The sequence below is a fragment of the Campylobacter sp. W0066.2 genome (genome assembly GCF_024723515.1).
Taxonomy (GTDB): domain Bacteria; phylum Campylobacterota; class Campylobacteria; order Campylobacterales; family Campylobacteraceae; genus Campylobacter_D.
This window is the reverse complement of sequence record NZ_JANQCV010000006.1, coordinates 1-115343: the sequence shown is the minus strand read 5'-3', so window position 1 is coordinate 115343 and position 115343 is coordinate 1. Positions and strand designations below refer to the sequence as shown.

The following is a 115343-nucleotide window of genomic DNA, read 5'->3' as shown; positions in this document are numbered from 1 at the left end:
TATAGGTGAAAATATTCTCTAAGCTCTTTATAATCGCTAAAATGCTCTTTTAGCGGCTCTAGATATTTAGGTAATTTTTGTGGTATTAAGGTATTTTGGATATTTGTTATGGAGCCTTTTCTAATTCTATATATCATTAAGGTTGTATTGATATAAAAAACTTTTTTAGCCAAGCAAAACAATATAGTTCCAAAATCATGATCTTCATGATAAATTCCATGAGTGAAACGAAGATTATATTGATTTAAAATTTTAGCTTTAAAAGTTCCTTGCCAAGCAAAATAAAACTGAAAAAAGTTATTTTCTTGCAATAGTTCTATACCGGTATTAAAAAATATTTTTTTACTTTTTTGCATTAGATCTGTTGATGGCTTTTTTAAAAAACAAGAATTTTCTTCATGATATTCTTCAAACCCATGCGCACAAATATCCAAATCCTTTTCAATCATTTCTTTCACGCAAAGCTCTATGCAGTCATTTAAAAAATAATCATCTGAATCTAAAAAGTGAATTATAGAATTTGGTAGCTCTTGCACTAATAAATCATTTATATTTTCTATATTTGTTTTTATGTATCTTTTTTGAATAGGTATAAAATTTGATTTTATAGTTTCTTTGTTAATTGTTTTTGTATTTTTGTCAAAGGTATGAGTTGAGGTAAAAGAGATTATATCTTGTTCTTTCTCATCTTCAAAAAAGCTTCTAAGTTTAGTTCCTTTTATAAATTCTAATCCCATATTTCTTGCCGAACTTAATCCTCCATTTTCCTTAGAGATTAAAAATATTCTTTCATCTTTATTGAGATATTCTAAAGCTATATCTAAGCTTCCATCATCACTTCCATCATCTACTAAAACAATATCTAAATATTTATAGCTTTGATTGATAACGCTATCTAAACATTCTCTTAAATAAGGTACCACATTGTACATCGGTATAATAATGGAAATTAAAGGATTATTCATTGTGTAACCTTAAGGTTAAAAAAATAATAATTTTATAGTATTTTTGTAAAATTCTGTCAATAATTTTTTTATATTTATATATAATATAGCAATACTTTAATCTATTATATTTTATATCTCTGTTTAAATTATTTATTTTTAGTTGCATAATTATGGTTTTTAAAAATATAAATATATTTTTATTTATATTTTTATTGGATTTTAAAAATGATGATAAAATTTTAATAACTTTATTTTCATCATTTAGGTTTTTTTGAATTTCTACCACATTATTTGTATTAACAGAGCTTTCATGATTTTGAAAATAATAATATATATGTAATGAACTAGTGGCTATTTTTTTGCAATGTAAAATTATAAAAAAATACACCAAAGCATCTTCTGCCATAGTTAGTTTTATATTATTTTCTATATAAGTAAAAGCTTTTTTATATGTATTTATTTTGATGATTTTTGAGCAAAGATTCCAATGGCAAATATTTTTTTGATTTAAAATATATTGACAATAATCAATTGTTGTAAAAAAATGATCTCTTAAAAATGTATCTTTTTTGATACCATCTTGTGTGTGATATATAAAGTTAAACCATATAAAATCTAAATCATTATTTTTTAATATTTTACTACTTTCTTCACAAGCATCAAGTCCTAAATAATCATCAGGATCTAAAAACATTACATAAGAAGAATTAGCTACTTTTACTCCCTCGTATCTAGCTTTTAATAGTCCTAAATTCTCTTCATTATGTATGATTTTTATCCTATCATCTTTACTAGCATATTCTTTAGCTATATCTATACTTTTATCATTACCACAGTCATCTACTACAATGATTTCTATATCTTTAAAAGTTTGGTTTATACAACTTTCTAATGCTCTAGCTATATATTTTTCTACATTATAAGTTGGTAGTATGATGGAAATTTGCGACATAATAAACCTTAATTTATTTTAAATATTATAATTATATAATAATTTACAAAATTATGGAGATAGAATTGAAAATCTTAATTATAGATATAGATATAACTCTAAGAGGTGGTGTAGCTAGAGTTGTAAGCAATTTAGCAAATTCTTTGTCAGAATCTCATCAAGTTGATATACTCAGTATATATAAAAAAAATGAATTATTTTTTATGATTAATAAAAAGATTAATGTTTATTTTTTTAATGATAAAAAATATGAATATATAGGTAAAGATATATATAGGAAATATAAGAATAGTATTTTAATGTATTTATTATTTAAGTTAAAATTTAAATATAAATATTTTTGTGAAATAATAAAAATATATATTCAAAATAAAAAAATAAAACAGATTGTTTCAAAATATGATGTAATAATCAACAACAATTATTTTTTATTCAATAAATCAATTATTAAAAATTCCAAATCTATTCAAATTATGCATGGTAATTTTGTATATTATTCAAATGACTTATTGCAAAAATTAAAATATTTTGATACTTTGGTTGTTTTATCTGGTAAGCAAATAAATGATTGGAAAAAATATCACAAAAATTTACAAGTTATACCAAATTTTATACCCTTTGTATCAGAAAAAGTTAGCAATTATATGCAAAAGAATATTTTAAGTATAGGAAGATTTGAAAATAATGATGAAAAAGGTTTTTTAAGATTAATTGATATTTGGGAGATAATTCAAAAAAATGAAAAGTATAATGACTGGACTTTAACTATAGTTGGAGAAGGTAAAAATAAAATAAATATAGAACAAAAAATAAATAATAAAAAGTTAAAAAATATAATATTAAAACCTTTTACAAAAGAAATAGAAAAAGAATATTTAAACGCTAGTATTTATGTAATGTGTAGTCATTATGAAGGATTTGGAATGGTATTGATAGAAAGTGCTAATTATGAATTACCAAGTATAGCTTTTGACATAGATACTGGACCTAGCAATATAATAGAAAATGAAAAAAGTGGTTTTTTAATAGAAGATAATAACTTAAATGAATTTGCAAATAAACTTTGTATTTTAATGAATGATGAAAATTTAAGAAGAACCATGGGCTTAAATGCCAAAAAAATAGTAAAAAATAAATTTAGCAAAGAAATTATAATGAAAAAATGGGAAGAATTGCTTAAAAATATATGATTAAATTCGTTTATTTTTTATCAACATTCTTCTAGGATGTTTTATATAATATTTTGTGTAAAAAAGTATTGAAAATAATGGATAATGCTTATCTTTAAAAGAAAATTCAAAATTAAGTTTTTTTGTTAAATCCATAATTTTATGTTTTTTTAATAAATCTGCATAAATTCCTTTTTTATAAAAATGATTTTTATTTACATGATAGGTATTCCATATTTCTGAAAATAAATGCAAAAATGGTTGTGTTGTATCTATATTTTTATTAGAATCTATAAAATTTTTAGCTTTCAAATATGAAATTTGGCAAGTCATTTTATAATCCCATGCAAAACTTTCTAAACCCATTTTTTTACCTGATTTGCTAAAAACCAAGGCCCTATAACACCCCATTCTATAATTTTTTGATTATTTATAATTTTATTGGCTTCTTGTATGAGATTTTTTCCGAAATCTGAGTATTGAGGAAATTTTAAAAAAGAAGTTGTTATCCTTGGTTTTGTTTCATCTTCGTCAATTTCTTGAGAAAATATATAATCTTGATTTAAATCTATATAATTTAAGCAAATCATATCAAGATCTACTCATATCCCCACCCCGTATATAACATATTAAATCTAAAATAATCACTAAAAGCTGCTACGCCTGCTCCTCTATCATCACCAAAATAGTTTTCAAAAGGAACTATCTCATTTGCATCTTTTAATTGAAAATCATCAAAAATTTCATTTAATTTGTTAAAAATTTTATCATCTAAATTATAAGTATAAAGTATAAATTTATAGCCATTATCTATAAAAGATTTTATAGATAAAAGCTCCATTAAGCCTACACCTTTATATCCTTTTGGCGTATACCAAAAATTACTAATTTCTTGTTTTATTAATTCTTCTTTTTAAATTTAATTCTTCTTTCTTTAAAATCTCAAACAACTTCTTATAAAAATCATTATTTTTAAAGTTTAAACAAAACTTTTTTATAAGTTCATTGTTTTTCTTTTTATCTTGATAATTCTGCCATAAAATTTCTTTATTTTTGTTTTCATATCTACCATTTTCATTAAATTTATAGTGATATATACATTCTTGCGATACAAAAAAACTCTCACTTAGCATAAAATTTATATAGTTAAAAAGCACATCTTCTCCATAACAAAGTTTTTCTTTAAAATCAACATGCTCAAAACTTTTTAAAATCAAATTTTTCCTATATACTTTTGCCCAAACACTCCAGCAAAAATGTTTCTGTTTAAGTAAAAATTCCAAAAATTCATCTTTGTTAAAAAGCCCATCTTGTTTAAATCTATAAAATTTCTTAAATTTCACTCTATGTACATATGCATCAAACACTACCATATCTACATTTTTGATTTTTTCAAGCCCAACTTCGCAAGCATTAAGCTCCAAATAATCATCAGGATCTAAAAACATTATAAAATCTGATTTTGCATTTAATACACCTATATTTCTACTAGTAAAAGTTCCTAAATTCTCTTCATTATGTATGATTTTTATCCTATCATCTTTACTAGCATATTCTTTAGCTATATCTATACTTTTATCACTTCCACAATCATTTACCACAATGATTTCTATATCTTTAAAGCTTTGGTTAATACAACTTTCTAATGCTCTAGCTATATATTTTTCCACATTATAAGTTGGCAGTATGATGGAAATTTGATTCATGTTAACTCTTTATTTTTTGATATAATTATAGCTTTTATTTTAAGGAAAATCATGAATATTTTTATCAACCTTCCTACTTGGCTTGGTGATGCAGTGATGGCTAGTGCGGCTATTTATGCTATAAAAGAAAAATACCCTCAAGCTAAATTTACTTTTTATGGTTCTTTTGTAAGTACAGAGCTTTTTAAACGCTTTGAAAATGCTCAAATTTTAGTAGAAAATAAAAAGCAAAGATATAAGCAAATTTTACAAGCTAGAAAAAACATTGGTAATTTTGATCTAGCTTTTTCGTTTCGCTCGGCATTTTCAAGCAAGATTATTTTAAATCTAATCAAAGCAAAGAAAAGATTTTATTTTGATAAAAATATTCTAAAAGAAGAACATCAAGTCTTAAAATACTTAAATTTCATAGAAAAAGCCTTAAATTTTAAAGCAACTTCAAATGTTTTAAAACTCCCTATAAAAGCAAAATCAACTCAAAAAATTTTAGGTATAAACCCAGGTGCGCATTTTGGAAGTGCGAAAAGATGGGAAGCGAGCTATTTTGCAAAGGTAGCAAAAGAATTTAGCTCCACCCATCAAATTTTAATCTTTGGAGTGGAAAGTGAGAGAGAAATTTGTAATGAAATTGAACATTTTCTTTTAAAAGAAGATATAAGGGCAAAAAATCTTTGTGGTAAAACTAGTATTTATACTTTATGTAAAAATATTTCTATGCTTGATTTGCTCATCACAAACGATAGTGGTCCTATGCATATAGGTGCAGCTTATGGGGTAAAAACAGTGGCTGTTTTTGGCTCGACTAAATTTAGTCAAACCTCGCCTTGGCAAGAAAATGCTAAAATAGCACATTTAAATTTAGCTTGTATGCCTTGTATGCAAAAGGTCTGCCCTTTAAAACATCATAAATGTATGAAAGATTTACAACCTAATATAGTTATAAATTTAGCGAAAACATTTTTTTAAACATTTTTCTTTGTGATTTTGATTTAAACCTCTTGCAAAAGCTTAATAAATTTGTTAAACTTAAGAATAATTTTTAGATTAAGGAGCTTTTTATGACTAAAGTAGATTTTATTTCTCAAGTTGCTCAAACTGCTGGGCTAACTAAAAAAGACGCAAGTGCGGCTACTGATGCAGTAATTGCTACTATTACTGATGTGCTAGCTAAAGGCGATAGCATTAGCTTTATTGGTTTTGGCACATTTTCTGTAGTTGAAAGAGCTGCTAGAGAAGCTAGAGTGCCAAGTACTGGTGCTACTATTAAAGTACCTGCCACTAAAGTTGCTAAATTTAAAGTAGGTAAAAATCTTAAAGATGCAGTTGCTGCTGCAAAAACTACTAAAAAAGCTAAGAAATAAATTTTTTACGCAAAAGTTTTACTTTTGCGTTTTTCTTCATACATTTAGTATTATTTTTTTTCAATATTATTTTTATAAAGATAAAGGAAAAAAATGTTAATTTATAATAGCATTTTAGACTGTATAGGCAATACACCTATAATTTCTTTGCAAGAATTTGCACCAAATCTTTATGCAAAGTGTGAATATTTTAATCCAAGTCATTCTATAAAAGATAGAGCAGCTATGGAGATGATTAAGCAGGCATTGGATGAGGGTAAGATTGATCAGGAAACAACTATTATAGAAGCTACCAGCGGAAATACTGGTATAGCTTTAGCGATGATTTGTGCGAGTTTAAAATTAAAACTTATTGTTACCATGCCTGAGTCTATGAGTATTGAGCGTAAAAAAATGATGAATTTTTTTGGAGCAAAAGTAGAGCTTACTCAAGCAAATAAAGGAATGCAAGGAGCTTTTGATAGAGCTAATGAACTTTTTAGTGAAATTCCAAATTCATTTATGATAAGTCAATTTGAAAACATTAACAATAAAAACGCACATAAAAAAAACACTGCTTTAGAAATTTTAAGAGTTTTACCTGATCTTGACATTTTCATAGCAGGTTTTGGTACGGGTGGAACTATTAGTGGAGTAGGAGAAGTTTTAAAAGAGCACAATCCTAATATCAAAATTATTGCTATGGAACCAGCTGTTTCTCCGCTTTTGAGTCAAAATATTGTTGCAAGCCATAAAATTCAAGGTATAGGTGCAAATTTTATCCCTGAAATTTTAAATCAAAAAATTATAGATGAAATAGTTTGTATAAGTAATGAAGATGCTATCAATACAACTTTAGAGCTTGGTAAAAATGGTATAATGGCAGGAATTTCAAGTGGAGCAAATGTATATATGGCCAGAAAAATTGCCTTAGAAAATCCAGATAAAAAAGTCTTAACTATGTTAAATGATACAGCTGAGAGATATTTATCTACTGATTTATTTATGGATTTGTAATGCATCTAAATCAAAATAATGAGCATTTTGATTTAGATCTTGAAAGAGCAATTTTAAGTTCTTGTATCTATAGTGAGGATTCTTTTTTTAATATCTGTTCTGATATTGAAGTTAATGATTTTTCTCTTAAAGCTCATCAAGATATTTATAAAGCAATTTTAGCTTGTATCAATGCAGGTGAGCCTATAAGTGCAAGTTTTATAAGAAAGCATAAAAAAGTAGATGAGCAAATTTTAGCTGAAGTTTTAGCCACTACTTCTATAGCAGATGTGAGTAAATACGCATATGAGCTAAGGGAAAAATCTATTAGACGCCAACTTTTAAATTTTGCTTATACTATACCTATAAGGGTTAATGAAGATAAAAGTATTTCTCAAATTTCAGATGAAATAGGCAAAGAAATTTTTAATCTTACCAACCGTGTAAATAGTAATAGTATTAAAGATATGACTATGGTTATGTCTGATCTTATGGATGAGTTTAAAAAGCAAAAAGAAGCAGAAAACAAAGATATTTTAGGTCTTGATACGGGTTTTAGCGAACTTAATAAAATGACAAAAGGTTTTAAATCCGGTGATCTTATAATTATTGCAGCGCGTCCGGGTATGGGTAAAACAACTATTTGTTTAAATTTTATAGAGAAGACATTAAAGCAGAATAAAGGTGTTGTGATGTTTTCACTAGAAATGCCTGCTACTCAAATCATGCAAAGATTAATCAGTGCAAAAACCTCCATTCCTTTGCAAAAAATTCTTATTGCTGATTTGAATGATGATGAGTGGAGTAGAGTAGGTGATGCTTGTAATGAATATGCACAAAAAAATCTTTATATTTATGATAGCGGTTATGCTAGCATAGCTGATATTCGTTCAATTTTACGCAAAATTAAGGCTCAAGATGAAAGTATTGAGCTTTGCGTGGTAGATTATATCGGTCTTATGATGAGTAACTCAGCTTTTAATGATAGGCATTTGCAAGTGAGTGAAATTTCAAGAGGTTTGAAGCTTTTAGCAAGAGAATTAAATATGCCAGTAGTGGCACTTTCGCAATTAAATCGTTCATTAGAAAGTAGAGCAAATAAACGTCCTATGCTTAGTGATTTAAGAGAGAGTGGTGCTATAGAACAAGATGCAGATACGATTTTATTTGTATATAGAGATGAAGTTTATAGAGAGCAAGAAGAAAAAGAAAGAGAAAATAAAGCCAAAAACGAAGGCAAGACTTATGAGAGAAAATTTATGCCAAATCCTGTGCAAGAAAAGGCTGAACTTATTATAGGTAAAAATAGAAATGGTCCTGTGGGGCATATAAATTTGCTTTTCTTGAAAGAAAAATCATGTTTTATTGAAGCTCCAAAAGAAGATTTTATAGTTACAAACTTTGAAGGTTAATTTAAAATAATTATAATTTTTTATATAAAAAAGTTCTAAAACTTAAAGTTATTTTATTTTTATTATATAAAGTGTCTATTTAAAAACCTTTTTATTGATTTTTATAGTATATTTCATTATATAAGCTTATAAATATCAAGAATTTAGATTTTTAGATGAGCGTATTTTTTGGGTTATTTTGAAATTTTATAGTCAATTTTTAATTTATTCTTGTAATGGTTTTATTGTAATGTCCAATTAATCTTTATAATAAAATCATTTTTGCTAAAAGTAAAAAACTAAAAAATCCCAAACCATCGGTAATTGCAGTAATCACTACACTCGATCCTACTGCAGGATCGATTTTAAATTTTTTCAAAGTTAAAGGTACAAAAGAACCTACAAAACCGGCTAAGGCTAGATTAATTAGCATTGATAAGGCTATAACAAGTCCCAAAAGAGCTGTTTTAAACCATATGAAAGCTATAATGCTCATAATACTAGCAAATATAAATCCATTGAGTAAAGAAATTCCACTCTCTCTTAATATAACTTTTTTAGCATCTTTAAATTCTACTTCATTGAGTGAGAGCTTTCTAACTGTTACTGCTAAAGCTTGTGAGCCTGTATTACCTCCCATGGAAGCTACGATAGGCATAAGTACTGCTAGGGCTACAAGTTGTTCTATTTCACCTGAAAAAAGACTGATGATATTAGCTGAGATTAATGAAGTGGTAAGATTAATCATAAGCCAAAAAGCTCTAGCTTTAGCCGCTTTAAAAGCACTTTCTTCCTCAACATCTGCATCGACCCCGGCTAAGTTATAAATTTGTTCTGTTGCGTTTTCTTGGATTAAATCATGGATATCATCATAGGTAATTCTACCTAAAAGCACTCCATCATCATTTACAACTGCTAAAACACTCAAATCATAATCTTCTACTATATCAATAGCCTTTTGTATATCCTCATGATCTTTTATGCTATAGCTTTTATATCTTTCATTATTGTTTTTAATAATATCTGCAAAACTTAGTTTAAAATCCCAAAGCAAAAGATCACTTAAGTTGATAGCATTGCAAAGTTTTCCTTGATTATTTATAATATAAACTTGAAAAATTTGATCCACTTGTCCTGAGTGTTTTAAAATTCTATATCTTTTAATAGCCTTTTCTATACTTTCATTAATAGAGGCTGTGAAAATCTCTGTTTGCATATAAGCACCAGCAGTATTTTCATCATAATTTTTAAGGCGTAAAATTTCTTCTTTATCTTCGGAACTTAAGCGGTTTAAAATAGCTAAAGTTTTTTGTGGATTTAGCTCTTCAAAACGCTTAATTAAATCTGTTGCATCATCACTTTCAAGCTCTTCTACCGCTTTTGCAATCTTTATAATACTTAAGTGTTCTAAAATATCTTCTAAGATATGTTCAGGTGTTATAGTAGCTACATTTGCTAGTGTGTAAGTATCAAAAGATTTAAGAGTTTGTAAATAAAGCTCTTCATTGTATCTTTTGATAGTCTTTAGGGCTTCATTGGTTTCATAGGTGCTTTGATCTTTGGAAATATTTTTTAAAAGTTCTTGTGCTTCTAAAAAATCATTCATCATCTCAAAGCTCCATAGAATTTTCTATATTTTGTTCTTTTGGTGGATTTTTATAGTTTTCATCAATGCTTTGCAAGCGATTTTCATACTCTTTTACCATTTTTAAAAATTCTTCTTTGTTTTTACCGCTTAGGCTTGATTTTGGAATTTTCACTATGGTTTCAGGGTTAATTGCTTTGTTGTTTACATAAAGTCCAAAATGCAAATGCGGTCCAGTACTCATACCAGTAGAGCCTACATAAGCAATCACTTGGCCTTGTTTGACTTTTTGACCGCGTTTGATTTTTGCAAAACGGCTAAGATGAGCATATAAAGTCATATAACCTGATACATGCTTTACTTGTACAACCTTGCCATAACCACCTTTTGTTCCAACAAAGCTAATCATCCCATCTCCTGCACTTTTAACCGGAGTACCTGTTGGAGCAGCATAGTCAATACCTAAATGCGCTCTATAGCGTTTTAAGATAGGATGATATCTTGCTCTAGTAAAGCGATCTGAAATTCTTGTGTATTTAACAGGTTTAGTTAAAAAGAAATTTTCAAGCTCTTTTCCTTGAGCATTATAATAAGAATCTTTATATAAAAATACAGAATATTCTTTGCCTCTAATGTTGGCTAAAGCTGCTTGGATATTAATATCGCCAAAAAGTCTTCCTAATCTTCTTTTTTGCTCATAAATTAATACTACACTATCGCCTTTTCTGACATTTTTAAAATTAACACTATTTTTAAAAGCTCTTACCATGGCTCTTGCTAAGGTTACACTACCACTTTCATCATAGACATCTTGATAAGCTGAGTTGTTAATAGCTACGCGAATAGTTCTTTTTTCTTTAGTGTAAGAAATAGGGGTAAAACTTAATACGAATTTGTTTTCATTATTTTTGTAAATATGAATTTGTAAATCATCACTGATTGGGATTAAAACTTGCTCAAGCTCGCCTTGCTCATCTTTTAGCATTTGGTATTTAATGCCACTTGCAATTTCTGCACTTAGTTCTTTATCTTCAGTATCAAGATTATAATATAAATTAAGTGGTATAGAATGATCTTGTAAAAAATCAAGTAAAGTTTTGCCATTTTCCCAAGAAAGTTCTTCAACACTCGAAATAGCAAAAAGTTTTATGGATATAAGTAAAGATATGAAAATTTTTTTCATGATAATCTAAAGCCTTCTAAAATTTAAACATAAATTTGTATTTTACTTAATTTTTCTTACAATTTTGTAAGGAAAAAACAATATAATTTATTTTTACACTTTTTAAGGAGTATAAATTGTCAAGAATTATCTTAGTGCTTTGCTGTTTTTTAGCATTTTTACAAGCTAAAAATTTTGATTTAATACAAACAAAACTTGAAAAAGTAGATGATATTTATGGTTATATAAAAGATGATCCTAGAATTTTATTGCACTCAAGTGGTATAGTTGTACATGAAATTGATACACAAAAATCTATCATTGCAAGAGCTAGTGTGATAGGGCGTGAAAATGGCTTGGTTAAATTACAATTTAAAGTTTTTGATATGCTAGCTCAAGATGCTATGCCTTTACCAAATGTATTGCCACAAGTAGGCGATAAAATAGTTTTAAATTATTTATATGATAGAGCTTTGATTATAGCTCCTGATAAAAGTGTGTATGATTTTATAGCTCAAAAATTAAATGGAATTTATTTTTTACACCCTGATTTATTTGGTGCGCATATGATACAAGAATACCGCCAAACTCCAAGAAGATCAGATTTTAGATCTTTTTGTTCAAAAAATGCTGTTGGGCTTTTAGTGGTAGCTTTAGAAAATAAAGCTGAGATAGTTGATTGTCAAGACTTTGGTAAGATTGAAGAATTTAACATACCTCAAGCTCAAAGTTTGCAAATTCCATTTTATTCAAGAATTACAGGTTATAAAAGCGATATTTTTAGCTTAAATGATGAGGCTATTGGAAATTATTATGTATATTATGAAAAATTAATTAGCTTAACTAGAGAAAAATAATGCAAGAAATCCATCAAAAATTTTTTCAAGATCTTTTAGGGGTTGAAAATGCGCATTTTGATCCTATCCACAAAAGAGCGTATAGTTATGATGCTACCAAAAAGCATTATTTACCTGATGGAGTGCTTTTTCCAAGAGATGAAAATGATATTAGTCAAATTTTAAAATATTGCAATGAAAAGAAGATCATAGTCATTCCTAGGGGCTCAGGTAGTGGATTTACCGGTGGAAGCTTAGCTATTAATGGTGGAGTGGTGTTAAGCTTTGAAAAGCATATGAATAAAATTTTAGAAATCGATCTTGAAAATTTAGTTGCAGTAGTGCAGCCTGGTGTGATAAATATGGCTTTGCAAGAAAAAGTAAAAGAATATGGTTTATTTTATCCACCTGATCCTGCTAGTATGGAGTATTCTTCTTTAGGGGGGAATGTAAGCGAAAATGCAGGGGGTATGAGGGCTGCTAAGTATGGTATAACTAAAGATTATGTAATGGCTTTAAGAGCTGTTTTACCTAATGGAGAAATCATTAGAGCAGGCAAAAAAACTATAAAAGATGTAGCGGGTTATAATCTAGCTGGAATTTTAATAGCAAGTGAGGGATCTTTGGCTGTGCTTAGCGAGATTACTTTAAAACTTGTAGCTTTGCCAAAGTTTAAAAAGACAGCTATGGGGATTTTTAACAGTATTGATGAAGCGATGAATGCAGTTTATAAAACTTTAGCCAAAGGTGTAACCCCTGTATCTATGGAATTTTTAGATCAACTAAGCATACAAGCATTAGAGCAAAAATTTCAAAAAGGCTTGCCTATGGATGCGGGTGCGATTTTAATCGCTGATGTAGATGGTAATGTAGAAGAGGCTTTGGAAGCAGATTTAAAAATCTTGCAAGAGAGTTTTTACGAATCTGGTGTAAGAGAGTTTAAAATAGCAAAAGATGAGCAAGAAGCAGCTGATATTTGGTTTGCTAGAAGAAATTGTTCTCAAAGCATAGCAATGTATGGAAATTTAAAACTTAATGAAGATATTACAGTGCCACGTTCAAAACTACCTGAGCTTTTAAAAGGCATAGCTGAAATTTCTAAAAAATATGGTTTTAAAATCCCTTGTTTTGGTCATACTGGTGATGGGAATGTACATACTAATGTAATGGTAAGTGATAAAAACAATCCTGAATTGGTTAAAAAAGGTTATGAAGCTGTGGAAGAGGTGTTTAAGCTTACAGTCTCTTTAGGTGGGACTTTAAGTGGAGAGCATGGCATAGGCATTTCAAAAGCTCCTTTTATGAAACTTGCTTTTAGTGAAGCTGAAATGGACTTAATGAGAAATATCAAAAAGGCATTTGATCCAAATAATATACTCAATCCTTTCAAAATGGGACTTTGATGAATTTTAAAAATTTATTTAAAATTCTTTTAGCTTTAAGAGATAAAGAAATTTTAAATTATGCTGCGGCTTTGAGCTTTTATACTATCTTATCTTTAATACCACTTTTGTTTTTGTGTTTTTGGGTTTTTACCCAAATTCCAAGTTTTGAAATGTATCAAGAAAGAATTAAAAATTTAATTTTTACTTTTTTAATCCCAACTCAACAAGAATTAATCATACAATACATCAATACATTTTTAAAAAACAGTGTAAATTTAGGACTTATAGGGCTTTTAGCTATGGCTTTGACTTCTTTGGCTTTTTTTTCAGGTTATGATTATGTGATTAATAAGCTTTTAGAAGAAGATTCTAAAAGTCTTTGGCATAGTATAAGTTCTTATTGGACTTTAGCAACTTTAACTCCACTTGGGCTTGGGGTGAGTTTTTATATTTCAGGTTTTGTACAAAAAACCTTAGATGATTTTAATATTGCTTTAAATTTTTTTGAGATTTTACCTTATGTGATTATATGGGCATTGTTTTTTGTATCTTATTCAAGTTCAGTAAGCAAAAAAGGCGATTTAAAAACTTTACTTATTAGTTCTTTTGGTGCTTCTGTGATTTGGTATATTTCTAAGATGATTTTTGTATATTATGCTGTATATAATAAAACTTATTTAAATGTATATGGTTCTTTTTCTGTAATATTATTTTTCTTTTTGTGGATTTATATTTCTTGGATTATTTATCTTTTAGGATTAAAGGCTTATTTGCTTTTAAATCAAGAAAATAAAGGGAATAAGCCCAAGAGAAATTATAAGAAGAGCTAAGTATTTATTAAATATAGAGACTAAAGATAAAATTAAATAAATACAATAAAACATAAAAGGTATTGATAGATTAATCGCATGCATTTTAAACTCAAAAAAATGCATTAAATATAAATCTAATAAATTTCCATAAGAAAAAATATGTAAGATTAAAACCAAAGGATAAAACACCACAAAGGCTAAACTTAAAGGTATGGCTAAAAATTGCTGAAAGCTAAGTAGAGGAAAAAAGTATAAGACAGGGATAATCATTGCTAAAAAGGTCCAAATATTTAGCAAAAAAAACATGGGTAAAATTTGAAAATTGATCTTTAAAATAATGAAGATATAAATAAATATAAAAAACTCCTAAAATAGAAAATAAAAACCCAACGCTAAAAAGAAGTTTTGGAAAAATACTAATGCAAAAGACTATACTTAAAAATAAAAATTTAAAACTGAGTATTTTAATATTTTTACTAAATAAATAAAAAGCAAAAAAGCTCATTAACAAAGCTCTTGTATAAGAAGGGCTAAAATCTATTAAAAACATATAAAAAATTAAAAGTAAGAAAGCAAAAATGTTAATATCAAGTTTTAAACTTCTATAAGGAAAATATCGTTTGTGAAAAAAGGCATACAAAGGAGCAAAAATCAAAAAGCAAAAGCTAAATAACAAGCCCAAATGATATCCACTAATAGCAATTAAATGTGCAATATTGTAAAAATTCACATCATTTCTAAGCTCGCTTGATACATTTTTGGCAAAAAATAAAGCCCCATAAAATTCTTTGATTTTTTCATTATGATGCTGATTTAAAAAATACCTTATTAGGATATTTTCTTTTTGTGTTTTAGTTTTGTTAAAATCATAACTTGGTGCATAAAAACTTTTACTAAGATAATCTTTAAAGTTAATATTTTTAGTGATAATTCTAAGATTTATCACATCATTTTTACTTAAATTTAGATCTTTAAAGCTAGTAGTATAAAAAATAAAATCAGAATTTTTGAGTTTTAAAACTTGATATTTTTTTTACCTTTTTTATTAGTTTTTTCATAAGAAGATAAAACGATGTTATCTTTAAGTAATAAATGCTTAGTAAGCTTAAAATTTTGATATTTTTTATACTCATAGATGAGATTTAAACTAAAAATTGCTAAAAAGCATAATAATAAAATAAAAAATTCTCTATAAGTTTCTTTTATAGAGAATTTTAAACTCATTTTTTCTTAGAAAAGCGTGATAAATATAACCATATAATAAAAATTAAAGTGATTATAAAAGCAGGGGCTATGTAAGGATAGTTGGTAAATACTTCAAAAGCTTCTTTTAGGGTATTTCCAAAAATAAAACCAGCATAACCTAAAACAACAGCCCAAATCAAACTAGCTAAGGTATTGATGATAAAAAATCTTACAAAGCTAAATTTGCAAAGACCTGCTGCTATAGGAATGATAGTTTTTACTCCATAGATAAATTTTTGCACCACTAAAAGTAAATCGCCATATTTTTTGATTTTCATCATAGCAAGAGCAATTTTTCTTCTATGATTTTTAAAATAAGGCATTATGTCTTTTTTATAGTATTTTCCCAAGATAAATAATAAAGTTGAGCCTATGGTATTAGCCAAAAAGGCTAAAAATATACACAAATGCAAATCAAGTTTGGTAGAACTTGCACAAAGTACTCCTGCAGCAAGTATAGCAACCATACCTCCGCCAAAGGAATAAAAAAATAAAATCAAATAGCCATAAGTGCTTAGATTATCTATCATTTCTTGCATGAAAAACCTTATCTTGCAAAATCAATAGCTCTAAGCTCTCTGATGACATTGACTTTTATTTCACCAGGGTATTGAACTTTTTCTTGAATTTCTTCAGCTATTTCTTTAGCTAAAAGCACAGATTCATCATCATTGACTAATTTTGCATTAACAATAACTCTAATCTCCCTACCAGCATTAATAGCATAAGCTTTTTTAACCCCTTCTTTACTTTTTGCTATATCTTCAAGTTCGCTAACTCGTTTCAAGAAGGCCTCAAGTACCTCACGCCTTGCACCAGGACGCGCAGCGCTTAGTGTATCTGCTGTACAAACAGCAGCTGATTCTATACTTGTAGCCTCTTCATGTCCATGGTGAGCATAAATTGCATTAATCACAACAGGATGCTCTTTATATCTTTTACAAAGCTCAGCTCCTAAATCCACATGAGAACCTTCAAATTCATGCGTTAAAGCCTTGCCTATATCGTGTAAAATCCCAGCTCTTCTTGCTAGTTTTTCATCTCCGCCACACTCAGCTGCTATGATTCCAGCTAAATGTGCCACTTCTAAAGAATGCGCTAGGGCATTTTGGCCATAACTTGCTCTATATCTTAATTTTCCTATTAATTTAACAATTTCAGGATGCATATTATTAAGTCCCAAATCCATTACTATAGTTTGACCTTCTTCTAAGATATTATCTTCAAATTCTTTGCAAACTTTTTCATGAATTTCTTCTATTTTTGCAGGTTGAATTCTGCCGTCTTCAACTAAAAGTTCAATCACCTTTGTAGCAATGGCACGTCTATATAGATTAAAACAACTTACTATAATCGCTCCAGGCGTATCATCGATGATAATATCAACACCCAAAACCATTTCTAAGGTTTTAACATTTCTTCCTTCTTTACCTATAATACGACCTTTTAGCTCATCATTTTTGATATTTACTACATTGATTAATCTTTCAGCAGCAAATTCCCCTGCAAATCTTGAAGTAGCTTGCGCTAAGATAAAGTTAGCCTTTCTTTTAGCTTCATTTCTAGCTTCTTCTTCGTATTTTCTAACAATATGAGCAATTTCAGCTCTTGAGTTTTCTTCTACTTTTTGTAAAACTATATTTTTTGCTTCTTCTTGTGTAAGACCGGCTGAATATTCAAGTATTTTTAATACCTCACTAAGTTTTGCTTCATAGTTTTGTTTTAAATTTTCATTTTCCCCATGCAAAGCTTTTATAGCTTGTTGCTCTTTTACTAACTTGTTTTTGTTTTCCTCATGAAGTTTTTCTTGATAATGAAGGTTTTGTTCTTTTTTATTAAGCTCTTCTAGCTTAATAGAATGTTCTTTTTGAAGTTTTTGAATTTTTTCATCAAATTTTTTCTTTGCTGCAAATTCAGCTTCAGCAACTGAATTTTTAGCATCTTTAAGCGTTAGTTCAGCTTCGTACTCAATGGCTTTTGCTTTTGCTTTTGCTTGCTCTAAAAAGATATTGAAATTTGCATCATTAATCTTTTTGGCGACTATATACCCAATCCCTCCGCCTATAAAAACGGCTATTAATGCGACTAATATTTCTATCATTGTTTTTAACTTTCCTAAAATATTTTTTATAAGGGTTTATATAAAAATTTCCTTTTATATCATGATCTTGGCTAAAAAATTGATCAGATTTTGCATCAATCATTTGTGTAAAAACAACCAAAGGTTTTTTATAAGAAATGCTTTCAAAGAACCTATCGTAAAAACCTTGACCATGACCGATTCTTCCTAATTTTGCATCTACGCCTATTACAGGGATAATCGCAACATCAATGTGAGTTTGCAAAAAAGAATCTTTTGGCTCATACACCCCAAAGCTCTTTTTTTCAAGAGCTAATCTTAATTTTACTACCTTTAAACTTTTATCTTGCATAAATGGGACGAAAATTTGATATTTTTTTGTTAGAAAATGTCTGAATTTATAAAGATTAATTTCATATTTTAAAGGGATATATATAAGGATATTTCTACAATTTTTGTATAAATTTAGAATTTTCTTTATTTCTTGAAAAACCAAAAAATCCCTTTTGTATTGATACTTTAATTTTAAATGCATTTTGGATTTTTGTTTTATTCTAAAATTGTTTTTTGTCAAGGCTTTCCTTAAAGTTTTTAACTTTTTATGTTATACTTTTAAGCTTAAAAAATCATAAGGATAAGACTTGAAATTTAAATTTTTTTTAGCAATTTTTGCCATGATTTTTTTTACTTCATGTTCGAGTGATAAAGAAAATACTAGCGCTGAAAATGCAGACAATGCGAGTTTGACTCAAAGTGAAAATATTGATTTTACTTTAAAATTTTTAGATGGTAGAAAAATGTATGTGAAATATCATGAGCAAGCATTTAATTTTGATGATACAGCTAAAGCTAAATTGTTTGTTTTTTTTACAAGTTGGTGTACACCTTGTAAGGCTCAAATTCCACATTTAAATAATCTAAATAATAAATATCAAGAAAAATTTGAAGTAATAGCGCTTTTTTTGGAAGAAAATAAAGAGCAAGAAATATTAACTTTTATAGAAAATGAAAAAATGAAATTTCCAGCGATTATAGGGGAGAATAATTTTGTTTTTTCTAAAGTTTTAAATGTCAGTTCTATACCAACAATGGTGTTGTTTAATGCAAAAGGCGAAAAGATTAAAGAGTATTTAGGGATAATCCCTGAAGAAATGTTAGATATAGATATACAAAAAGCGATAATGTAATGTTTGGATTTTTAAAAAATGGTTTGAAAAAAACCTTAGAAAGTATTCATTTAGTTAAAGCTTCAAATAAAATCATTACTAAAGATTTACTTGAAGAAATGCTTTTAGAAGCTGATGTGGCATATGAGATAGTTGAAGAAATTATTTATTATCTTCCTCCAAATGATGAGGTTAAAAAGGCCGATTTAGAGCGTGTTATGGGGACTTATTTTATTTATGATAGACCAGAACTTGCTAATGTCAAGCCTTTTGTGGATTTGATTTTAGGTGTAAATGGGGTAGGTAAGACTACAAGCATTGCTAAAATGGCGCATTTACATAAAGAAAATGGCGAAAAAGTTATACTTGGAGCTTGTGATACTTTTAGGGCAGGAGCTATAGAGCAGTTAAAATTATGGGCGCAAAAATTAGATATAGATATCATAGCTACTTCACAAGGACATGATCCTTCAGCAGTCGCTTATGATGCTATTTCTAAAGCTTTGGCAAAAAATTATGATAGGGTTATTTTAGATACAGCAGGACGCTTGCAAAATCAAAAAAATCTTGCTAATGAGCTTGAAAAAATTGTTCGCATAAGTGATAAAGCTATGCAGGGAGCTCCTCATAGAAAAATCCTTGTGCTTGATGGTACTCAAGGTGTGGCAGGAATTTTGCAAGCAAAAGCTTTTAATGATTTAGTAAAACTTGATGGAGTGATTATTACAAAACTTGATGGAACTGCTAAAGGTGGAGCTTTGTTTAGTATAGCAAGAGAACTTGAGCTTCCTATTTTATATATAGGAGTAGGAGAGCAACTAGGACAAATTCATGAGTTTAATCCTAATGAATATGTTAAAACTTTAGTTGAAGAGATTTTTGCGTAATTTATGGCTAAAAAACACATTTTATTTGAATGTCAAGCTTGTGGAAATCAACAAAGTAAATGGCTAGGCAAATGTCCTGAATGTGGTTCTTGGGATAGTTTTGTTGAGCTAAAGCAAGAACAAATTAAGGTTTTAAAAGAGTTAAATTCACTCTCAAACACCCCAAGTTCTGCAGTATGTATAAATGATGTTATAGCAGAAAATTTCACACGCATTAGCACTGATGATAATGAGCTTGATTTAGTTTTAGGTGGCGGGCTCGTTGTGGGTTCTTTAGTGTTAATTGGGGGTTCACCTGGGGTTGGAAAATCCACACTTTTATTAAAAATTGCTTCGAATTTGGCTAAAAGTGGTAAAAAAGTGCTTTATGTAAGTGGTGAGGAGAGTAAATCTCAAATCAAACTGCGTGCAGATCGTTTGAATGCAAATTGTGAAAATTTATTTTTACTTACTGAACTTTGCTTGGAAGATATTTTAAGCGAACTTTCTAAAAAAGATTATGAAATTTTAATTATTGATTCTATTCAAACTTTATATTCTAATAAAATTACTTCAGCAGCAGGTAGTATCACTCAAGTTAGAGAAATTACTTTTGAGTTGATGCGCTATTCTAAAGCCAATAATATTAGCACTTTTATTATAGGACATATCACTAAAGATGGGGCTATAGCTGGACCTAGAATTTTAGAGCATATGGTAGATGTAGTGCTTTATTTTGAAGGCGATGCCAATAAAGAAATAAGAATTTTAAGAGGCTTTAAAAATCGTTTTGGAAATATTTCCGAAGTTGGTATTTTTGAAATGACTTCCAAGGGCTTGATTAGCGCTAAAGATATAGCTAATAGATTTTTTACGCGTGGTAAGGCAGTAAGTGGTAGTGCTTTAAGCGTGGTAATGGAAGGAAGCAGAGCTTTAGTGCTAGAAATTCAAGCCTTAGTTTGTGAGAGTGCTTATCCAAAGCGTAGTGCAACAGGCTATGAAAAAAATCGTTTAGATATGCTCATAGCTTTACTAGAGAGAAAGCTTGAAATTCCCTTGGGGCATTATGATGTTTTTATTAATGTAAGTGGCGGGGTAAAAATCAGTGAAACTGCGGCAGATTTAGCAGTCGTTGCGGCGATTATTTCAAGTTTTAAAAACCGCCCTTTAAGCAAGGATAGTGTTTTTATAGGTGAGCTTAGTTTAAATGGTGAGATTAAAGAAGTATTTTCACTTGATGTGCGTTTAAAAGAGGCTAAAATGCAAAAATTTAAATGTGCTATAATACCAACAAGATCTATTGATGAAATAGATTTAAAATGTTATATTGTAAAAGAATTAGGAGAGATGTTAAAATGGATGTGAAATTTGATGTAGTTATTATAGGTTCAGGTCTTGGAGGCTTAAGTGCGGGTGCTTTTTTAGCTAGAAATGGTAAAAAAGTTTTAGTTTTAGAACAGCATTCTTTAATTGGTGGTTGCGCTACTTGTTTTAAAAGAAAAGGTGCTTTGATTGATGCGGGGCTTCATGAGATGGACCTAGGTGAAGCAAAGACTGATATGAAGCATTTAGTTTTTGATAAGCTTGGCATAAAGAATAAAATTGAAATTTTACCTTTACCAAGTGCATGGAGTATTAAAAGCAAAAACTATAATCTAACTTTACCTCATGGTATAGAAAAAGTAAAAGAAGTTTTGAAAAAAGAATTTCCACAAGAAAGTAAAGGTATAGATAAATATTTTAAAGCTATAAAAATGCAAGCTTATGCTATTCGAAGATTTCCTTGGGATTTAAAATTAAGCGAGTTATTGTTGTTTCCTTTTGATACTGCTTGGATATTTATTAAAAATAGATTGTTTAATAAAAAAGTTTATGATGTTTTAAATGCTTATATTAAAAATGATAAGCTAAAAAAGATTTTAAATGCAAATATGAGTTATTATCATCATGATAGTAAAGAATTTATTTTTTCTTATCATGCTATGGCACAAAAACATTATTACGATGGCGGAGTATACATTAAAGGTGGCTCGCAAGCTTTAAGTGATGCTTTGGCTGAGGTTATCAAAGAAAATCAAGGACAGGTTTTAGCTAAGGCTGAAGTTGTTAAAATACTCACAAAAGATCAAAAAGCTTATGGAGTAGAATATACTCATAAAAATGAAACTCACACGGTTTATGCGCAAAAAATTATTGCTAATTGTGATCCTTTAATCGTATATAAAGACTTGCTTAAAGATTTAAATTTAACCCAAGAAATCAAAGCAATAGAATCTAAAAAGCGTGCTTGTTCTTTGGTAAGTGCTTATTTTATTTATGATAAAGATATTTCTAAAATTTATGAAAATATGGATTATTGTAATTTTATATTTGAAGATGATTTTTTAAATAGTTCATATGAAAATACTAATATTTTAAAACTAGATATCAAAAAAAGACCTATAGCTTTTGTGAATTATTCTAAGGTTGATAGCGGCTTAGCTAGTGATAAATACATAGGTGTTGTAGCTTTTAGTTCAAATTATAGTGAATGGGATTTAAATAAGCAAGATTATAAAGCTAAAAAAGAAGAGGTGTTAAAAGCTATAGTGCAAAGACTAGATGAGATTTTTCCGAATTTAAGTTCACACTTAATCCATCAAGAATTAGCCACTCCAAAAACTATACAAAGATACACTAAAGCTTATGAGGGTGCAATTTATGGATTTTCTCAAGATCAAGAAGGAGCTAAATATAGATTACATTATAAAAGTAAAAGTGTAGAAAATTTGTATTTTGCCAATGCTTTTATATTTCCTGGCGGTGGTTTTACAGGTGCGATTTTGGGTGGATATTTTTGCGCAAATAAAATGAATTTTCATTAAAATATAAGCAATTTTTTTTTATAATATTAGCTTTGAAATATTTATTCTGCTAAGGATTTTTAATGAAAGATTTATTTTTGTTTAGTTCTTTTATAGATTCTAGTCACACTTTTGCATACTTTTTTCACTTAGGTATAGTAGTTGTGATTTCTTTGATTTTAGCAAAACTTGCTACAAGATCTATGCAAATTGTCCCAAGAGGTAGTCAGAATTTAGCTGAAGCTTATATGGAAGGCATTTTAAGTATGGGTAGGGATACTATGGGTAGTGATGAAGCTGCTAGAAAATACTTGCCTTTAGTTGCAACTATAGGTTTTATGGTATTTTTTAGCAATATTATAGGAATTATCCCTGGTTTTGAAGCTCCAAGTGCTAGTTTAAATTTTAGTGCTTCTTTGGCTATTATAGTATTTGTATATTATCATTTTGAAGGCATTAGAACTCAAGGATTTTTTAAGTATTTTGCACATTTCATGGGACCTGTGAAAATTCTAGCACCTTTAATGTTTCCTATAGAAGTGGTTTCTCATTTTTCAAGAGTTATTTCTTTATCTTTCCGTTTATTTGGTAATATCAAGGGAGATGATTTATTCTTAGCAGTCATTTTAGCTCTTGTGCCTTGGGTTGCGCCACTACCTGCTTATATGCTTTTAACTTTTATGGCATTTTTACAATCTTTTATTTTTATGATTTTAACTTATGTTTATTTAGCAGGTGCAACTGTAGTTGATGAACATCATTAATTTTTAAAAAGCAAAAAATTATTTTTTGCTTTTTTCTTTTTTAATATACTTCTTTTATTCTTTTTTAAACTCTTTTTGAAATAAAAAACGCTAGAATAAACAAAAAATTCTAAGGAAAATTTTAATGTTTGAAGTTGTTATAGGACTTGAAGTTCATGCGCAATTAAATACAAAAACAAAAATCTTTTGCTCATGTGTGACTTCTTTTGGAGAAAAATCAAATACTAATGTATGCCCAACATGTTTAGCCTTACCAGGTGCTTTACCTGTATTGAATCAAGAAGCGGTAAAAAAAGCCATAGCATTTGGAAAAGCTGTTAATGCAACTATAAATAAAAAAAGTATTTTTAATAGAAAAAATTATTTTTATCCTGATTTGCCCAAAGCTTATCAAATTTCGCAATTTGATATTCCTATAGTAGAAAATGGCGAGTTGTTTATCAATGCAAATGGAGAAAATAAACGCATAGGTATCACCAGAGCTCATTTAGAAGAAGATGCAGGAAAAAATATACACGAGAGTAATTTTTCAAAAGTAGATTTAAATAGAGCAGGCATGCCTTTGCTTGAAATTGTTAGTGAACCTGAACTTAGAAGCTCTGATGAGGCAGTTGCTTATTTGAAAAAGTTACATTCTATTATAAGATTTTTAGATATTTCAGATGCAAATATGCAAGAAGGTAGTTTTAGATGTGATGCTAATGTTAGTATTCGTCCTAAAGGTGATGATAATCTTTATACTAGAGTGGAGATTAAAAACTTAAATTCATTCCGTTTTATCCAAAAGGCGATTGAGTATGAAGTAAAACGTCAAAGTGAAGCTTGGGAAGATGGAAAATACGACCAAGAAGTTGTGCAAGAAACAAGATTATTTGATACGGTTAATTTAGTTACTAGAAGTATGAGAGGCAAGGAAGATTCTGCTGAATATAGATATTTCCCTGATCCTGATCTTTTACCTGTAATTTTAGGTGATGAAATGCTAAGTCAAGATATACCTGAACTTCCTGATGAGAAAAAAGCTAGATTTGTTAGTGAATTAGGTATTAAAGAAAGTGATAGTGAAGTGATTGTTTCTTCATTAGAGCTTTGTAGATATTTTGAGTATCTAATTAATCAAAAATTAAACCCAAAACTTTGTGTTACTTGGCTTACGACTGAGTTAATGGGACTTTTAAAAGGTGAATTGACCATAGAAAACTCACCTATAAAACAAGAAAAATTAGCTATTTTAATCAAGCGCATAGAAGAAGGTGTTATTAGTGCTAAAGCAGGTAAGGATATTTTAGCTTATGTGTTTGAAAATACAGAAGTTGAAATTGATGATGCTATTGAAAAACTTGGTTTAAAACAAGTAAGCGATGATGGTGCTATTGAAAAGATTATTGATGAAATTTTAGCAAACAATAAAGATAAAGTAGCTGAATATAAAAGTGGCAAAGATAAACTTTTTGGTTTCTTTGTTGGTCAAGCAATGAAAGCGGGTAAAGGTGCATTTAATCCTGCTAAAGTGAATGAAATTTTAAAAGTAAAACTTGGTTAAATATGAAAATAGCAGTTGTTGGTGCAGGAAAATGGGGAAGTGCTTTATATGATGCATTGAGTGTTAAAAATGAATGCGTGATAACTTCTTTTCACGAAAAAAATCTTTCTTATTTTGTTGGCACCAAAGAAGCTTTAGAATATGAATATTTAGTTTTTGCTTTATATACTCAAGGAATATATGAGTGGCTTGTAAATAATTTTAAAGATTTAAATCAAAAAATTCTTGTAGCTTCTAAGGGTATTGATTGTAAAAGTTTAAAATTTATGGATGAGGTTTTTAGCGAGTTTATAAGTAGTGATAGACTTTGTTTTTTAAGTGGTCCTTCTTTTGCAAGTGAGGTGCTAGAAAAAAAACCTTGTGCTTTGGTTGTTAGTGGTAAAAATCAAGATCTTTGTAATCAATTTGCAAGTTTTTTTCCAAATTATATTAAAACTTATACAAGTTCTGATGTTAAAGGTGTTGAGATTTGTGGTGCATATAAGAATGTTTTAGCAATTGCAAGCGGGGTTTGTGATGGCTTAAATTTAGGTAATAATGCAAGAGCTTCTTTGGTTTCAAGAGGCTTAGTAGAAATGCACCGTTTTGGGCAATTTTTTAACGCCAAAGAAGAAACTTTTTTAGGACTTAGTGGGGCTGGAGATTTATTTTTAACAGCTTCAAGCAATCTATCAAGAAATTATAGAGTAGGTTTAAGTTTGTCTAGTGGTAAAAATATAAAAGATATTTTAATGGAACTTGGCGAGGTAGCCGAAGGAGTGCAAACTGCTTATGCTATACATTCTTTATCAAAACAATTTCAAATTTATACCCCGATTGTTAACGAAGTAGTCTTAATGTTAGAGGGTAAGAATGCTTGGGAATCTTTGAAAGATTTGATGTCATCAAAGGAGGAAATATCATGATTATCAAAAATGCAAAAATTTATGGTGAGCAAAAGTTTGATCTTAAAATAGAAGATGGAAAAATCACTCAAATTGCTAATGATTTAAATGATGATGAGCATATTGTTGATATAGAAGGTAAGACTTTACTTCCTTCGTTTATTGATTTAAATGTTAGTTTGCTTGATAATGAATTTAGTATAGATAAATTATATGATCTTGAAAAAGCATGCTTAAAAGGTGGGGTAGGGACTATTGTTTTAAAAGATAGTTTAGAAGCTAACACTCAAGGCTATGTGCTTTATTTTGATAAATTAAAATCTTTAGATATTAATGTTTTACCTACTATTAATGTATTAGATAAAACAGAAAAATTAAAAAATATTGCTACCTTAATTGATATGGGCGCAAAAGGCTTAGAGCTTTCAAGTACTTTGGGTGCAAATTATTTAAGACAATGTATGCAATATGCTAATATGAAATCAACTCCGGTGTTTTTAAAGTGTTTTGATGAGAGTTTTGATGATCATGGAGTGATGAACGATGGACAAATAAGTTTTGAATTAGGACTTATAGGAATTAGTAATATAGCTGAAACTAGTGAAGTGGCAAAAATGAAAGAACTAGTGAAATTTTATAAAAACAAAGCTTGTTTTAGCTCTTTAGCAATTGCAAGATCATTTGAATTATTGCATGATCAATATAGTGAAATTTCAATCCATCATTTAATCAAAGATGAAAGTGCATGTGAAAATTTCAACACTCAAGCAAAAATCTTACCTCCATTAAGAGCAAAAGATGAATTAATAAGCCTTAAAAAATTACTTCAAAATAAAAAAATTACTTTCTTAAGCTCTTTGCATACTCCTAGCACTAAAAAAGATTTAGCTTTTGATGAAGCAGATTTTGGAGTTAATGTTATAGCTATGTATATGAGTTTATGTTTTACATATTTAGTAAAAGAAGGTATCTTAACTTGGAAAGAATTATGTGATTTTACAAGTTATAATCAAGCGCAATTTTTAGGATTAAACAAAGGTAAAATAGAAATTGGCTTTGATGCTGATTTAGTTGTATTTGATGAAAAACTTTCTTTTAATGGAGAAGGTTTATATGTAAATGATATCTTGCAAGGTAAGGTAGAGAAAAGCTTTATAGCAGGAAAAGTTTTTAGCATCTAAGCTAAAAACTTTTATTTATTTTGCATAGCTTGTGCTACTTGAGCTGAGCTATTTCTAATTTTTTCCATACACTCTCTAGCCTCTTTAGCTAAGTCCACACTTTGATTTACGCCACTTAAACCATCTTTAATACTTTGTACTACTTCAGCTGTTACATTTCTAATAGAATTAATGGTAGTGGTAATTTCATTTACTGAATGTCCAGTTCTTTCAGCTAGATTTCTAACTTCATCAGCAACTACAGCAAAGCCTCTACCATGCTCACCTGCACGCGCTGCTTCAATAGCTGCATTTAGTGCTAAAAGATTAGTTTGATCAGCTATATCGCTAATAGTTTGAATAATATTTTTGATTTCTTCTGATTGCTCATTTAATGATGAAACCAAATTACTACTATTATTCATCATATCAGCAATGCCTTGAATATTTTGAACCGTATTTTCTATGACGCTATCACCTTCTTGAGTGAGATTATCATTTTGCTCAGCTAATTCACTGATAAGTTTTAATTTTTCCTCATCTCTTACAACTTGCTCAGTAATATCTGTTGCAAATTTAATAACTTTGTAAATTTCTCCATCATCATTTTTGATAGGATTATAACTTGCTTCTAGGTGGATAAGTTTATTATTTTTACCAAAGCGTATGAATTTTCCTGATTGGAATTTACCACTTCTTAATTCTTCCCAAAAAATTGTATATTCTTTTGAGTTTCTAAACTTTTCTTCGCAAAACATACTATGGTGCTTTCCTTTGATTTCACTTAATGAATAACCCATAGTTTGAGTGAAGTTTTCATTAGCATTTAAAATCTCTCCATAAGGATTAAATTCAATAATAGCCATAGAACGATTAGCTGCATCTATGGTATTTTTTAAATCAAGCATTTCATAGTGTCTTTGAGTAATGTCATTGGCGAATTTAATAACCTTATATACTTTGTTATTTTGATCTAAAATAGGAAGATAATTAGCTTCAAGATAAATGTCTTTTCCACCTTTTGCGATGCGTCTAAAAAGACCATTTCTTGATTTACCACCTTTTAAATCTCTCCAAAAATCAACATAGCGTTGAGATTTTACTACTTCAGGCAAGCAAAACATACTATGGTGTTTTCCTTTAATTTCATCTAGAGAGTAATTCATAGTTTTTAGAAAATTTTCATTAGCGCTAATGATGGTTCCATCTGTTTGAAATTCTATCATCGCCATAGTTTTACTTATAGCATTAAGTATATCTTGAAAAGCTTGATTGGATTGTTCTAATTGAATAATTTGCTCATTGATTTTTTTCTTATTGACAAACATGAATTTCCTTTATAAAAATAGCTTAAAATTATAAAGTGTTTTTTGAAATAAATAATTTGTTTGTGTTAGTTTTTTGTTAAATTAGAAAATTTTTCTTGCAAAGAAGTTCTGATTGAATCATTAATCTCATCACTATTCTTTAAGTATTGTTCATTAAGCTTTTCAAGCTCTTTTAAAAAGTCAAAAAGAGTTTCTTCCCATAAAGCACTATTTTTTTTACTTAAATTCATGGTTTGAATATGATTAAGCTTTCTGCTCATATCGCTTAAATTTTCTAAAAATTCATCTTTATGATTTTCATTTTGAAGTGTAAAAGTATTTTGTAAAAGATTATTTTTGATATTTCTTATTTCTTCATTGATTAGATCACAAAATTCGGGATAGATATCATTTTTTATAGGCTCAAGTAAAGCTTGTTCGTCTAATTTTAAAGTATATTTTTTAATAGCAAAGAAAAGAATTAAAAAAGCTATTGCGCTAATTAAGAGATAGAAAGCCATTTTTTAAATTTCCTTAAAATGGTGCGGTTAGCGAGATTTGAACTCGCACACGCTGAGCGTACCACCCCCTCAAGATGGCGTGTCTACCAGTTCCACCATAACCGCATAAAGCCCTAAATAGGGCTTAAAAATTAAGCTGCTACTAATGCTTGGAATGGATTAGCATAAAGAGCGATAAGAGCAATAACAAGTGCATAAATAACTTGAGCTTCAATCATCGCCAAAGCAATAAACATAGTAGTCATTAATTTACCACCAAGACCAGGGTTTCTAGCAGTACCTGCTATAGTTGCTGCTGCAGTATTACCCATACCAATAGCACCACCTAAGGCTGCAACACCAAGTCCTAAACCTGCTGCTAAGATAGAAAAAGAAGCTAGCCATTGATTCATAGAACCTTCAGCTGCAAATGCAAAACCGCTTAAAGCTAGCATTAAAAATACGATTTTTTTCATAGTTTTTCCTTATAAAAATTTAAATCCTTTCGGCTTGCGTATCCCTACTCGTAATTTATAGAAGCGAAATTATATATCAATATAGCTTTAAAATTATTGAAATTTAAATTAATATATCTATATTTAAAACAAATTAAAGTTTTTTTTAGCTACATTAAAAGTTTTTTATAGTTTTATAATTTTAAGGTTATTTTTATGAATGAAAAATTTTCTAAAATAGGTTTTGTATTAGCAGTAGCAGGCTCAGCCGTTGGGCTTGGAAATGCTTGGAAATTTCCAACTTTAGTAGGGCAAAATGGAGGATCAGCCTTTGTGCTTTTGTATCTCCTTTTGACTTTGGGAGTAGGTTTTGTGATATTTTTAGCCGAACTTAGCATAGGAAAACTTAGTGAAAAAGACCCTGTAAATGCTTATTATACTTTAGCACCAAAACACAAAAGAGCTTGGTCTATAGTCGGTTTTTCTTTAATAGGTGCTATTTTGATTGTTTCTTTTTATAGTGTGATTATAGGATGGATTGTTAAATATGCTTATTTTGGATTTTTTCCTTTACCAAAAAGCATAGAAGAGAGTGGTGCTATTTTTGGAAATTTACTTTCTAATGATGTTTTATCTCAATTTATATGTTTTACTTTTGTATTTATAGTTATTTTTTATGTAGTATCAAAAGGTGTTAAAAGTGGTATAGAAAAACTCAATGTTTGGATGATGCCAAGCTTATTTATACTGCTTATTTTAATGCTTGGGTATTCTTTTAGTATGGATGGTTTTTCTAAAGCGAGTGAGTTTTTGTTTTCTCCGGACTTTTCCAAGCTTAGTGTGGGCGCATTTTTGAGTGCTTTAGGGCTTGCTTGTTTTTCTTTATCTATTGGAGTGGGCTCGATTATAACTTATTCTGCAAGTTTGCCTGATAAAACAAATTTTATTACAAGTACTATTAATATTATTATTATTAATATTATTATTGGTATTATGATGGGGCTTATTGTATTTACTTTTATATTTGAATTTAACGGAGATCCAGCTCAGCAAGGTCCAGGTTTGATTTTTGTATCTTTAATGAGTTTGTTTTCAAATATTGATCCAATCGGTTTTTTACCTTTAGGAAATATTTTAGCTGTGGCTTTTTTTATTGCATTGTTTTTTGCAGGGATTACTTCAGCAGTTTCCATGATAGAGCCTTTAACTTTTTATTTAATCAATTCTTATAATTTTACAAGAAAAAAAGCTTTGATTTTTATAGCTTTCATTGTATATTTTTTGGGAAGTTTGTGTATTTTATCAGGAATTGAGTGGAGTAAAGATTCTTTAGAATTTTTTGGAAAAAGTTTTTTTGATATATTAGATTTTATTGCTTCAAATTTAATGATGCCTTTAGGTGGATTATTTGGGGCAATCTTTGTAGGTTTTGTGCTTAAAAAAGAAGTTTTACAAACTTTATTTTATCCCTATATGAGGGGTAAATATTTTGAGTGTTGGTATTTTTTTGTAAGATATATCTCGCCTTTAGCGGTGATTTTAATCATGGTAAAACAATTATTTTTTTAAGGTTAAAAGATGAATGAAAAATTTTCTAAAATAGGTTTTGTATTAGCAGTAGCAGGTTCAGCTGTTGGACTTGGAAATGCTTGGAAGTTTCCAACTTTGGTGGGTAACAATGGCGGATCAGCTTTTGTAGTGGTGTATTTACTTTTAACCTTAGGTGTGGCTTTTGTGATATTTTTAGCCGAACTTAGCATAGGAAAACTTAGCGAAAAAGACCCTGTAAATGCTTATCATACTTTAGCACCAAAGAACAAAAAAGCTTGGTCATTTGCGGGATTTTTTATGCTTGGTGCTATTATTTTAGTATCTTTTTATAGTGTTGTTATAGGCTGGATAGCAAAATATGCTTATTTTGGGTTTTTTGAATTGCCTAAAGATACAAATGAAGCAGGCGCTATTTTTGGAAATTTACTTTCTAATGATGTTTTATCTCAATTTATATGTTTTACTTTTGTATTTATAGTTATTTTTTATGTAGTATCAAAAGGTGTTAAAAGTGGTATAGAAAAACTCAATGTTTGGATGATGCCAAGCTTATTTATATTGCTTATTTTAATGCTTGGGTATTCTTTTAGTATGGATGGTTTTTCTAAAGCGAGTGAGTTTTTATTCGTGCCTGATTTTTCAAAATTAAGTGTTAATTCTATATTAGATGCACTAGGGCTTGCATTTTTTAGTATGTCTTTGGGCGTATGTGTGATTTTAACTTATGCAGCAAGTTTGCCCGATAAAACAAATTTTATAAGCAGTGCTTTAAATATTATTATTATTAATACTATTATTGGTTTAATGATGGGGCTTATTGTATTTACTTTTATATTTGAATTTGGAGCTGATCCTACTCAACAAGGACCAGGACTTATATTTATATCATTAACAACACTTTTTGCAAAGTTAGGATTTTTGGGAAATATTTTAGCCATAGCCTTTTTTATAGCTTTATTTTTTGCAGGAATTACTTCAGCTATTTCCATGATAGAACCTTTTACCTTTTATCTTATAAATCGTTATCAAATTTCAAGAAAAAAAGCTTTGATTTTTGTAGGTGTGATTGTTTATTTTATTGGAAGTTTATCTATACTTTCTTTTTATCATGTAAGTGCGCCAAGTTTAAATTTCTTTGGAAAAAGTTTTTTTGATATTTTAGACTTTTTCATACAAAATTTATTAATGCCAATTTCTGCTTTAATTACAGCATTTTTTGTGGGTTTTGTGCTTAAAAAAGAAGCTTTACAAATTTTATTTCAACCATTTATGCGCGGGATATATTTTGAGATTTGGTATATCTTTTTAAGATATATTTCTCCATTAGCAGTGATTTTAATCATGGCTAGACAGCTTTTTTTCTAAGGTATTAAAATGAATGATAAATTTTCTAAAATAGGTTTTGTATTAGCCGTTGCAGGCGGGGCTATAGGGCTTGGAAATGCTTGGAAGTTTCCAACCTTAGTAGGCCAAAATGGTGGTTTTGCCTTCGTGCTTTTGTATTTGCTTTTGACTATTAGTATAGGATTTTGTGTATTTTTGGCTGAAATTGCTATGGGAAGATTAAGTCAAAGTGATCCTGTTAATGCTTATAAAAGCTTGGCAACTAAATATGCTCAAAAATGGAAATTTGCGGGATTTTTTATGCTCGGTGGAATTTTTGTATTATCTTTTTATCTTGTTATTATGGGTTGGGTTTTAAAATACATGATAACTTCGATTTATTATTTGCCTAGCAATACCCAAGAAGCAGGAACTTTATTTGGAAATTTAATACAAAATAGTATTTTAGAAAGTAGTTTGTATTTTTTAATTGCTTTTTTTCTTACCTTGTTTGTTGTCTCAAGAGGTGTTAAAAGTGGTATAGAAAAACTCAATGTTTGGATTATGCCAAGTTTGTTTATTATGCTTGTTTTAATGCTAGTGTATTGTTTTTTTCAAGATGGTTTTAAAGAAGCTTTTGCTTATTTGTTTTATCCTGATTTTACTAAACTTAATCTAAACTCGGTTTTAACAGCCTTGGGCCTTGCTTTTTTTACTTTATGTTTGGGCATAGGTTGTATTACTACTTATGCAGCTTCATTAAAAGATGATACAAATTTAATTACAAGTTCAATTGTAATTGTACTTTTAAATATCAGCATAGGTTTAATGATGGGGCTTATTGTATTTACTTTTATATTTAAATTTAATGCCAATCCCGCAGAAGGTGCTGGACTTGTATTTATATCTTTAACAACTTTGTTTTCTAATTTAAACACTATTTTTGGGCATTTTTTAGCCTTTTATTTTTTCTTGGCTTTATTTTTTGCAGGAATTACTTCAGCAGTTTCTATGATAGAACCTTTTACTTTTTATCTTGTGAATGAATATAAAATTTCAAGAAAAAAAGCTTTGGTTTTTATAGGTTTTGTGGTTTTTCTTTTAGGGATGAGTTGTATTTTATCTTTTAGTGCTAGTTATGGAGCTAGCTTTAGCTTTTTTGGTTTAAGTTTTTTTGATATTTTGGATAAATTAACTTCTAATTTTATGCTCCCACTTGGAGCTATTGCAAGTGCTATTTTTGTGGGATTTTTTGTAGATAAAATGAAAATCTATAATTTATTTTCTAAATTCATGAGTAAAGCTGTTTTTGAAGTATGGTATTTTTTACTTAGATTTGTTGCGCCTGTTGCGATTATTATCATTATGTTAAATCAAATTTTATAAATTTATTTTTTAAGAAAGTAGAGTTATAATTGCAAAGATGTAAAAATAAGGAAAAATTATGGCTAAAAAGTTAATTGATGTAATGGATACCACATTTAGAGATGGTTTTCAATCTGTTTATGGTGCTAGAGTTTTAATGAATGACTTTTTTCCTGCCCTAGAAGCAGCTAAAGAAGCAGACATTAAACATTTTGAATTTGGCGGTGGAGCTAGGTTTCAAAGCCTATTTTTTTATTTAAATGAAAATGCCTTTGAAATGATGGATAAATTTAGAGCCATCGTTGGAAAAGAAGCAAATTTACAAACTCTTGCAAGAGGGGTTAATACTGTAGCACTTGATACAGGTAGTAAAGAAATTATTGACTTGCATGCAAAAATGTTTGCAAAACATGGCACAACCACCATAAGAAATTTTGATGCATTAAATGATGTAAATAATTTAAAATTTAGTGGAGAATGTATAGTTAAACATGGCTTAAAACATGAAATTGCTATTACTTTAATGGATTTACCTCCAAAATGTAAAGGCGCGCATGATGTGCCTTTTTATGAAAGAATTTTAAAAGAAATCCTACAAGCACAAATTCCTTTTGATAGTATTTGTTTTAAAGATGCAAGTGGAACTTCAAATCCAAATAAAATTTATGAAGTTATTAAAATGGCTAGAAAAAACTTGCCTGAAAATATGCATATAAGATTACATACGCATGAAACTGCAGGGGTGAGTATAACATGCTATTTAGCAGCTTTAGAGGCAGGTGTTGATGGTATAGATTTAGCTGCTGCACCTGTTAGTGGTGGTACTTCTCAGCCTGATATTTTAACCATGCTTCATGCTTTAAAAGGAAGTAATTTTGATCTTGGTTTGGATGAAGAAAAAATTTTAAAATATGAAGAAGTGCTAAAAGATTGTTTAAAAGATTATTTTCTACCACCTGAAGCAACAGCGGTAAACCCTTTAATACCTTTTTCGCCTATGCCAGGTGGAGCATTAACCGCTAATACACAAATGATGAGAGATAATAATATTTTAGATAAATTTCCTCAAGTTATAAAAGCTATGCAAGAAGTGGTAGAAAAAGGTGGCTATGGTACTTCGGTTACTCCTGTATCGCAATTTTATTTTCAACAAGCTTTTAATAATGTAATGTTTGGTCCTTGGAAAAAAATCGCAGATGGATATGGCAAGATGGTTTTAGGATATTTTGGAAAAACTCCTGTTGCTCCAGATTCTGAAGTAATTAAGCTTGCAAGTAAGCAATTAAAATTAGAACCAACTATAAAATTAGCCACAGATATTGCCGATGCAGATGAGAGTAAAAGTATAGCTTATATTAAAAACTTATTGGAAAAAGAAAATTTAGAAACAAGTGAAGAAAATATTTTTATCGTTGCAGCTTGTAAAGAAAAAGGTATAGCTTTCTTAAAAGGTGAAGCTAAGGTTAATGTTAGAAAAAATAGCAAATTAAAACCAAGTCTTATCAATGAAAATCAATTTACCGTTTCAGTTAATGGTAATAAATATCATGTGGAAGTAAGTGCAGGTTTTGATAGAGATGTTAATGTTAAAAGTGCTGTCAAGGTAAATTCAGACAAAACAGAAGTGAAAAAGGCACAAGTAGATGATAGTGCCAATGCTATCGTTGCGAGTATGAATGCAAATGTATTTAAAATTTTAGTCAAAGAAAACGATAGTGTAAAAGCAGGGCAAGTTGTAGCTGTACTTGAAGCTATGAAAATGGAGATTGAGGTTAGTGCAAGTAAAGATGGAGAAATTGCAGAACTTTTAGCAAATGCTGGTGAGAGTGTAAGTGAAGGCCAAGCTTTAATGACTTATAAATAAGGAGGCAAAAATGATAGGTTTAGAAAATTTAGGTTTGGAAAACATCGGACAAGTTTTTCATAATCTTAGTTATGATGAGCTTTTAAAACACGAAAAAAACAATAATGAAGGTGTATGTACTAAAAATGGTACCTTTAGTGTGGATACGGGAATTTTTACCGGAAGAAGCCCTAAGGATAAATATTTTGTAAAACAAGATCCTTCGCAAAAATATATTGCTTGGGGTAAGATTAATCAGCCTATTAGTGAGGAATTATTTGAAAAACTTTTAGCAAAAGCTAAAAAGCAACTTAATAATAGTGATATTTATATTCAAGATGCATATTGTGGAGCTTCATTAAAAAGTCGTAAAGCTGTGCGTTTTGTAACACAAATTGCATGGCAAGCTCATTTTGTAAAAAATATGTTTATTCGTCCAAAAGAAGAAGATCTTAAAGAGTTTAAGCCTGATTTTGTGGTATATAATGCTTGTAAATGTGTGAATGAAGATTATGAAAAAGATGGTTTAAATTCAGAGGTTTTTGTAATTTTTAACATAGAAAAAAATATAGCAGTAATTGGTGGAACTTGGTATGGCGGAGAGATGAAAAAAGGAATTTTTTCTATGATGAATTATTGGCTTCCACTAGAAAATAAACTTTCTATGCATTGTAGTGCTAATGTTGGAGAAAAAGGCGATGTGGCGCTTTTCTTTGGGCTTAGTGGCACAGGTAAAACCACTCTTTCAACCGATCCAAAAAGAAAATTAATAGGCGATGATGAGCATGGTTGGGATGATGAGGGTGTATTTAATTTTGAAGGAGGTTGTTATGCAAAATGTATCAATCTTGATCCTCAAAGTGAGCCAGAAATTTATGGAGCAATCAAACAAAATGCACTTTTAGAAAATGTAGTTTTAAAAGATGATTTAAGCGTTGATTTTAATGATGGTTCTAAAACTGAAAATACTAGAGTTTCTTATCCGATAGAGCATATTTTAAATCACGAGCCAAGCCTTAGCGCAGGTCATCCTAGTAATATCATTTTCCTTTCAGCGGATGCTTTTGGTGTTTTACCTCCGGTTAGTAAACTTAGTAAAGAACAAGCAATGTATTATTTTCTAAGTGGTTATACTGCTAAAGTAGCAGGAACTGAAAGAGGTATTACTGAGCCTGTTGCGACTTTTTCAGCTTGTTTTGGAGAAGTGTTTTTACCATTACACCCAACTGTTTATGCAAAACTTTTGGGCGAAAAAATCAGTAAGCATAATGTTAATGTTTATCTGGTAAATACCGGTTGGAGCGGTGGAGCTTATGGTGTAGGCAAAAGAATGAGTATAAAAGCTACTAGAGCTTGTATTAATGCGATTTTAGATGGTAGTATACAAAATTGTGAGTTTGAAAACTATGATTTATTCAATCTTGCAGTTCCAAAAGAATTAGCAGGTGTAGAAAGTAAGTTATTAAACCCTGTTAATACTTGGGAGGATAAAAAAGCTTACGAAGAAACCAAATTAAAGCTTGCGAAAATGTTTATAGAAAATTTCAAATGCTATGAAGATGTAAAAGAAGGAGCAGAATTTAAATTAGCTGGTCCTGCTATCTAAAAAGAGTTAAGCTCTTTTTAGAATAGTGATTCAGGATTGATTTGGGTTTCTTTATTTTTTGGAAGCTCAAATCCACCTAACATATGAAAATGTAAATGAAAAACTTCTTGTCCGCTATTTTTTCCACAATTAGTGATTAATCTATACCCGCTTTTATCTAGTCCTAAAAGAGTGGCTAATTCTTGGATAAATTGTGTCATTTTGCTCATTAATTCAGGTCTTAATTCTTGAAAGTTTTCAAAATGTTCTTTTGGAATGATTAAAATATGAATAGGTGCTTTAGGATTAATATCATGAAAAGCTAAAAATTTTTCACTTTCTAAAACTTTATTAGCAGGAATTTTTCCTTCTACGATTAGTTCAAATACGGTTTTTTCTCTCATTTAATAGTCCTTTTTTTATTATTTTTGCTAATTTTAAATAATTTTACATTAGAATGTTTAAAAAAAATTTAGTTGGAGCTAAAATTGCAAGATATGATAGAAAAAATTGCTTCTGCAAATACTTTAGCAGAACTTGAAAATATAAAAGTAAGTGTTTTGGGAAAAAAAGGTATTTTGACTTTAGAATTTGCAAAATTAAAAGTTTTGCAAGGTGAAGAAAAAAAAGAATTCGCTAATGGTTTAAATAAAACAAGAGATGAATTTAATGAAGCTTATCAAATAAAATTAAAAGAATTAGAAGAAAAAGCTTTAAATGAAAAAATGAAACAAGATGTGCAAGATTTTAGCTTTTTTGATGAAACTTCAAATGCAGGTGCTTTACACCCAATCATGCAAACTATGGATAAAATCATAGAATATTTTACAGCTTTAAATTTCAGCATAGAAAAAGGGCCTTTGATTGAGGATGATTTTCATAATTTTGAAGCATTAAATTTACCTCAAAATCATCCTGCAAGAGATATGCAAGATACTTTTTATTTTGAAGATAAAACCTTGCTTAGATCCCAAACTTCTCCGGTGCAAATTAGAACTATGCTATCTCAAAAACCACCTATTAGAATGATAGCACCAGGTGCAGTTTTTAGAAGAGATTTTGATATTACCCATACGCCTATGTTTCATCAAGTAGAAGGACTTGTGGTAGAAGAGGGCGATAAAGTCAATTTTGCAAATTTAAAAGATATGCTAGAGCATTTTTTAAAACATATGTTTGGTGATGTAAAAGTGCGTTTTAGACCAAGCTTTTTTCCTTTTACAGAGCCATCTGCTGAGGTAGATATTTCTTGTGTGTTTTGTAAAGGTTGCGGATGTAGGGTTTGTAAGCAAACGGGATGGCTTGAAGTTTTAGGATGTGGTGTTGTTGATCCTAATGTTTATAAATTTGTTGGCTATAAAAATGTAAGTGGCTATGCTTTTGGTTTGGGTGTAGAGCGTTTTGCTATGCTTTTACATAAAATTCCTGATTTGCGTTCTATGTTTGAAGGTGATTTAAGATTATTGGAGCAATTTAGATGATTATTAGTAGAAATTGGTTAAATGAATGGATTGATTTAAGTGAAATATCAACGCAAACTATAGTAAATACTTTAAATTCTATAGGATTAGAGGTTGATAGTTTCAAAAGTGTTAAAGCTCCCCAAAAAGTTGTAATAGGTAAGGTTTTAGAAAAAGTTAAACATGAAAATTCAGATAAATTGAATATTTGTAAGGTAGATGTTGGGAACGAAATTTTACAAATTGTTTGTGGGGCAAAAAATGTTGATAAAGATCAATTTGTAGCCGTATCTTTAGTGGGTGCAGTGCTTCCAAGTGGACTTGAGATAAAACCTGCCAAACTTAGAGGAGTTGAATCTATGGGTATGATTTGCTCTTCTAGTGAGCTTGGTTTTGGAAAAAGCAATGAAGGTATTATGGTTTTAGATGAAAGCATAGGGGAGTTAGTTTTAGGAAAAGCTTTAAATGATTATGAACTTTTTAATGATGAATTAATTGAAATAGAACTTACTCCAAATCGCGGAGATTGCTTGAGTTTATATGGTGTTGCTAGAGATTTAAGCACAGCACTTGATTTAAATTTAAAAGAATTAAATCCTTTAAAAGAAAGCGAAAATAGCGTAGGTATAGGAAGAATACTAAGTGTTAAAAATCAAAGCGATGTTGAAGGGTTTTTTACTTATAAAGCATTAGAGATTAAAGAAGAATTTAAGCTAAATATCACGATACAAATTCGTCTTGCTTTGATTGAGTTATATAAAAATAACAACATAGAAAATCTTTTAACTTATGCAACTCATGCAAGTGGGGTAATTTTTTGTGCTTATGATTTTCATAAGCTTTGCAAAGAATGTCAAATTGATGAAAAGATTGTTTTAGAAATTAAAACTCAAGAACATGGAGAATATGGAATTTATTATAAAGATGAGTTGATTGCTTTAGCGGGTATAGAGCAAGAAGATAAATTTAAAATCAATGATGAAAGTAAAATCATCATTATAGAAGCAAGTTATACTCATCCTCAAACTATAGCAAATGCAATAGCCTTTTATAAAAAGAAAAATGATACTATATATCGTTCTTTAAGAGGCAGTGAGCCTAAGCTTTCTTTGGGAATGGAGTATTTATTTAATGAGTGCTTAAAAATTAGCGCGATGAGTGTTTTTTCTGGAAGCCAACAAGTTTTTAAAGAAAATGAAGCAAATATTATTGGTATTTTTGGTGCAGAGATTGATAAAATCATTGGTATGCCTATAGATAAAAATAATTTAGTAAAAATTCTTAAAAAACTAGGCTTTGAAATAAGTGTAGTAAATGATGAGCAATTTAATATCAAAATCCCACTTCATCGCAGTGATATAGCAAATATAGCTGATATTAGTGAAGAGATAGTAAGAATTATTGGCATTGATAATATCCCATCAAAAGCTTTAGAATTTAAAGAAAAAAATCGCTTAAATCAAGTATATTTTGATTATCAAGAGCTTAAAAATTTAAGATTAAAAGCAAGTAGTAATGGATATTTTGAAAGTGTGCATTATGTTTTAGATAATGAAGAAGAATTAAGTCAATTAGGATTTAAATGCATTAAAAATAAGCTTATTAATCCTATCACCAATGAGCTTAATACTTTAAGAAGTACTTTGATAAATCATCTTTTAAATGCAGCAAGCTTTAATCTAAGAAATTCAAAAAAGAAAATCAAGCTTTTTGAGTGTGGTAGTGTTTTTGATGAGTTTTCAAACGAGCGTGCTAAATTTGCGATGATCTTTAGTGGTTACAAAGAAGAAGCTAAAATTACAAATAAGGCCAAGCCTGTTTTGATAGATTTTTATACTTTTTTAGCAGAATTAAAAAGCATTATAGGTGAGTTTAGTTTGCAAAAATCAGAATATGCATTTTTAAGCCCATATGAGCAAGCAAATGTATATAAAAATGGTAAGCGTATAGGGTTTATAGGTAGAGTGCATTTAAGTATAGAAAATAAAAGAGATCTGGTTAAAACTTATATTTGTGAGCTTGATTTAGAAGGCTTAAAACAAGACTTTAAAACTGCTAAAGCTTATTCTAAATTTCCATCTATGAGTAGGGATTTAAGTATAGTTATACCTAAAGGTTTTGAATATGAAAAAATCAAATATACTATTGCTAAATTAGATATTGAAAGATTAGAAAGTTTTAGAGTGATAGATTTATACACAGATGAGAATTTGGGCGATTTTTATAGCTTGACTATTAATTTAGTATTTAGAGATTTTGAAAAAACCTTAGAAGATAATATTATCCTTGAATATATTGATAAAATCATCAAAGCTTTAGATGATGAGCATGGTTTAAAACTTCGATGAAAATCAGTCCTATTGGCTCTTTTAGAGCAGAGCTTGAAGATATAGCTTCTGATAAGTCTATATCTCATCGCTTTGCTATCTTTTCTTTGTTTACCCAAGGAACTTGCAAAATTAAAAATTATCTAAAAGCACAAGATACTTTACATACTTTAGCAATCATTCAAGCCTTGGGAGCTGAGGTTGAAGAAATTGATGGATTAATTTGCATTAAAGCTCCAAAATATATAAAATCTCCAAATTGTGTTTTAGATTGTGGCAATTCAGGTACAGCTATGAGACTTTTAATAGGTCTTTTAAGCGCTATTGAAGATGAATTTTTTGTTCTTAGTGGGGATTGCTATTTAAATGCTAGGCCAATGAGACGTGTAAGTGAGCCTTTGATGAGTTTAGGAGCTAAGATTTATGGAAGAGCTAATGCAAATTTAGCACCTATTTGTATACAAGGAGCTAAGTTGGATGGTTTTGATTTTAGTAGTAATATTGCCTCAGCTCAGGTAAAATCAGCTTTAATTTTAGCAGCTTTATTTGCTAAAAAAGAAAGTTATTTTAAAGAAATTGAGCTTTCAAGAGATCATAGTGAAATTATGCTTAATAAAATGGGAGCTTGCATTGAATATTTAAATGAGGATAAAACTTTTATTAAAATAAATCCTTTAAAAGAAAAATTAAAAGCATTTGAAGTATGTGTACCAAATGATCCATCATCAGCTTTTTATTTTGCCTTAGCTGCTTGTATTTTACCTCATTCAAAAGCAGTTTTAAAAAATGTTTTGTTAAATAAAACACGCATTGAAGCCTTTAAAATTTTAGAAAAAATGGGTGCAAAAATCACTTATAGTATTACTAATGAAGATTTTGAAAGTATTGGAGAAATTTATGTTGAAAGTGTACCTTTAAAGGCAATAAATGTGAGTGAAAATATCGCATGGTTGATTGATGAAATTCCGGCTTTGGCTATAGCTTTTGCTTGTGCAAAAGGAAAAAGCATTATAAAAAATGCTAAAGAATTGCGTGTGAAAGAAAGCGATAGAATCAAATCAATTGTATTAAATTTGCAAAAATGTGGCATAAATGTAAAAGAATTTGAAGATGGTTTTGAAGTAGAAGGTGGCGAAGCTAAAAGTGCTAAAATAAAAAGCTTTGGAGATCATAGAATTGCGATGAGTTTTTTAATTTTAGGTTTAAAATGTGGAATGGAAGTAGATGATAGTGAATGCATTAAAACTTCTTTTCCAAATTTTATTGAGATTTTAAAGCAAATAGGAGCTAAATTTGGAGATTGAACTAGCAAAAAGCTATGGATTTTGTTTTGGGGTAAAAAGAGCTATTAAAAAGGCTGAGCAGATTAAAGATGCAGCCACCATAGGCTCTTTAATTCATAATAATGAAGAAATCACAAGACTTTGGAAAAATTATAATGTTAAAACATTAAACGATATCAATGAATTAAGCACAGAAAAAAAAGCTATCATTAGAACCCATGGTATTACAAAGCAAGATTTGGAAAAATTAAAGCAAAAAGATATAGAAATTTTTGATGCAACTTGTCCTTTTGTGACTAAACCTCAAAAAATTTGCGAGCAAATGAGCAATGAAGGCTATGAAGTTGTGATTTTTGGAGATGAAAATCATCCTGAAGTTAAAGGGGTTAGAAGTTATGTAAGCACTAAAGCTTATGTGGTTCTTGATGAAAAAGAATTATTTGATATTAAATTGCCTTCTAAAATTGCAGTGGTATCACAAACTACAAAAAAGATAGAAAAATTTATGGAAATTGTAAATTTTTTAATGCTTAGGGTTAAGGAAGTGCGCGTTTTTAATACCATATGTGATGCGACTTTTAAAAACCAAGAAGCAATCAATGAGCTTGCAAAAAAAAGTGATGTAATGATAATAGTTGGAGGAAAAAATTCAGCTAATACTAAGCAACTTTTTTTAATAGCAAAAAATTACTGCGAGGATAGCTACTTAATCGAAAATGAAAAAGAAATTCAAAAAGAATGGTTTAGCGGTAAAGAAAAATGCGGTATTAGCGCAGGTGCTTCTACACCTGATTGGGTGATTGACTTGGTTTTGGAAAAAATCAAAGAATATACCAAAATTAACTAAGTTTAAAGAAAACAATACTATAATCAAGAATTAAAATTTAAAACAAAGGACCACGATGAGCGAGGTGAACAAAAAAGTTCAAAACAGACTAGAGGATATTATCATAGAAGAAGATTTTGAGCAAATGCTTGAGGAATCTTTCAAGTCTGATGAGGAGGCAACTACACAGGGTATAATTGTCGCGATTAAAGGCGATGAAGTATTTGTAAATGTAGGGCAAAAATCAGAAGGTATTTTGGCAATAGAAGAAATTCAAAACGACAAAGGCGAATTTATCTTCAAAGAAGGCGATACATTAGAAGTTGCTATAGTGGGTTCTCGCGGTGGCAGATCTTTGCTTTCTCATAAAAAAGCTTTAAGAAAGCAAAAAGTTAAAAAATTTATTGATAATTATAAAGATGATGAAAGTATGTTTGATGTAAAAATCATTGGTAAAAATAGAGGCGGTTTTGTAGCTGTGGATGAAAATGGAGTAGAATTTTTCTTGCCAAAATCACAAAGTAGCTTTAAAGATTCAAATAACATCATCAATAAAACTTTCAAAGTTAAAATCATCAAAATAGATAAAGAAGCTCAAAGCATAGTAGTTTCTAGAAAAAAAATAGTAGATGAAGAAAGAAAAAAACGCAAAGAGATTATCTCAAATGTGTTAAATCAAGAAGAAATTATAGAAGGTATTGTTAAAAAAATCACTACCTATGGTATGTTTGTTGATGTAGGCGGTGTTGATGGTTTGGTTCACTATAGTGAAATTTCTTATAAAGGGCCAGTAAATCCTAGTTCATTATATAATGAGGGTGATAAGGTTCCTGTAAAAGTGATTAAATATGATAAAGATAAAAAACATCTTTCTTTATCTATCAAACTTGCTATGCCTGATCCTTGGGATGAAATTAAAGATGGTTTGGAGGTTGGTGACACCATTAAGGTTACAGTTTCAAATATAGAGCCATATGGTGCTTTTGTTGATTTGGGAAATGATATAGAAGGATTTTTACATATAAGTGAAATTTCTTGGGATAAAAATGCTAAAAATCCAAAAGACTATATTAGTGAAGGCCAAGAGCTTGATGTGGAAGTGATTGAGATTAATGCTAAAGAAAGAAGACTTAGAGTTTCTTTAAAAAATTTATTGGCAAAACCTTTTGATGAGTTTTTAAAATCACACAAAGTAGGTGATGTGGTAAAGGGTAGTGTTACTTCTGTAACTAATTTTGGTGCCTTTATAAAAATTGCAAACTTAGAGGGTTTATTGCATAATGAAGACGCTTCATGGAATAGAAACGATAAATGCAAAGATATGTATAAAGTTGGTGATGTTGTAGAAGTTAAAATCATCAAGCTAGATAAAGAAAATCAAAAAATTTCTTTAAGTACTAAAGAATTGCAAAAAAGTCCTGTGCAAGTTTATGCGCAAAAACACCAAGTAAATGATATTATCTCGGGAAAAATTAGAGATATTAAGGATTTTGGAGTTTTTGTAGAGCTTGAAGAGGGTGTTGATGCACTAATTCACAAAGAAGATTTAGGTAATATTGATTTTTCAAGTTTAAAAGTAGGCGATACAATAGAAGCTTTAATTGTTTTCATTGATGAAAAGAAAAATAGAATTCGTTTAAGCGTAAAAAGTCTTGCAAGAATGAAAGAAAGAGAAGCGTTAAACGAAATTAATGATAATGATAAAGTAACTTTAGGTGATATTATTAAAGATCAACTTTCATAATAACAAATGAAAAAATATACCCTTTATGGTATTTTAGGCTTTTTAAGCCTAGTTTTGATTGTTGCTTTTGTTTTTATGGTGAGATATGTAAATGTTGGAAATTTACCTATCTCACAAAATGTTAAGTATTCTTTTGATGAGATAAAAAAAGAATTGCCACAAACTTGGCAAGATAAACTTTCAAATCTTAAAATTAATGATTTTTCTCCAGCAGCGAATGAATTTTATATGAGTTTTAATATGGATGATTCTGTAGTAAAGCCAAAACAAAAATTTTATATGCTTGATGTAAATAAAAATGATGTTTATTCTATGTTTTGTTTAAAGCAAACCTTGCATTCTTTTTTTATCAAATACACTTTAACGCAAAGTAAAGATGAAGTGGCAATTTATTTAGATACAAATAATGAAAAAGTTTTAAACGCACTGATTGACAAATTAAAAATTTACAACATAAATGCAAAATTAAAGGAGGTTTGGTTATGAAAAAAATTATTGTATGTGATGCAATATTAAATAAAGGTGTGGAGCTTTTAAGAAAAGCTGATGATGTAGAACTTATTGAAGCAGCACATTTACCCAAAGATGAGCTTTTAGTAAAATTAAGTGATGTAGATGTGGCTATTACTAGAAGTTCAACAGATGTGGATTTAAAATTTATCAATGCATGTTCTAATTTAAAAGCTTTAGTTAGAGCAGGCGTTGGGGTTGATAATGTTGATATAGATGAATGCTCTAAAAAAGGTATTATAGTTATGAATGTGCCAACAGCTAATACTATAGCAGCAGTTGAACTTACTATGAATCATCTATTATGTTCTGCAAGATCTTTTGTCAATGCTCATAATTTTTTAAAAATACAAAGAAGATGGGAGAGAGAAAAGTGGTATGGTGTTGAACTTATGAACAAAACTTTAGGGGTTATAGGTTTTGGTAATATAGGTTCAAGAGTAGCTATACGCGCAAAAGCTTTTGGTATGAAAGTTATAGCTTATGATCCTTATGTGGTAGCTTCTAAAATGACCGATTTGGGTGTTGAGTGCGTGAATTCTTTAGATACAATTTTAACTCAAAGTGATTTTATTACCATACATACACCAAAAACAAAAGAAACAACAGATATGATTTCTTTTGAAGAAATTTCTAAAATGAAAGATGGCGTAAGATTGATAAATTGTGCCAGAGGTGGTCTTTATAATGAAGATGCTTTGTGCGAGGGGTTAAAAAGTGGTAAAATAGCTTGGCTTGGTATCGATGTATTTAATAAAGAACCCGCAACTAATCATCCATTTTTAGACTTTGAAAATGTTTCTGTTACTTCTCATCTTGGCGCAAATACTTTAGAAAGTCAAGAAAATATAGCTATCCAAGCATGTGAGCAAGCTTTAAATGCTGCAAGAGGAATTTCTTATCCTAATGCTTTAAATTTACCAATTAAAACTGAAGATTTGCCAAGTTTTGTAGCACCTTATATTGAGCTTATTTCAAAAATGGGCTTTTTGGCTGCTCAGCTTGATAAAACTCCTATTAAGGCTATTAAACTTGAAAGTGAAGGACAAATTAGTGAATATAATAAGTCTTTGCTAACTTTTGCAACAGTGAGTGTTTTAAGAGGAATTTTAGGTGAAAATATTAATTATATTAACGCACATTTTGTAGCTAAAGATAAGGGCGTGGAACTTTCTTCTTGTATTTTACCAAGTAGTGGCTATAGTAATAAAATCACCATAAAGGTAATTACAGATAATTCTAGCCTTTCTATCTCAGGGACTATTTTTAGTGAAAATGAACAAAGGATAGTAGAGTTAAATGGTTTTGATGTAGATTTTAAACCAAAAGGGAAAATGATAATTTTAAATAACAATGACATACCAGGAGTTATTGCTAATGTTAGCGGAATTTTAGCTAAAAATAATGTTAATATAGCTGATTTTAGACTTGGTAGAAATGGCTTTGGAAAAGCTTTAGCTGTGATTTTGCTTGATGCAAAAATTTCAAAAGCTTTGCTTGAAGAATTAAGAGCTATTGATGCTTGTATTTTTGCAGAATATGCAGAAATTTAAGGCTTTTTATAAGCCTTAATTGTTACAATTATTTTTTAATTTTAAAATTAAGGAAAATATATGGCTTCTTATGGAATGGGAGATTTAAAAAAAGGTTTAAAAATAGAAATTGATGGTATTCCTTTTAAAATCGTAGAATATCAACATGTAAAACCAGGAAAAGGCCCTGCTTTTGTGCGTATTAAAATTAAATCTTTTATCGATGGTAAGGTTTTAGAAAAAACTTTCCATGCAGGAGATAAATGTGAATCTCCAAATTTAGAAGAAAAACAAATGCAATATCTATATGATGATGGTGAAAATTGTCAATTTATGGATACTCAAACTTATGAGCAAGTTACAATTAGCGATGAAGATGTGGGTGAAGCTAAAAAATGGATGCTTGATGGAACCATGGTGGATGTTTTGTTCCACAATGGAAAAGCAATTGGTGTGGAAGTGCCTCAAGTAATGGAACTTAAAATTATCGAAACAGCACCAAATTTCAAAGGTGACACTCAAGGCTCAAATAAAAAACCAGCTACTTTAGAAACAGGTGCAGTAGTGCAAATTCCTTTCCATGTACTAGAAGGAGAAGTAATCCGTGTTGATACTGTGCGTGGAGAGTATATAGAAAGAGCAAATAAATAATCCCTTATTTTAAGGGATTATAAAGTTCTTAATTTATTAATCTCATCTCTAAGCATTGCTGCTTTTTCAAATTCAAGATTTTTAGCCGCTTCTAGCATTTGTTTTCTTAATTCTTTTACTATTTTGGCGCGTTCTTTTGCAGGCATTTTTTCAAGTTCTTTGCCTTTGCGATAAATTTCTCCTTGCTCAAGTTCATGTTTTAAACTTTCTTCTATATTTCTTTTTACTGAGGTTGGTGTGATGTTGTGTTTTTTATTATAAGCTTCTTGTAAAGCCCTTCTTTCATTGGTAGTATCGATAGCTTCTTGCATGGATTTTGTGACTTTTTTGGCAAAAAGCAATACTTTTCCATTGACATTTCTAGCAGCACGTCCCATAGTTTGAATGAGTGCAGTGGTGCTTCTTAGAAAGCCTTCTTTATCTGCATCCATAATAGCTATAAGAGAAACTTCAGGTAAATCAAGTCCTTCTCTTAAAAGATTAATCCCGATTAAAATATCAAAAGCACCACTTCTTAAACCACGGATGATTTCATTACGCTCTATTGCGTCAATTTCTGAATGCATGTATTTTACTTTTAAGCCAAGTTCTAAGTAGTATTTACTAAGCTCTTCAGCCATTTTTTTAGTTAAAACAGTGATTAAAACTCTTTCATTACGTTCTATAACTTTTTTAGCTTCATCGTATAAAATTTCTACTTGATTTTCACTATCTTTGATTTCTATTTTAGGATCTAAAAGTCCTGTTGGACGCATGATTTGATAAAAAATATTTTCTTTGCTTAATTCTAGTTCTAAAGGTGCAGGTGTAGCTGAAACAAATAAAAATTTACAATTTTTATTAATAAATTCATCAAACATCAAAGGTCTATTATCTAAAGCACTTGGCAAACGAAAACCATAATCAACCAAAGTTTGCTTTCTGCTTCTATCCCCTGCAAACATCACACGAAATTGCGGTAAAGATACATGAGATTCATCTACAATGACTAAAAAATCTTGGTTTTTAATGGCAAAATAATCAAAAAGCGTATAAGGTGTATCGCCACTTTTAAGTCCTGTTAAATGCAAGGCGTAATTTTCAACTCCTTTGCACATGCCAGTGCTTTGAAGCATTTCAAGGTCAAATTCTACTCTTTGTTTTAGCCTTTGTGCTTCTACGAGTTTATTTTCATTTTCAAAATAAGCAAGGCGTTCATTTAATTCAGCTTTTATACCTTTTATAGCCTCTTTAAGTCTAGCCTCACCTACACTAAATTGACTGGTTGGGTAAAGTATGAATTTTTTTAAATCTTTACCTTTTTTATTTTCTAAGACATTATAATGATACATCGCCTCAAGCTCATCGCCAAAAAACTCAAGCCTAATAGCTTTGTCCTCATAATAAGCCGGGTATATATCTACTATATCTCCATTTACTCTAAAATCAGCCCTATCAAAGAAATTATCATTGCGTTTATAGCCCATATCTACAAGTTTTTTTAAAAGTTCTTTTTGTGAAATTTGCATACTAAGTTCTAAAATCAAAACCATACCTACATACTCACTTGGATTTCCCAAACCATAATTTGCAGAAACACTAGCTATACAAATAACATCATCATAACTTAAAAGCGAAGCACTTGCACTAAGTCTTAATCTTTCTAAATCTTCATTAGTAGAACTATCTTTTTCTATAAAAACATCCGTTCTTGGTATATAAGCTTCTGGTTGATAATAATCATAATAGCTTATAAAATACTCCACGTGATTATTTGCAAAAAAGCCTTTAAATTCACTATAAAGTTGCGCGCATAAGCTTTTGTTGTGACTCATGATAAGAGTAGGCATGTTTAAGTTTTTAATGATATTTGCCATAGTGAAAGTTTTTCCACTGCCTGTAACACCTAGCAAGGTTTGGTATTTATTGCCTGCTTTAATGCTTTTTACTATACCATTAATGGCTTGTTTTTGATCAGGACTTGGCTTAAAATCACTAGTAAGTTCAAACATAAATTTTCCTAACTTGTATTTTTGCTAATTTTACACAAAATTTTTTGTAAAAATTTAAATTTTAAAACAAAAAGCTATGCAAAATTAAATTTTTTTTTGTTACAATTATGTGTTTAAAATACTCTAAAATATAAAATCAATAAAGGCAAGAAAATATGTATGATGAAAGAATAATCAACACAATGACAGATAAAGTAAATGAGCTTTTGGCTAAATATAATGAAGTATGTGAAATAAATGAAAATCTAAGAAATGAATTAGTAAGTGTAAAAGCACAAAATGAAGCTAAAAATAATCAAATCGCGCGTTTAGAAGAAGAGCTTAAAAATAAAAATATTGAAAGCGAAGATGTGATCAAAAAAATAGAGGCAGTTCTTGGCAAACAATAACCAAAGAAAAGTTACAATTAATGTCTATGCAAAAGATTTTGTTGTAACATGTAGTAATGAATTTGCAAATCATCTTGAAGATGAAATTGCTTTAATTTCTGGAGGTACAGGTAAGATAGAGCTTGCAAATTTCATTAATGCTTTTGTAAAACTTAGCTACGAAAACTATATCTTAAAAAAAGAACTCAATAAACTTATCAATACTATCGATGAAGAAATAAAATAAATGCAAATAAAAAAAGCTTTTACTTTGATAGAGCTTGTTTTTTGTATGATGATTATTGCTATTCTTAGCGTAATTGCTTATCCGTATTTTTCTTTTGGAAAAAATGATGCTAAACTCATTCAAGTAAAAAGCGAGGTAGAGCTTATCAATGCTTCTTTATCTTTACTTAGAAATCAGTTTTTATTTAAAGAAAATAAGGATTTTCCAACAATTTTAGATGAAGCTTTGATAAATAGTGAAAATCAAAAATTATTTATATGTTCTAATTCTCAAAATCATAAAAATATAAAACAATGTACCTATAGTGTTTTAGAAAAACCAATCATTTCATCTAAAAAATCGTGGATGAAAATAGCAAATACTCAATATAGATTTTTCATAAATACTAAAAGTTACATAGATTTTTCTTATAATAGTGAAAAGGTTTTTTTAGAATGTGTGAGTCTAAATTGTAAGGATTATGGGTTTTGAATTTTTATCAACTTGCTATTAAAGGATATTATTTAGATACCTTAACTTATGAGAGTGAAGAAGAATTTGAAATTTTAGATGAGGTAATAGTTGATCTTGTAAGGAAAAAAAATCTTAAAGCTATAATTTTACAAAAATGTTCAAAGCCTGATTTTAAAACCCAAGCTATAAAGGAAAAAACAGGTTTTAAACTAACGCAATACCAATACGAACTTGCTCAATTTATTGCTTATTATTATGCTAGTAAAATAGCTTTTGTTTTGGGTATGTTTGAAAGCATTAAAGAGTATAAAAATGAAAAAATTCATATAAAAAAAGCACCTAGCTTAAGTAAAAACCAACAAGAGGCTTTGGGATTTATAAAAACCAAACAAACTAGTTTGCTATTTGGTGATACAGGAAGTGGCAAAACTGAAATTTATATTAGCCTGATAAAAGAATATCTAGAGCAAGGAAAGCAAGTTTTGCTTTTAATGCCAGAAATCGCTCTAACTCCGCAAATGCAAAAAAGATTAAAAGTATATTTTGGCGAGCATTTTTTCTTGTGGCATTCTAAAATTACTAAGAAAAAAAAGCAAGAATGTTTGCAAGATTTAGCAAATTCAAAAGCTCTTTTAGTGGTGGGAGCTAGGTCGGCTTTGTTTTTGCCTTTTAAGAATTTAGGTTTGATTGTTATTGATGAGGAGCATGATAATTCTTATAAAGCTTCTAATAATCCAAAAATCAATGCAAGAGATTTGGCTTTATTTATAGCAAAAAAAATGCATATAAAAGTTCTTTTAGGTTCTGCTACTCCAAGTGTTGTAAGTTTTTATAAACATCCTTGTTTTAGGCTTAAAGGAACTTTCTTTGAAAGTAAAAAGCAGTTTTTATACGATGAGAGTGAGCTTAGTGTTTCGTCAAAATTACTTTTAGAATTAAAAATTAGCTTAAGAAATAAAAAGCAAGCCGTGGTATTTTTGCCTACAAGGGCAAATTTTAGACAAATTTTATGCAAAGAATGCGCTAATACTATTAAATGCCCTTTTTGTTCTATTGCTTTGAGTTTGCATAAAAATAAAAATGCATTAAAATGCCATTATTGTAATTTCACTAAAGAAATCGATCAAACCTGCCCAACTTGCAATGGAGTTATGCTTGAAGCTAAAAAAATGGGTACAGCAGAGCTTTGTGAGCTTTTAGAAAAAGAATTAGCTGAGTTTAATCCTATTATAAAAAGATTTGATAGTGATGAGATTAGCAGTCTAAAAAAGCTTGATATGATTTTAAAAGATTTTAATCAAGAAAAAATTGATATTTTAGTAGGTACTTCCATGCTTGCTAAAGGACATGATTATCACAACGTGGATTTAAGTGTGATTTTGGGGCTTGATGAGTACTTATTTAGGCCTAATTTTAAAGCTTTGGAAGAGACTTTGGCTCTTGCTATGCAAGTAGCAGGTCGTGCAGGTCGAAAGGGCGAGGGTAGGGTGCTTTTACAAACTAAGAATAGATCTTTTTTTGAAAAATATATACAAGATTATGATAGTTTTTTAAAAGATGAATTAAATGCTAGAAGCGGGCTTTACCCTCCATTTAAAAGACTTTTAAGGTTAATTATTGAAGATGAGGATAAAAACAAAGCTTTAAATTTGTGTGAATTTATAGCTAATAAAGTTCAAGAATTAAAACAAGTGCAATTAGTAGGACATGGTGCTTGTGGCATTGAAATGCTAAATAAGAAATGGCGTTTTTATGTATTGTTACGTGCCAATACCCATCAAGAACTTGTAAAATTTGAGCATTTTGTTTTAAATTTTAAAAATATTACTTGTGATATAGATCCAGTTGATTTTTCTTAAAAAATATATTTATTTATAAATAATTATTATTTTATAATAAAAACAATATTTTATTTTTAATTTTAAATTTATTTTGATAAGAATATACTTTTTTAATTTCTTAAATTTAAAAAGGAGAGAAAATGAAAAAGTTTAGTTTTCTTACAAGTTGCGTACTTTTTGGTGCTTTGTTTAATAATGCTTTAGCTTGCACTACTATTTTAGTACCAAATGAAGCAAGTAAAGATGGCTCTATGTTGGTTGCAAGAAGTGCTGATAGTAAGGCAGATAAAGCACAAGTTTTTCTAATCCACCCAAGAGTTGAAAATCAAAAAGGTATTTATAGCACTAAAGCACATCAAGGAATGAATGATTTTACTTACCCTTTGCCTGCTAAATCTTTTCAATATAGTACCATAGCTAATTGGCAAAGTAAATTACATGGTGCTACTGGTTTTAATGAAAAGGGTGTTGGGATAAGTGCTACTGAATCAATTTATGCAAAAGATGAACTTTTAAAATTTGATCCTTATAATGAAAAAAATGGTATTATTGAAGATGATATTTTGGATGTTTTGCTTCCAAGAATTAAAAGTGCAAAAGAAGGTGTTTTATTATTGGGTGATATTATAGAAAAACAAGGAGCTGCTGAGGGTTTTGGAGTGGCTTTTGTAGATTCTAAAGAAATTTGGTATTTAGAAAGTGCCACAGCACATCAGTGGATAGCTGTAAAAATTCCTAATAATTCGTATTTTGTTAGTGCAAATCAAGGTAGATTAAAATAGCTTAAAATTAATGATGAAAACACTTTGTATTCCAAGAACTTAATAAATTTTGCTATAACTCATAAAGTGTATAATCCTAAAGTGGATAAGGATTTTGATTTTTTTAAAGTTTATACAAGAAATGATGATAGAGATTTAACTTATAATTATCCTAGAGTTTGGTGGATACAAAAAATGTTTAATCCATCTTTAAAACAAGGTGTAAAAAATGGCGCTAATTTTAATGTGTTTTTGCAACCTGAGCAAAAACTTAGTGTGGATGATGTAAAAAAAGCTTTAAGATCACACTATGATGGAACAAAATATGATCCATATACAAATTTCAATGAAAATGAAAACATTTACCGTGTTGTGAGTGTGTTTAGAACTTATGAATCTCACATCATGCAAGTTAGACCATGGCTTCCTAAAGAAATAGGTAGGTTAAATTATGTTGCAATAGGAATGGCTGATTTGAGTGTGTATTTGCCATATTATTTTGGTAATGATGAGTTTATTGCAGGCTATCAACAAGGAACAAATGAAGCTGATGATGAATCAATTTATTGGATTTATCGTAAGCTGCAAATTCTTGTAATGAGCGATTATAATAAATATGCTCCTATTGTAAAAAATGCTTATGCTAAATTTGAAAAAGACACATCTTTAAAACAAGAAGTTATGGAAAAAGAATATTTAAGTCTTTATAAAAAAGATAAGAATAAAGCAAAGCAAATTTTAGTTGATTTTTCATTACAAAATCAAATGGAAGCTAAAAAACTTACTCAAGATTTAACAAATCAAATTTTTACCCTTTTAACAAGAGATACAGATGTAAAATATAAATCTCTTAATAAAAATAAAAAAGATTAATGATATAGCCCATTTTTGGGCTATAATACTCTAAAAATATTTTTGAGTGATTTTAATGACAAGATACAAAACAAGACAAATAAAAGTAGGTGATGTTTTAATAGGTGGTGATGCTCCTATTTCAGTACAATCTATGCTTTTTACTAAAACAAGAGATATTGAAGGTTGTTTAGAGCAGCTTAATAGACTTTATTTTGCCGGTGCAAATATAGTGCGTTTGGCCTGTTTGGATATGGCAGATGCAAGAGCTTTAAAAGAAATCAAAGCAAAAAGCCCCTTGCCTTTAATAGTGGATATACATTTTAATCACAAGCTAGCAGTCTTTTGTGCTGAATTTATCGATGGGGTGAGAATTAATCCAGGAAATATAGGATCAAAAGAAAATATCAAAGAAGTGGTGCAAGCTTGTAAACAAAGAAAAATTCCTATTAGAATAGGGATAAATCATGGCTCTATAGAAAAGCAATTTAGCGATAAATATGGTTATAATATAGAAGCTATGCTTGAGAGTGCTTTATATAATATAAAATTACTGGAAGATTTAGACTTTTTTGATATTAAAATTTCTATGAAAACTTCAGATGTGCAAAACACCATAAAAGCTTATGAAGCTCTAAGACCACTTTGTGATTATCCGTTTCATTTAGGGGTTACTGAGGCAGGGACTAAATTTCATAGTACGGTTAAAAGCTCGATTGCCTTGGGAAATTTGCTTTTAAAAGGTATAGGCGATACAATGAGAGTTTCTATGACAGGGGAACTTGAAGAAGAGATTAAGGTAGCAAGGGCTATTTTGCAAGATAGTGGAGTACAAAAAAGCGGGGTTAATATCATCTCATGTCCAACTTGTGGAAGAATTCAAAGTGATTTGATTAAGGCGATTAAAATAGTAGAAGAAAAAACTAAGCATATAAAAGAACCATTAAATATAAGTGTTATGGGTTGTGTTGTAAATGCTTTGGGTGAGGCTAAGGGTGCTGATGTGGCAATTGCTTTTGGAAAAAATCAAGGTTTAGTTATAAGACATGGTGAAGTGGTGGCAAAATTAAAAGAAGATGAGCTTGTGGATAGATTTTTACTTGAAGTAGAAGATGAGGTAAAACTTAGAGAAAAAGATTAATTTTTTTCTAAGTAAGTTTTTTGCATATTTTGTAATTTTTTAGAAATTTTTACTTTGTAAATACTTGGATTTTGAAGTTTTTTTAGTTTAAAATCCAAACTATCAACACTTTTTTTATGATACTCTTGAATATTTTTCAAGTTAGGAAGCTCATAGATTAATTTTCCATCTTTAAAAATAAGCTCATGTAAATTTTTATATGTATAACCTTGATAATTTTTAATACTTTCATCATGTGCATATAAGATATCAAAACTTGCTTTATTTTCTTTATAATACCTTATAAGTTTTTTAAAATGTGGCAAGGTTGTTTTGCTTGAGCTTGCACTGATTTTTATTTTAGGGATGATTTGATGGTTTTTTTCTAATGCAACAAGCTTATAAACAGCTCCAAAAATAGGCGAACTTGCTGAAGTAATAAGCTTTTCTCCAATACCAAAAGCATCGATTGGAGCTTCGTTTTTTAGTAATTTCTCTATGAAAAACTCATCCAAAGCATTACTAGCTATGATTTTGCATTTTTTTAAATTAGCAAGATCTAGTTTTTTTCTAATATATTTAGAGATTTTCAGCAAATCTCCTGAGTCAATACGGATAGAATAATTTTGCATAGAATCTTGTGCATTTAACTCATTAAAAACCAAAATAGCATTTTCAATACCTTTTTTATAATCATAAGTGTCAATCAAAAGACTTGTATTATCTTTATAAATTTGACAATATGCTCTAAAAGCACTTAGCTCATCATCAAACATTTGCACCCAAGCATGAGACATGGTTCCGTTTATAGGAATGTTAAATTTTTTTCCAGCTAAAGTACAAGCGCTTGCATGAAAACCACCTATAAAAGCAGCTCTAGCTCCATTTAAAGCTGCGCTTTCTCCATGGGCTCTGCGAGAGCCAAATTCCAAAAGTAGTTTTTCTTTCGCAATTTGAGTGATTCTGCTAGCTTTAGTAGCAATTAGACATTGATGATTTAGAGTTAAAAGTATGAAAGTTTCTAATAATAAAGCCTCTATTACAGGTGCTTTGATAATCATTAAAGGTGTATTAGTAAAGACACATTCGCCTTCTTTAACACTTAATATATCTCCACTAAATTTTAAAGTTGAAAGGTGGTTTAAAAATTCATCATCAAATTTTTTAGTATTTTTCAAAAAATCTATGTCATCTTTAGAGAAAGAAAAATGATTAATATGATTTATGATTTGTTCTAATCCGCAAAAAACAGCATAAGAAGCATTATCAGGAGCTTTTCTAAAAAAAACTTCAAAATAAACAATTTGCTTATGCATATTTTGTTTAAAATAAGCATAAGCCATACTTAGTTCGTAAAAATCACATAATAATGAAGAATTCATATAATGATTTTTACTAAAAAATTAATCCATTTGGCGACGCAAGAAAGCAGGAACATCAAGTTGAGAAATTACTTCCTCATCAAATCCACCACTAGCTTTGCGCAAATTCATATAGCTATTTTTTTTATTTTCTTCTTGTTCTTTGGCATTTTCTATTTCAGCTTTATCTTCAAAACCTGTAGCAATGATAGTAACTTCAACGCGATCGCCCATACTCTCATCAGTAGTTGCACCAAAGATTACTTTTGCATTTTCATCTGCTATATCGCTAATGCTTTGAGTAGCTTGTGAAATTTCTATCAATGAGCATTCAGGGCCAATTTTATAATGGATAATTACGCCTTTAACGCCTTTCATAGTCATACCATCTAATAATGGAGATTCTATAGCACTTGATAATGCGTCCATGATAGCATTTTCGCCTTCTCCATGACCCACGCCCATTAAAGCTAAACCTCTATGGCTCATAACGGTTCTAACATCAGCAAAGTCAACATTAATATCGCCATCTTCTAAAAGGATAGAAACCATACCCCTAACAGCTCTAGCTAAGATATCATCAACTAGTTTGAATGCTTCTTTTATACCTGCTTTTTTTGGAAGTATGCTAAGAAGTTTTTCATTTTGGATTACAATGATAGAATCACTTTCTTTTTTTAATTCAGCTAAGCCAGCTTCAGCTAGTTTTTTTCTTTGTTTTCCTTCAAATGCAAAAGGCATAGTTACAACTGAAACAGTTAGTGCGCCTACTTCTTTAGCAGCTTGTGCTACAACAGGAGCTGCACCTGTACCAGTTCCACCACCAAGTCCTGCTGAAATAAATACTATATCGCTTTGACTTAAAGCAGCTTTTACTTCTTCAAAACTTTCTCTTGCGCTTTCTGCTCCAATTTCAGGTTGCATTCCAGCACCCAAACCTTTAGTTTTTTTCTCGCCTAGTTGAATTCTAGTTTTTGCTAAAGATTTAGCTATGGCTTGTGCATCAGTATTGGCTGAAATAAGATCAAGATCATGCAAGCCCATATTTACCATATGATCTATCATATTACCGCCACCGCCACCGCAGCCTATGACTTTTATTTTTGCACCTTTTGCGTGTTGCATTTCTTCTACTAGATATTCGCTCATTGTATCTCCTATTAGAACTGGTTTATTAGTTTATTCCAAAATTTATGCATAAAACCTGATTTTTTATCTTTTTTGGTTTCAACTTTTGTTAATTCTGCTTTTTCCTCTTCAAAATCTTTTTGATCTTGAAAAATTTCTTCAAAATCTTTATTTTCTTCTTCATGCTCTTCTATGGTGAGATTTTGTTTAATCTGTTTATTGATAAACTCAGGTTCTCCTTTGTATCTTAGCTTCTCATTAGAGTCTAATTCATAAGGAGTAAAATGTCCGCCACCATATAAACAAAGACCTATAGCGCAGCTATTTTCTGCATCTTCAAAAATTTCTTTAAAACCGTCCATAGTATCTTTTTTTGCGGTCGCTATTCTAACAGCTTTATTATCAAAATAAGCTGAAGCAAGTTTGTCAAGTCCTGTAAATTTTGTCATTCCACCTGTTAATACTATACCTGCTCCTGCTTGATTTGCACAAGCATTGTCACTTAGCATTTTAGCTAAAATAATAATAGTTTCTTCAATTCTTGCATAAATTACATTAGATATAACTTCTACCGAAACTTCGTTTTTTCTTTTTTCATCACCCATATATGGAATTTGTATGATAGAGTTTTCATTTTGTGCTAAAGACGCATAATTTAATTTTAATTTTTCCGCTTCTTTTGGCGGAGTATGCAAAGCTATGGATAAATCATTAGTGATATTTACTGAGCCAATTTGTAAGCATTCATTATATCGTATAGAATTGCCCGCATGAATGACCATATCACAAACTGCTCCACCCATATCGATTAAAATAGCACCTAATTCTTTTTCACTATCATCAAAACATGCAATAGAAGAAGCATATCCTGAAAGAACGATATTGTCTACTCTAAGATCAGCAAGCTCAACTGCTTTTTTTAGATTTTTAATATGCACTTCTTGTGAGATTACAATATGTGTTGAAACTTCAAGGCGATTTCCGCTCATTCCTAAAGGATCTTCTACATGTTCAAGATCATTTACTTTGAAATTATAAGGCAATACATGAATGATTTCATATCCACTAGGTATATTTGCAGTATGTTTTGCTGTGCTTACTGCTCTGTGAATTTCTTTAATACCTATTTCATGATTTGGTATATTGACTACACCTATGCTATCTACGCTTTTTGCATAAGCACCTGAAATAGATACAATTACCTTATCATAATGCACACCTGACATCATTTGTGCATCAGCTACTGCCTCTTCTATAGATTTTGAAGCAAGTTCTATATTGGTAATTGCTCCTTTTTTTATACCATTTGATTTTGATTTTCCAAAACCAATGATTTTGAGTCCTTCTTCGCTTTTTTGTGCCAAAATAGCACAAGTTTGTATTGAGCCTAAATCAATTCCTAAAATATTCAATTTGTATTTCCTTTATAATAGCGTTGAATTGGATATAATTCTATAAGTTTTTTTAATAATTCTTCCTTAAGTAAAGCTTGCTTGGTTTGTTTAGCACTTTGCTCTATGATAAATTTATAAATTTCTTCTTTATTTTTATTTTCTAAAGTTTGCTTTGTGATTTCATAAACAATTGCTTTATCATCAAACAATACATAAGATTTAGCTTTGTTTGAGTCAAATACATGCATTAAAAACTCGCTAAATTCAGTATCATTCATCATATCACCTACTTTTGTATTTTTAGCTGAGTCGCGACTATAAGTTCCTATATCTATGCCTTGGAAATTATCTAGGGCAAGTTTTGCTTTTTCTTCCAATAAGGCTTTGTTTTTTTCTTTAATGTAAAGTTTACTTACTTCATTTTTAGCTTGCTCAAAAGTCATAGTTTGTATAGGATTTATTTTTATAACTTTTGCAACCATATAGCCATTTTCAAATTTAAAAGGCTTAATAAAATCATTTTCTTTAGCTTTTTGTATATTTTCTAAAGGATAATAAATATCAGCATCGCTGATTGTGATATTTTTATCAAAATTAAGCTCATTTTTTCTCAAAGCCACATAGCTTTCGTTAGCTTTAAGTTTAAGTTTTGAAAGCTTTAAATCCTTTATAACTTTGTCTTTGCTTTGTTCTAAGCTTAGAATTTTCCCCGCAAAATCTTTATAATCATTTTTATTTTCTTCATAGTAAGCTTGAATTTCTTTATCTTCAACTTTGATTATATCAGGGTTTAAAAAATAAGTTGCAAGTTCGTAGCTTTTTTGTGTTTTATAAAGTTCTTTATTTTTTTCCCAAGTTTGTTTTAACTCTTTTTCATCAATTGTTATATTTTTGTTATCAAGTTTTATAGCTTGGACTTTTAAACTATCTTGCATTAAAAAACTTGCACCAAACATATCAAGTTCATTTGGTTTGATTTGTAAATTTAAAATAGCATTGATTTTTTTAAGTAATAACTCATCATGAATGATTTTTTCATAAGTTTTTGGTGTATAGTTGTTTCTTGCAAGAAGATTATAGTATAAATTTTTATCAAAAACACCTGAAGTATTATGAAAGATTTTTTGATGTGCTAAATTATAAGCAATTTCTTCCTCGCTCACATTTAAACCTAAGGTTTTAGCATAAGAAAGTAGGAGTTTTTCTTGTATAAGTTCATTGATAGCTTGGGTATCTAAGCCATCTTTTTGTGCCTGTTCTTGTGTGTAGTTACCATTATTTAGCTGAGAATAATAGCTAAATAATTGAGAATATTTGAGATTAAACTCATCATAACTGATTTTTTCATCGCCTACTTTTGCAACAGAATTTGATCTATCGGTGTTAAAATCATAACTCCCCCAACCAACAAAGCCTGCTCCAACAAAAGCAATAACGCTAATCCAAATAGTAACAACTAAATATTTTTTATGATGCTGCATCCAAGTGAGCATTTTTACCCCAATCCATAATTAAATAAATTAAACCATACATTATAGATAATTTGTGATTAATACAAAATTAATTTTACATAGATTATGATAAATTTGTTTCAGCTAAATGGATAATTTTACAAGAATTTTCAATTAAATCTATAATTTTACCTAATTCATAACTTGTTCTACCATAAGCAAATATGCCATATCCTTTCACAACAACAAAATTTTGCTTTTGTTCTAGCATATAACGATAAATTTCAGTTTGTGATCTATCCACCCAATCCTCATAACTTTTAGGGTTATAAACTCGAATTTCTTCTAAAAAAATTTCACCAAAATAATCCTGAGGTGCTATAAAATTATGATTTAAACTCATTGATAAAGTGTAAGCTGGACAAGCAAAACATACAAATTTGGCTTCAGGTATATTCTCATATATACTTTTATGGATTTCAGAGTCATTGCTAGCTTCACTCCAACTATAGTCTTTTGCAAATTTTAAAATGCTTAGATTTTTTTCATCTAGCTGATTTAAAAAAGTGTCATTTTTGTTTATAATAAAAGAACTTTGGGATAGTTTTGCTGAAACTGAACCATGGCAAATTCCAAAAAAATTTTTTTTAAACATTGAAGTAGAAAGCATTTTAATTTGAGAAATAATATTTTCTTTATTCATTAAAAACCTTATTTTAAATTTTGCTAAGATATTATACTAAAAAAATTAAAAGGTTTATTTTGCAAAGTCCACATATTCCTGTTTTATTACAAGAAGTTTTAGACGCTTTTGATGATTTTGATAGTGGAGATTTTTTAGATTGTACTTTGGGTTATGGAGGGCATTCTAAGGCATTATTGCAAGCTCATGAGAAACTAAGATTAATTGCTTGCGATAAAGATTTAGAAGCTTTAAATTTTTCTAAAGAGTTTTTAAAAAATTTTCAAGATAGGATAAGTTTTAACTATATAGGTTTTAAAGATATTTTAACTCAAATTTCAACTCAAAACTTAAGAGGAATTTTAGCTGATATCGGTGTATCTTCTTTACAGCTTGATAAAAATGATAGAGGTTTTTCGCTAAATTCTGATTTTTTAGATATGAGAATGGATCGAAATAATCCTTTAAGCGCTAAAGAAGTGGTAAATTCTTACAGCAAGGAAGCTTTGGAGCAAATTTTTAAAGACTATGGAGATCTAGCGCCGGTTGCCTCAATGCTTGCTCAAAAAATTATCAATGCAAGAAATCAAAAAGAGATTGTAAGCGCAAAAGAATTAAGTCAAATTATAGGAAATGCTAAGTTAAAAGGGCGCAATGTGTCTTTAGCTTTGCTTGTATTTCAAGCTTTACGCATAGAAGTAAACAATGAACTTGGTGAGTTAAAATCATTACTTGAAAATATAGAAAAAGCAAAATTAAAAGATTGTAAATTAGCTATTATTAGCTTTCATTCTTTAGAAGATAGGATGGTAAAAAATACTTTTAAAAGATGGGAGAAAGATTGCATTTGTGATGAAAGAGCCATAAAATGTGAATGTGGCAAAAATCATAGTCTTGGGAAAATTTTAAGTAAAAAAGCTATAAGTGCCTCCAAAGAAGAAATAAGCTATAATAGCAGATCAAGTTGTGCAAAAATGAGAATTTTTTATTTTAGGTAAATAATGGTTGAAGATGATTTTTTAAAAGAAAAACAAAATATACGTGAAAAAATGTTGAAATATTCTAGGGCCATAAAAGAAGGTAGGCCTTATGAAGAATATGAGCAAAATTTTAATGAAAGTGATCGTATATTAAAAAATAGAATACAACGTAAAAAAAGACCTAAATTTACAGACTTTGATGAAGAATATGAAGAAAAACCTAAAAAACAATCTGCTATTTATTTAAAAGAGGATTTGATTAATGTCAAATTAGAAGAAAAAAAACCTTTCAAACTTCAACTTAATTTTTTCAAAAAACAAAAAGAAAAATTTGATAAAAAAAATATTGCAAATTCCAAAACGTTTAAAAGTAGCAAATCACCACAAGAAGTAAAAAAAACAGAAAAAGAGCAAGAAAATAAAGATTCTCTTCAAATATCTAAAATTCTTACTCAAAGTAATGTCTTTGTCACTTCAAAATTTCAAGATTTAAAAGAAAAAAGAAAAGAAAAAGCTAAACTCAAGCAAGAATTAAAAGAGCAAAAAAAAATCGAACAAGAAAAAATAAAAAAAGCTCAAGAAGAATTAAAAGAAAAAGAAAAATTAGCTAAACAAGAACAAAAAATTTTAGAAGAAAAAGTAAGACTTGAAGAAAACCAAGAATATAATCAAGAAGATAAATATGAGCTTTTAGATAGTATAGTAAGTGATGAAAATAAAAATTTAAGTCCTAAAAATTTATTATACGCAGGTTTAATGATAGTATTTGCTTTATTGATATTTTTCCCACAAATTTATATTAGAAATCAAATTTATTATGTAAGTAGAGATATAGCGGATTTAAGATCACAAGAGCTTGTTTTAGATGAAGAAAACAAAGAGCTTCAAAGACAGCTTGAAGCACTGTATTTTCAAAATCAAGTTTTAGACTTTTTAGATTAATCTTGTGTTTGAATGATTTTTTCTAAAACATATTGCTCGAGTTGATTTTTTGGAATTTCTTCTTTAATAGCTTGATTATAAATATTTTCTGCTATTTTTGAGTATTTTTCATAAGCAAAATATGGAAAATGTAAAACCCAAGCTTTTTTTAACAATCTTTTGCTGATGATTTTTCTAGTGTAAATTTTAAAAATATCATAGCCAATAAAAACACAAGCAGTAACAAAAATAGCACTTAAAATACTAATATGAAAATCAATAATTGTTAAAAAATAATGTGTAATTAAAATTAGAGGAATGATAATTAAAGCGCAAAAAAATGCATAAATAAGATAAGAATTAAATACTTTAAATTTAAAATTTAATTTTGCAGGATCTACCATCATGCCTTCATTAAGCAAGGCGTTTGCTTCTAATAAATCTTTTAAATTAACAGGTTGATTTGAAACTTTAAAAATAAAGTTTAAAATAAATTCTTGTATTTTCATTGTTTTACCCAAAATTAGTATGTGATTTTTGTGATTTTAACATTTTTGTTTTTAAATAAACTAAATTTTTAAGTCTTGTAAATGAAATCTTGTGTTAAAATTTTATATTATCTTAATATCAAAATGGAAGAAAAATGGCAGATTCTAGATTTATGATGAATGTAAAAGGCATAGCTAAAAGTTTTATACCTAGAAAAATTTATCAAAATCAATTGCAAAATATTTTAAAAGAAATTTTAAAATCAAAAAATATAGATAATATTATTACTCGTTTAAATTATTATAATCTGCAAAATGATTTTTTTGATATAAAAAATTTTCAAAATTATGAAAAAATAGGAAAATTTCCTTTTAAAAAAACTTCCTATGCTTATGATGCTTATGCAATCAGTAAGTATTTTGATGATGATTTTTTATGGATTAAAGGTTTTGGGGATATTAGTTATAATCTTAAATATCCAAGTATAGCTAAATCAAGACCGGTTGAAAATGGTTTTAATAATATCATTTTAAAATTAGACAAAAACAGACATTTTGATTTTATACAAGATAAAAACCAATTTGAAGATAAAAAAGATTTACTTTTTTTTAGAGGCGCGATTTATCAGCCTCATCGTATTAAATTTTTTGAAAAGTATTTTGATAATCCTCGTTGTGATATTGCTCATATTGGTGGTAGAAAAATTCAAGCCGAAAAATGGATTAAAAATTTAAATTTTAAAATTAGCAGAGCCTATCAAACTCAGTTTAAATTTTTACTTTCATTAGAAGGTAATGATGTAGCAAGCAACTTAAAGTGGGCGATGAAAACAAATTCTTTAGTTTTAGCCCCAAAAATGCGCTATGAAACTTGGTTTATGGAGGGAAAGTTAGTTCCAAATGAACATTTTGCTTTGATTGATGATCATTATGAAAATGTAGAAGCTTTGCTTGATTATTATTTAGCTAATTCGCATAGAGCAAAAGAAATCATTCAAAATGCCCATGCTTACATAGAGCAATTTTTAGATGAAAAGATAGAATTTTATATAGGAATTTTAGTTTTAGCTAAGTATTTTTATTATTCTAATCAGCTTGATTTGCCAAAGGATATTATTGATTTATTTGATTAAAAGGAGAGTTTATGCAAGAAATGGAAGTGGTATTTTTAAATGATGAGTTTGTAAAAGCTAGCGAAGCTAAAGTGAGTGTTTTTGATAGAGGTTTTATCTTTGGGGATGGAATTTATGAAGTAGTTCCTGTAGTAAATGCAAAAATAGCTGACAAAGAAGAATTTTGGGAGCGTTTTGAGCGCAGTTTGGCTCAAATTGAACTACAAATTCCTTATACAAAAGAAGAATTTGAAAATATTTTAGAGCAATTAATCATTAAAAATTCTCTTAAAGAAGGCGGGCTTTATATGCAAGTTACTAGAGGGGTTGCTAGTAGAAATTTTGCTCTTTTAAAGGGATTAAAACCTACTATTATGGCTTTTGCTTTTGAATGCAAGGTGATTGAGCATGAGCATGCTAAAAACGGGGTGAGTGTTATTTCAACAGCTGATTTAAGATGGAAAAGAAGAGATATAAAATCTATTTCTTTATTAGCTCAATGTCTTGCAAAAGAAGAAGCTATAAAAGCTAAGGTTTTTGAAGCTTTTATGGTGGAAAATACTTTGGTAACGGAAGCTTCTAGTAGTTCAGCTTTTATTATAAAAGATAAAACTTTAATCACTAAGCCATTTTCTAATGAGATTTTACCAGGAATTCGCCGTAAAAATATATTAAAATTTGTAAAAGAACTTGATCTTAAAGTAGATCAAAGAGCTTTTAGTATGAAAGAAGTGTATGAAGCTGATGAGGTGTTTATTTCTGCAGCTACTTTTTTGATTTTGGGTGTTATAAAAGCAGATAGTAGGGTAATTAATGATGGTAAGGTGGGTTTTTATACTCAAAAGCTAAGAGAAAAATATGTAGAAAAAATACAAAAAGAGGTTTTTTAATCAAAACCTGCGTTTGTAAATTCTTTAGGATTATCAAGAGCGTAGCGGAATTTTTCCCAGTCTATTTGTTTATCCCAAATAGCTACGATTAAAGCTGCTACACTATTACCACATAAATTTCCTACTGCACGAATTTCAGACATAAATTTATCCACGCCCAAAAGTATAGAAATAGCAGCCACAGGTAAAACCTCTCCCAAGCTTGCCCCTAAGCCATTATTAGCTTCTGCTATATGTATATTAGATAAAGCTGCCAGCATACTTCCTAGTATGATAAAACCTGAACCAGTTACACCAACTGCACCTTTTGAAGCTATCATCAGTACGATTAAAATGCTAATTTCATGCGTTAAAGAAAGCTCTGCATTAAAAGCTTGCGCAAGGAAAATCAAACTCATAGCTAAATAAATATTAGTACAATCAAGATTAAAACTATACCCAGTTGGCAATACTAAACCCACAGTGGCCTTTGAAATTCCTGCTTTTTCAAGTTTTCTCATAAGTGGAGCTAATGCTGATTCGCTAGAGCTTGTGGCAAAAACTATCAAAACTTCTCTTGAAATAAAACGCATAAATTTAAAAATATTAACTTTGGCAATAAAACAAATAAGTCCTAAAACTCCAAAGATAAAAAGCAAAGAAGCAAGTAGCATAACAATAAGCAAATATCCTAAATTTAATAAAAAATCAAGCCCATATTTTGCCACTAAAAAAAGCCATCGTAGAAAAAGCAGCAATAGGAGAAAAATACATAATGATTTCTAGAATTTTAAAAACAAAGCTTTGCATTATTTCTAATGTTTTTTGTATTGCTTTTCTCTCATCAATTCTCATAAGCGAAATAATAAAAGCACAAGCTAGAGCTATAACTAAGATTTGCAAGGTTTTTCCTTCGCTAAAAGCAGCGATGATGTCAGTAGGTATAGCATCTTTTAAAATATGCAAAATCTCATTTTGCGCGCTTATTTCTATATTGTTATTGACAAACTGAGCTACACTATCTTTAACTAAGGTACTTGGATCAAGATTCATTCCTTTTCCAGGTCTCATAATATTTGCCATAAAAATACCAATAGCTAAAGCAAAAGTACTCATTACTTCAAAGTATAATAAAGCTTTAGCACCCTATACTTCCAACTTGTTTTAAGCTTTCAAGACTAACAACTCCTGAAACAATAGTTAAAAATATAATAGGTCCTATGAGAATTTTTAAAGCTTGTATAAAATAATCCACTCCGATTTTACTAGCTAATGCAAGCTCTTTATCTAACAAACCAAGACTAATATCAGCTATAATTCCTATAATCACCCAAAAACCTAAATTTTTTAACATTTTTTTGAACTTGCTTGGTTTTTAATGAGTGATTACTAACACAAAAACTACTTGTAATTTTAAAAACAACACATATTAGCAAAGAAAAACTTATTTTTATGATTAAAATAAATAAAAAATAAACAATATTCTTAAAAATAAGAATTTTTTAGCTTATTTTGTAGCTAAAAGTAGCATTTTGTAGTATTTTTGTATTATTTATTATGAAATAAATAATGATAATGTTTATCTAAATTTAAGAAAGCTAGTACTATACTTGCGACTATGATTTTAAAAATGAATATCATTTCGGAGTAAAATAGTGTTTAAAAAAATAAGTTTGTTAATGATTTTTTTATTTTGTTCTATTGTTTATGCTAGAGAGATTGGTTATCAAAAAGAAGCTCAAGCAATCAAACAAATTTTAAATGAAAGTATGATTTTATATAAAGAAAATAAAAATTTAGAAGCGAAAAAAAAGGCAGAAGATGCATACTTTCAGCATTTTGAAATCATGGAAGGTTCTATTGGACGTAATGTCGGTAGAAAAGCCATTGTTATGGAGCGTAAATTTGTTAATTTAAGAAAGCTATATAAAGATAAAGAAGATTTTTCTAAAATAGAAGCTTTGATTAGTAGTTTGTATTTTGATTTAGATGAAATAGTTCCTATTTTAGAAAAAGGTTTTCAGCTTAAAGCTGAAGCTAGTGATGTAAATTATGATAAAAAAGCAGCCGAAAGCTCATCTTTAAAAGCAGAAAAAGAGCGCCAAGCGCAAGCTGAGGCGATGTTTGTAGCTTTACTTGGAGAAGATGTTAAAGAGCAAACTTCGCAAAACTCAACTCAAAGTTTGGCTACTCAAGAGCAAAACACTCAAAAAGATGAAGTATTACTAGCTTTGCAAGAAGCTTCAGCTTTGGATGCAAGATTGCAATTTTTGATGGATTCTATGATTTCAAAGCTTGATCAAGCTGCATTAGCTTTTATAAATAAAGACTATCAAAAAGCTAAAGATTTGATTCAATCAGCATTGTTTGAAGACTATAGAAACTCAAAAGTAGAAGTTTTAGTAGCAAGATATACTAAAGCAGGGGTGGATAAAAAAATTCAAACCAAGCTTAGAACTATTATAAGAAAAATCAATGCTAATACTTTAGATGAAAAAACTATCAGAGATGAAATTTCAAGTATATCAGATTTATTATATGAAGCGTTTTTAGCATTACCTAAAGAGGAATTAGCTTTACTTCAGGTTAAAGGTTTTGACGAGAGCGCTATGAGCGCTAAAAACTATACTAAAGTATATGATGATATGAAAATTGCTCTTAATGATATTTTGCAAAATTATGAGGGATTTAATTTAAATAGTATAGATGCTTTACAAAATGTGTATTTGGATATTTTTGAAGCAAGTGGTATGGAAAGTAAAATTGGTACTATTGATAGTGCTTTAAAATTAAAAATAGAAAGTTATTTTTCAAAAGGTGTTGCACTTATTAAGGCAAGTGCCTCTAAAGAAGAATTAAAGCAAAATTTTGATGAGCTTAGTACCTTAGTAGAAAGCTCTTTGGATAAAATTCAAGAATCCTCGCCTATGTCTTTATTTATATGGGCTTTAGGTATTATTTTAAGAGAGGGTTTGGAAGCTTTAATTATCATTGTAGCTATAGTTTCATACCTAGTTCAAAGTGGCAATAAAAAGCGTTTAAATATAGTATATTCAGCACTTTGGAGTGGAGTGTTTTTAAGCTTTGTAACGGCATTTTTTATATCGTGGATTTTTAAAGAACAAGCAGGACAAAGCAGAGAACTTTTAGAGGGCATTACTATGCTTGTGGCTGTTGCATTATTATTTTATGTGGGTTTTTGGCTTTTGTCAAATGCACAAAATAAAAAATGGGCAAATTATGTAAAAACTCAAGCAGTTGAAGCTATCTCAAATAATTCAGCAAAAACCTTATGGTTTAGTGTGTTTTTAGCTGTATATAGAGAAGGTGCTGAAACTATTCTTTTTTATCAGGCTTTATTATTTGATGCAAAAACAAGCATAGATTATAGTCTTATATTTATAGGATTAGCTAGTGGATTAATTATACTTATCATACTTTATTATTTATTAAAAGCTGGTGCTTTAAAAATACCAGTAAAACAATTTTTCTATATAACTTCATACATTATTTTTTATATGGTCTTTGTCTTTACAGGCAAAGGCATTGGTGAGTTCATAGAAGCTAAGGTTATCACCCCAAGCTTACTTCCTTTTGATTTTGAAGGAATTTTATGGCTTGGAATTTATCCTTACTATGAGAGCATCATACCTCAGTTTATGGTTTTAATCTTACTCATTATGGGTATTTTTATAACAAAGCAAATTTCAGATAAAAGGGAAAAAATATGAAAAAAACTTTATTAAGTTTAGGCGCAGCAGCTAGTATTTTAGCTAGTTCAGTTTTTGCAGCAGAGGTGCCAATTGGCGATCCTTATGAGTTAAATGGTATGGAAATAGCAGCGGTTTATTTACAACCAATCGAAATGGAACCAAGAGGGATTGATCTTGCAGCAAGTTTAGCAGATATTCACCTTGAAGCAGATATCCATGCATTAAAGGGCAATAAAAACGGCTTTCCAGAAGGTTTTTGGATCCCTTATTTAACTATAGCTTATAAGCTTACAAATTTAGATAATGGTAAAGTAAAAACAGGAATTCTTATGCCTATGGTAGCAGATGATGGCCCTCACTATGGTGCAAATTTAAAAATGGATACAGGCATAGGAAATTATGAGTTAGTATTTTTAATAGAAAGCCCAGAAAAACAAGGTTTTGGACGCCATGTTGATAAAGAAACAGGTGTTGGCAAGTGGTTTGAGCCATTTTCGGTTAAATATAACTTCAAATACGCAGGAAAACCTAAGTGATTTTTCCCTAGCTTTTTGCTAGGGTTTATTTATGAAATTATTGATTTTATAAATAAATTCTATCAAAGAAGAGCTTATGTCGATTTATTTTGTACATTTTTTTGGAGTATTTTTTTCTTATGCGCTTTTGAGTGCTTTATTTTTTTATAATTTAAAAAATTCTTTAGTGTTTAAACTTGCTTTTGTGGGTTTTGTTTTTTCTTATTTTGCCTTTTTTATTAGCGCTAAAACACTAAGTTATGATTTGTTATATTTTTCTAATGATATTTTATTTGTTTTATTGTCTTTGGGTATTATCATTTTTTCTTTTATAAAAAATAATTTTTTAAAAGAAAAAATTCAAGCAATATTGCTTTTTTTATTATCTTTTGCTTTTGGTATAAAATACTTACATATTTCTATTGACTTTCCTATATTAAGCACTAATTTTTTAGATTCTTTAGCGATTAGTTCTTTTGGGCTTATTTTGCTTGCTTTTGTTATGTGTTTTGGGGTTTATCTTTTTACAAGATGGTTAAGGGGATTTAAATTTAAGTTTTTAAATTTATTTTTACTCATTATCGTGATTTTTTATCTAAATGAAGCTTTAGCGCAAATTTTATTGTACCTTATGAGAGAAGGTGTGATAGAAACAGAAAGTTTATATTTAAGCTATGTGGCAAAAAGTGTATATTATGCTAAATTTTATGCATACATATGGTTTTTATCATTATTTATTTGCATAGTTTTAGCTCTAAAGCAAAGAGTGAGTGACAACAGCAAGAAAAAAGATTTTGATATAGAATTTAGAAAAAATCAAGCAAAAAATTCAACTATAACTAATTTTAGTGCAAGTATTTTTAGTGCTATGATTTTGAGTCTTTGTATTTTTCTCTTTTATGACTTGCATACTTCAAGACCGGTAACCATAGACGAGCCAACCTATGTAGAGCCAAATGAAAATGATGAATTTGTTTTTGATGTAGCTATTTTAAGAGATAATAATTTACACCGCTTTGCTTATATTAGTGATGAAGGTAAGGTAGTGAGATTTTTCTTAATTAACAAAAGAGAAGATAAAGACTCTCCAGTAGCAGTTTTTGATGCTTGTAGCATATGTGGGGATATGGGTTATGTTAAAAAAGGTGGAGAGTTAATTTGTATTTCATGCAATGTTAGAATTTTCTTACCAAGTGTAGGTAAGGCAGGTGGGTGTAATCCTATCCCTATGAAATATAAATTTGAAAATGGTAAGGTTATCATACCTTTTTCAGAAATTTTAGATGGGGTAAATTTTTTCACTCAAGTAGTAGAAAAGAAAGTTTATGATCCTATTGATCATACTGAGCTTATTAACTTAAAAGCACCAAGATCTTATGTTTATAAAGGAAGAACATATTTTTTTGCTAATGAAAAAAATTATGAAGAGTTTAAAAACGATCCTTTAAAATACATCGATATGAATAAGACTTCAAAATATAGAATTCATAATTTATTAGGAAATGACTATGCAAGTTAAGATTGTAAAAAACTCTATTTTTCAAAATAAAATTCAAAAATCCCTAGCTTTGCTAACGATTTTTTTAGCTACTTTACTTATGGCTACTATGTTAAATCTTACTTTGGGTATAGGTAATGAAATTACAAAAGAATTAAGAAGTTATGGATCGAACATTTTAGTTTTACCTAAAGGCGCAAGTTTGAGTGTAGAAGTGGGTAATAAAATTTATGAGCCTTTGAAAAATCAAAATTTTTTAGAAGAAAACAAGATCCATACTATAAAAGAAATTTTTTGGAGAAATAATATCAATGCCTTTGCGCCATTTTTAGATACTCAGGTAAAAATTCAAACTCCAAATGTAAATTATGAAAATATCTCTTTAGTGGGAACTTATTTTGATAAGGCTATAAAGATTCAAGATGATGATGATTTTTATGCGGGTATTAAAGAATTATACAAATATAGTCAAATCAAAGGAAACTACCCAAAAGATGATAGTTTAGATGAAATAATGCTAGGAAAAGACTTAGTGCAAAAGTATGATTTAAAAATAGATGATGAAATCACCCTGATGCAAAATGATCAAATTTTTAAAGTAAAAATTGTTGGTATTATAGACTTAACTCAAGCCTTTTCAAATAAAATCATTACTTCTTTACTTTTAGCACAAAAACTTTCTAGAAAAGAAGGTTTATTTGCCAAAGCAGAAGTTTCAGCTTTGACTATACCTGAAAATGATTTAGCACAAAAAGCAAGACGTGATGTAGATAGTCTTGATCAGCTTGAGTATGATCAGTGGTATTGTACCGCTTATGTAAGTTCTATTGCTTATCAAATCGCAGAAGATTTTAAAGGCGCTAGCACAAAAGTAGTGAGTGCGATTTCAGATGCAGAAAGTTTGATAGTATCCAAAATTCAATCTTTAATGGCAGTAGTTAGCATTATATGCTTAATCGTAGCTTCCATAGCCATATCATCTTTAATGAGTGCAGATATTTCTAGAAGAAAAAGCGAAATAGGACTTTTAAAAGCTTTGGGTGCTAGCACTTTGCAAATTTATATGATTTTTGTACTAGAAGGGGTTGTAGTAGCTTTGGTTGGAGCAGTTTTTGGTTTTACTTTTGGTGTGGGAGTTTCAGAAGTTATTGCTCTAAGTATATTTGATCATACTATTGCTATATCTTGGATTATTTTACCAATTTGCTTATTTTTTGCGGTGCTTATAGTATTTTTAGGATGTTTGTTCTCTATTAAAGGAATTTCTAAACTTTCTACTTCAGAGGTTTTATATGGCAAATAATTTTTTTATGCAAGAGGTTTTTAAATCTCTTATTTTTTCTTATAAAAGAGTTTGTATTATTTTTATAGCTGTGTTTATGGGTGCTATGGTCAGTGCTTCATTTTTTAATATTTATTTTGATATTGACACAAAATTATCTAAAGAATTAAAGGCTTATGGAGCTAATTTTATCATCACGCCAAAAGACGGTGAGTTTTTAAGCATGGATGAATTTAATCAAGTCAAAGAAAATTTGAAAGCAAAAGCTTTAACCCCATTTTTATATGGTTTTTATAATCTTGAAAGTTCAAGTGCGGTAGTTGTTGGGGTTGATTTTGCAAATTTAAAGCTTACCAAGCCTTTTATGGAGGTTTTAAAAGGAAGTTTTTCTTTGAGTGATTTTAGTGAAGATAGTGCCTTTGTAGGGGCTGATTTAGCTAAGCAACTTGAGCTTAAAATAGGACAAGAATTACAAATTTATAATCCAAGTATTTCCAAAATAGTCAAAGTAAAAATCAAAGCTATTTTAAGAAGCAACGATGAGCAAGATGGGGTTTTAATCATTTCTTTAAAAAAAGCACAAGAGTTAGCAGCTAAAGAAGTGATAAATTATGCTCAAGCTATTTTACTAGGTGATTATGAAAGTTTAGATCAAAAAGCAAAAGAACTTAGCAAGGCTAATGTAGAAGCCAAAGTCATAGCTTCAGTGTCCATTAGCGAAGGTGTGATTTTAGAAAAGATTAAAGCTTTAATGGCTTTGATTAGTTTAACGATTTTACTCATTAGTTCTTTGAGTGTAAATACCACTCTTAGCGCAGTGATTTTTTCAAGAAAAAAAGAAATAGCCTTGCACCTTGCACTAGGAGCTAAGCATAAAGAAGTTATTAAGCTCTTTGGAGCTGAAGTGTTTATTTTAAGTTTAAGTGCGAGTTTGCTCGGTGCTTTTTGTGGATATTTTTTGGCAAATATTTTTGGGTATTTGATTTTTAATGCAAGTATAGATTTTAGGTTGCTTTCAGTGTTTTTTGCGGTGCTTGTTTCTTTAGTATTTGCATTTTTTGCAAGTATCTTACCGCTAAAAAAAGCTTTAAAAATCAATGTTTGTGAAAATTTAAAGGGTGAGTGATGAAAAATATTATAAAAATTTCAAATTTAAATCGTAATTTTAATGAAGTTAAAGCTTTACAAAATATCAACCTAGAAGTAAAGCAAGGCGAATGGCTAGCTATCATGGGTCCATCAGGTTCAGGTAAATCAACGCTTTTAAATATACTTTCTTTGATGGATACTCAAAGTAGTGGGGAGTATTTTTTAGATGATAAAGAAGTTGGAAATTTAAGCGAAGAAGAAAAAAGTGTAATTAGAAGGGAAAAAATAGGCTTAATTTTTCAACAATTTCATTTAATACCTTATTTAAATACCTTAGAAAATGTTATGCTGGCTCAGTTTTATCACTCAAGTATAGAACAAAAAGACGCTATAATGGCACTAGAAAAAGTAGGGCTTTCACACAGACTTACGCATTTACCTAGCCAATTAAGTGGCGGGGAGCAACAAAGGCTATGTATAGCAAGAGCTTTGGTGAATGATCCTGAAATTTTATTAGCAGATGAGCCAACTGGAAATTTAGATGAGGCAAATGAAAAAAACATTCTAGAGCTTTTTTGTAAATTAAAACAAGATGGCAAAACTATAGTTTTAATCACTCACAATCCAGACTTAGCCACCTTTGCTGATAGAACTATCATTTTAAGCCATGGAGTGATGAAAAGTGAAAATTAAAAGTATAATTTTAGCTTGTTTATGTTTAGTTTTTTTAAGTGCGTGTTTTGAAAACAACAATAAAAATGGTGGTAAAATAGGCTTAAAAGCACCAGAAATCGCAGCAAAAAATTTAGAAGGTGAGAAAATCAAACTAGCTGATTTTGATAATCTTATCGTTTTAACCTTTGTGGAGCAAGGTTGTGCATCTTGTTTAAAAGACTTACCACTTTTGGAAAAACTAGTCAATGAATACCCTAAAAAAATGACTATTTTAGCGCTTGATTCTATAGATAAAGGTAAAGATTTTGAAGAATTTGCTACAAAATATGATTACAAAAATATCACATTTTTGCAAGATGATTTAGATATCTCATGGCAAAGATTTAGTGTTTTTGCGGTGCCAACTACTTTTGTCATTAAAGATGGGATTGTACAAGATAAAATTATAGGAGAAAAACCATGGTCGCAACTAAAAGCATCTATTGCTTCTTGGCTTTAATAAGTGTTTTTTTCTTTAGTGCATGCTCGAATAATGAATTTCAAACCCTAAATTCAAATCAAAACTATACTTTCAAATATGATGGTTTTGAAAAAACCTTAAAAACGCAAAATGCAAATCAAGCTTATGCTTTATTTTTTTTCACGCAAGATTGTGGTGCGTGTAGTGCGCAAATTCCTAAGCTAAACGAGCTTTATAAAGAAAGAAACTTTCCTATTTTAGCGGTACTGAATGGAGCTAATTCAAAAGAAGAAGCTCAAAAAATTCTTTTGGAAAAAAAGCTAGATTTACCACTTTTATATGAAGCCAAAGCAAGTTCATTTTTGTCTAAAGCTGTGGGTGGAATTTATGGTGTGCCTGTGATAGTTTTTTATGATGAAAAAGGCAAAATAAATGAAAAATTCATCGGACTTACCCCAAAAAGTGTTTTAGAAAATAAAATTAAATTTCTGCAATAATGTTTAAATTTTTAAAAATGTACGAATTTTAGCGCACAAGATTTGTTAAACACCAAAGAAAATTTCAGGTTTTAATCTAAGCATTAAACAATATGCAGCCAAACTAGCTTGTTCTCTTGTGTAGTTTCTATTGCCTTGTATGTGAATGCATTCTTGCAAAAAGGTTCCATCTTTATACATAGCTCCTATGTAGATGGTGCCTGCTTTGGTATTTTTATCATTTTCTTCTCCAGCTACCCCACTAAGCGCTAAAGCAAAATCACAATTTGTGGTTTTAAAAACCCCTTTTAGCATAAAATAAATACAACGATCAGAGTATTCTCCAACACTTTCTAAGGTATCATTACTTACTCCAAGCCAAGAATTTTTCAAACGATTAGAATAAGTGATTAAAGAACCCTCAAACACACTAGAAATTCCTGAATTTTCAGCAAATTTTGAAGCACAAAGCCCTGCAGTACAGCTTTCTGCAAAGGAAATTTTTAAGTTTTTTTCTAAAAGTTTTTTAGCTATAAATTTAATAGGATCATTTCCTAAAAATACTTTGCCTGTAAAAAGTTTAAACACTCCTTTTAAAAATCCTTCTAGTTTTCCATATTGACTAGCGCTTGCTCTAATACAAATGAGATTATCTAATAATGCACTTGAGCTAGTTTGAATTTCAAAAGAAGTAGTAAGTGTACTAAGTAGGATATTTGCACTCGTTTCATCTATATCTAAAAGACAAAAATAGGCATAGTCAAGCTCAGGATTTTGTAAAATTAAAGGCAATTTTTGCTCTATATTTATGTTTAATAAATTAATATGACATTGCTCAAAAGAGCTTAAAAAGGAATTTTTTTCACGCAAAGCTTTTGAAGGCACTAAGGTGTTATTTTCTAATATTAAAACATCATCATTTAAGGTTGCTATGATTTTAGCTATGGTTGTATAGTATTCGCTAATGCTAAAAATGGTTATATAGTTATATTCTTTAGAAAGTTTTTCAAGTAAAAAAGGAAGTTCTTTGTCAGGTTTGTTTATAAATTTTAGCTCATGAAGTTCTAAAAACTGCTTTTTGTATTCTTCTTGTATATAATGCATATAATTTTCATTAATGATGATTTCACTACCTATAATGATGATAAGATGTTTCATGATTTTCCTTTTTTTCTTGCGATTATAACAAAAAAATAAGTGCAAATTAAAAGTATTTTAAGTAGAATTTACTATTTTTAAATTTTTCAAGGTGGATTATATGGATTATAAAGATACGCTATTGCTTCCAAATACGACTTTTGCAATGCGTGCAAATTTAGCAGAGCTTGAGCTTAAGCGTTTTAGCAAGTGGTTTGAAAACAACTATGCTTATGAAAAAATGAAACAAAAAAGACAAGGGGTAAGTGAGAGTTTTACTCTGCATGATGGCCCTCCTTATGCTAATGGACATTTGCATATTGGCCATGCTTTAAATAAAATTTTAAAAGATATCATCATAAAAATGCATTATTTTCAAGGTAAAAAAGTGCGTTTTACTCCGGGTTGGGATTGTCATGGTTTGCCGATAGAACAGCAAGTTGAGGTTAAACTTAAAGATAAAAAGCAAAGTTTAAGCAAAAAAGAAATTCGTGAGTTTTGTAGAGAGCATGCGAGAGAATTTGTAAATATCCAAAGAGATGAATTTAAGTCTTTGGGTGTGATTGCTGATTGGGATGAGCCATACTTGACTATGAAAAATGCTTTTGAAGCTGACATTTACAAAGCTTTGTGTAAGATCGCTAAAAAAGGACTTTTACTAGAAAGAAGCAAGCCTGTTTTTTGGAGTTGGGCTGCTAAGAGTGCATTAGCAGAAGCTGAAGTAGAGTATGAAGATAAAGAAGATTATTCTATTTTTGTAGCTTTTGAGCTTGATAAGACTTCCCTTGAAAAGCTAGGTGTAAAAAAAGCTAAAGCAGTTATTTGGACTACCACGCCTTGGACTTTACCGGCAAATCAAGCTATATCTTTAAATCCAAATGAAAAATATGTTATCACTGAAGAAGGTTATATTTTTGCTAAAGCCTTGCTTGAAAATATGATCAATAAAAACTTCACTCAAGGAAAAATTCAAAAAGAACTTTTAGGTGTTGAATTTGAAAATTTAAGTGCTATTAATCCACTCAATCAAAGAAAATCCACTCTTATTTTAGGTGATCATGTTTTAATGGAAGGTGGAACAGGGCTTGTGCATACTGCACCAGGACATGGTGAGGATGATTATTATGTGTGCTTAAAATATGGCATTGAAGTGATTATGCCAGTAGATGATGGTGGATGTTATGATGAAACACTAAGAGCTAAAAGGCTTTTACCAGAACATTTGCTAAATGAGTTTATAGGACTTCATATTTTTAAAGCAAATGAGCGTATTTTAGAATTACTTGGCGAAGCTTTGCTTGAAAGTTCTAAATTTACACATTCTTATCCATTTTGTTGGAGAACGCATAAACCGGTTATTTATAGAGCCACAAAACAATGGTTTATCTTAATGGATGAGAAAAAGCTAGATGGAAAATCTTTAAGAGAGTTAGCGCTAGAACAATTAAATAATGTGAAATTTTACCCAGAAAGTGGAGTAAAAAGACTTAGCTCTATGATAGAAAATCGCCCTGATTGGTGTATATCAAGACAAAGAGATTGGGGTGTGCCTATCGCATTTTTTAGAGATAAAAACACCAAAGAAGTGATTTTTGATGATGATATTTTAGATCATTTGGTGGGAATTTTTGAAGCAAATGGAGCTGATGCGTGGTGGGATTTAGAAATAAAAGATTTATTGCCGCCAAATAGTAAATATGATCCAAATAATTTAGAAAAAGTTTATGATATTTTAGATGTTTGGTTTGATAGTGGTAGTACTTGGGAAGCAGTATTAAACTCAGCAAGATATGACGCAGGAGAATATCAAGCTTCAATGTATCTTGAAGGAAGTGACCAGCACCGTGGGTGGTTTCAAAGCTCACTTTTAATTTCTACCGTGATTAATCACAAAACCCCATATAAAAACATACTTACTCATGGCTTTACTGTTGATGAAAAGGGTCAAAAAATGAGTAAATCAAAAGGCAACGTGGTTTTACCTCAAAATGTAGCTAAAAATTATGGGGTAGAAATTTTAAGACTTTGGATAATGCTTAGTGATTATTCAACGGACTTAAAAATTTCAGATAATATCTTAAAACAAGTAAGCGAGCAGTATAGAAAGATAAGAAATACTATAAGATTTTTACTTGCAAATACTAATGATATGGAATTTTTAGAAACAAAAAATTTCACACTTTTAGATAAGTGGATCTTAATGCGTGCAAAAGTTGTTTTTGAAGCATGTGAAGCTGCTTTTGGAAAATATGAATTTGCAAAAGGCTTTAGTGTACTTTTAAATTTCTTAAGTGCGGATTTAAGTGGAATTTACTTAGATGTGTGCAAAGATAGATTATATTGTAATGCAAAAGATGATACAAAAAGAGTAAGTGCGCAAAGTGCTATGGTGCTAATAGCTAGAAAACTTTTTGCGCTTTTAGCTCCAAGTTTAACTTACACCATAGATGAAGCTTTAGAGCATGCAAATGTGGCTATTAAAGAAAATGCTAAAGATGTGTTTGATTTGGTATTAAAAAATGGCTTTGATTATGAGTATAAAATCGAAGATGAATTATTTATAAAATCAAGAGAAAAATTCTTTGAGCTTGTTGATGTGTTAAAAAAAGATAAAATCATCAAATCAACCCTAGAGTTAAGCTTGCAAATAAGCGCAAATGAGCTTTTGAGTGAAGATATTGAAGAAGTAGCTGATTGGTTTATGGTAAGCTCGGTAGAAAGCTTAGGTGATAAAGAAGCTTTGAGTGAGTTTAAAATAGATGATCATAGTTTTAAAATCGTGCGCTCTTCATTGCACAAGTGTCCAAGATGTTGGAAGTTTTTAGCAAAAGAAGAAGAATGCTTATGTCCAAGATGTAATAGCGTGGAAAAAGCAAAAAATGTTTGAGCAAGCTTTACCTTTTAGCGTGGTGGTGATTACTTTATTGAGCTTTTTATTTATCACGCTTTTTTTGTTTTATTTGGTTAAAAAATTTAAGGATAAATAATGGTAACTTTAAAAGAAGCTTTGAAATTTTCAAATGAAGAATTAGAAAATCTAAAAAAAGAATTAAATGAAAAAGCACATCAGCAAAAGCATTTAGGTGCTTATGTAGAGCAATTTTTAAATAAAGACTTAAGCACTTCAGGTGCAGGTGTGCCAGTAGCTATAAAAGATAATATTAGTGTAAAAGATTGGGAATTAACTTGTGGTTCTAAAATTTTACAAGGCTATGTAGCTCCTTATGATGCAAACGCTATTGTAAATTTACGCAAAAATAATTTTGCTCCATTTGGAAGATGTAATATGGATGAGTTTGCTATGGGAAGTACGAGTGCGACTTCTTTTTATGGTAAGACTTTAAACCCACTTGATAATGCCAAAGTCCCAGGTGGAAGTAGTGGAGGGAGTGCTGCTGCAGTTGCTGCAGGGATAGCTTTAGCAAGTTTGGGTTCGGATACAGGTGGTTCGGTAAGACAGCCTGCTGCTTTTTGTGGTTGTGTTGGATTTAAGCCAAGTTATGGAAGAGTTAGCAGGTATGGTTTAGCAGCGTATTCTTCAAGCCTTGATCAAATCGGAGTTTTAACGCAAAGTGTTGAAGATGCTGCAATTTTATATGATGCTATTGCAGGTTATGATGAAAAAGATAGCACAAGCGTAAACATAGCTTTTGAACCAACCGCGCCAAAACTAAATGCAAATAAAAAGCTAAAAATAGCTGTGATTAAAAACTATGTAGAGCAAACTAATGATGATGTAAAACAGGCCTTATTAAAAACCATAGATATGTTAAAAGCAAATGGCCATGAGATTGTTTATAAAGACTTAATGGATTCTACATTTGATGTTGCAGCTTATTATATCATAGCAGCAGCTGAGGCAAGTGCAAATTTAAGTCGTTATGATGGTGTAAGATATGGTAGAAGAAGCGAAAAATGTGACAATCTTAGCCAAATGTATGTAAATAGTAGAAGTGAAGGCTTTGGAGAGGAAGTAAAAAGAAGAATTTTACTAGGAACCTTTGTTTTAAGTAGTGGGTATTATGATGCATACTATATCAAAGCACAAAAGGCTAGAAGATTTATCAAGCAAAAATATGAAGAAATTTTAAATGATTGTGATTTGATTTTTATGCCAGTTGCTCCAAGTGTTGCTTTTGGCTTTAACGATATAAAAACTCCAGTGCAAATGTACTTAGAAGATGTATTTACTATTTCAGTGAATTTAGCAGGACTTGGTGGCATTAGCGTGCCAGTAGGAAAAGATGAAAATGGACTTAATATCTCTGCTCAGCTTATATGTAAAGCTTATGATGAGCAAACTTTATTAGATGGTGCTTTGAGCTTGGAAGAAATTATCAAAAACAAATAAAGGAAAAATTATGAAAATCATAAAACGCGCTTTGACTTTTGAAGATGTTTTACTAGTTCCTCAATATTCTGAGGTTTTACCTAAAGAAGTAGATATTAAAACAAGGCTTACAAAAAATATCACTTTGAATATGCCTTTAATTTCAGCTGCTATGGATACAGTTACTGAGCATAGAGCCGCTATTATGATGGCAAGACTTGGTGGCATAGGGGTAATCCATAAAAATATGGACATAGCTTCACAAGTTAGAGAGATAAAAAGAGTTAAAAAAAGTGAAAGTGGCGTGATTATGGATCCTATTTATATAGGGCCTAAAGCAAGTGTGAAAGAAGCATTAGAACTCATGGCTGAATATAGAATTTCAGGAGTTCCTGTGGTAGATGAGAATAAAACTCTAATAGGAATTTTAACTAATCGTGATTTGAGATTTGAAGCTAATTTTGATAATTTAGTAGAAAATGTAATGACAAAAATGCCTTTAATCACTGCTAAAAAGGGTTCTACTTTAGATGATGCAGAAAGGATTTTTTCTACTAATAAGGTAGAAAAACTTCCTATTGTAGATGAAAATAACCACTTAGAAGGCTTAATCACTATAAAAGATTTAAAAAAGCGTAAAGAATATCCAAATTCAAATAAAGACGCCTATGGAAGATTAAGAGTGGCTGCGGCTGTGGGTGTAGGTCAGCTTGATCGTGTAAAGGCTTTAGTAGAAGCTGAAGTTGATGTTATAGTAATGGATAGTGCGCATGGACATTCTAAAGGTATTATTGATACATTAAAAGCAATTAAGGCTGAGTTTAATGTAGATGTGATAGTAGGAAATGTTGCTAGCGCTAAAGCGGTTAAAGATTTATGTGAAGCAGATGCAGATGCTATTAAGATCGGTATAGGACCTGGTAGTATTTGTACAACGCGTATTGTTTCGGGTGTGGGTGTACCTCAAATTTCAGCTATAGATGAATGTGCGATAGAAGCAAGTAAATATGGTGTACCAGTGATTGCTGATGGGGGTATAAAATACTCAGGCGATATTGCAAAAGCTATCGCAGCAGGAGCAAGTAGTGTGATGATAGGTTCACTTTTAGCAGGAACTGATGAGAGTCCAGGTGAGTTATTTACTTATCAAGGAAGACAATATAAGAGTTATCGTGGTATGGGAAGCTTAGGTGCTATGCAAAAAGGAAGTTCAGATAGATATTTCCAAGAAGGTACAGCTCAAGATAAGCTTGTGCCTGAGGGTATTGAAGGTAGGGTGCCTTATGTAGGGAGTATAAAAAGTGTAGTGCATCAACTTTTAGGTGGGCTTAGATCTTCTATGGGTTATGTAGGTGCAGTGGATATCAAAGCTTTCCAAGAAAGAGCTGAATTTGTAGAAATCACCGCAGCAGGATTAAAAGAAAGCCATGTGCATGATGTAACTATCACTGCTGAAGCGCCAAATTATAAGGTAAGTAATTAATGGAATTTGAAGATCATATCAAACAAGCTGAGCTTTCTTTAGAAAAACTTAATGATAAAGATTTAGACCTTAAAACTTGTGTAGAAATTTATAAAGAAGGTTTAAAAAGTATCAAGCAAGCAAGAACTATGCTTGAAAATGCTAAATTAGAAATCGAACAAGTAGATGAGTAGTATTGTAGCTTTACAATTTCCCACTTTGGCTTTGAGTGAATCAAGACTTGATTACTATCTAAAAGCTGCTAAGGAAAGTGGCGCGAATTTGGTGGTTTTAGGTGAGTATGTTTTAAATAGTTTTTTTAGTGAGCTAAAAACTATGCCAAAAAGTATGATTAAAGAACAAAGTCAAAGTAAAAAAGCAAGCTTGATCAAACTTGCTAAAAAATATGAATTAAACATCATTGCACCTTTCATAAGTGTTGAAAATGACGGCTTAAAAAAACTATGCTTAAAAGTAAGCCCACAAAATGTAAAAGCATATGAGCAACAAATTTTAATGCCTTATGCACACTGGAATGAAGAAAAATTTTTTAACAATAAAAAAACTGATAAACTTAAACTTTTTACTTTCACGCATGAGGGTTTAAAATGTGCTTTGCTTTTTGGATTTGAAGCACATTTTGATATCTTTTGGCAAATGATCATGAAAAAAAAGATAGACTTAGTCATCATTCCTACAGCTAGTACTTTTGAAAGCAATCAAAGATGGCTAGAACTTTTAAAAACAAGAGCCTTTTTAAACTCAACAAGCATTTTAAGGGTTAATCGCATAGGTAATTTAAAGCAAGAAAATGAGTGGAAATTTTATGGAGATAGTTTTTTTATCAATGCTTTTGGAGAAGTGCAAGAGCAACTTGGCGATCAAGAAGAAATGCTTGTAGTAGAAGTTAGTAAGGCAAATGAAGCTAGAAATTTATGGGGTTTTGATAAGGTTATAAAAAATTATGAAGAATAATCTTTTTAGTAAGAAAATATTATTTAAAGGAGTATAATGAGAAAAATTTTATTACAAATTCTTTCTTTTAGTTTTATTTTTATAGGAATTTTTGCTTTAGTTAGGTTTTTGATGATAAAAAATTTAACCAATGAAAGTGAAAATAGCTTAATGGTATATGTATATGGATTAGGTCATGATATGAGAACCTTTAGTGCTATTTTTTTACCTCTATTTTTGTGTGGTTTGTTTTCTTATATAAGTTTGGTTTTCAAAGATAGAAAATATCACGCTATGGGGGGGGGTAATCGCTAAATTTTATATTTATCTTTCTAGTTTTTATATAGCTTTTATAGCTTTTGTTATTTTAATTTCTGCGTTTGTGCATTATTATTTTCAACTTTATGCAAGCAAAATTGATATTTTTATTTTTGGTTTAAAAGATGATAATACTAAGGCGATATTATCTATAGTCTTTTCTGATTATCCTATTATAAAAGCATTGTTATTAGCTGTAATTTTTAGTATATTTTGTTTTTATTTTAATATTAAAATTCTTAGCTTAAAATTAGAGACTATTAAAGTAAAATTGGTATTTTTTATTTTATTAAACATTTTACTAATTTATGCTTATATTGTAGCGCTAAGAGGACATTTTACTTATAATGCGCTAAGAGCTTCAAGTTATGTATTTAGCACCATAAAAGCTTTTAATGAAATTTCTATAAATCCTTTGATGGCTTTTTCATGGGCATATAAAGAGTATAAAAATCAACAAGAATTTAAAAGCGTAGATATAAAACAGCTTAATCAACTAGAAGAAAAACTTTTTCCTATGTTTGATACTACTTTGACACATCAAAATCATGTTAAAAATCATATTTATATTAATATCATGGAAAGTTTTGGTTTAAATTTAACTGAGTTTAGCACTGAAAACACTAATCTTTTGGGAAATTTAAAAAAACATTTTGAGCAAGATATTATTTTTACTAGATTTTTATCTAGTGCACAATACCATAGAAAGTTTTAATCGTTTGGTTTTTTTAAGTCCAAATATTATTTCAAATGGATTATATCAAAAAGAAAAATTAGCCTTTACGCCTTTGCAAATTTACAAGAATGCAGGGTATAAAATAGTTTTTGTTTATAGTGGTAATGCTTCTTGGTGTAATCTTGGCAATTATTTTAAAAATCAAGGTGTAGATGAAATTATAGATGAAAATACGTTGATGCAAGATTTTCCACAAGCTAGAAAAACAAAGTATAAATACGGTATAGCTGATGAGTTTATGTATAAAAAAATATATTCTATTTTTGAAAATGCTACAAATCCTACGCTTGTTATTTCTCTTAGTATTTCTACTCATAGACCTTATATACACAAAAGCAAAACACAACTTATTGATGAGAACGCTTTAGATGAAAAGATATTAAATCAATTTATTATCAGTGATTCTATAGGTGCTTTAAATGCTTATGCGTATGCAAATGATGAATTTGGAAAATTTTTAGATCGCATAAAAGAAAGTAGTTTGAGAGAAAATATTATTATTGCTGCTACAGGTGATCATAGATTTAGAGATATTAAGATGGATATAAAATCCCAAAAAGCTTTTGCCTATAGTGTGCCTTTTTCAAAGTATTTGAAAAATGATATTTATTATGATAAAAGCCGTGTGGGTTCGCATAAGGATATTTTTCCAACACTTTATAATCTTACTCTTAGTGATACAAAATATTTAAGTTTAGGAGGAAGAAATATGTTAGCACCTATAAAAAATGAAAAGTTAGAATTTGGTTTTAATGAGCTTGTTTGGATTGATCAAAATGGAGTCTATGATGGAAATAATGGTTATTATTTTGAAAATAATACTAGTATAAAATACACAAATAAGGCTTTTGAGCTAGATTTATATCATAAAAAATTTTCAAAAAATTATAAAGAGTTGTTTCAAAAGCAATTAAATTATAGACTAGTCAATCTCAAAACATCAAATAATAGCGAGTAGATTTTATCTCTAAGGGCTTTTTATATTTTATTTTTAGTAAATAAATGATAGAATTTTGCCTTAAATTTTCAAAAAATTTGAGGCAAGAATGCAAAAAATTCATTTTATAGGTATAGGTGGTATTGGAATTTCAGCTTTGGCGAGATTTTTAAAAGAGCAAGGCTTTAAGATCAGTGGTTCTGATATCAAAGAAAGTAAAATCACAAAAGAATTAGAAAAAGAAGGCATAGATATAAAAATTCCTCATCACAAAGGCAATGTCAAAGATGTGGATTTAGTGGTGTATTCAGCTGCTATTAAAGAAGACAATGAAGAATTAATCAGTGCAAAAAAGCAAAACATCACAACACTTTCAAGAAAAGAAGCCTTACCTATGATTTTAAAAGACAAAAGAGTTTTTGCGGTTGCGGGAGCTCATGGCAAAAGCACAACTTCAAGCATTTTAGCAAGCTTGATAGAAGCTTCTGTGATTATTGGTGCAGTGTTAAAAGAAAGTGGCACTAATATGCTTTATAAAGAAAGTGAAAATCTCATCTTTGAAGCTGATGAGAGCGATAGTTCTTTTTTAAATTCAAATCCTTATTTGGCTATAGTGACTAATGTTGAAGCAGAACATTTAGATCATTATGGAAACGATCTTGCAAGATTACATAAAGCTTATGAAGACTTTTTGCGTTTGTCTAAAATTCAAGTGATTAATGCTGAAGATGAGTTTTTATCAAGTTTAAATTTAAATAATGCAAAAAAACTTTATCCAAGTAAAGATATCACAAATATTTATATGAAAGTAGAAAATTTTAAGCCAAAAACCTATTTTACACTTAAAGATTTAGGTGAATTTAGCGTTTTTGGTATGGGTGAGCATGTGGCGATGGATGCTGCTTTGGCTATTTTGGCTGCGAGTGAATTTATAAGCACAGAAGAGCTAAAAGCTAAGTTTTTAAAATATCAAGGGATTAAAAAAAGATTTGATATTTTGTTTGCAAATGAAAATATGGCTTTGATTGATGATTATGGACACCATCCAACAGAAATCAAAACAACACTTAAAGCAGCAAGTGAGTATGCAAGACTAGCTGGATATAAAAAAATCATAGCTATTTTTGAGCCTCATCGTTATACACGTTTAAGTGCAAATATAGAGTATTTTAGCGAGGTTTTAGCAAATGTTGATGAGCTTTATATTTTACCTGTGTATGCAGCAGGGGAAGCTAAAATAGAAATTAATATGCAAAAATACTTTCCAAAAGCTAAATTTATAAAAGAAATTAAAAGAGAAGAAAGTGCTATTTATCTTGATGATAAGTTGATTGAAAATGGCTTGGTAATTGGTTTTGGCGCAGGAGATATCAGCACAAAGCTCAGGGGAAAGTATGTTTAAGATTTTTTTATATGTCTTAGCTTTTTTTTCGATTTTGCTTTTTTTTGTTTTTTTGCGTAAAAAAATAGGCAAGATTAGTAATTATCTTTTGATTTTAGTGTTGATTTTAATGATTGCCTTTGCGATTAAATTTGAGCTAAGTGCTACAAGAAGTGGTGTTTTAAAAAAAGAAACACTCAATGCATTTTTACAAGGACAAAGTCTAATTTGCAAAGATATTAATGTCACTAAAGAGTATTTTAACTTTGAGCATGGAACGCAAAGTTTTATTTCAAATGGTAAAAATAAACAATTTAAAGCCTATGTTTTTGATATAAAAGATTGCAAGGTAGATAAATAATGCAAGAGCAATTTTTTAAAAAGCTAGATTTAGATGGCTATATAGAAGACTTTAAAGGGCTTTTTGCAAGAGATAAAGATTTTTTTTTACAAGGTGATAGTAAGCTTCATTATAAAAGGATCAATGAGCTTTCGCTGATTGATTTTAATCCTCCACCTATGATAGAAGAGCTAAATAGTGCTTTAACTCATCTTAGCAAGCAAGGAATTTTACATTTAAGTCAAAGCTTTGAATTTATTAAAATCTGTATGTATTTTAGATACTTAAAGGGCTTAAAATTTGAAGAAAGCTTAAAAGAATGGCTTTTAAAAATAGAAATTCCACAGGCTATTTTAGAGCTTTTTGAGTATTTTGATGAAAAGGGTGATATTAAAGAAAGTGTTGATGAAAGACTTGTTAATCTAAATTTAGCCTTAAAGATAAAAAAAGAAAGCTTGGTAGCTGAATTTAAAAAACTCACCTATACTAAAAATCTTAGTGCTTATTTAATCGATACGCAAATTCATCTTATCAATGATATGGAAGCTTTGCTTTTACGCGGTGGATTTAATCATGTCTTAAAAGCAAAAATCATAGGTAGGAGTAGTGGTGGTGGATTTTATGTGGTGCCTTTGAGTGTAGAAAAAATTCAAAGTCAAATAGATGAAATCAAAGATGCTAAAGAAGAAATTTTTTATGAATATGCTAAAAAAATCAGCTTGATTTTTTATAAAAATTTGATGTTTTTGAAATTTATCAATAATGCTTTTGATTTATTTGATCATTATAGCGCTAGAGTTTTGATGGCTAAAAAACATGATTATGAGTTTGTTTTAGCTGATAGTTCTAATAATTTAAGCTTATACAACTTCGCACATCCGGCTTTAAAAAATGCAAAAAGCATCAATATAGAATTTAATAAAAAAGTTTTAATCATCACAGGTGTAAATGCAGGTGGTAAGTCTATGCTTTTAAAAGGAATTTTAAGCGCTGCTTTACTTGCAAAGTATTTGCTTCCTATGAAAATTAACGCACAAAAAAGCCAAATAGGAAATTTCAAAGAATTTGATGCGATTTTAGAAGATCCACAAAATGTAAAAAATGATATTTCTACTTTTGCAGGAAGAATGTTGCATTTTTCTAAGCTTTTGGGTAAGAAAAATGTTTTATTAGGGGTTGATGAGATAGAGCTTGGGACAGATTTTGAGGAAGCTGCGTGTTTATATACTGAGCTTATTTCTAAGCTTTTAGAGCAAGATAATAAAATCATCATTACAACCCACCACAAACGCCTTGCTATGCTTTTGGCTAAAAATTCACAAGTAGAACTCATCGCTGCTTTGTATGATGAGGAATTATCACGCCCAAAATATGAGTTTTTAAAAGGTACCATAGGCAAATCTTATGCGTTTGAAACGGCTTTAAGATATGGCATAAGTGCAAATTTAGTGCAAAATGCTAAAAAGCTTTATGGAGAAGATAAAGAAAATTTAGAAGAAATGGTAAGTAAAAATATCAATCTTGAGCTTTCTTTACGTAAGAAAAATGAAGAACTTGAGAAAAAAGAAGCCAAAGTAGATGAAATTTTACTTTCACTCAAAGATCAAAAAGAAAAAAATGAGCAAGAATTTAAAAAGCTTGTTTCTAATTTAGAGTTTAAATACCACAAAACCATAGAAGAAGCTAAAAAAACGATAAATCTAAAAGATATCAAAGAAAAACAAAGAAGTTTAAACAAAGCCAGTGAACTTAAAAAAAGCATTGTTTTACCAAGTATGGAACAAAATGAAGAGCTTAGGGTGGGAGATTTTGTAAAATATGAAAAAATCAAAGGCAAAATCACTGCAATTTCAAAAAATGATGCGATGATTCAAAGTGATGGTTTAAGTTTGCGTGTGCCTTTAAAGCTTCTTAAAAAAAGCAATCAAACCCCAACACAAAAGGTAAAATCAAGTGTCAATATAACCCGCCCAAGTGCTTTAAATATGACTTTAGATTTACACGGCTTAAGAAGTGATGAGGCACTTGAAAGATTAGATAAATTTATCTCTGATGCTTTGATAGTAGGTTTTGATGAGGTGATAGTTTATCATGGTATAGGCACAGGAAAATTAGCTTTTGCGGTAAAAGAGTTTTTAAAAGCTCACAAAAGTGTAAAAAGCTTTAATGATGCTCCGATTAATCAAGGTGGTTTTGGCGCTAAGGTAGTAAAGTTGTAAAGAAATGGAGTTTTGTGATGGCAAAAAAAGAAGCGCAAACGGACTTATGGGTATATGATCTTTTGAAAGAAGCAAACATTAATTTGACTTATCAAGGTTCAGATATTAAAGAGTTGAATGAAGCTTTAAGTAATGCATCTAAAAAAGGAACCTTTTTTATCAATAATTTCACAAAGCTCATTAATCTTTTTAGTGTCTTTTATCACGGAAAATTGTGTTAAAACTTTATCAAGTTTTATTTGTGGTGCAAGATGAGAACGCTTAAGATTTTTTTCAATAAGCTCATAAATTTTATTTCCATCTGTATTAATATCATCATTATTAAGATAGCTTAAATTCAATTTTTGAACTTCCATTTCAGCTAATGCAAGTAAAATCCCTGCTACAACCAAAGGCTTATTCCTATCATCTAAAGCCCCATAATTTCCTAAATCCTCATGTAATGTGGCAGCAATTTTTTCAATCTCTTCTTTTGTTTTTTGTTTATTAGATTCTTCCTTTAAAACCTCTCTTTTGTAATATTCTTCTATATTTTTCTCATTTAAAAGCATAAAAGTTTCTATATCTTCCAAAGGTTCTTTTATCAATGCTCCATTGTCTAAAAATAAAGGTGTAATTTTATGTTTTTTGCTATCTCCACTTATAGCAATAGCAAAAACTTTTTTATAAGTATTTTGATTTTTAATAATATGCTTTGCATACCACAAAGCGCCATTGAGTGCGTAATTTTCTACATCTTTTTGTTCTTGCGAAATGAGATTTTTATTATTATATTTTACATGCTTATTCACATCTGCCTTATTTTCAATCACAATTACAAAATCTTTAACAACACCACAATATTCAGGATATCCTTGCTTATTTGTTCTAAAATCAACTGCACTCCTTTAAGACATTATGCAAAATATATTAAAGAAAATATTTTTGAATCTATTCATACTATAAAGAATTCTGATGATTATTTAGGGATATTTTATAGTGAGTTTATGCGTTTTAGCGGTGGCGATGGACAGACTTTAGGTATTGTGCTTACGCCTACGCATATTACAGAATTATTTTGTGATTTAGTAGATTTAAAAGCTAGTGACAAGATGCTTGATCCTTGTTGTGGAACAGGTGGATTTTTGATTACCGCTATGGATTATATGCTTTTAAGAGCAAAAAAATGAAACACAAAAAGAAGAGATTAAGAAAAATCAGCTTTTTGGTTTTGAATTACAATCTTTTATGTTCGCTGTTGCTACTGCAAATATGGTTTTAAGAGGAGATGGTAAGAGTAATTTATATGATGAAGATTTTTTAAAACAAAATCCTTTAAAACTCCAAGAAGATTTTATGGTAAATGTTGGATTTATGAATCCACCATATTCTCAAGGTAAAATTGATAAAAACTTAACTGAAATTGCATTTAGCGAACACCTTTTAAATTCTATTTTAAAAGGTGGAAAGGTTGTTGTTATTGTTCCGCAATCTACTATGACGGGTAAAAGCAAAGAAGAAAAAGCCATTAAGGCAAATATTTTAAAGTATCATACTTTAGAAGGTGTAATCACTTTGAATAAAAATACTTTTTATGGTGTGGGAACTAATCCTTGTATAGCAGTTTTTACTGCAGGGAAACCTCATGATAAAGATAAGATTTGTAAATTTATTAATTTTGAAGATGATGGCTATGAAGTGCAAAAACACAAAGGTTTAGTTGAAACCATACATGCAAAAGATAAAAAAGCATATTTATTAAAGGTTTGGCGTGATGAATTAGAGGCTCCAAGTAAATTCTGTGTAAAAACTGCTATAGAAGCAAATGATGAGTGGTTGCATAGTTTTTATTATTTTAATGATGAGATCCCAACACATGAAGAATTTGAAAAAACAATGGCAGATTATCTTACTTTTGAATTTAATATGATAACACATGGAAGAGGTTATTTGTTTGGTTTAGAGGATGAAAGAGATGAAAAATGATTTAGCCAATGTAGAGTGGAAAGAATTTAAGATTGGTGAAATTTTCCATATTTCTGGGACCATTACAACGCATCCTAGCGAGTTGATGGTAGGAGGTAAAACACCTCGTATAACTTATGCGGCTACAAATAACGGACTAGATAGTGTATATAAAAATTTGCCTACAGAGAAAGGTGGTGTTTTAAGTATTGATAGTGCAACTATAGGATTTGTAGCTTATCAAGAAAATGATTTTATTGCAACAGATCATGTGGAAACAATTTCGTTGCAGAATGGTATTTTTATGAATCGTTATATAGGTTTATTTATAAAGCAGTGTATAGACAATGCTGTTTATGGTAAATATGGCTATGGTTATAAATTTTCACAAACTAGAATAAAAAAACAAATTATTATGCTTCCTGTAGATTCTAAAAGCAATCCAAATTGGCAGTTTATGGAAAATTATATGAAAAATATAGAACAAAAATATATTAAAGACATTTTGGCATATTATAACAAAAAATTACTAGATAATCGGGGGGGGGGGGGATTACTGCTTGTAGTAATCATTCCGATAGAAATAAAAGCGCTTTCATTGAGGATGGTCTCATGAAAATTGCGCAAGAAAGATTAAATTTAGAAAACATAAAGTGGAAAGAATTTATTATAGGCGAAATATTTGAAGTGAAAACTACTCTTAGTGGTATTGATAAAAATAAATTAAATGGTAAAAAAGGTACCTATCCTTATATTACAAGAAGTGATAAATTTTATACAGGACAAAATATCCAAATCTTAACATATAAAGAACTTAATAAATATAATGCACTTTTTATAATTATTTTACTTAAAAAACTTATGGAAAAATTTAGTTGGGATGGTAATGGGGCAACACTTGCAAGATTAAAAAGAGGAAAAATCATTTTACCCATAGATTCTAAGGGTAGTCCCGATTATAAGTTTATGGAAACTTATATGCAAGCGATAGAAAAAGAATATTTAGAAAAAATTACCTCTTATTATAACGCAAAACTTGCTCAGGTTGACAATAGTGAGGGTAATATTTGTTCTTATAGATATAAAGATTTTGTTAAGCAAAACAAATCGTAGGATATTCAATAGAAAGAATTTTATTTTTAAAGAAATTAAGCGAAGAAAAAGATTGATTAAAGATAAACAAATTTAAGGAAAGACTCATTATTTTAATAATAGTATAGACAATTTTACAGATAATCATGAAAATAAGAAAATTTAACAATTGTGTTTCTTTGGCAAATAGTGGAAGTGTTGGTAGTGCGTTTTACTCCATGAATTCATCACAAGTGATCGTGCTATACAACTCATACAGCTTAAATTAATAAGTATGTTTATTTGTTTTTACTCTCAATTATTATTTGATTAAGTATCAAATATAGTTTTAATCGAGAAATCAAATAAAAAAGAATTAAAAGAGAAAATTATTACTTCTTATGAGCCCTAAAGCTAATCTAGATTATGAATTTATGAAAAATGTAGAATATAAAAAATAAAAATAATAGTTCACTATCAATAAAATTATAAAAAACCAATATTTCTTAAAGCATTTTTCGCTAAACTTTATAAATTTTATGAGGTTTGGTAAATGAAACAAGTGATGATTTTAAGTGGGGCAGGTTTGTCTGCTCCAAGTGGTATAAAAACTTTTAGAGCTAGTGGTGGATTATGGGAAGAGCATGATGTGATGGAAGTTTGCTCTGCAACTGGCTTTAGAAAAAATCCTAAAAAAGTTTTGGAATTTTACAATAAAAGAAGAAAAGAACTAGCTAATGTCAAGCCAAATCACGCGCATGAAATCATCGCTTTATTAAAACAAAAATTTCCAAAACAAATTAGCATTTTAACGCAAAATGTAGATGATTTGTTAGAGCGAGCAGGTTGTGAAGAAGTGGTGCATTTGCACGGTTTCTTACCTGAACTTAGGTGTTTAGAGTGTGAAAGTATTTTTAACATAGGTTATGAAAGTAATGATGATAAAATTTGTCCAAAATGCCAAAGCAAAAGTGTAAGGCACAATATCGTGATGTTTGAAGAAATGGCACCAAATTATAAAATTTTATATGAAAAATTACAAAATTGTGATTTATTTGTATGTATAGACACAAGTGGGCAGGTTTTACCCGTGGGAGAGTATGCAAGAGTATGCAAGCAAAGTATATTAAACAATCTTGATGAGGATAAATATTTAGAAAGTAATTTTACTAAAGTTTATATAGAAGATGTTTGCGCAGCCATTGATAAAATCAAAACTGATATAGAAAATTTCTTGGAAGCAAAATGCTAGAAGTAATCTTACAAGGTATAGTTTTAGGCATGGGTGTGTCTGTGCCTTTTGGGCCTGTAAATATTTTGATCTTAAATACTGCTTTGTCTTCTTTTAAAAATGCTTTTTGTGTTGGACTCGGTGCTTTAAGTGCTGATATACTTTTTTTGATTTTGATTAATCTTGGGCTTTTAAGCTTTGCAAATAATGAATTTTTTTATAAAATACTAGCAGTTTTTGGCTTTTTCTTTTTGAGCTTTATGGTGTTTTTAATGCTAAGAAAAACAAGAAAAGTCGATCTTAACAAGGTAAATAAAACACATCCTTTAAAAGGTTTTAGCAAAGGATTTTTCTTAAATGTTACAAATCCTTATGTTATAGGTTTTTGGGTAAGTGTGGCAGGACTTAGCATGCAGAGTAAAAACTCTTTTGCCTTACTTTTTGGTTTGGTGAGTTTTATTGTGTTTTGGATTTTTACTTTATCGTTTTTTGTGTCTAAATTCAAAGCCCTTGTGAAAAACAAACATATATTTTACATTAATCTTTTTTCAGCATTTATTTTAGAGTATTTTGCTCTTTCTATGCTGTATAAAGCTTTTATAGGATAAAACATGCAAGTAGTTGAAATTTTTAAAGAATTAAGTAAATTTAAATCTATCACTCCAGATGATGATGGAGCATTAAATTATATTGCAGTGGAGTTAAGTGATTTTGAAGCTTTTTTTATAGAAAAAGAAGGTGTGAAAAATCTTTTGCTGACTAAAAAATTTAGTGATAATGGCGAGCATTTAGCTTTTGGCGGACATGTAGATGTAGTACCTGCGGGAGAGGGTTGGAGTAGTGATCCTTTTGAGCCTTTAGAAAAAGATGGGTTTATTTATGTAAGAGGTGCACAAGATATGAAAAGTGGCGTGGCTGCTTTTATGTGTGCAGTTAAGGAAGTAGAAAATTTTAAAGGAAGAATTTCATTAATTTTAACAAGTGATGAAGAAGGCGAGGCTAAATTTGGTACGCTTGAAGTGCTTAAATTTATGCAAGAAAAAGATATGCTACCTGATTTTGCTGTGGTTGCTGAGCCAACTTGTGATAAAAAATTTGGAGATAGTATTAAAATAGGGCGTCGTGGTTCTATCAATGGAAAATTATTCATCAAAGGTAAGCAAGGCCATGTAGCATACCCGCAAAAATGCATTAATCCTGTGCATAATTTTGCTTCGGCTTTGAAATTTTTAGCAGGATTTGATCTTGATCCAGGTGATGAGGTATTTGCACCATCTAAAATTGTCATTACTGATATACGCGGTGGTATGGAAGTGTGCAATGTAACCCCAAATGATTTAAAATTGATGTTTAATGTGAGAAATTCTCCACAAACTAGCTTAGAAGATGTAAAAGCTTATGTAGAAAAGACTTGCGAAGGGCTTGATTATGAGTTGTGTTTGAATCAAAGTTCAAAGTCTTTTTTAACACAAAGTGATTCTAAAATCGTACAAAAACTAAATGAAAGTGTGCAAAAAATCACTCAAGTAGTGCCAGAGCTTAACACCAAAGGTGGTACAAGCGATGCAAGATATTTTGCTGAGTTTGGCGTGAAAGTAGTAGAATTTGGCGTGTGCAATGATAGAATTCATGCTATTGATGAAAGAGTGAGTATGGAAGAGCTTGAAAAATTGTATTTAGTTTTTAAAGATTTATTAGAGAATTTTAACTAGGATAAAACATGATTATCAATGGAGAAAAATTTGAGCTTAAAGAGCTTAAATTTATGGATTTTATCAAAGAAAAAGGCTTGAAAATAGAATTTATCGCCTTAGAATTAAATGGAGAAATTATCCCAAGGGATAAATTTAAAAATTTAATTTTAAAAGAAAATGATAAGGCAGAAATTGTTACTTTTGTAGGTGGTGGTTGATGAAAATTAAATTTAATGGTAGCGTGATAAACACACATTTTAAAAATACTTTGGATTTTTTTCAAAGTGTGAGTAAAAATGAAAATGACGTATGGATAGTCAATGGTTTTGCGACAAAAGAAAGTTTGGAACTAAAAGAAAATGATGAGCTTTTTTGTATAGAAAAAAATACTTTACCACCATATGAAGCTCTTGATGCGATGATGAGGGCAAGACATACTCCAAAGCTTCATGATAAGCTTAAAAAGGCAAGTGTAGCAGTGTGTGGGCTTGGTGGGCTTGGTTCGCATATAGCTATAAATTTAGCAAGAAGTGGGGTTGGTAGGCTTCATTTGATTGATTTTGATGTGGTGGAACCAAGCAATCTTAACCGTCAAGCTTATATGGTGGAAGATTTAGGTAAATTTAAGGCTGAAGCTTTAAAAGATCAAATCGCTAAAATTAATCCTTTTATAGAAGTATTTGCACAAGTTTTAAAAATAGAAAAAGAAAATATAGCTGAACTTTTTGCAAATGATGATATAGTTTGTGAAGCCTTTGATAGTGCAAAATACAAAGCCCTTTTAGCGCAAAATTTTCACCAACATTATCCTCAAAAAACATTAATTTGTGCTTCTGGTTTAGCAGGATATGGCGATAGCAACAGCATACAAACAAGAAAAATCGCAAAAAACTTTTATGTTTGTGGGGATTTAAAAAATGAGGCAAAAGTAGGCAATGGACTTATGGCACCGCGTGTAAATATTTGTGCAGGACATCAAGCAAATTTAGTTTTAGAACTTTTAGCGAGTGAGTAATGGAAAAATTAAAAATAGGAAAATATGAGTTTAATTCTAGGTTTATTTTAGGTTCTGGGAAATTTTCTTTTGAGCTTATAAAATCAGCCATTGAAGAAGCAAAAGTTGAGATTATCACCTTAGCTTTACGCAGGGTAAATGATAAAGGCATAGAAAATATACTTGATTTTATCCCAAAGCATATCAAGCTTTTACCAAATACTTCAGGTGCAAGAAATGCTAATGAGGTATTGCGTATAGCAAGACTTGCAAGAGAGCTTGGCTGTGGAGATATGATTAAGGTTGAAGTAATTAGCGATAGTAAGTATTTATTACCGGATAATTATGAAAGTATAAAAGCAGTGGAACTTTTAGCAAATGAGGATTTTACGCCTTTGGTTTATATGTATCCTGATTTATATGCAGCACGTGCTATGGCTAATGCAGGAGCTGCTGCTATAATGCCTCTTGGGGCACCTATAGGAAGCAATAAAGGCTTAAAAACTAAAGAATTTATACAAATTTTACTTAACGAAATTAGCTTGCCTGTTATAGTAGATGCAGGCATAGGAAATCCTACACAAGCTTGCGAAGCTATGCAAATGGGAGTAAGTGCAGTGATGGCAAATACTGCTATAGCTCAAGCTAAAGATGTAGCAAAAATGGCAAAGGCTTTTGCTTTAGCTATAGATGCAGGATATAATGCGTATTTAGCAGGCATAGCAAATGAAAGCATGCCAAGTGCAAGCTCACCTTTGAGTGGTTTTTTAAGAGATTAAAATGCAAAATTATCCTCATATGCAAAGTATTGAAAGTGAGATTTTAGCTAAGGTTTTAAAAGAAGTTGAAAATTTTGATGAAAGTAAATTTAACGCTTTTGATGTAAAACAAGCTTTAGCTAAAGATTATCTTAACATAGAAGATTTAAAAGCCTTGCTTTCAAGCACAGCAGAAGATTTTATAGAAGACTTAGCGCAAAAATCAAGCAAGATCACTCAAAAATATTTTGGAAATTCCATTTCACTTTTTACACCTTTATATCTTTCTAATTTTTGCAATAGCAAATGCACTTATTGTGGATTTCAAAAAGGAAATAATATTAAAAGAGCTAAGCTAAATGAGGCTGAAATTCACAAAGAAATGCAAGAGATTAAAAAAAGTGGCTTGGAAGAAATTTTACTCTTAACAGGCGAGGGCAGGGAATATGCTAGCGTGGAATATCTTGCCAAAGCTTGTGAAATAGCAAAAGAGTATTTTAAAGTCGTTGGGATTGAAGTTTATCCTATGAATGTAGATGAGTATGCACTGATTCATGAAAAGGGTTGTGAATATGTAAGTGTTTATCAAGAAACTTATAATCAAAAAACTTATTCTAAAATTCATATTGAAGGTGAAAAAAGTGTATTTGAGTATCGTTTTCATGCACAAGAACGAGCGTTAAAAGCGGGTATGAGAGGGGTTGCTTTTGGAGCTTTACTTGGTATAGATGATTTTAGAAGAGATGCTTTTGCCACGGCTTTACATGCGTATTTTTTACAGCAAAAATACCCTCATGCTGAAATAGCTTTGTCTATCCCTAGACTAAGACCTATTATTAATAATAAAAAAATTCATCCAAAAGATGTAAGCGAAACAAGACTTTTGCAAGTTTTATGTGCTTATAGATTGTTTTTGCCTTTTGCTAGCATTGCTATTTCTACGCGTGAAAGAGTAGGATTTAGAGACGGGGTTATTAAACTTGGAGCTACTAAAATGAGTGCAGGTGTGAGTGTGGGAGTGGGTGAGCATCAAGGTGATAAAAAAGGCGATGATCAGTTTCAAATTAGCGATATGCGTAGTGTTGATGAGGTTTTAGCTATGTTAAAAAATGCAAATTTGCAAGCTATAATGAGCGATAGTATTTATGTGGGATAAAAAAATCATTGCTATTAGTGATAGTCAAAATACTCAAGGAGATTTTTTAAATTTTATTGAAAAACTAAGTCAAAGTAGTATCAATGCTTTGGTGCTTAGAGAAAAACATTTAGATGAGTTAGAATATACTAAATTAGCCAAAGAAGTATTAAAAATTTTTAATAAAACTCAAAAGATTTGCTTTTTACATTATTATTATGAAGCTTGTTTAAAATTAAATCATCAATTTTTTCATGCTCCTTTATTTGTTTTACAAAATTACCCACAAAGCTATAAAAAATTTGAGCTTTTGGGTACTTCCATCCATTCTAAAGAAGAATTAGGTTTAGCTTATAAGCTTAAAGTAAGTCATGCTTTTTTTGGGCATGTATTTGAAAGTTCTTGTAAGACTGATTTGACTCCAAAAGGTATAAAAAATTTAAATGATTTGTTAAAAGTTTCAAAAATACCCATTTATGCTATAGGTGGTATAAATACTCAAACTATAAATCACTTAAAAGATTTAAATTTAACAGGTGTGTGTATAAGAGAAGCTTTGTATAAAAGCGAAAATGTAAAAAATTATGTTTTAAAATGTAAAAATCTTTTAGTCCAAAAGGACTAAAAGATTATAACCAGAAGAAATAAGCAATTATTGCAAGACTAATTGAGCAGAATATATTTAGTATAATTCCTACTCTTACCATTTCTTGTTGTTTGATATGACCGGTACCAAAAACTATAGCATTTGGTGGTGTAGCAACTGGTAGCATGAAAGCACAAGAAGCACCGATTGCAATGATTAAAGCAAGTCCTAAAGCAGGAACACCCAAAGTATCTGCAATAGAGATAAATAAAGGCACAAGTAAGGCTGCTGAAGCAGTGTTTGAGGTAAATTCTGTTAAAAATACTATAAAAAAGGCTACGATTAAACCTATAACAAATAAATTTCCATTTTCTATAAATGAAATAATGGTATCAGCCATAACCTTGCTAGCACCTGAATCTTTTAACACTACACTTAGAGTAATACCTCCACCAAAGAGCATTAACACGCCCCAATCAGTATTTTTTTGTACATTTTTCCAATCAATTACTTTAAATGCACATACTAAAACAGCTGCAAGCAAGGCAATAATTGCATCAAGATTTGCTATTTTATGTCCAAAAATACTTGTGATGATAGGACCTATATTACCACTAAAAATCCAAGATAGTGCAACTACCAAAAAGATTATTAAAGTGATGATTCTAGGCCTTGTAAGCTCTATATTTTCAGTGTGTAAATCAACTTGTAGATTAAATCTTGGTTTAAACATAAAATATAAAATCAAAATCATTGCAGGTAAAAAGATTAAAACAATAGGAATGCCATATTTTAGCCATTGTGCAAAACTAATGTGTAATTGAGTAGCAACAATAGCATTTGGCGGAGTTCCCACTATAGTGCCTATACCACCTATACTTGCACTAAAAGCTATACCTAAAAGAATGAAAACATAAGTATTTCTATCTTTTTGTGGATCAAGTGAAGCTAGCATACCTATAGCAAGCGGAAGCATCATGGCTGCAGTTGCAGTATTGCTCATCCACATAGATAAAAATGCAGTAGTGATAAAAATATATAAACTTGATAAACCTAAATGTCCTTTTGCTAGGGTTAAAATTTTATGCGCAATTAGCTTATCTAGTTTTTGATGATGCATGGCTGCTGCTAGAGCAAAACCACCAAAAAATAAAAAGATATTAGAATCGGCAAAGCCTGTTAAAGCCTTAGCAGTAGGTAATAATCCTAAGATGGCTGCTAAAACAGGTACTAAAATAGCTGTAATAGTAACATGCAAAGCTTCGCTAAGCCATAATATAGCGATAAAGATTAACAGGGATAATCCTTGGTTTACCTTAGTTTCGCCAAAAGGGGAGAAATAAAGCAAAGCGATAAATAACACTAAATCAGCAATAACTATAAGTGTTTTTGTGTTTGAACTCATTTAACAACTCCTTTAAAATATTGTAGTTTTGTAACATATTCTAAATGAATTTTCTTTTAAATATTAATTTTTATATAATTTTTTTTTACAAAATTATTTTTGTGTGAAAAAAAGTAATTTTTAGTAAAATTCATTTGTTTTTGGTATAATTTTTGCTGATTAAAAATCATCTTAATCAAAAAGATGATTACTTTTAAGGAAAGATAATGTTTAAAAAAATATTCGTATGTATTTTAGCTTTGTTTTTTGGCGCTTGTGCTGTAAACCCTAAAAATCAAGGTGTAGCTAAGGTTAATGAAGTTATAAAAATCCAAGCACAGTGTTATAATCCTTCTGATTCTAAAGCATATGAAGCAAAAATTAAAGGTCTTGTGTATATTAGTGATGTAGGACTTAAGTATTGTACAAATAAAAGAACAATTGATAAAAGTGCTTCTTTGAAAAAAGTTTATATTCATAGAGTGTATGATTTAAATGAGAATTTGAAATATTCTTCTTCTAATGGAAATAATTATTATATTAATGAAAATTTTAACTACTATTTTTATGTGTTTTTAAAAGAAGAATTAGAAAATAGAGGTATAGTAGTGGTTGAAAATACACAAGATTCTCCTTATGTTTTAAGAGTAGATTTAAGTTTTAATGATTTTTATTCTAAATTTGATTCTAATTCTTTATTTTCAATTATTGCTAGTCAGCTAACATTAAAAGATATTAACACTAATAAAACTATTAACATTAAAACTAAACAAGAAGTTAAAGGTTTTTATAATATTAAAGATCTGCCTTTCTTCACTCAGCTTCTTATAAAACAAGTAGCTAATAAATCTGCAGATATTATCAGCTCTTTGTGAGGTGTTTTAATTGTCATGGATTTTCCTTTGTGAGCTTTTGTCCAGCTTGCAAGGAAGAGCTTTTAGAATATTCTTTAGGTATAAGAGAACTTGATAAAGGTTTTAAGGTTTATTATTTTTATCAATATGAACAAATTAAACATCTAATTTATTTTAAACATAAATTTCAAGGATATTTTGTTTTAAATGCGCTTGCAAAATTAAGTTTTGCTAAATTTAAAGATTTTTTTTCAACCCTCTTGTAAAATTAATGCCATAGCCTTGGATGATAAAACATATAAAAACTACTCTCATACTGCTATTTTAACCAAACATTTAAAAACTCAATTTATAAAACCTATGTATCATGCTTTGCAAGCTAATTCAGAATTTAAATATAGTGGAAAAAGCTTGCAATTTCGTAAAGATAATAAAAGATCTTATAAGCTTTTAAAGCGTCCAAAATATCCTGTGATTTTAGTAGATGATGTGATAACTACGGGATTAAGTTTGCTTGAAGCAAGAGAGCTTTTAGAAAAAAATAATATCGAAGTACTTTTTGCTTTAGTTTTAGCTAATGCAAAAGAATAATCTGCTAAAATATAAAGATTAATTTTAAGGATTTTTATGGAAAATATTTTTACTAAAGATTCAGATATTGAAAATATAGATATAGAAAGTTCTATAAAGAGTAGTTATTTAGATTATTCTATGAGTGTTATTATAGGCCGTGCTTTACCTGATGCTAGAGATGGGCTTAAGCCTGTTCATAGAAGAATTTTATATGCTATGAATGATTTAGGTGTTGGAAGTCGTAGTGCATACAAAAAATCAGCGCGTATAGTGGGTGATGTAATCGGTAAATACCATCCACATGGTGATACAGCTGTATATGATGCTTTAGTAAGAATGGCACAAGATTTTTCTATGCGTTATCCAAGTGTAGATGGGCAAGGAAACTTTGGTTCTATTGATGGTGATGGCGCTGCTGCAATGCGTTATACTGAAGCTAGGATGACGATTTTAGCTGAAGAACTTTTGCGTGATATAGAAAAAGATACGGTTGATTTTATACCAAATTATGATGATTCTATGAGTGAGCCTGATGTTTTACCTGCTAGGGTGCCAAATTTATTGCTTAATGGTTCAAGTGGTATTGCAGTAGGTATGGCTACTAATATTCCTCCGCATAGCTTAAATGAGCTTATTGATGGTTTACTTTATTTAATTGATAATAAAAATGCAAGCTTAGAAGAAATAATGCAATTTATCAAAGGCCCTGATTTTCCAACCGGTGGTATTATCTTTGGTAAAAAGGGTATTATAGAAGCTTATCGCACAGGTCGTGGTAGGGTAAAAGTAAGAGCAAAAACCCATATTGAAAAAAGAGCTAATAAAGATATTATTGTAATAGATGAACTTCCTTATCAAACCAATAAAGCAAGATTGATAGAGCAAATTGCTGAACTTGCTAAAGAAAAACAAATCGAAGGCATTGCTGAAGTTAGAGATGAGAGTGATAGAGAAGGAATTCGCGTAGTAATTGAGCTAAAACGTGATACTATGAGTGAGATTGTGTTAAATAATCTTTTTAAATCTACCACTATGGAAAGCACTTTTGGTGTGATTATGCTTGCTATACATAATAAAGAACCAAAAGTTTTTTCTTTAATTGAACTTTTAAATTTATTCTTAAATCATAGAAAAACTGTAATTATTAGAAGAACTATTTATGAGTTGCAAAAAGCTAGAGCTAGAGCGCATATTTTAGAAGGTTTAAAAATAGCACTAGATAATATTGATGAAGTGATAGCTTTGATTAAAAACTCTCCTGATAATCCAACGGCTAAAAATTTATTAATGCAAAAATTTGGCTTAAGCGAGCTTCAATCTAATGCGATTTTAGATATGAAATTAGGTCGTTTAACAGGACTTGAAAGAGAAAAAATCGATAATGAATTAAGAGAATTATTAGCAGAAATTGAAAGACTTGATCAAATTTTAAAAAGCGAAACTTTGCTTGAAAATTTAATCAAAGATGAGCTAAAAGAAATCAGAACAAAATTTGATGTGCCAAGAATCACTCAAATTGAAGATGACTATGATGATATTGATATAGAAGATTTGATACCAAATGAAAACATGGTAGTTACCATTACTCATCGTGGTTATATTAAGCGTGTTCCAAGCAAGCAATATGAAAAACAAAAACGTGGTGGTAAAGGTAAGGTCGCAGTTACAACTTATGATGATGATTTTATAGAAAGCTTCTTTACGGCAAACACACACGATACTTTGATGTTTGTTACTGATCGTGGGCAACTTTACTGGCTTAAAGTTTATAAAATTCCTGAAGGAAGCAGAACTGCCAAAGGTAAAGCTGTGGTTAATCTCATTAATCTGCAAGCAGATGAAAAAATCATGGCAATTATTCCAACTACTGATTTTGATGAGAGTAAATCATTGTGCTTCTTTACTAAAAATGGTATCGTAAAACGCACAAATTTAAGCGAATATCAAAATATTAGAAGTGTGGGTGTAAAAGCGATTAATCTAGATGAAAATGATGAGCTTGTTACTGCAATTATTGTATCAAGAGATGAAAGTGAAATTGTAAATATAAATACAGACGAAAACTTAGAAGCAGAAGATAATCTGGAAATTGAAACAAATGAAAATAGCGAAGAGCTTGAAATTGTTAGTGGTAAAATGCTTTTTGCGGTTACCAAAAAAGGTATGTGCATTAAATTCCCACTTGCTAAAGTTAGAGAGATTGGCCGTGTAAGTAGAGGGGTAACTGCGATTAAATTTAAAGAAAAAGATGATGAGGTTGTGGGTGCTGTTGTTATAGAAAATGACGCTCAAGAAATCTTAAGCGTAAGTGCAAAAGGTATAGGTAAGCGTACTGATGCTGGAGAATATAGACTTCAAAGTAGAGGTGGTAAGGGTGTTATTTGTATGAAACTTACTGCCAAAACAAAAGATTTAATCGGTATAGTCATAGTTGATGAAAGTATGGATTTAATGGCATTAACAAGCAGCGGTAAGATGATACGCGTTGATATGCAAAGCATTAGAAAAGCAGGTAGAAATACAAGTGGTGTAATTGTTGTTAATGTTGAAAATGATGAGGTTGTAAGCATTGCTAAGTGTCCTAAAGAAGAAGATGAGGAATTAGATGCTGAAACTAATATGGATTTAAATTTAGAATAGTAAAATTATTGGAATGCTTTTTGCTGTTTTAATAAAATCAAATAAATTGAAGGTGTAAAAAATGAAAAAAGTTATTTTTATGTTTTGTTTAGCTTTGGGTTTTAGTGCTTGTGCGCTAGATCAAAGAGGTGTGAATCCAAATCAGACTCAAGCAGCAAATTCTGATGTTGTGGTTCAAAAAGTTGATAAAGATGATGTGCGTAACATCATTAGAGAAGAAAAAATGCTTACAAATGATACAAGCACAGATAATGATTTAACTTTTACAGCGGTGGGTGAGGGTATTGCTCCTTTAAATACGGTTTCAGTGGGCCAAGCTTTAGCTTTAGCTAAAAGAGCGGCAATTACTGATGCTTATAGACAATTAGCAAGTAAGTTGTATGGTGTCAGAGTTAATGGTAAAGATACAGTAAAAGATGCAATGCTTAAAAGCTCAACTATTACAGCACAGGTAAATGGTTTGATTAAAAATGCAAGTGTTGTAGATCAAGACTTTAAAGATGGTCTTTATAGAGTAAATGTAGAACTTAAAATTGATGCTGACAAGTGGAAAGAATTGTTTGCTTATTAATCCTCATAATTTTTAATGCTACTGCCCAAGATGAATTTATATTTTGGGCAGAACTTTCTAATAAAAATTTTATTCTTTATCATCAAAATGAAACTATTTCTATGGCTATGACTAAAAGTAAAAATAAAAATTTAGAATATGCTTGTGAGTTAGCATATACGCCAAGTGATTTGAAATCTTTAATACGCAATGATTTTGGTATGGTGGCTGAAGAAAAGATGACAAAGCTGGATAAATTTAACTTTTTAAATGCCCACAAAAATGATTTAATTGATTGCTTTTTTAACTCAAAAATAGATGTAAAAGACTTTGTAAAAAGTGAACAAGCAAGTGCGCAAAGTGAAACTTATGTGAGAATTTTGCCGTTAAGATTTATAGTTGAATTTCATGATAATAGTGCCTTTGTATATTATCTTAAATAAATACAAAGCTAGCTTTTATAAAAATCAAGTTAAAATACTTAAAAAAATATTAAGAGTATAAAATGCAAAAAAGTATCCCTTGTTATTTATTATTTAAATATCTGCGTTTTGATAAAGATCAACCCTTTATTATGCTTTCAAAAATTTTAGCCTTTTTAGGTGTAAGTATAGGACTTTGTGTGCTTTTAGTTGCAATGGCTATTATGAATGGCTTTGATAAAGAATTTGAGAGAAAACTTTTTACTATGAATTATCCTATCACTATATTACCGCGTTTTGGAGCAAATGTAGATGATAAATTATTGCAAGAATTAAGAAACAAATTTCCAAATTTATTATTTAGTCCTTATATTGCTACTCAGGTTATAGCAAGAAATGATTTAAAATTGGAAGGCGGTATGCTTTTTGGGGTTAATTTTGAGGATGAAAAAAAGATCAATGAGGTAATAGCTCAAGCTTTAAAAGATAAAAAATTAGATAATTTTGATATTTTAATTGGTAAGGGTTTAAAAGATGAATTTGGACTTGATTATAATGAAAAAATCACTTTAATTTTTTCCAATCTTAATGCGAGCGGACTTTCGCTTATTCCAAAAGTTAAAAGATTTGATGTTATGGCTGATTTTTCTTCAGGTTTGTTAGCTTATGATAAAGCTTATATGTATACAGATGTAAAAGCTTTAGCTAAGATTTTGTCATATCCCCAAGGAAGTTATGATGGGGTACATGTATATTCAAATAAGCCTTTTGAGGACATTAAACAAATTGAAGCTTTTTTGGGTGCAAGATATGCTAGTGTAGGCTGGTGGGAGCAAAATGGAAATTTCTTTGCAGCATTAGCTTTAGAAAAAAGAGCTTTGTTTATAGTATTGATGTTGATTATTTTGGTCGCAAGTTTAAATATAGTAAGTTCTTTATTAATGATAGTAATGAATCGTCGTAGTGAGATAGCTTTGTTGCTTTCTTTAGGAGCTAGTAAGTTAGAGATTAAAAAAACATTTTTTTCTTTAGGATTTTTGATAGGTGGAAGTGGTATCGTAGCAGGTGTGATACTTGCAGCTATTGCTTTGTGGGTACTTGGAAATTTTGACATTATTTCTTTACCAAGTGATGTTTATGGCATGAGTAAGCTACCTTTGGAGCTTTCTTTTGTTGATTTTTGTACTACGATTTTTGGTGCTATTATGATTGTGAGCCTGTCTTCTTATTATCCTGCTAAAAAAGCAACACAAGTAGATATTTTAGATACTTTAAGAAACGAATAAATTGAAAAATTTATTCGTTTAAGAATTTTTGAATTTCATTGAAAAAGTTTTCATAACTAATATCTTTAATGGTTTTAATAAATTTTCCATTCTCATCAATCAAATAAAATTCGCCACTATGCACTATAGAATATCCCATAGCAGAATCTTTAAGATTGATTTTTTCATATATTACGCCATAATTTTTAGTAACTTTTTCTAATTCTTTTTCATCTTTAGCAACTAATGCAGTTGAATTTGGGTAAAAATACTTAACCCATTGGCTAGTTTGAGTTAAGTTGCTATCTCTTGCTGGATCTAGTGAGATAAATATTACATGAGCTTTTTCTTTATTTGGCATTTTTTCTAAAACATTAGCAATCAAGGCAAGCTCACTAGGACAGACATCAGGACAATATGTATAGCCAAAATATACAATTAGTTTTTTACCGATAAAATCTTTTAGACTAAGTATGCCTTTTTCAGAATTTAAGTGAAAATTGTATTTGTTGTTTTCAAAATGCTGCACAGATATAAAAAATACTCCAAAAATTACCACAATTAATAAAAAAATATTTATTTTTTTCAAATTTTACCTCTTTACATCAAAGTCAAAATAAAAATCTAGTGGAGTTTCATCATCAAAAAGCTCTATTCTAAAACGCATCACATCTAGTGTGCAAGAACTTAAAACTAATTTAGCATGATAAGTATTGTTTATTTTTTTAAATTGTGGAACAATATCTCCCATATACATATTAAGTCCATAAACTCTAGCATTTAGTTTTTTAAACTCACCCAAATTAGTGATATTTAAATCAAGCTCATTTAATGCGGTTATAGGCTTTGGATTTAAATTTACTAATACCTTTTTATCTTTAAAATTATACTCACACTCTTGGATATTTAGATCGCATGCTAAAGGCGTTAGAGTGGTGATTAACTCTCTTTTTTTTCTAGAATTTGTTGAATTAGTATAAAAATAAGCCCCGCATATAGCAAAAACTATAGCTAAGGCAAAGACAAGTAGATTTTTCATTATTTTTTAATGCTTCTTGACTTGATATCTTTTAGTTTAATTGTGCTATTATCATCAAAATAAAGCGTTAAATTAGCTTTTGTTTGAGATGTGATATTTTCTTTAAGATTTAATACCATAATATGCTTACCACCTGGTTTAAGTTTAGCATTTGAATTAGCTTTTATAGTAATTTGAGGGATTTGCACCATCATTTTTTTGCCATTTTGCATGATATGATCGTGAATTTCAGTTGTATCACTTAGTGAGCTTTGGGCTTTTATTAGTTTTATATCTTTATCAGAATTATTTTTAAGTTCTAAAAAAAATGCTGTGGTTTTAGAATTTGGTGGAGTTTGTCTTACATAGGGATCATTTACAGTGATGTTGTTAGCTAAGGTAAAAGTGCTTAAAAGAGCTAAGCTGAGTATTTTTTTCATTATTTTCCTTTATATTTTTAGTCAATTATAAACATTATACACGGAAAAAATTAAAAATATATTTATTGTAAAAATATTATAATTAGCTCTTTGTTGTTTTAAATTTTAGTAGAGAAGGTATAAATTGTTTAAAATTATATTAGCATTGTTTAGCTTAGCTGTATTTGCAAATGCAAGCGAACTTGCAAAAATTTATTTAAATCAAGGTATTAATGCGGTTGAAAAGGTATTAGAACAAGAATTAAGCAAGAAAGATTTTTGGCTTGATGAGATAAAAGATAAAAATGTTAGCCTTGGTTACTATGAAGAAAATGTTGCAATTGTTTTAACTAATAAAAGCGATAAAATCATTAGAGTTTATCATTATAATAATGGTAAAGTAGAAAAGAAATTTATTCAAAAAGATGTTTTAACTGGTTTGGCTGGAGATAAAGAAGTAGAAGGAGATTTAAAAACTCCTATAGGTTTTTATGAGCTTGGAAAGAAATTTTATCCTGGTGATCCATATTATGGACCATTTGCTTTTGCAACAACTTATCCAAATGTTTTAGATAAAACTTTAGGTAAAACAGGTGGTGGAATTTGGATTCATGGTTATCCTTTAGATGGAACGCGTTTAGATACTTATAAAACTAGAGGTTGTATTGCTGTGCAAAATGATTTATTAGAAGATTTTAATAAATTAGTTGCTGATAGAAAAGCTTATGCAATGACAGAGGAGAAAAATAAGGTAAGAGCAAATCATGAAGAAATAGCTATTTTATTAGCAAATTTGTTTGCTTGGAAAGATAGTTGGCAAAAAAGTGATATTAATAAATATTTATCTTTTTATGATAAAAATATATTTAAACATAAAAACAAATTTTCATATGAGCAGTTTGCAAAAAATAAAGAAAGAATTTTTGCTAAAAAAGAAGAAAAAACTATTAAATTTTCAAATCTTAGCATAAGTCCTTATCCAAATGAAAAAAATGAGAAGATTTTTAGAATAGGATTTTATGAAGATTATCGTAGTACTAATTATAAATTCAAAGGAGAAAAAGTTCTTTATGTTAAGCTAGTTGAAGATAAAATGCAAATTTTAGCTGAACAATAATGGCTTATATAAAAATCGATCGTTTAGCTTATGAGTATAATCTTGACCTAATAGCCTCTAAGGCTGGAGGTTATGAAAAAGTAATTTGTGTTTTTAAAGATAATGCTTATGGCCATGGAGCTAAACTTTTAGCTCCTATAGCTAGAGCAAAAGGTATAAATTTTATAGCCGTAAAAAATGAAGACGAAGCAAAAGAGCTTGGAAATATTTTTGATAATATCTTAATTTTGTCTCATCATCCACATGGTAATGAAAGTGAAAAATTTATTTATGCATTAAATGCAAACAATGATATGAAAAAACTTAAAAAAAATACAAAAATTCATTTAGTCATAGATACAAATATGCATAGAAATGGAATTTTGCCTGAAGAAATTCAAGAAGTGATGCAAGGGTTAAAAAGTAATAATTTGATACTTCGTGGAGTGATGATGCATTTTGCAGGAAGCGATGAAGTAGATGCAAGTTATTTTGTGCAAAAACAAAAATTTCAACACGCTAAAAAGTTAATTTATAATTTATTACAAGAAGAGGCTAAGAACTTAGTATTTCATTCTCATAATTCTGAAGCTTTATTTAGAGCAAATACTTTAGAAGATGATGAGTATTGTAGAGTAGGGCTTGTACAATTTGGTTATGCGCATTTTAATAAGGACTTACGTAAGGTTTTGAGTTTATGGGCTGAAAAATTAAGCCAAAGAGTGTTAAAAAAAGGTCAAAGTGTTGGTTATGGTGGAGTGTATAGTGCAAGAGAAGATATTGAAATAGCAACTTATGATTTAGGTTATGCTGATGGGCTTTTGCGTTATGATGGTAAAAAAGATTTTTTTCTTCCTAATGGTAAAAAAATACTTGGAAAAATGTCTATGGATAGTTTTTCTTGTGAGAATGATAGTGAGATAATTTGTGTTATGAATGATGCAAATGTTATGGCCAACTTTTTTAATACTATTAATTATGAAATTTTAGTAAAACTTTCTCCAAATTTAAAAAGAATTGTAATTTAAGATAAAAAGTACTAATATATCTAAAGAAAGGATAAATATGGCATTTTTAAATTGGGCTATTTTAATTTTATTTTTATTTATAGTGTTTTTGCTGATTAATCGTTATGAAAGAAAAATAAAGATTTTGCATAAAAATATAGAGATTTTAAAAAATGAATGCAAGAAAAATAGTGAAAACATAGAACAAAATAGAATTTTAATAGAAAAAAATAGATCAAACATTGAAGATATTAAACATCAAGATTAGTTTTTAATCTTGAAGTGTTTTAGCTATAAGTTCTAATGGGTGTAAAAATCTTGTGGAAATTTTTTCATGCTCTAATGCATTTGAAATTTGCATTCTACAAGCTGAGCACTCTGCGCTAATGATTTCTACATTACTTTTTTGTATGTTTTGAGCTTTTTTTATGCCAACTTGCAAAGCTTTTTCATAATGATCAGTTTGCATACTAACTCCACCAAAACCACAGCACTCATTTGACTTGATAAGTTCTTTAAAAGCATAATTTTGCTTTAGTAAAGCTCTTGGTTCTTTAAAAACCCCTTGCATTTTTCTTGCATGGCAAGGATCATGATATGCGATTTTTGTGTTTATTTTTTTCTTTGTTTTTAAAAGTTCTTTTAAATTAGTGTATTCATAAAAATATTTTGTTGCAAGTAGTATTTTACTGGAAATATTTTTAGCTCTTATTACCCATTCTTCATCATTTTGCATATGGAAAAAATGTTCATAGTCTATATTAATCATCGCAGAGCAGGTCGCTTCTGGGATAATGATAAAATCTAGTGTTTTTAATTTTTCCTCAAAATAAATGATATTTTTTTTAGCTAATTTTTCTACACTATTAAAATCTCCGGTAAAATAATGAGGAGCACCGCAACAAGATTGATCTTTTAATAAATCCACATTAATTTTAAGATGCTTACAAATTTCAAGTAAAGCAAAACCTGTATTAGTGTAAGAATAATTAGACAAACAACCTATAAAAAGTCCTATAGTTTTTTCGCCTTGATTGTTTATAAAATCAGGATTAGAGGCTAAAAAACTTTTCTTAGCTAAAGAAGGCAATAAGCGGTCTTTTTTGATTAAAGGTAGGCTAAATTTAGCTTTCATCCCTAAATTTTTATGTTGCAAGCTAAAGGCACAACTTTGAAAAACATAGCCTAATCTTGCTAAGATATCTAAAATCTTTCTGTGTCTTAAAAAAAAGAAAGTAAGCTTTTTATACCATGCTATGCCAAATTTTTGAGCTATATCAAAGCGTACTTTTTCAATAGCACCATCTACTCTTAAATGACTTGGACAAACTTCAACGCAATTTGTACATAAAAAACATGATTCGAAAGTTTTTTTAAGATTTTTATCAAGTTCTAGTTCTTGATTTTTATAAGCACCAATTAAATCCAAAAAACCACGAGGAGAAGTGCTCTCATCGCGGTTTATCTCATGTATAGTACAAACTGGTATGCATTTGCCACATTTTACACAAGCATTAGAAATTTCATTAACATTTAGCATATTAAACCGTTTTAGAAAATACTTTTTTATCTTCGCTAATGCGTTTTAAATATTTATCAAAACACATAGCAATATTACGTATTAAAAGTACTCCTGTTTCATTAACTTTGATATAATTTTCATCTATAGTGACAAATTCGCTAAGTTCTTCAAGTTCTTTTAAATCTTGTTTAAAATATTCAAAAAAATCAATCTTAAATTTATTTTCTATATTTTTTATATTAAGTGCAAAATTACTCATAAGTTCCATAATAACAGCTTTTCTTAATTCATCATCATCATCAAGCATAATACCTTTTTCACAAGGTAATCTACCCTCATCAATAGCTTTTTCATAACTTGGCATGTCTTTGAAATTTTGTATATAATGTCTTTGTCCTTCGCCTATACTTGTTAAGCCAATGCCAATTAAATCAGTTCCACCTTTTGTAGTATAGCCTTGGAAATTTCTATGCAAGCTACCATTTTCTAAAGCTTTAAAAAGTTCATCTTGTGGTTTTGCAAAATGATCCATTCCTATCATTTTATAACCATTTTGAGTTAAAAATTTTTCACAGTATTCTAAAATCTGAAGTTTTACATCAGGGCTTGGTAATGTGCTTTCATCGAATTTTCTCATATTTTTTTTAAGCCAAGGCACATGTGCATAGTTAAAAATAGCAAAACGATCAGGATTGATTAGTAATGCTTTTTCTAAAGTTTGCTTAAAACTTTCTAGGCTTTGATAAGGAAGACCATAGATTAAGTCCATATTTACTGAGTTAATTCCCTTTTTTCTTACCATATCTACTGCATTTTTGGTTAATTCAAAAGGTTGAATTCTATGAATTTCCTTTTGAACTTTTTCATCAAAATCTTGCACGCCAAAACTAATACGATTAAAACCATTTTGGATCAAAACATCAGTTTGTTCTTCATTTAAAAATCTAGGATCAATCTCACAGCTTACTTCACTATCTTGGGTAAAATTTGGAAAAATGCTTTTAATTTTTAAAATCAAACTTTGTAATTGTTTAGCGCAAAAGAATGTAGGTGTACCACCACCAAAATGCATTTGAGCTACTTCTCTTTGGGTGTTGATGATATTTGCTAAAAGATCAAGTTCTTTAAAAAGATAGTTTAAGTATTTTTCTTTGCTTTCTTCTTTAGCAGTATATATTACATTACAACCACAAAAATAACAAGCACTTCTGCAAAAAGGTAAATGAAAATACAAAGACAATTGTGCTTTTTGATCTTTTAAAATTTGTATATAATCTTCATATTTAAACTGAGTATTAAATTCCACTGCAGTAGGATAAGATGTATATCTTGGGCCTGCTTTGGAGTATTTAACAAAGCTTTTATAATCTTTCATTTGGTTTTACCTTTTGCATCATTTCTTTCATATTAATAAACAAATTAGGATGTTTAGCATGAATACTGCTAATTAGTTGATCTAAATCAATATTTACTTCTTTTACGCCTTTGGCAACTTGATGTTTGATTTCATCCATAGCAACTGTCCAAACATCATTAAAATCAATAGGAATTTGTTGATAAATAGCCTTTTCTAATTTTAGTTCAAAATTATTTTTTTGCACCTCTTTGGCATTTTGTAAAAACTCAATTAGGGTTTTTACTGAAAACATAGTTTTAACTTCGCCATTTTCATCTACTATAAACCATGGTTCAGGTGCTAATTCATGGCCATTTTTTAAGCTTAGTTTTTTTTCTTTTTCGTTTATATGAGTTAGATGAAATACGGTTTGATTGTGTTTTTCTATACCCAAATGATTTGATAATTCATTAATGATATCTTGGGAACTTTTTTTACTTAGACTATTCAATCTTACTCCTTGTTTAATAATTTTGCAATTTCTTTTGCATGATAAGTTATAATAAGCTTAGCTCCTGCTCTTTTGAAAGCAAGCATAGTTTCAAGCACTATTTTTTCATAGTCAATCACACCTGCTTTTTGACCTGCTTTTAATAAAGCGTATTCTCCACTTACATTATATACGCAAAGTGGAAGTTTGGAATGATTTGCTATATCTTTAACTACATCTAAATACGCAAGCGCTGGTTTAACCATCAAAATATCAGCACCTTGTTTTTCATCTTCTAAGCTTTCACACAAGGCTTCTTTACCATTAGCAAAATCCATTTGATAGGTTTTTCTATCTCCATAACTTGGTGCGGAATCAGCCACATCTCTAAAAGGTCCATAATAAGCTGAAGCAAATTTAGTAGAATAAGCCATAATAGGTAAATTTTCAAAACCATTTTTATCTAAGGTTTTTCTTAAAGTTTTAATAATACCATCCATCATACCGCTTGGTGCTATCATATCAGCACCGTTTTTGGCATGAATTAGAGCTTGTTTAGCTGAAATTTCTAAAGTTAAATCATTATCCACGCTTTTACTTTTTGGATCAATAATGCCACAATGACCATGATCAGTATACTCACAAAAACAAAGATCAGTAATCACTACTAAATTAGGAAAATTTGCCTTAATAGCTCTTAGACTTGTAGCAATCAAACCATCATCGCTTAATGCATCACTACCACAGCTATCTTTTTTAGAACTTTCCAACACTCCAAATAAAACAATCGCTTTAATACCAAGACTAATTAGTTCTTCGCATTCTTTTAAAATTTCATCCAAGCTCATTTGAAACACACCTGGCATAGATGTAATTTCATTTTTAATATTAGTGCCATTTACAACAAAAAGTGGGTAGATTAAATCATCCAAATTTAAGGTATTTTCTTTTACTAGGCTTCTAATGTTTTCATTAAGTCTTAATCTTCTAAAGCGTTTAAACATAAATTTCCTTTTTGTTTGTTAAAATTGCTTAAATTCTAGCATATTTTTTATAAAAAGGTAAATTAAAATAATGACTATTCAAATTTCTGAAATAGCAAAACTTCCTACTCGTTTTGGAGAATTTAATATACAAAGTTTTAAAGAAAACGATAAAGAACACCTTTGCATTTTTAAAGGAAAATTAGATAAAGAAGTTAATATTAGAATCCATTCAGAATGTTTAACGGGTGATGTTTTGGGAAGTTTAAAGTGTGATTGTGGAGAGCAACTTGACTTTTCATTAAAATATATCCAAGAGCATGGTGGTATGGTGATTTATTTAAGACAGGAAGGAAGAGGTATAGGACTTTTTAATAAAATTAACGCTTATGCTTTGCAAGATAAGGGTTTTAATACCATAGAGGCAAATCATCAATTAGGTTTTAAAGCAGATGAGCGTAGTTATGAAATAGTAGATTTTATACTTAAATATTATAAGATTTCTAAGATTAATCTTTTAACTAATAATCCTGAAAAACTTAGCTCTTTAAAAGGAAAAGTAAATTTAAGAATTCCTATTTTGATTGAAGCAAATCGTTTTAATAAAGATTATTTGGAAATTAAACATACGCAAATGGGGCATTTAAATTGAAAATTTATGAAGAACAATTAAATTTTATACAAAATTTTGCTAAAAAAGATGATTTTTACCAAAAAATCACGCTCTATAAAGAGTTATTAGAAAGATTTAATGCTGTGCATAATCTAACTCATCTTGAAAATATAGATGATAATATTGTCGATAGTATAAAAATTTTAGACTATTGTGATTTGACTGATAAAAAAAAGATTATCGATATTGGAAGTGGGGCTGGTTTTCCTGCGATATTTTTAGCATATATTTTGGAAAATAGTAATTTTTTTCTGTTTGAGCCTAGTGCTAAAAAAGCTTCTTTTTTAAGAGTGATTAAAACTGAGCTTAATTTGATAAATGTGAATATTATAAAAGAAAAATTACAAAATCATCCGCCTTTTAAAGTAGATTTAATCACATCAAGGGCTTTGATGGATATAAAACCTTTGATTGAAATTTCAAATGGTTTTTATGATGAAAAAACTTCATTTTTGCTTTATAAAGGCAGTGAGGTTTATGATGAGCTACAAGGATTGAAAGATTATAAAATTTTCAACCGCGGTTTTAGAAATTATTGTCTTTTAAAAGTAAAGGAAAAGCTATGTTAATTTTTGGACATCCTTTGATAAATATGCAAAAATTTAGTCATTATGAAAATATTTTTATTAAAGCAAATGTAAATTGTTTTGATTATAATGAGCAAAATATAAAAAGTGCAAAAAAGGAAAAAATAGATTTTGCTATATATGCTAAGAATGAAGAAGAAATTTTACTTTCAAATGCATTAGGTGCTAAATATATTTTAATAGAAGATGAGAGATTAGCAAAAATCGCTTCAAAAATGGCTGAGTTTTATATGTTTGATTCTAAAATTTTATTTTTGCTTGATACTTTTAAAAACAATCTAAAAAAAGCTTACGAGTTAAGCGTTGATGGGGTTTGTTTAAAATCTTATATTAATTAAACTAAACCCAATTGAGGGTTTAGTCAATTATTTAAAACTTCTTCTTTCTAGCATCCTCTAAGATATCATTAGCTATTTTATTAACATTATCAGATATAGCTGCACTATCATTAGCTATTTTTAAGTTCTCTTGGGTTG

The 115343-nt window shown here is 29.5% G+C and carries 109 protein-coding genes, 1 tRNA gene and 7 pseudogenes (1 of these 117 running past the window's edge); 83 read left to right on the top strand and 34 right to left on the bottom strand.

Annotated features, from left to right (window positions below; all coding sequences use genetic code 11):
* Together CAMP18498_RS04045 and CAMP18498_RS04040 are read right to left on the bottom strand one after the other, a co-directional pair.
* Positions 1 to 965 carry the 5' portion of a glycosyltransferase family 2 protein gene (locus CAMP18498_RS04045; RefSeq protein ID WP_337197699.1) on the bottom strand. The gene continues 244 nt to the left of window position 1, outside the view, so 965 of the gene's 1209 nt are visible here — the first part of the coding sequence; the start codon lies at positions 963 to 965; the stop codon falls past the left edge of the window.
* Positions 958 to 1899 (bottom strand): glycosyltransferase family 2 protein, encoded by a 942-nt coding sequence (locus CAMP18498_RS04040; RefSeq protein ID WP_337197698.1) that lies wholly within the window; start codon positions 1897 to 1899, stop codon positions 958 to 960. Before CAMP18498_RS04040 ends, CAMP18498_RS04045 begins: the two co-directional genes overlap by 8 nt.
* A gap of 65 nt (positions 1900 to 1964) precedes the next feature.
* Here CAMP18498_RS04040 and CAMP18498_RS04035 point away from each other — a divergent pair, with 65 nt between their 5' ends.
* A complete protein-coding gene (locus tag CAMP18498_RS04035; RefSeq protein WP_337197697.1) occupies positions 1965 to 3089 on the top strand; it encodes a glycosyltransferase in 1125 nt (374 codons plus the stop codon).
* Here CAMP18498_RS04035 and CAMP18498_RS04030 read toward each other — a convergent pair.
* Positions 3090 to 3969 (bottom strand): annotated as a pseudogene (locus CAMP18498_RS04030) (glycosyltransferase). It abuts the gene before it with no gap.
* Positions 3953 to 4774, bottom strand: coding sequence for a glycosyltransferase family 2 protein (locus CAMP18498_RS04025; RefSeq protein WP_337197696.1), 822 nt, complete (start codon positions 4772 to 4774; stop codon positions 3953 to 3955). Before CAMP18498_RS04025 ends, CAMP18498_RS04030 begins: the two are co-directional and overlap by 17 nt.
* Before the next feature lie 51 nt (positions 4775 to 4825).
* Between CAMP18498_RS04025 and waaF the strand changes: the two genes are divergently transcribed.
* The 4 genes from waaF to CAMP18498_RS04005 all read left to right on the top strand — a co-directional run bounded on the left by waaF (position 4826) and on the right by CAMP18498_RS04005 (position 8522).
* On the top strand, positions 4826 to 5740 hold the full coding sequence (gene waaF / locus CAMP18498_RS04020; protein ID WP_337197695.1) for a lipopolysaccharide heptosyltransferase II: 915 nt from the start codon (positions 4826 to 4828) through the stop codon (positions 5738 to 5740).
* A 92-nt stretch (positions 5741 to 5832) separates the two neighbouring features.
* Positions 5833 to 6135: an HU family DNA-binding protein gene (locus CAMP18498_RS04015; RefSeq protein WP_337197694.1), complete on the top strand. Its 303-nt coding sequence runs from the start codon at positions 5833 to 5835 to the stop codon at positions 6133 to 6135.
* 93 nt (positions 6136 to 6228) lie between these two features.
* Entirely contained in the window at positions 6229 to 7131 is a 903-nt protein-coding gene (gene cysK / locus CAMP18498_RS04010; RefSeq protein ID WP_337197693.1) for a cysteine synthase A, read from the top strand.
* A complete protein-coding gene (locus CAMP18498_RS04005) occupies positions 7131 to 8522 on the top strand; it encodes a replicative DNA helicase (protein ID WP_337197692.1) in 1392 nt (463 codons plus the stop codon). The genes cysK and CAMP18498_RS04005 overlap by 1 nt, the downstream gene beginning before the upstream one ends.
* Positions 8523 to 8766: 244 nt before the next feature.
* On the opposite strand, the gene mgtE is transcribed toward CAMP18498_RS04005, so the two are convergent.
* Together mgtE and CAMP18498_RS03995 are read right to left on the bottom strand one after the other, a co-directional pair.
* On the bottom strand, positions 8767 to 10110 hold the full coding sequence (mgtE, locus tag CAMP18498_RS04000; RefSeq protein WP_337197691.1) for a magnesium transporter: 1344 nt from the start codon (positions 10108 to 10110) through the stop codon (positions 8767 to 8769).
* A gap of 1 nt (position 10111) precedes the next feature.
* Positions 10112 to 11269: a peptidoglycan DD-metalloendopeptidase family protein gene (locus CAMP18498_RS03995; RefSeq protein WP_337197690.1), complete on the bottom strand. Its 1158-nt coding sequence runs from the start codon at positions 11267 to 11269 to the stop codon at positions 10112 to 10114.
* A 125-nt stretch (positions 11270 to 11394) separates the two neighbouring features.
* On the opposite strand from CAMP18498_RS03995, the gene CAMP18498_RS03990 reads away from it, so the two are divergent.
* From CAMP18498_RS03990 to CAMP18498_RS03980, 3 genes are read left to right on the top strand one after another with little or no spacing between them, the layout of a single operon-like run.
* Positions 11395 to 12105: a plasminogen-binding N-terminal domain-containing protein gene (locus CAMP18498_RS03990; RefSeq protein ID WP_442867710.1), complete on the top strand. Its 711-nt coding sequence runs from the start codon at positions 11395 to 11397 to the stop codon at positions 12103 to 12105.
* Positions 12105 to 13487, top strand: coding sequence for an FAD-linked oxidase C-terminal domain-containing protein (locus CAMP18498_RS03985; protein ID WP_337197688.1), 1383 nt, complete (start codon positions 12105 to 12107; stop codon positions 13485 to 13487). The genes CAMP18498_RS03990 and CAMP18498_RS03985 overlap by 1 nt, the downstream gene beginning before the upstream one ends.
* The gene (locus tag CAMP18498_RS03980; RefSeq protein ID WP_337197687.1) at positions 13487 to 14299 is read left to right on the top strand and encodes a YihY/virulence factor BrkB family protein; all 813 of its coding nucleotides are present in this window, start codon (positions 13487 to 13489) and stop codon (positions 14297 to 14299) included. Before CAMP18498_RS03985 ends, CAMP18498_RS03980 begins: the two co-directional genes overlap by 1 nt.
* On the opposite strand, the pseudogene CAMP18498_RS03975 reads toward CAMP18498_RS03980, so the two are convergent.
* From CAMP18498_RS03975 to CAMP18498_RS03960, 4 genes and pseudogenes are all read right to left on the bottom strand, one after another.
* Positions 14246 to 15505, bottom strand: a pseudogene (locus tag CAMP18498_RS03975) (ComEC/Rec2 family competence protein). The gene CAMP18498_RS03980 and the pseudogene CAMP18498_RS03975 overlap by 54 nt on opposite strands.
* Positions 15502 to 16065 (bottom strand): DedA family protein, encoded by a 564-nt coding sequence (locus CAMP18498_RS03970; RefSeq protein WP_087699278.1) that lies wholly within the window; start codon positions 16063 to 16065, stop codon positions 15502 to 15504. Before CAMP18498_RS03970 ends, CAMP18498_RS03975 begins: the two are co-directional and overlap by 4 nt.
* Before the next feature lie 8 nt (positions 16066 to 16073).
* A complete protein-coding gene (gene rny / locus CAMP18498_RS03965) occupies positions 16074 to 17627 on the bottom strand; it encodes a ribonuclease Y (RefSeq protein ID WP_337197686.1) in 1554 nt (517 codons plus the stop codon).
* Positions 17551 to 18180, bottom strand: a complete 630-nt coding sequence (locus CAMP18498_RS03960) for a 5-formyltetrahydrofolate cyclo-ligase (RefSeq protein ID WP_337197685.1) — start codon at positions 18178 to 18180, stop codon at positions 17551 to 17553. Before CAMP18498_RS03960 ends, rny begins: the two co-directional genes overlap by 77 nt.
* A 67-nt stretch (positions 18181 to 18247) precedes the next feature.
* Here CAMP18498_RS03960 and CAMP18498_RS03955 point away from each other — a divergent pair, with 67 nt between their 5' ends.
* The 8 genes from CAMP18498_RS03955 to CAMP18498_RS03920 all read left to right on the top strand — a co-directional run bounded on the left by CAMP18498_RS03955 (position 18248) and on the right by CAMP18498_RS03920 (position 26853).
* Positions 18248 to 18793 carry a TlpA family protein disulfide reductase gene (locus CAMP18498_RS03955; protein ID WP_337197684.1) on the top strand — a complete coding sequence of 182 codons (546 nt, stop codon included), beginning with the start codon at positions 18248 to 18250 and terminating at the stop codon, positions 18791 to 18793.
* Positions 18793 to 19659 (top strand): signal recognition particle-docking protein FtsY, encoded by an 867-nt coding sequence (gene ftsY, locus CAMP18498_RS03950; RefSeq protein ID WP_337197683.1) that lies wholly within the window; start codon positions 18793 to 18795, stop codon positions 19657 to 19659. Before CAMP18498_RS03955 ends, ftsY begins: the two co-directional genes overlap by 1 nt.
* Before the next feature lie 3 nt (positions 19660 to 19662).
* Entirely contained in the window at positions 19663 to 21003 is a 1341-nt protein-coding gene (gene radA / locus CAMP18498_RS03945; RefSeq protein ID WP_337197682.1) for a DNA repair protein RadA, read from the top strand.
* Positions 20994 to 22502, top strand: a complete 1509-nt coding sequence (locus tag CAMP18498_RS03940) for a phytoene desaturase family protein (RefSeq protein ID WP_337197681.1) — start codon at positions 20994 to 20996, stop codon at positions 22500 to 22502. Before radA ends, CAMP18498_RS03940 begins: the two co-directional genes overlap by 10 nt.
* 62 nt (positions 22503 to 22564) lie before the next feature.
* Entirely contained in the window at positions 22565 to 23245 is a 681-nt protein-coding gene (locus CAMP18498_RS03935) for a F0F1 ATP synthase subunit A (RefSeq protein ID WP_039668715.1), read from the top strand.
* A 124-nt stretch (positions 23246 to 23369) separates the two neighbouring features.
* Entirely contained in the window at positions 23370 to 24788 is a 1419-nt protein-coding gene (gene gatB, locus CAMP18498_RS03930) for an Asp-tRNA(Asn)/Glu-tRNA(Gln) amidotransferase subunit GatB (RefSeq protein WP_337197680.1), read from the top strand.
* Positions 24789 to 24790: 2 nt separating this feature from the next.
* Complete coding sequence (locus CAMP18498_RS03925; RefSeq protein ID WP_337197679.1) at positions 24791 to 25693, top strand: NAD(P)H-dependent glycerol-3-phosphate dehydrogenase; 903 nt, start codon at positions 24791 to 24793, stop codon at positions 25691 to 25693.
* The gene (locus tag CAMP18498_RS03920) at positions 25690 to 26853 is read left to right on the top strand and encodes a metal-dependent hydrolase (protein WP_337197678.1); all 1164 of its coding nucleotides are present in this window, start codon (positions 25690 to 25692) and stop codon (positions 26851 to 26853) included. Before CAMP18498_RS03925 ends, CAMP18498_RS03920 begins: the two co-directional genes overlap by 4 nt.
* Before the next feature lie 11 nt (positions 26854 to 26864).
* On the opposite strand, the pseudogene cetZ (CAMP18498_RS07990) reads toward CAMP18498_RS03920, so the two are convergent.
* The 5 genes and pseudogenes from cetZ (CAMP18498_RS07990) to CAMP18498_RS03900 form a co-directional block, all read right to left on the bottom strand.
* Positions 26865 to 27290: pseudogene (gene cetZ, locus CAMP18498_RS07990) on the bottom strand (energy taxis response protein CetZ); the annotation flags it as partial.
* 102 nt (positions 27291 to 27392) lie between these two features.
* Positions 27393 to 28058 (bottom strand): annotated as a pseudogene (cetZ, locus tag CAMP18498_RS07985) (energy taxis response protein CetZ); the annotation flags it as partial.
* A gap of 167 nt (positions 28059 to 28225) precedes the next feature.
* Positions 28226 to 28660, bottom strand: coding sequence for a hypothetical protein (locus tag CAMP18498_RS03910; RefSeq protein ID WP_337197676.1), 435 nt, complete (start codon positions 28658 to 28660; stop codon positions 28226 to 28228).
* Between the two features lie 19 nt (positions 28661 to 28679).
* Positions 28680 to 28765: transfer RNA gene (locus tag CAMP18498_RS03905), tRNA-Leu, on the bottom strand.
* Between the two features lie 26 nt (positions 28766 to 28791).
* Complete coding sequence (locus CAMP18498_RS03900; RefSeq protein ID WP_012661906.1) at positions 28792 to 29115, bottom strand: F0F1 ATP synthase subunit C; 324 nt, start codon at positions 29113 to 29115, stop codon at positions 28792 to 28794.
* A 195-nt stretch (positions 29116 to 29310) separates the two neighbouring features.
* Here CAMP18498_RS03900 and CAMP18498_RS03895 point away from each other — a divergent pair, with 195 nt between their 5' ends.
* Genes CAMP18498_RS03895 through pckA form a run of 5 tightly spaced genes read left to right on the top strand, consistent with a single transcriptional unit; the run spans position 29311 to position 36782 of the window.
* Entirely contained in the window at positions 29311 to 30663 is a 1353-nt protein-coding gene (locus tag CAMP18498_RS03895) for a sodium-dependent transporter (protein ID WP_337197675.1), read from the top strand.
* A gap of 9 nt (positions 30664 to 30672) precedes the next feature.
* Positions 30673 to 32010 (top strand): sodium-dependent transporter, encoded by a 1338-nt coding sequence (locus CAMP18498_RS03890; protein WP_337197674.1) that lies wholly within the window; start codon positions 30673 to 30675, stop codon positions 32008 to 32010.
* Positions 32011 to 32019: 9 nt separating this feature from the next.
* Positions 32020 to 33354 (top strand): sodium-dependent transporter, encoded by a 1335-nt coding sequence (locus CAMP18498_RS03885; RefSeq protein WP_337197673.1) that lies wholly within the window; start codon positions 32020 to 32022, stop codon positions 33352 to 33354.
* 58 nt (positions 33355 to 33412) lie between these two features.
* Positions 33413 to 35197, top strand: a complete 1785-nt coding sequence (locus tag CAMP18498_RS03880; RefSeq protein ID WP_337197672.1) for a biotin/lipoyl-containing protein — start codon at positions 33413 to 33415, stop codon at positions 35195 to 35197.
* A 10-nt stretch (positions 35198 to 35207) separates the two neighbouring features.
* Complete coding sequence (gene pckA, locus CAMP18498_RS03875; RefSeq protein WP_337197671.1) at positions 35208 to 36782, top strand: phosphoenolpyruvate carboxykinase (ATP); 1575 nt, start codon at positions 35208 to 35210, stop codon at positions 36780 to 36782.
* 17 nt (positions 36783 to 36799) lie between these two features.
* Here pckA and CAMP18498_RS03870 read toward each other — a convergent pair whose 3' ends face one another.
* Positions 36800 to 37165, bottom strand: a complete 366-nt coding sequence (locus CAMP18498_RS03870; protein ID WP_337197670.1) for a histidine triad nucleotide-binding protein — start codon at positions 37163 to 37165, stop codon at positions 36800 to 36802.
* Positions 37166 to 37249: 84 nt separating this feature from the next.
* Between CAMP18498_RS03870 and pheS the strand changes: the two genes are divergently transcribed.
* The 8 genes from pheS to efp are packed head-to-tail and all read left to right on the top strand — an operon-like array spanning position 37250 to position 47094.
* Entirely contained in the window at positions 37250 to 38242 is a 993-nt protein-coding gene (gene pheS / locus CAMP18498_RS03865; RefSeq protein ID WP_337197669.1) for a phenylalanine--tRNA ligase subunit alpha, read from the top strand.
* Positions 38239 to 40569, top strand: coding sequence for a phenylalanine--tRNA ligase subunit beta (gene pheT, locus CAMP18498_RS03860; RefSeq protein ID WP_337197668.1), 2331 nt, complete (start codon positions 38239 to 38241; stop codon positions 40567 to 40569). The genes pheS and pheT overlap by 4 nt, the downstream gene beginning before the upstream one ends.
* Positions 40566 to 41852 (top strand): 3-phosphoshikimate 1-carboxyvinyltransferase, encoded by a 1287-nt coding sequence (gene aroA / locus CAMP18498_RS03855; RefSeq protein ID WP_337197667.1) that lies wholly within the window; start codon positions 40566 to 40568, stop codon positions 41850 to 41852. Before pheT ends, aroA begins: the two co-directional genes overlap by 4 nt.
* The gene (locus tag CAMP18498_RS03850; protein ID WP_337197666.1) at positions 41842 to 42678 is read left to right on the top strand and encodes a 4-hydroxy-3-methylbut-2-enyl diphosphate reductase; all 837 of its coding nucleotides are present in this window, start codon (positions 41842 to 41844) and stop codon (positions 42676 to 42678) included. Before aroA ends, CAMP18498_RS03850 begins: the two co-directional genes overlap by 11 nt.
* Positions 42679 to 42733: 55 nt before the next feature.
* Positions 42734 to 44401 (top strand): 30S ribosomal protein S1, encoded by a 1668-nt coding sequence (locus CAMP18498_RS03845; RefSeq protein ID WP_337197665.1) that lies wholly within the window; start codon positions 42734 to 42736, stop codon positions 44399 to 44401.
* Positions 44402 to 44407: 6 nt separating this feature from the next.
* Entirely contained in the window at positions 44408 to 44887 is a 480-nt protein-coding gene (locus tag CAMP18498_RS03840; protein WP_337197664.1) for a hypothetical protein, read from the top strand.
* Positions 44884 to 46464, top strand: coding sequence for a phosphoglycerate dehydrogenase (gene serA / locus CAMP18498_RS03835; RefSeq protein ID WP_337197663.1), 1581 nt, complete (start codon positions 44884 to 44886; stop codon positions 46462 to 46464). Before CAMP18498_RS03840 ends, serA begins: the two co-directional genes overlap by 4 nt.
* A gap of 60 nt (positions 46465 to 46524) precedes the next feature.
* Positions 46525 to 47094, top strand: a complete 570-nt coding sequence (gene efp / locus CAMP18498_RS03830) for an elongation factor P (RefSeq protein ID WP_337197662.1) — start codon at positions 46525 to 46527, stop codon at positions 47092 to 47094.
* Between the two features lie 17 nt (positions 47095 to 47111).
* Here efp and uvrB read toward each other — a convergent pair whose 3' ends face one another.
* Positions 47112 to 49085, bottom strand: coding sequence for an excinuclease ABC subunit UvrB (gene uvrB, locus CAMP18498_RS03825; protein WP_337197661.1), 1974 nt, complete (start codon positions 49083 to 49085; stop codon positions 47112 to 47114).
* A 155-nt stretch (positions 49086 to 49240) separates the two neighbouring features.
* Here uvrB and CAMP18498_RS03820 point away from each other — a divergent pair, with 155 nt between their 5' ends.
* From CAMP18498_RS03820 to ispG, 6 genes and pseudogenes are all read left to right on the top strand, one after another.
* Positions 49241 to 49474, top strand: a complete 234-nt coding sequence (locus CAMP18498_RS03820; protein ID WP_012661890.1) for a hypothetical protein — start codon at positions 49241 to 49243, stop codon at positions 49472 to 49474.
* Positions 49461 to 49700: a hypothetical protein gene (locus CAMP18498_RS03815; protein ID WP_012661889.1), complete on the top strand. Its 240-nt coding sequence runs from the start codon at positions 49461 to 49463 to the stop codon at positions 49698 to 49700. The genes CAMP18498_RS03820 and CAMP18498_RS03815 overlap by 14 nt, the downstream gene beginning before the upstream one ends.
* Entirely contained in the window at positions 49701 to 50171 is a 471-nt protein-coding gene (locus CAMP18498_RS03810) for a type II secretion system protein (protein ID WP_337197660.1), read from the top strand.
* Positions 50168 to 52012 (top strand): primosomal protein N', encoded by a 1845-nt coding sequence (locus CAMP18498_RS03805; protein WP_337197659.1) that lies wholly within the window; start codon positions 50168 to 50170, stop codon positions 52010 to 52012. Before CAMP18498_RS03810 ends, CAMP18498_RS03805 begins: the two co-directional genes overlap by 4 nt.
* A gap of 122 nt (positions 52013 to 52134) precedes the next feature.
* Positions 52135 to 53628 (top strand): annotated as a pseudogene (locus tag CAMP18498_RS03800) (C69 family dipeptidase).
* 55 nt (positions 53629 to 53683) lie between these two features.
* A complete protein-coding gene (gene ispG, locus CAMP18498_RS03795; RefSeq protein WP_442867708.1) occupies positions 53684 to 54748 on the top strand; it encodes a flavodoxin-dependent (E)-4-hydroxy-3-methylbut-2-enyl-diphosphate synthase in 1065 nt (354 codons plus the stop codon).
* On the opposite strand, the gene CAMP18498_RS03790 is transcribed toward ispG, so the two are convergent.
* The 5 genes from CAMP18498_RS03790 to CAMP18498_RS03770 form a co-directional block, all read right to left on the bottom strand.
* Positions 54745 to 56109 (bottom strand): nicotinate phosphoribosyltransferase, encoded by a 1365-nt coding sequence (locus tag CAMP18498_RS03790; RefSeq protein ID WP_337197658.1) that lies wholly within the window; start codon positions 56107 to 56109, stop codon positions 54745 to 54747. The two genes, ispG and CAMP18498_RS03790, sit on opposite strands and share 4 nt — an antisense overlap.
* Before the next feature lie 21 nt (positions 56110 to 56130).
* Entirely contained in the window at positions 56131 to 57237 is a 1107-nt protein-coding gene (gene ftsZ, locus CAMP18498_RS03785; protein WP_263694271.1) for a cell division protein FtsZ, read from the bottom strand.
* Between the two features lie 11 nt (positions 57238 to 57248).
* Complete coding sequence (ftsA, locus tag CAMP18498_RS03780; RefSeq protein WP_337197657.1) at positions 57249 to 58628, bottom strand: cell division protein FtsA; 1380 nt, start codon at positions 58626 to 58628, stop codon at positions 57249 to 57251.
* Complete coding sequence (locus tag CAMP18498_RS03775) at positions 58625 to 60103, bottom strand: peptidylprolyl isomerase (protein ID WP_337197656.1); 1479 nt, start codon at positions 60101 to 60103, stop codon at positions 58625 to 58627. The genes ftsA and CAMP18498_RS03775 overlap by 4 nt, the downstream gene beginning before the upstream one ends.
* 82 nt (positions 60104 to 60185) lie before the next feature.
* Entirely contained in the window at positions 60186 to 60764 is a 579-nt protein-coding gene (locus tag CAMP18498_RS03770) for a class II aldolase and adducin N-terminal domain-containing protein (RefSeq protein WP_337197655.1), read from the bottom strand.
* Positions 60765 to 60823: 59 nt separating this feature from the next.
* On the opposite strand from CAMP18498_RS03770, the gene rsmH reads away from it, so the two are divergent.
* Together rsmH and CAMP18498_RS03760 are read left to right on the top strand one after the other, a co-directional pair.
* Positions 60824 to 61741 carry a 16S rRNA (cytosine(1402)-N(4))-methyltransferase RsmH gene (gene rsmH / locus CAMP18498_RS03765; RefSeq protein WP_337197654.1) on the top strand — a complete coding sequence of 306 codons (918 nt, stop codon included), beginning with the start codon at positions 60824 to 60826 and terminating at the stop codon, positions 61739 to 61741.
* Between the two features lie 3 nt (positions 61742 to 61744).
* Positions 61745 to 62665 (top strand): hypothetical protein, encoded by a 921-nt coding sequence (locus CAMP18498_RS03760; protein WP_337197653.1) that lies wholly within the window; start codon positions 61745 to 61747, stop codon positions 62663 to 62665.
* On the opposite strand, the gene CAMP18498_RS03755 is transcribed toward CAMP18498_RS03760, so the two are convergent.
* Entirely contained in the window at positions 62662 to 63153 is a 492-nt protein-coding gene (locus CAMP18498_RS03755; protein WP_337197652.1) for a hypothetical protein, read from the bottom strand. The genes CAMP18498_RS03760 and CAMP18498_RS03755 overlap by 4 nt on opposite strands.
* Before the next feature lie 134 nt (positions 63154 to 63287).
* Between CAMP18498_RS03755 and CAMP18498_RS03750 the strand changes: the two genes are divergently transcribed.
* Entirely contained in the window at positions 63288 to 64265 is a 978-nt protein-coding gene (locus CAMP18498_RS03750; protein ID WP_337197651.1) for a glycosyl transferase family 90, read from the top strand.
* An 11-nt stretch (positions 64266 to 64276) separates the two neighbouring features.
* The gene (locus tag CAMP18498_RS03745) at positions 64277 to 65134 is read left to right on the top strand and encodes a D-amino acid aminotransferase (protein ID WP_337197650.1); all 858 of its coding nucleotides are present in this window, start codon (positions 64277 to 64279) and stop codon (positions 65132 to 65134) included.
* Here CAMP18498_RS03745 and CAMP18498_RS03740 read toward each other — a convergent pair.
* Positions 65131 to 66467 (bottom strand): annotated as a pseudogene (locus CAMP18498_RS03740) (cation:dicarboxylate symporter family transporter). The gene CAMP18498_RS03745 and the pseudogene CAMP18498_RS03740 sit on opposite strands and share 4 nt — an antisense overlap.
* A 325-nt stretch (positions 66468 to 66792) precedes the next feature.
* On the opposite strand from CAMP18498_RS03740, the gene CAMP18498_RS03735 reads away from it, so the two are divergent.
* From CAMP18498_RS03735 to CAMP18498_RS03700, 8 genes are all read left to right on the top strand, one after another.
* Positions 66793 to 68844, top strand: coding sequence for an FTR1 family iron permease (locus tag CAMP18498_RS03735; RefSeq protein ID WP_337197649.1), 2052 nt, complete (start codon positions 66793 to 66795; stop codon positions 68842 to 68844).
* A complete protein-coding gene (locus CAMP18498_RS03730; protein ID WP_337197648.1) occupies positions 68841 to 69362 on the top strand; it encodes an iron transporter in 522 nt (173 codons plus the stop codon). Before CAMP18498_RS03735 ends, CAMP18498_RS03730 begins: the two co-directional genes overlap by 4 nt.
* A 76-nt stretch (positions 69363 to 69438) precedes the next feature.
* Positions 69439 to 70860 (top strand): Fe-S-containing protein, encoded by a 1422-nt coding sequence (locus tag CAMP18498_RS03725; RefSeq protein WP_337197647.1) that lies wholly within the window; start codon positions 69439 to 69441, stop codon positions 70858 to 70860.
* Positions 70850 to 72142 (top strand): ABC transporter permease, encoded by a 1293-nt coding sequence (locus tag CAMP18498_RS03720; RefSeq protein WP_337197646.1) that lies wholly within the window; start codon positions 70850 to 70852, stop codon positions 72140 to 72142. Before CAMP18498_RS03725 ends, CAMP18498_RS03720 begins: the two co-directional genes overlap by 11 nt.
* A complete protein-coding gene (locus CAMP18498_RS03715; RefSeq protein WP_337197645.1) occupies positions 72132 to 73247 on the top strand; it encodes an ABC transporter permease in 1116 nt (371 codons plus the stop codon). The genes CAMP18498_RS03720 and CAMP18498_RS03715 overlap by 11 nt, the downstream gene beginning before the upstream one ends.
* Complete coding sequence (locus tag CAMP18498_RS03710) at positions 73247 to 73903, top strand: ABC transporter ATP-binding protein (RefSeq protein ID WP_263737377.1); 657 nt, start codon at positions 73247 to 73249, stop codon at positions 73901 to 73903. Before CAMP18498_RS03715 ends, CAMP18498_RS03710 begins: the two co-directional genes overlap by 1 nt.
* Positions 73893 to 74384 carry a TlpA family protein disulfide reductase gene (locus CAMP18498_RS03705; protein WP_337197644.1) on the top strand — a complete coding sequence of 164 codons (492 nt, stop codon included), beginning with the start codon at positions 73893 to 73895 and terminating at the stop codon, positions 74382 to 74384. Before CAMP18498_RS03710 ends, CAMP18498_RS03705 begins: the two co-directional genes overlap by 11 nt.
* The gene (locus tag CAMP18498_RS03700; protein ID WP_337197643.1) at positions 74345 to 74842 is read left to right on the top strand and encodes a TlpA family protein disulfide reductase; all 498 of its coding nucleotides are present in this window, start codon (positions 74345 to 74347) and stop codon (positions 74840 to 74842) included. The genes CAMP18498_RS03705 and CAMP18498_RS03700 overlap by 40 nt, the downstream gene beginning before the upstream one ends.
* Before the next feature lie 45 nt (positions 74843 to 74887).
* On the opposite strand, the gene CAMP18498_RS03695 is transcribed toward CAMP18498_RS03700, so the two are convergent.
* Positions 74888 to 75979, bottom strand: coding sequence for a CinA family protein (locus tag CAMP18498_RS03695; protein WP_337197642.1), 1092 nt, complete (start codon positions 75977 to 75979; stop codon positions 74888 to 74890).
* 100 nt (positions 75980 to 76079) lie between these two features.
* Between CAMP18498_RS03695 and ileS the strand changes: the two genes are divergently transcribed.
* From ileS to CAMP18498_RS03640, 11 genes are all read left to right on the top strand, one after another.
* Positions 76080 to 78845, top strand: a complete 2766-nt coding sequence (gene ileS / locus CAMP18498_RS03690) for an isoleucine--tRNA ligase (protein WP_337197641.1) — start codon at positions 76080 to 76082, stop codon at positions 78843 to 78845.
* Between the two features lie 99 nt (positions 78846 to 78944).
* Positions 78945 to 80309, top strand: a complete 1365-nt coding sequence (gene gatA, locus CAMP18498_RS03685; RefSeq protein WP_337197640.1) for an Asp-tRNA(Asn)/Glu-tRNA(Gln) amidotransferase subunit GatA — start codon at positions 78945 to 78947, stop codon at positions 80307 to 80309.
* A 10-nt stretch (positions 80310 to 80319) separates the two neighbouring features.
* Complete coding sequence (gene guaB / locus CAMP18498_RS03680; RefSeq protein WP_337197639.1) at positions 80320 to 81771, top strand: IMP dehydrogenase; 1452 nt, start codon at positions 80320 to 80322, stop codon at positions 81769 to 81771.
* Positions 81771 to 81944, top strand: a complete 174-nt coding sequence (gene xseB / locus CAMP18498_RS03675) for an exodeoxyribonuclease VII small subunit (RefSeq protein ID WP_039628709.1) — start codon at positions 81771 to 81773, stop codon at positions 81942 to 81944. The genes guaB and xseB overlap by 1 nt, the downstream gene beginning before the upstream one ends.
* Entirely contained in the window at positions 81937 to 82725 is a 789-nt protein-coding gene (locus CAMP18498_RS03670) for a carbon-nitrogen hydrolase family protein (protein WP_337197638.1), read from the top strand. Before xseB ends, CAMP18498_RS03670 begins: the two co-directional genes overlap by 8 nt.
* 36 nt (positions 82726 to 82761) lie before the next feature.
* Positions 82762 to 83019, top strand: coding sequence for a hypothetical protein (locus tag CAMP18498_RS03665; RefSeq protein ID WP_337197637.1), 258 nt, complete (start codon positions 82762 to 82764; stop codon positions 83017 to 83019).
* Between the two features lie 67 nt (positions 83020 to 83086).
* Positions 83087 to 83737 carry a hypothetical protein gene (locus CAMP18498_RS03660; protein WP_337197636.1) on the top strand — a complete coding sequence of 217 codons (651 nt, stop codon included), beginning with the start codon at positions 83087 to 83089 and terminating at the stop codon, positions 83735 to 83737.
* Entirely contained in the window at positions 83676 to 84716 is a 1041-nt protein-coding gene (locus CAMP18498_RS03655) for an LTA synthase family protein (RefSeq protein ID WP_337197635.1), read from the top strand. Before CAMP18498_RS03660 ends, CAMP18498_RS03655 begins: the two co-directional genes overlap by 62 nt.
* Positions 84717 to 84804: 88 nt before the next feature.
* Positions 84805 to 86097: a UDP-N-acetylmuramate--L-alanine ligase gene (murC, locus tag CAMP18498_RS03650; RefSeq protein ID WP_337197633.1), complete on the top strand. Its 1293-nt coding sequence runs from the start codon at positions 84805 to 84807 to the stop codon at positions 86095 to 86097.
* Positions 86090 to 86437 carry a hypothetical protein gene (locus tag CAMP18498_RS03645; protein ID WP_337197631.1) on the top strand — a complete coding sequence of 116 codons (348 nt, stop codon included), beginning with the start codon at positions 86090 to 86092 and terminating at the stop codon, positions 86435 to 86437. The genes murC and CAMP18498_RS03645 overlap by 8 nt, the downstream gene beginning before the upstream one ends.
* Positions 86437 to 88635 carry an endonuclease MutS2 gene (locus CAMP18498_RS03640; protein WP_337197629.1) on the top strand — a complete coding sequence of 733 codons (2199 nt, stop codon included), beginning with the start codon at positions 86437 to 86439 and terminating at the stop codon, positions 88633 to 88635. Before CAMP18498_RS03645 ends, CAMP18498_RS03640 begins: the two co-directional genes overlap by 1 nt.
* Before the next feature lie 125 nt (positions 88636 to 88760).
* Here CAMP18498_RS03640 and CAMP18498_RS03635 read toward each other — a convergent pair whose 3' ends face one another.
* On the bottom strand, positions 88761 to 89447 hold the full coding sequence (locus CAMP18498_RS03635; RefSeq protein ID WP_337197627.1) for a hypothetical protein: 687 nt from the start codon (positions 89445 to 89447) through the stop codon (positions 88761 to 88763).
* Between the two features lie 42 nt (positions 89448 to 89489).
* Between CAMP18498_RS03635 and CAMP18498_RS03630 the strand changes: the two genes are divergently transcribed.
* From CAMP18498_RS03630 to CAMP18498_RS03570, 13 genes are all read left to right on the top strand, one after another.
* Positions 89490 to 89804 (top strand): N-6 DNA methylase, encoded by a 315-nt coding sequence (locus CAMP18498_RS03630; protein WP_337197625.1) that lies wholly within the window; start codon positions 89490 to 89492, stop codon positions 89802 to 89804.
* A 58-nt stretch (positions 89805 to 89862) separates the two neighbouring features.
* Complete coding sequence (locus CAMP18498_RS03625) at positions 89863 to 90600, top strand: HsdM family class I SAM-dependent methyltransferase (protein WP_337197623.1); 738 nt, start codon at positions 89863 to 89865, stop codon at positions 90598 to 90600.
* The gene (locus CAMP18498_RS03620; protein ID WP_337197621.1) at positions 90590 to 91195 is read left to right on the top strand and encodes a restriction endonuclease subunit S; all 606 of its coding nucleotides are present in this window, start codon (positions 90590 to 90592) and stop codon (positions 91193 to 91195) included. Before CAMP18498_RS03625 ends, CAMP18498_RS03620 begins: the two co-directional genes overlap by 11 nt.
* Positions 91192 to 91692 carry a restriction endonuclease subunit S gene (locus tag CAMP18498_RS03615; protein ID WP_337197619.1) on the top strand — a complete coding sequence of 167 codons (501 nt, stop codon included), beginning with the start codon at positions 91192 to 91194 and terminating at the stop codon, positions 91690 to 91692. The genes CAMP18498_RS03620 and CAMP18498_RS03615 overlap by 4 nt, the downstream gene beginning before the upstream one ends.
* Before the next feature lie 125 nt (positions 91693 to 91817).
* On the top strand, positions 91818 to 91940 hold the full coding sequence (locus tag CAMP18498_RS03610) for a hypothetical protein (protein ID WP_337197617.1): 123 nt from the start codon (positions 91818 to 91820) through the stop codon (positions 91938 to 91940).
* A 263-nt stretch (positions 91941 to 92203) separates the two neighbouring features.
* Positions 92204 to 92902 (top strand): SIR2 family NAD-dependent protein deacylase, encoded by a 699-nt coding sequence (locus tag CAMP18498_RS03605; protein ID WP_337197615.1) that lies wholly within the window; start codon positions 92204 to 92206, stop codon positions 92900 to 92902.
* Positions 92896 to 93489 carry a LysE family transporter gene (locus CAMP18498_RS03600; RefSeq protein ID WP_214119186.1) on the top strand — a complete coding sequence of 198 codons (594 nt, stop codon included), beginning with the start codon at positions 92896 to 92898 and terminating at the stop codon, positions 93487 to 93489. Before CAMP18498_RS03605 ends, CAMP18498_RS03600 begins: the two co-directional genes overlap by 7 nt.
* Positions 93490 to 93492: 3 nt before the next feature.
* Entirely contained in the window at positions 93493 to 94593 is a 1101-nt protein-coding gene (dapE, locus tag CAMP18498_RS03595; RefSeq protein WP_337197612.1) for a succinyl-diaminopimelate desuccinylase, read from the top strand.
* Between the two features lie 8 nt (positions 94594 to 94601).
* The gene (gene thiS, locus CAMP18498_RS03590; RefSeq protein WP_337197610.1) at positions 94602 to 94793 is read left to right on the top strand and encodes a sulfur carrier protein ThiS; all 192 of its coding nucleotides are present in this window, start codon (positions 94602 to 94604) and stop codon (positions 94791 to 94793) included.
* Entirely contained in the window at positions 94790 to 95590 is an 801-nt protein-coding gene (gene thiF, locus CAMP18498_RS03585) for a thiamine biosynthesis protein ThiF (RefSeq protein ID WP_337197608.1), read from the top strand. The genes thiS and thiF overlap by 4 nt, the downstream gene beginning before the upstream one ends.
* On the top strand, positions 95590 to 96348 hold the full coding sequence (locus CAMP18498_RS03580; RefSeq protein WP_337197606.1) for a thiazole synthase: 759 nt from the start codon (positions 95590 to 95592) through the stop codon (positions 96346 to 96348). Before thiF ends, CAMP18498_RS03580 begins: the two co-directional genes overlap by 1 nt.
* 1 nt (position 96349) lies before the next feature.
* On the top strand, positions 96350 to 97483 hold the full coding sequence (thiH, locus tag CAMP18498_RS03575; RefSeq protein ID WP_337197604.1) for a 2-iminoacetate synthase ThiH: 1134 nt from the start codon (positions 96350 to 96352) through the stop codon (positions 97481 to 97483).
* Positions 97473 to 98087 carry a thiamine phosphate synthase gene (locus CAMP18498_RS03570; protein WP_337197602.1) on the top strand — a complete coding sequence of 205 codons (615 nt, stop codon included), beginning with the start codon at positions 97473 to 97475 and terminating at the stop codon, positions 98085 to 98087. The genes thiH and CAMP18498_RS03570 overlap by 11 nt, the downstream gene beginning before the upstream one ends.
* Positions 98088 to 98091: 4 nt before the next feature.
* Here the strand turns inward: CAMP18498_RS03570 and CAMP18498_RS03565 are convergent, their stop codons facing one another.
* Positions 98092 to 99453, bottom strand: a complete 1362-nt coding sequence (locus CAMP18498_RS03565) for a DASS family sodium-coupled anion symporter (protein ID WP_337197600.1) — start codon at positions 99451 to 99453, stop codon at positions 98092 to 98094.
* 206 nt (positions 99454 to 99659) lie between these two features.
* Between CAMP18498_RS03565 and mapA the strand changes: the two genes are divergently transcribed.
* The 6 genes and pseudogenes from mapA to CAMP18498_RS03535 all read left to right on the top strand — a co-directional run bounded on the left by mapA (position 99660) and on the right by CAMP18498_RS03535 (position 105757).
* Positions 99660 to 100307, top strand: coding sequence for an outer membrane lipoprotein MapA (gene mapA, locus CAMP18498_RS03560; RefSeq protein WP_337197598.1), 648 nt, complete (start codon positions 99660 to 99662; stop codon positions 100305 to 100307).
* Positions 100304 to 100877, top strand: a pseudogene (locus CAMP18498_RS03555) (ComF family protein). The gene mapA and the pseudogene CAMP18498_RS03555 overlap by 4 nt, the downstream one beginning before the upstream one ends.
* A gap of 36 nt (positions 100878 to 100913) precedes the next feature.
* Complete coding sequence (gene gyrA, locus CAMP18498_RS03550; RefSeq protein WP_337197596.1) at positions 100914 to 103499, top strand: DNA gyrase subunit A; 2586 nt, start codon at positions 100914 to 100916, stop codon at positions 103497 to 103499.
* Between the two features lie 61 nt (positions 103500 to 103560).
* Positions 103561 to 104070 (top strand): LPP20 family lipoprotein, encoded by a 510-nt coding sequence (locus tag CAMP18498_RS03545; protein ID WP_337197595.1) that lies wholly within the window; start codon positions 103561 to 103563, stop codon positions 104068 to 104070.
* Positions 104046 to 104492, top strand: coding sequence for a hypothetical protein (locus CAMP18498_RS03540; protein WP_133319812.1), 447 nt, complete (start codon positions 104046 to 104048; stop codon positions 104490 to 104492). Before CAMP18498_RS03545 ends, CAMP18498_RS03540 begins: the two co-directional genes overlap by 25 nt.
* A 62-nt stretch (positions 104493 to 104554) precedes the next feature.
* Positions 104555 to 105757 (top strand): ABC transporter permease, encoded by a 1203-nt coding sequence (locus CAMP18498_RS03535; protein ID WP_337197593.1) that lies wholly within the window; start codon positions 104555 to 104557, stop codon positions 105755 to 105757.
* Positions 105758 to 105767: 10 nt separating this feature from the next.
* On the opposite strand, the gene CAMP18498_RS03530 is transcribed toward CAMP18498_RS03535, so the two are convergent.
* From CAMP18498_RS03530 to CAMP18498_RS03520, 3 genes are read right to left on the bottom strand one after another with little or no spacing between them, the layout of a single operon-like run.
* Positions 105768 to 106325: an SCO family protein gene (locus CAMP18498_RS03530; protein WP_337197591.1), complete on the bottom strand. Its 558-nt coding sequence runs from the start codon at positions 106323 to 106325 to the stop codon at positions 105768 to 105770.
* A 3-nt stretch (positions 106326 to 106328) separates the two neighbouring features.
* The gene (locus tag CAMP18498_RS03525) at positions 106329 to 106775 is read right to left on the bottom strand and encodes a hypothetical protein (RefSeq protein ID WP_337197590.1); all 447 of its coding nucleotides are present in this window, start codon (positions 106773 to 106775) and stop codon (positions 106329 to 106331) included.
* The gene (locus CAMP18498_RS03520; protein ID WP_337197588.1) at positions 106775 to 107194 is read right to left on the bottom strand and encodes a copper chaperone PCu(A)C; all 420 of its coding nucleotides are present in this window, start codon (positions 107192 to 107194) and stop codon (positions 106775 to 106777) included. Before CAMP18498_RS03520 ends, CAMP18498_RS03525 begins: the two co-directional genes overlap by 1 nt.
* 124 nt (positions 107195 to 107318) lie before the next feature.
* Between CAMP18498_RS03520 and CAMP18498_RS03515 the strand changes: the two genes are divergently transcribed.
* The 3 genes from CAMP18498_RS03515 to CAMP18498_RS03505 are packed head-to-tail and all read left to right on the top strand — an operon-like array spanning position 107319 to position 109544.
* The gene (locus CAMP18498_RS03515; RefSeq protein WP_337197586.1) at positions 107319 to 108290 is read left to right on the top strand and encodes a L,D-transpeptidase family protein; all 972 of its coding nucleotides are present in this window, start codon (positions 107319 to 107321) and stop codon (positions 108288 to 108290) included.
* Complete coding sequence (locus CAMP18498_RS03510; protein WP_337197584.1) at positions 108290 to 109297, top strand: alanine racemase; 1008 nt, start codon at positions 108290 to 108292, stop codon at positions 109295 to 109297. Before CAMP18498_RS03515 ends, CAMP18498_RS03510 begins: the two co-directional genes overlap by 1 nt.
* A 37-nt stretch (positions 109298 to 109334) precedes the next feature.
* Complete coding sequence (locus tag CAMP18498_RS03505; RefSeq protein WP_012661838.1) at positions 109335 to 109544, top strand: hypothetical protein; 210 nt, start codon at positions 109335 to 109337, stop codon at positions 109542 to 109544.
* A 3-nt stretch (positions 109545 to 109547) separates the two neighbouring features.
* On the opposite strand, the gene CAMP18498_RS03500 is transcribed toward CAMP18498_RS03505, so the two are convergent.
* From CAMP18498_RS03500 to hemB, 4 genes are read right to left on the bottom strand one after another with little or no spacing between them, the layout of a single operon-like run.
* Entirely contained in the window at positions 109548 to 110816 is a 1269-nt protein-coding gene (locus CAMP18498_RS03500) for a (Fe-S)-binding protein (protein ID WP_337197583.1), read from the bottom strand.
* 1 nt (position 110817) lies between these two features.
* Positions 110818 to 112173: an oxygen-independent coproporphyrinogen III oxidase gene (hemN, locus tag CAMP18498_RS03495; protein ID WP_337197581.1), complete on the bottom strand. Its 1356-nt coding sequence runs from the start codon at positions 112171 to 112173 to the stop codon at positions 110818 to 110820.
* Complete coding sequence (locus tag CAMP18498_RS03490) at positions 112160 to 112645, bottom strand: DUF2603 domain-containing protein (protein WP_337197579.1); 486 nt, start codon at positions 112643 to 112645, stop codon at positions 112160 to 112162. The genes hemN and CAMP18498_RS03490 overlap by 14 nt, the downstream gene beginning before the upstream one ends.
* A 2-nt stretch (positions 112646 to 112647) precedes the next feature.
* Entirely contained in the window at positions 112648 to 113628 is a 981-nt protein-coding gene (gene hemB, locus CAMP18498_RS03485; protein ID WP_337197577.1) for a porphobilinogen synthase, read from the bottom strand.
* A gap of 70 nt (positions 113629 to 113698) precedes the next feature.
* Between hemB and ribA the strand changes: the two genes are divergently transcribed.
* The 3 genes from ribA to CAMP18498_RS03470 are packed head-to-tail and all read left to right on the top strand — an operon-like array spanning position 113699 to position 115205.
* Complete coding sequence (gene ribA / locus CAMP18498_RS03480; protein WP_337197576.1) at positions 113699 to 114259, top strand: GTP cyclohydrolase II; 561 nt, start codon at positions 113699 to 113701, stop codon at positions 114257 to 114259.
* Positions 114260 to 114261: 2 nt separating this feature from the next.
* Positions 114262 to 114849 (top strand): 16S rRNA (guanine(527)-N(7))-methyltransferase RsmG, encoded by a 588-nt coding sequence (rsmG, locus tag CAMP18498_RS03475; RefSeq protein ID WP_337197700.1) that lies wholly within the window; start codon positions 114262 to 114264, stop codon positions 114847 to 114849.
* Complete coding sequence (locus CAMP18498_RS03470; RefSeq protein ID WP_337197574.1) at positions 114843 to 115205, top strand: hypothetical protein; 363 nt, start codon at positions 114843 to 114845, stop codon at positions 115203 to 115205. Before rsmG ends, CAMP18498_RS03470 begins: the two co-directional genes overlap by 7 nt.
* Positions 115206 to 115343 lie beyond the last annotated feature (138 nt).

What these genes read in the sequence shown, in the direction of transcription:
- CAMP18498_RS04040 (WP_337197698.1), bottom strand. Translation starts at nt 1,899, where the DNA reads ATGTCGCAAATTTCCATCATACTACCAACTTATAATGTAGAAAAATAT.
- CAMP18498_RS04025 (WP_337197696.1), bottom strand. Translation starts at nt 4,774, where the DNA reads ATGAATCAAATTTCCATCATACTGCCAACTTATAATGTGGAAAAATAT.
- waaF (WP_337197695.1), top strand. Translation starts at nt 4,826, where the DNA reads ATGAATATTTTTATCAACCTTCCTACTTGGCTTGGTGATGCAGTGATG.
- CAMP18498_RS04015 (WP_337197694.1), top strand. Translation starts at nt 5,833, where the DNA reads ATGACTAAAGTAGATTTTATTTCTCAAGTTGCTCAAACTGCTGGGCTA.
- cysK (WP_337197693.1), top strand. Translation starts at nt 6,229, where the DNA reads ATGTTAATTTATAATAGCATTTTAGACTGTATAGGCAATACACCTATA.
- CAMP18498_RS04005 (WP_337197692.1), top strand. Translation starts at nt 7,131, where the DNA reads ATGCATCTAAATCAAAATAATGAGCATTTTGATTTAGATCTTGAAAGA.
- mgtE (WP_337197691.1), bottom strand. Translation starts at nt 10,110, where the DNA reads ATGATGAATGATTTTTTAGAAGCACAAGAACTTTTAAAAAATATTTCC.
- CAMP18498_RS03995 (WP_337197690.1), bottom strand. Translation starts at nt 11,269, where the DNA reads ATGAAAAAAATTTTCATATCTTTACTTATATCCATAAAACTTTTTGCT.
- CAMP18498_RS03985 (WP_337197688.1), top strand. Translation starts at nt 12,105, where the DNA reads ATGCAAGAAATCCATCAAAAATTTTTTCAAGATCTTTTAGGGGTTGAA.
- CAMP18498_RS03980 (WP_337197687.1), top strand. Translation starts at nt 13,487, where the DNA reads ATGAATTTTAAAAATTTATTTAAAATTCTTTTAGCTTTAAGAGATAAA.
- CAMP18498_RS03970 (WP_087699278.1), bottom strand. Translation starts at nt 16,065, where the DNA reads ATGCAAGAAATGATAGATAATCTAAGCACTTATGGCTATTTGATTTTA.
- rny (WP_337197686.1), bottom strand. Translation starts at nt 17,627, where the DNA reads ATGATAGAAATATTAGTCGCATTAATAGCCGTTTTTATAGGCGGAGGG.
- ftsY (WP_337197683.1), top strand. Translation starts at nt 18,793, where the DNA reads ATGTTTGGATTTTTAAAAAATGGTTTGAAAAAAACCTTAGAAAGTATT.
- radA (WP_337197682.1), top strand. Translation starts at nt 19,663, where the DNA reads ATGGCTAAAAAACACATTTTATTTGAATGTCAAGCTTGTGGAAATCAA.
- CAMP18498_RS03940 (WP_337197681.1), top strand. Translation starts at nt 20,994, where the DNA reads ATGGATGTGAAATTTGATGTAGTTATTATAGGTTCAGGTCTTGGAGGC.
- CAMP18498_RS03935 (WP_039668715.1), top strand. Translation starts at nt 22,565, where the DNA reads ATGAAAGATTTATTTTTGTTTAGTTCTTTTATAGATTCTAGTCACACT.
- gatB (WP_337197680.1), top strand. Translation starts at nt 23,370, where the DNA reads ATGTTTGAAGTTGTTATAGGACTTGAAGTTCATGCGCAATTAAATACA.
- CAMP18498_RS03925 (WP_337197679.1), top strand. Translation starts at nt 24,791, where the DNA reads ATGAAAATAGCAGTTGTTGGTGCAGGAAAATGGGGAAGTGCTTTATAT.
- CAMP18498_RS03920 (WP_337197678.1), top strand. Translation starts at nt 25,690, where the DNA reads ATGATTATCAAAAATGCAAAAATTTATGGTGAGCAAAAGTTTGATCTT.
- CAMP18498_RS03910 (WP_337197676.1), bottom strand. Translation starts at nt 28,660, where the DNA reads ATGGCTTTCTATCTCTTAATTAGCGCAATAGCTTTTTTAATTCTTTTC.
- CAMP18498_RS03900 (WP_012661906.1), bottom strand. Translation starts at nt 29,115, where the DNA reads ATGAAAAAAATCGTATTTTTAATGCTAGCTTTAAGCGGTTTTGCATTT.
- CAMP18498_RS03895 (WP_337197675.1), top strand. Translation starts at nt 29,311, where the DNA reads ATGAATGAAAAATTTTCTAAAATAGGTTTTGTATTAGCAGTAGCAGGC.
- CAMP18498_RS03890 (WP_337197674.1), top strand. Translation starts at nt 30,673, where the DNA reads ATGAATGAAAAATTTTCTAAAATAGGTTTTGTATTAGCAGTAGCAGGT.
- CAMP18498_RS03885 (WP_337197673.1), top strand. Translation starts at nt 32,020, where the DNA reads ATGAATGATAAATTTTCTAAAATAGGTTTTGTATTAGCCGTTGCAGGC.
- CAMP18498_RS03880 (WP_337197672.1), top strand. Translation starts at nt 33,413, where the DNA reads ATGGCTAAAAAGTTAATTGATGTAATGGATACCACATTTAGAGATGGT.
- pckA (WP_337197671.1), top strand. Translation starts at nt 35,208, where the DNA reads ATGATAGGTTTAGAAAATTTAGGTTTGGAAAACATCGGACAAGTTTTT.
- CAMP18498_RS03870 (WP_337197670.1), bottom strand. Translation starts at nt 37,165, where the DNA reads ATGAGAGAAAAAACCGTATTTGAACTAATCGTAGAAGGAAAAATTCCT.
- pheT (WP_337197668.1), top strand. Translation starts at nt 38,239, where the DNA reads ATGATTATTAGTAGAAATTGGTTAAATGAATGGATTGATTTAAGTGAA.
- aroA (WP_337197667.1), top strand. Translation starts at nt 40,566, where the DNA reads ATGAAAATCAGTCCTATTGGCTCTTTTAGAGCAGAGCTTGAAGATATA.
- CAMP18498_RS03845 (WP_337197665.1), top strand. Translation starts at nt 42,734, where the DNA reads ATGAGCGAGGTGAACAAAAAAGTTCAAAACAGACTAGAGGATATTATC.
- CAMP18498_RS03840 (WP_337197664.1), top strand. Translation starts at nt 44,408, where the DNA reads ATGAAAAAATATACCCTTTATGGTATTTTAGGCTTTTTAAGCCTAGTT.
- serA (WP_337197663.1), top strand. Translation starts at nt 44,884, where the DNA reads ATGAAAAAAATTATTGTATGTGATGCAATATTAAATAAAGGTGTGGAG.
- efp (WP_337197662.1), top strand. Translation starts at nt 46,525, where the DNA reads ATGGCTTCTTATGGAATGGGAGATTTAAAAAAAGGTTTAAAAATAGAA.
- uvrB (WP_337197661.1), bottom strand. Translation starts at nt 49,085, where the DNA reads ATGTTTGAACTTACTAGTGATTTTAAGCCAAGTCCTGATCAAAAACAA.
- CAMP18498_RS03820 (WP_012661890.1), top strand. Translation starts at nt 49,241, where the DNA reads ATGTATGATGAAAGAATAATCAACACAATGACAGATAAAGTAAATGAG.
- CAMP18498_RS03810 (WP_337197660.1), top strand. Translation starts at nt 49,701, where the DNA reads ATGCAAATAAAAAAAGCTTTTACTTTGATAGAGCTTGTTTTTTGTATG.
- ispG (WP_442867708.1), top strand. Translation starts at nt 53,684, where the DNA reads ATGACAAGATACAAAACAAGACAAATAAAAGTAGGTGATGTTTTAATA.
- CAMP18498_RS03790 (WP_337197658.1), bottom strand. Translation starts at nt 56,109, where the DNA reads ATGAATTCTTCATTATTATGTGATTTTTACGAACTAAGTATGGCTTAT.
- ftsZ (WP_263694271.1), bottom strand. Translation starts at nt 57,237, where the DNA reads ATGAGCGAATATCTAGTAGAAGAAATGCAACACGCAAAAGGTGCAAAA.
- CAMP18498_RS03775 (WP_337197656.1), bottom strand. Translation starts at nt 60,103, where the DNA reads ATGCTCACTTGGATGCAGCATCATAAAAAATATTTAGTTGTTACTATT.
- CAMP18498_RS03770 (WP_337197655.1), bottom strand. Translation starts at nt 60,764, where the DNA reads ATGAATAAAGAAAATATTATTTCTCAAATTAAAATGCTTTCTACTTCA.
- CAMP18498_RS03760 (WP_337197653.1), top strand. Translation starts at nt 61,745, where the DNA reads ATGGTTGAAGATGATTTTTTAAAAGAAAAACAAAATATACGTGAAAAA.
- CAMP18498_RS03755 (WP_337197652.1), bottom strand. Translation starts at nt 63,153, where the DNA reads ATGAAAATACAAGAATTTATTTTAAACTTTATTTTTAAAGTTTCAAAT.
- CAMP18498_RS03750 (WP_337197651.1), top strand. Translation starts at nt 63,288, where the DNA reads ATGGCAGATTCTAGATTTATGATGAATGTAAAAGGCATAGCTAAAAGT.
- CAMP18498_RS03745 (WP_337197650.1), top strand. Translation starts at nt 64,277, where the DNA reads ATGCAAGAAATGGAAGTGGTATTTTTAAATGATGAGTTTGTAAAAGCT.
- CAMP18498_RS03735 (WP_337197649.1), top strand. Translation starts at nt 66,793, where the DNA reads ATGATTTTTTTATTTTGTTCTATTGTTTATGCTAGAGAGATTGGTTAT.
- CAMP18498_RS03730 (WP_337197648.1), top strand. Translation starts at nt 68,841, where the DNA reads ATGAAAAAAACTTTATTAAGTTTAGGCGCAGCAGCTAGTATTTTAGCT.
- CAMP18498_RS03725 (WP_337197647.1), top strand. Translation starts at nt 69,439, where the DNA reads ATGTCGATTTATTTTGTACATTTTTTTGGAGTATTTTTTTCTTATGCG.
- CAMP18498_RS03720 (WP_337197646.1), top strand. Translation starts at nt 70,850, where the DNA reads ATGCAAGTTAAGATTGTAAAAAACTCTATTTTTCAAAATAAAATTCAA.
- CAMP18498_RS03715 (WP_337197645.1), top strand. Translation starts at nt 72,132, where the DNA reads ATGGCAAATAATTTTTTTATGCAAGAGGTTTTTAAATCTCTTATTTTT.
- CAMP18498_RS03710 (WP_263737377.1), top strand. Translation starts at nt 73,247, where the DNA reads ATGAAAAATATTATAAAAATTTCAAATTTAAATCGTAATTTTAATGAA.
- CAMP18498_RS03700 (WP_337197643.1), top strand. Translation starts at nt 74,345, where the DNA reads ATGGTCGCAACTAAAAGCATCTATTGCTTCTTGGCTTTAATAAGTGTT.
- CAMP18498_RS03695 (WP_337197642.1), bottom strand. Translation starts at nt 75,979, where the DNA reads ATGAAACATCTTATCATCATTATAGGTAGTGAAATCATCATTAATGAA.
- ileS (WP_337197641.1), top strand. Translation starts at nt 76,080, where the DNA reads ATGGATTATAAAGATACGCTATTGCTTCCAAATACGACTTTTGCAATG.
- gatA (WP_337197640.1), top strand. Translation starts at nt 78,945, where the DNA reads ATGGTAACTTTAAAAGAAGCTTTGAAATTTTCAAATGAAGAATTAGAA.
- guaB (WP_337197639.1), top strand. Translation starts at nt 80,320, where the DNA reads ATGAAAATCATAAAACGCGCTTTGACTTTTGAAGATGTTTTACTAGTT.
- xseB (WP_039628709.1), top strand. Translation starts at nt 81,771, where the DNA reads ATGGAATTTGAAGATCATATCAAACAAGCTGAGCTTTCTTTAGAAAAA.
- CAMP18498_RS03670 (WP_337197638.1), top strand. Translation starts at nt 81,937, where the DNA reads ATGAGTAGTATTGTAGCTTTACAATTTCCCACTTTGGCTTTGAGTGAA.
- CAMP18498_RS03665 (WP_337197637.1), top strand. Translation starts at nt 82,762, where the DNA reads ATGAGAAAAATTTTATTACAAATTCTTTCTTTTAGTTTTATTTTTATA.
- murC (WP_337197633.1), top strand. Translation starts at nt 84,805, where the DNA reads ATGCAAAAAATTCATTTTATAGGTATAGGTGGTATTGGAATTTCAGCT.
- CAMP18498_RS03645 (WP_337197631.1), top strand. Translation starts at nt 86,090, where the DNA reads ATGTTTAAGATTTTTTTATATGTCTTAGCTTTTTTTTCGATTTTGCTT.
- CAMP18498_RS03640 (WP_337197629.1), top strand. Translation starts at nt 86,437, where the DNA reads ATGCAAGAGCAATTTTTTAAAAAGCTAGATTTAGATGGCTATATAGAA.
- CAMP18498_RS03625 (WP_337197623.1), top strand. Translation starts at nt 89,863, where the DNA reads ATGTTCGCTGTTGCTACTGCAAATATGGTTTTAAGAGGAGATGGTAAG.
- CAMP18498_RS03620 (WP_337197621.1), top strand. Translation starts at nt 90,590, where the DNA reads ATGAAAAATGATTTAGCCAATGTAGAGTGGAAAGAATTTAAGATTGGT.
- CAMP18498_RS03615 (WP_337197619.1), top strand. Translation starts at nt 91,192, where the DNA reads ATGAAAATTGCGCAAGAAAGATTAAATTTAGAAAACATAAAGTGGAAA.
- CAMP18498_RS03610 (WP_337197617.1), top strand. Translation starts at nt 91,818, where the DNA reads ATGAAAATAAGAAAATTTAACAATTGTGTTTCTTTGGCAAATAGTGGA.
- CAMP18498_RS03605 (WP_337197615.1), top strand. Translation starts at nt 92,204, where the DNA reads ATGAAACAAGTGATGATTTTAAGTGGGGCAGGTTTGTCTGCTCCAAGT.
- CAMP18498_RS03600 (WP_214119186.1), top strand. Translation starts at nt 92,896, where the DNA reads ATGCTAGAAGTAATCTTACAAGGTATAGTTTTAGGCATGGGTGTGTCT.
- dapE (WP_337197612.1), top strand. Translation starts at nt 93,493, where the DNA reads ATGCAAGTAGTTGAAATTTTTAAAGAATTAAGTAAATTTAAATCTATC.
- thiS (WP_337197610.1), top strand. Translation starts at nt 94,602, where the DNA reads ATGATTATCAATGGAGAAAAATTTGAGCTTAAAGAGCTTAAATTTATG.
- CAMP18498_RS03580 (WP_337197606.1), top strand. Translation starts at nt 95,590, where the DNA reads ATGGAAAAATTAAAAATAGGAAAATATGAGTTTAATTCTAGGTTTATT.
- thiH (WP_337197604.1), top strand. Translation starts at nt 96,350, where the DNA reads ATGCAAAATTATCCTCATATGCAAAGTATTGAAAGTGAGATTTTAGCT.
- CAMP18498_RS03570 (WP_337197602.1), top strand. Translation starts at nt 97,473, where the DNA reads ATGTGGGATAAAAAAATCATTGCTATTAGTGATAGTCAAAATACTCAA.
- CAMP18498_RS03565 (WP_337197600.1), bottom strand. Translation starts at nt 99,453, where the DNA reads ATGAGTTCAAACACAAAAACACTTATAGTTATTGCTGATTTAGTGTTA.
- mapA (WP_337197598.1), top strand. Translation starts at nt 99,660, where the DNA reads ATGTTTAAAAAAATATTCGTATGTATTTTAGCTTTGTTTTTTGGCGCT.
- gyrA (WP_337197596.1), top strand. Translation starts at nt 100,914, where the DNA reads ATGGAAAATATTTTTACTAAAGATTCAGATATTGAAAATATAGATATA.
- CAMP18498_RS03545 (WP_337197595.1), top strand. Translation starts at nt 103,561, where the DNA reads ATGAAAAAAGTTATTTTTATGTTTTGTTTAGCTTTGGGTTTTAGTGCT.
- CAMP18498_RS03535 (WP_337197593.1), top strand. Translation starts at nt 104,555, where the DNA reads ATGCAAAAAAGTATCCCTTGTTATTTATTATTTAAATATCTGCGTTTT.
- CAMP18498_RS03525 (WP_337197590.1), bottom strand. Translation starts at nt 106,775, where the DNA reads ATGAAAAATCTACTTGTCTTTGCCTTAGCTATAGTTTTTGCTATATGC.
- CAMP18498_RS03520 (WP_337197588.1), bottom strand. Translation starts at nt 107,194, where the DNA reads ATGAAAAAAATACTCAGCTTAGCTCTTTTAAGCACTTTTACCTTAGCT.
- CAMP18498_RS03510 (WP_337197584.1), top strand. Translation starts at nt 108,290, where the DNA reads ATGGCTTATATAAAAATCGATCGTTTAGCTTATGAGTATAATCTTGAC.
- CAMP18498_RS03505 (WP_012661838.1), top strand. Translation starts at nt 109,335, where the DNA reads ATGGCATTTTTAAATTGGGCTATTTTAATTTTATTTTTATTTATAGTG.
- CAMP18498_RS03500 (WP_337197583.1), bottom strand. Translation starts at nt 110,816, where the DNA reads ATGCTAAATGTTAATGAAATTTCTAATGCTTGTGTAAAATGTGGCAAA.
- hemN (WP_337197581.1), bottom strand. Translation starts at nt 112,173, where the DNA reads ATGAAAGATTATAAAAGCTTTGTTAAATACTCCAAAGCAGGCCCAAGA.
- hemB (WP_337197577.1), bottom strand. Translation starts at nt 113,628, where the DNA reads ATGTTTAAACGCTTTAGAAGATTAAGACTTAATGAAAACATTAGAAGC.
- ribA (WP_337197576.1), top strand. Translation starts at nt 113,699, where the DNA reads ATGACTATTCAAATTTCTGAAATAGCAAAACTTCCTACTCGTTTTGGA.
- CAMP18498_RS03470 (WP_337197574.1), top strand. Translation starts at nt 114,843, where the DNA reads ATGTTAATTTTTGGACATCCTTTGATAAATATGCAAAAATTTAGTCAT.